The 82,037-nt window shown below is 72.1% G+C and carries 73 protein-coding genes and 4 tRNA genes; 48 read left to right on the top strand and 29 right to left on the bottom strand.

The window, feature by feature from the left end; genetic code table 11:
• Positions 1 to 115 precede the first annotated feature (115 nt).
• From ACH47X_RS25080 to ACH47X_RS25070, 3 genes are all read right to left on the bottom strand, one after another.
• The gene (locus ACH47X_RS25080) at positions 116 to 1,576 is read right to left on the bottom strand and encodes a flotillin family protein (RefSeq protein WP_397407907.1); all 1,461 of its coding nucleotides are present in this window, start codon (positions 1,574 to 1,576) and stop codon (positions 116 to 118) included.
• Between the two features lie 94 nt (positions 1,577 to 1,670).
• On the bottom strand, positions 1,671 to 2,135 hold the full coding sequence (locus ACH47X_RS25075; protein WP_397407905.1) for an NfeD family protein: 465 nt from the start codon (positions 2,133 to 2,135) through the stop codon (positions 1,671 to 1,673).
• Positions 2,136 to 2,251: 116 nt separating this feature from the next.
• Positions 2,252 to 3,469 (bottom strand): MFS transporter, encoded by a 1,218-nt coding sequence (locus tag ACH47X_RS25070; protein ID WP_397407903.1) that lies wholly within the window; start codon positions 3,467 to 3,469, stop codon positions 2,252 to 2,254.
• Positions 3,470 to 3,588: 119 nt separating this feature from the next.
• On the opposite strand from ACH47X_RS25070, the gene ACH47X_RS25065 reads away from it, so the two are divergent.
• Together ACH47X_RS25065 and ACH47X_RS25060 are read left to right on the top strand one after the other, a co-directional pair.
• On the top strand, positions 3,589 to 3,900 hold the full coding sequence (locus ACH47X_RS25065) for a GNAT family N-acetyltransferase (protein WP_397407901.1): 312 nt from the start codon (positions 3,589 to 3,591) through the stop codon (positions 3,898 to 3,900).
• 289 nt (positions 3,901 to 4,189) lie between these two features.
• Positions 4,190 to 5,803: a glycoside hydrolase family 10 protein gene (locus tag ACH47X_RS25060; RefSeq protein ID WP_397407899.1), complete on the top strand. Its 1,614-nt coding sequence runs from the start codon at positions 4,190 to 4,192 to the stop codon at positions 5,801 to 5,803.
• 3 nt (positions 5,804 to 5,806) lie between these two features.
• Here ACH47X_RS25060 and ACH47X_RS25055 read toward each other — a convergent pair whose 3' ends face one another.
• Positions 5,807 to 6,142: a rhodanese-like domain-containing protein gene (locus ACH47X_RS25055; protein WP_397407897.1), complete on the bottom strand. Its 336-nt coding sequence runs from the start codon at positions 6,140 to 6,142 to the stop codon at positions 5,807 to 5,809.
• Between the two features lie 86 nt (positions 6,143 to 6,228).
• On the opposite strand from ACH47X_RS25055, the gene pgm reads away from it, so the two are divergent.
• Both pgm and ACH47X_RS25045 read left to right on the top strand, forming a co-directional pair.
• Positions 6,229 to 7,914, top strand: a complete 1,686-nt coding sequence (pgm, locus tag ACH47X_RS25050; protein ID WP_397407895.1) for a phosphoglucomutase (alpha-D-glucose-1,6-bisphosphate-dependent) — start codon at positions 6,229 to 6,231, stop codon at positions 7,912 to 7,914.
• A 187-nt stretch (positions 7,915 to 8,101) separates the two neighbouring features.
• Positions 8,102 to 9,097 (top strand): glycoside hydrolase family 6 protein, encoded by a 996-nt coding sequence (locus tag ACH47X_RS25045; RefSeq protein ID WP_397407893.1) that lies wholly within the window; start codon positions 8,102 to 8,104, stop codon positions 9,095 to 9,097.
• A gap of 1 nt (position 9,098) precedes the next feature.
• On the opposite strand, the gene ACH47X_RS25040 is transcribed toward ACH47X_RS25045, so the two are convergent.
• A complete protein-coding gene (locus ACH47X_RS25040; protein ID WP_397407891.1) occupies positions 9,099 to 9,794 on the bottom strand; it encodes a TetR/AcrR family transcriptional regulator in 696 nt (231 codons plus the stop codon).
• A gap of 125 nt (positions 9,795 to 9,919) precedes the next feature.
• Here ACH47X_RS25040 and ACH47X_RS25035 point away from each other — a divergent pair, with 125 nt between their 5' ends.
• Entirely contained in the window at positions 9,920 to 12,754 is a 2,835-nt protein-coding gene (locus tag ACH47X_RS25035) for an MMPL family transporter (protein ID WP_397407889.1), read from the top strand.
• On the top strand, positions 12,751 to 15,135 hold the full coding sequence (locus ACH47X_RS25030; RefSeq protein WP_397407887.1) for a YhgE/Pip family protein: 2,385 nt from the start codon (positions 12,751 to 12,753) through the stop codon (positions 15,133 to 15,135). The genes ACH47X_RS25035 and ACH47X_RS25030 overlap by 4 nt, the downstream gene beginning before the upstream one ends.
• Before the next feature lie 66 nt (positions 15,136 to 15,201).
• Here the strand turns inward: ACH47X_RS25030 and ACH47X_RS25025 are convergent, their stop codons facing one another.
• The 3 genes from ACH47X_RS25025 to ACH47X_RS25015 all read right to left on the bottom strand — a co-directional run bounded on the left by ACH47X_RS25025 (position 15,202) and on the right by ACH47X_RS25015 (position 18,697).
• Complete coding sequence (locus ACH47X_RS25025; protein ID WP_051433392.1) at positions 15,202 to 15,576, bottom strand: hypothetical protein; 375 nt, start codon at positions 15,574 to 15,576, stop codon at positions 15,202 to 15,204.
• A 65-nt stretch (positions 15,577 to 15,641) separates the two neighbouring features.
• Positions 15,642 to 17,018 carry an acetamidase/formamidase family protein gene (locus ACH47X_RS25020; protein ID WP_397407885.1) on the bottom strand — a complete coding sequence of 459 codons (1,377 nt, stop codon included), beginning with the start codon at positions 17,016 to 17,018 and terminating at the stop codon, positions 15,642 to 15,644.
• Between the two features lie 299 nt (positions 17,019 to 17,317).
• On the bottom strand, positions 17,318 to 18,697 hold the full coding sequence (locus ACH47X_RS25015) for a M20 family metallopeptidase (protein WP_397407883.1): 1,380 nt from the start codon (positions 18,695 to 18,697) through the stop codon (positions 17,318 to 17,320).
• Between the two features lie 88 nt (positions 18,698 to 18,785).
• Here ACH47X_RS25015 and ACH47X_RS25010 point away from each other — a divergent pair, with 88 nt between their 5' ends.
• Positions 18,786 to 20,360 (top strand): AbgT family transporter, encoded by a 1,575-nt coding sequence (locus tag ACH47X_RS25010; protein ID WP_397407881.1) that lies wholly within the window; start codon positions 18,786 to 18,788, stop codon positions 20,358 to 20,360.
• 50 nt (positions 20,361 to 20,410) lie between these two features.
• Here ACH47X_RS25010 and purB read toward each other — a convergent pair whose 3' ends face one another.
• Positions 20,411 to 21,892 carry an adenylosuccinate lyase gene (gene purB, locus ACH47X_RS25005; RefSeq protein ID WP_397407879.1) on the bottom strand — a complete coding sequence of 494 codons (1,482 nt, stop codon included), beginning with the start codon at positions 21,890 to 21,892 and terminating at the stop codon, positions 20,411 to 20,413.
• Between the two features lie 278 nt (positions 21,893 to 22,170).
• On the opposite strand from purB, the gene ACH47X_RS25000 reads away from it, so the two are divergent.
• Together ACH47X_RS25000 and ACH47X_RS24995 are read left to right on the top strand one after the other, a co-directional pair.
• Positions 22,171 to 22,425 carry a hypothetical protein gene (locus tag ACH47X_RS25000; protein ID WP_397407877.1) on the top strand — a complete coding sequence of 85 codons (255 nt, stop codon included), beginning with the start codon at positions 22,171 to 22,173 and terminating at the stop codon, positions 22,423 to 22,425.
• Entirely contained in the window at positions 22,422 to 23,972 is a 1,551-nt protein-coding gene (locus ACH47X_RS24995) for a hypothetical protein (protein ID WP_397407875.1), read from the top strand. The genes ACH47X_RS25000 and ACH47X_RS24995 overlap by 4 nt, the downstream gene beginning before the upstream one ends.
• Before the next feature lie 11 nt (positions 23,973 to 23,983).
• Here the strand turns inward: ACH47X_RS24995 and ACH47X_RS24990 are convergent, their stop codons facing one another.
• Entirely contained in the window at positions 23,984 to 24,391 is a 408-nt protein-coding gene (locus tag ACH47X_RS24990; protein WP_036969726.1) for a phage holin family protein, read from the bottom strand.
• Between the two features lie 14 nt (positions 24,392 to 24,405).
• On the opposite strand from ACH47X_RS24990, the gene hisC reads away from it, so the two are divergent.
• On the top strand, positions 24,406 to 25,494 hold the full coding sequence (gene hisC / locus ACH47X_RS24985) for a histidinol-phosphate transaminase (RefSeq protein WP_397407872.1): 1,089 nt from the start codon (positions 24,406 to 24,408) through the stop codon (positions 25,492 to 25,494).
• Between the two features lie 75 nt (positions 25,495 to 25,569).
• Here hisC and ACH47X_RS24980 read toward each other — a convergent pair whose 3' ends face one another.
• Positions 25,570 to 26,469 (bottom strand): helix-turn-helix transcriptional regulator, encoded by a 900-nt coding sequence (locus tag ACH47X_RS24980; RefSeq protein WP_397407870.1) that lies wholly within the window; start codon positions 26,467 to 26,469, stop codon positions 25,570 to 25,572.
• A 101-nt stretch (positions 26,470 to 26,570) separates the two neighbouring features.
• Here ACH47X_RS24980 and ACH47X_RS24975 point away from each other — a divergent pair, with 101 nt between their 5' ends.
• Positions 26,571 to 28,091 carry an MFS transporter gene (locus ACH47X_RS24975; RefSeq protein WP_397407868.1) on the top strand — a complete coding sequence of 507 codons (1,521 nt, stop codon included), beginning with the start codon at positions 26,571 to 26,573 and terminating at the stop codon, positions 28,089 to 28,091.
• 87 nt (positions 28,092 to 28,178) lie between these two features.
• Here the strand turns inward: ACH47X_RS24975 and ACH47X_RS24970 are convergent, their stop codons facing one another.
• Positions 28,179 to 29,189 carry an acetylxylan esterase gene (locus tag ACH47X_RS24970; protein ID WP_397407866.1) on the bottom strand — a complete coding sequence of 337 codons (1,011 nt, stop codon included), beginning with the start codon at positions 29,187 to 29,189 and terminating at the stop codon, positions 28,179 to 28,181.
• Between the two features lie 303 nt (positions 29,190 to 29,492).
• Between ACH47X_RS24970 and pdhA the strand changes: the two genes are divergently transcribed.
• The 3 genes from pdhA to ACH47X_RS24955 are packed head-to-tail and all read left to right on the top strand — an operon-like array spanning position 29,493 to position 33,172.
• Entirely contained in the window at positions 29,493 to 30,662 is a 1,170-nt protein-coding gene (pdhA, locus tag ACH47X_RS24965) for a pyruvate dehydrogenase (acetyl-transferring) E1 component subunit alpha (protein WP_397407864.1), read from the top strand.
• Between the two features lie 5 nt (positions 30,663 to 30,667).
• Entirely contained in the window at positions 30,668 to 31,702 is a 1,035-nt protein-coding gene (locus ACH47X_RS24960) for an alpha-ketoacid dehydrogenase subunit beta (protein ID WP_397407862.1), read from the top strand.
• Positions 31,703 to 31,720: 18 nt separating this feature from the next.
• A complete protein-coding gene (locus ACH47X_RS24955; RefSeq protein WP_397407860.1) occupies positions 31,721 to 33,172 on the top strand; it encodes a dihydrolipoamide acetyltransferase family protein in 1,452 nt (483 codons plus the stop codon).
• Positions 33,173 to 33,409: 237 nt separating this feature from the next.
• Here ACH47X_RS24955 and ACH47X_RS24950 read toward each other — a convergent pair whose 3' ends face one another.
• Positions 33,410 to 33,673, bottom strand: coding sequence for a WhiB family transcriptional regulator (locus ACH47X_RS24950; protein ID WP_269637223.1), 264 nt, complete (start codon positions 33,671 to 33,673; stop codon positions 33,410 to 33,412).
• Positions 33,674 to 33,849: 176 nt separating this feature from the next.
• Here ACH47X_RS24950 and ACH47X_RS24945 point away from each other — a divergent pair, with 176 nt between their 5' ends.
• Positions 33,850 to 35,898: a cytochrome c oxidase assembly protein gene (locus tag ACH47X_RS24945; protein ID WP_397407858.1), complete on the top strand. Its 2,049-nt coding sequence runs from the start codon at positions 33,850 to 33,852 to the stop codon at positions 35,896 to 35,898.
• Positions 35,899 to 36,037: 139 nt separating this feature from the next.
• On the opposite strand, the gene ACH47X_RS24940 is transcribed toward ACH47X_RS24945, so the two are convergent.
• Both ACH47X_RS24940 and ACH47X_RS24935 read right to left on the bottom strand, forming a co-directional pair.
• Positions 36,038 to 36,199: a hypothetical protein gene (locus ACH47X_RS24940; RefSeq protein WP_397407856.1), complete on the bottom strand. Its 162-nt coding sequence runs from the start codon at positions 36,197 to 36,199 to the stop codon at positions 36,038 to 36,040.
• Entirely contained in the window at positions 36,196 to 36,384 is a 189-nt protein-coding gene (locus ACH47X_RS24935) for a hypothetical protein (RefSeq protein WP_397407854.1), read from the bottom strand. The genes ACH47X_RS24940 and ACH47X_RS24935 overlap by 4 nt, the downstream gene beginning before the upstream one ends.
• 151 nt (positions 36,385 to 36,535) lie before the next feature.
• Here ACH47X_RS24935 and ACH47X_RS24930 point away from each other — a divergent pair, with 151 nt between their 5' ends.
• Positions 36,536 to 38,707 (top strand): S9 family peptidase, encoded by a 2,172-nt coding sequence (locus ACH47X_RS24930; protein WP_397407852.1) that lies wholly within the window; start codon positions 36,536 to 36,538, stop codon positions 38,705 to 38,707.
• A 69-nt stretch (positions 38,708 to 38,776) separates the two neighbouring features.
• Here ACH47X_RS24930 and ACH47X_RS24925 read toward each other — a convergent pair whose 3' ends face one another.
• Together ACH47X_RS24925 and ACH47X_RS24920 are read right to left on the bottom strand one after the other, a co-directional pair.
• Positions 38,777 to 39,118, bottom strand: a complete 342-nt coding sequence (locus ACH47X_RS24925) for a hypothetical protein (RefSeq protein ID WP_397407850.1) — start codon at positions 39,116 to 39,118, stop codon at positions 38,777 to 38,779.
• A gap of 261 nt (positions 39,119 to 39,379) precedes the next feature.
• Positions 39,380 to 40,435, bottom strand: a complete 1,056-nt coding sequence (locus tag ACH47X_RS24920; RefSeq protein WP_397407849.1) for a hypothetical protein — start codon at positions 40,433 to 40,435, stop codon at positions 39,380 to 39,382.
• A 259-nt stretch (positions 40,436 to 40,694) separates the two neighbouring features.
• Between ACH47X_RS24920 and ACH47X_RS24915 the strand changes: the two genes are divergently transcribed.
• Both ACH47X_RS24915 and ACH47X_RS24910 read left to right on the top strand, forming a co-directional pair.
• On the top strand, positions 40,695 to 40,910 hold the full coding sequence (locus tag ACH47X_RS24915) for a hypothetical protein (protein ID WP_142041066.1): 216 nt from the start codon (positions 40,695 to 40,697) through the stop codon (positions 40,908 to 40,910).
• 10 nt (positions 40,911 to 40,920) lie between these two features.
• On the top strand, positions 40,921 to 42,855 hold the full coding sequence (locus ACH47X_RS24910) for an NHL domain-containing thioredoxin family protein (RefSeq protein WP_397407847.1): 1,935 nt from the start codon (positions 40,921 to 40,923) through the stop codon (positions 42,853 to 42,855).
• 4 nt (positions 42,856 to 42,859) lie between these two features.
• Here ACH47X_RS24910 and ACH47X_RS24905 read toward each other — a convergent pair whose 3' ends face one another.
• Positions 42,860 to 43,504 carry an HAD family hydrolase gene (locus tag ACH47X_RS24905; RefSeq protein ID WP_397407845.1) on the bottom strand — a complete coding sequence of 215 codons (645 nt, stop codon included), beginning with the start codon at positions 43,502 to 43,504 and terminating at the stop codon, positions 42,860 to 42,862.
• 79 nt (positions 43,505 to 43,583) lie between these two features.
• On the bottom strand, positions 43,584 to 44,069 hold the full coding sequence (locus tag ACH47X_RS24900) for a PTS glucose transporter subunit IIA (protein ID WP_397407843.1): 486 nt from the start codon (positions 44,067 to 44,069) through the stop codon (positions 43,584 to 43,586).
• 208 nt (positions 44,070 to 44,277) lie between these two features.
• Between ACH47X_RS24900 and ptsP the strand changes: the two genes are divergently transcribed.
• From ptsP to ACH47X_RS24885, 3 genes are all read left to right on the top strand, one after another.
• Complete coding sequence (gene ptsP, locus ACH47X_RS24895; protein WP_397407841.1) at positions 44,278 to 45,927, top strand: phosphoenolpyruvate--protein phosphotransferase; 1,650 nt, start codon at positions 44,278 to 44,280, stop codon at positions 45,925 to 45,927.
• Positions 45,928 to 45,985: 58 nt separating this feature from the next.
• The gene (locus ACH47X_RS24890; RefSeq protein ID WP_397407839.1) at positions 45,986 to 46,864 is read left to right on the top strand and encodes a sugar phosphate isomerase/epimerase family protein; all 879 of its coding nucleotides are present in this window, start codon (positions 45,986 to 45,988) and stop codon (positions 46,862 to 46,864) included.
• Positions 46,865 to 47,175: 311 nt separating this feature from the next.
• The gene (locus ACH47X_RS24885; protein WP_397407837.1) at positions 47,176 to 48,312 is read left to right on the top strand and encodes a magnesium and cobalt transport protein CorA; all 1,137 of its coding nucleotides are present in this window, start codon (positions 47,176 to 47,178) and stop codon (positions 48,310 to 48,312) included.
• Positions 48,313 to 48,342: 30 nt separating this feature from the next.
• Here the strand turns inward: ACH47X_RS24885 and ACH47X_RS24880 are convergent, their stop codons facing one another.
• Positions 48,343 to 49,695 (bottom strand): MFS transporter, encoded by a 1,353-nt coding sequence (locus ACH47X_RS24880; RefSeq protein ID WP_397407835.1) that lies wholly within the window; start codon positions 49,693 to 49,695, stop codon positions 48,343 to 48,345.
• Positions 49,696 to 49,797: 102 nt separating this feature from the next.
• Positions 49,798 to 50,409 carry a TetR/AcrR family transcriptional regulator gene (locus ACH47X_RS24875; RefSeq protein WP_036969759.1) on the bottom strand — a complete coding sequence of 204 codons (612 nt, stop codon included), beginning with the start codon at positions 50,407 to 50,409 and terminating at the stop codon, positions 49,798 to 49,800.
• Between the two features lie 311 nt (positions 50,410 to 50,720).
• Between ACH47X_RS24875 and ACH47X_RS24870 the strand changes: the two genes are divergently transcribed.
• Positions 50,721 to 51,731, top strand: a complete 1,011-nt coding sequence (locus ACH47X_RS24870) for a hypothetical protein (RefSeq protein ID WP_397407833.1) — start codon at positions 50,721 to 50,723, stop codon at positions 51,729 to 51,731.
• Positions 51,732 to 52,241: 510 nt separating this feature from the next.
• Positions 52,242 to 53,306 carry a pirin family protein gene (locus ACH47X_RS24865; protein WP_397407831.1) on the top strand — a complete coding sequence of 355 codons (1,065 nt, stop codon included), beginning with the start codon at positions 52,242 to 52,244 and terminating at the stop codon, positions 53,304 to 53,306.
• 37 nt (positions 53,307 to 53,343) lie between these two features.
• Here ACH47X_RS24865 and ACH47X_RS24860 read toward each other — a convergent pair whose 3' ends face one another.
• Positions 53,344 to 54,099 (bottom strand): NUDIX hydrolase, encoded by a 756-nt coding sequence (locus tag ACH47X_RS24860; protein WP_397407830.1) that lies wholly within the window; start codon positions 54,097 to 54,099, stop codon positions 53,344 to 53,346.
• Positions 54,100 to 54,186: 87 nt separating this feature from the next.
• Between ACH47X_RS24860 and ACH47X_RS24855 the strand changes: the two genes are divergently transcribed.
• Entirely contained in the window at positions 54,187 to 55,242 is a 1,056-nt protein-coding gene (locus ACH47X_RS24855) for an SPFH domain-containing protein (protein WP_397407828.1), read from the top strand.
• 1 nt (position 55,243) lies between these two features.
• A complete protein-coding gene (locus tag ACH47X_RS24850) occupies positions 55,244 to 56,173 on the top strand; it encodes a hypothetical protein (protein ID WP_397407826.1) in 930 nt (309 codons plus the stop codon).
• 53 nt (positions 56,174 to 56,226) lie between these two features.
• On the opposite strand, the gene ACH47X_RS24845 is transcribed toward ACH47X_RS24850, so the two are convergent.
• Positions 56,227 to 56,946, bottom strand: a complete 720-nt coding sequence (locus ACH47X_RS24845) for a GntR family transcriptional regulator (RefSeq protein WP_211239984.1) — start codon at positions 56,944 to 56,946, stop codon at positions 56,227 to 56,229.
• A gap of 140 nt (positions 56,947 to 57,086) precedes the next feature.
• Between ACH47X_RS24845 and ACH47X_RS24840 the strand changes: the two genes are divergently transcribed.
• From ACH47X_RS24840 to ACH47X_RS24810, 7 genes are all read left to right on the top strand, one after another.
• Positions 57,087 to 57,386 carry a hypothetical protein gene (locus ACH47X_RS24840; protein ID WP_397407824.1) on the top strand — a complete coding sequence of 100 codons (300 nt, stop codon included), beginning with the start codon at positions 57,087 to 57,089 and terminating at the stop codon, positions 57,384 to 57,386.
• Entirely contained in the window at positions 57,383 to 57,757 is a 375-nt protein-coding gene (locus ACH47X_RS24835) for a hypothetical protein (RefSeq protein ID WP_397407822.1), read from the top strand. The genes ACH47X_RS24840 and ACH47X_RS24835 overlap by 4 nt, the downstream gene beginning before the upstream one ends.
• Before the next feature lie 103 nt (positions 57,758 to 57,860).
• Positions 57,861 to 58,316 carry a hypothetical protein gene (locus tag ACH47X_RS24830; RefSeq protein WP_397407820.1) on the top strand — a complete coding sequence of 152 codons (456 nt, stop codon included), beginning with the start codon at positions 57,861 to 57,863 and terminating at the stop codon, positions 58,314 to 58,316.
• Between the two features lie 101 nt (positions 58,317 to 58,417).
• Entirely contained in the window at positions 58,418 to 59,230 is an 813-nt protein-coding gene (locus tag ACH47X_RS24825; RefSeq protein WP_397407818.1) for a DUF1206 domain-containing protein, read from the top strand.
• Positions 59,230 to 59,838, top strand: coding sequence for a hypothetical protein (locus ACH47X_RS24820; RefSeq protein WP_397407817.1), 609 nt, complete (start codon positions 59,230 to 59,232; stop codon positions 59,836 to 59,838). The genes ACH47X_RS24825 and ACH47X_RS24820 overlap by 1 nt, the downstream gene beginning before the upstream one ends.
• Before the next feature lie 45 nt (positions 59,839 to 59,883).
• Positions 59,884 to 60,663 (top strand): class I SAM-dependent methyltransferase, encoded by a 780-nt coding sequence (locus tag ACH47X_RS24815; RefSeq protein WP_397407816.1) that lies wholly within the window; start codon positions 59,884 to 59,886, stop codon positions 60,661 to 60,663.
• Positions 60,664 to 61,099: 436 nt separating this feature from the next.
• The gene (locus tag ACH47X_RS24810; RefSeq protein WP_397407814.1) at positions 61,100 to 61,249 is read left to right on the top strand and encodes a hypothetical protein; all 150 of its coding nucleotides are present in this window, start codon (positions 61,100 to 61,102) and stop codon (positions 61,247 to 61,249) included.
• Between the two features lie 631 nt (positions 61,250 to 61,880).
• Here the strand turns inward: ACH47X_RS24810 and ACH47X_RS24805 are convergent.
• Both ACH47X_RS24805 and ACH47X_RS24800 read right to left on the bottom strand, forming a co-directional pair.
• On the bottom strand, positions 61,881 to 62,549 hold the full coding sequence (locus tag ACH47X_RS24805; RefSeq protein WP_397407812.1) for an HAD family hydrolase: 669 nt from the start codon (positions 62,547 to 62,549) through the stop codon (positions 61,881 to 61,883).
• Positions 62,546 to 62,788, bottom strand: a complete 243-nt coding sequence (locus ACH47X_RS24800) for a hypothetical protein (RefSeq protein WP_397407810.1) — start codon at positions 62,786 to 62,788, stop codon at positions 62,546 to 62,548. Before ACH47X_RS24800 ends, ACH47X_RS24805 begins: the two co-directional genes overlap by 4 nt.
• A 35-nt stretch (positions 62,789 to 62,823) precedes the next feature.
• Between ACH47X_RS24800 and ACH47X_RS24795 the strand changes: the two genes are divergently transcribed.
• Positions 62,824 to 63,297 (top strand): tyrosine-type recombinase/integrase, encoded by a 474-nt coding sequence (locus ACH47X_RS24795; protein ID WP_397407808.1) that lies wholly within the window; start codon positions 62,824 to 62,826, stop codon positions 63,295 to 63,297.
• Positions 63,298 to 63,452: 155 nt separating this feature from the next.
• Positions 63,453 to 64,727: a DNA sulfur modification protein DndB gene (locus ACH47X_RS24790; RefSeq protein ID WP_397407806.1), complete on the top strand. Its 1,275-nt coding sequence runs from the start codon at positions 63,453 to 63,455 to the stop codon at positions 64,725 to 64,727.
• Between the two features lie 136 nt (positions 64,728 to 64,863).
• On the opposite strand, the gene ACH47X_RS24785 is transcribed toward ACH47X_RS24790, so the two are convergent.
• Positions 64,864 to 64,937 (bottom strand) — tRNA-Gly (locus ACH47X_RS24785).
• A gap of 156 nt (positions 64,938 to 65,093) precedes the next feature.
• On the opposite strand from ACH47X_RS24785, the gene ACH47X_RS24780 reads away from it, so the two are divergent.
• The 3 genes from ACH47X_RS24780 to ACH47X_RS24770 all read left to right on the top strand — a co-directional run bounded on the left by ACH47X_RS24780 (position 65,094) and on the right by ACH47X_RS24770 (position 67,423).
• A complete protein-coding gene (locus tag ACH47X_RS24780) occupies positions 65,094 to 65,525 on the top strand; it encodes a TM2 domain-containing protein (protein WP_397407804.1) in 432 nt (143 codons plus the stop codon).
• 95 nt (positions 65,526 to 65,620) lie between these two features.
• Positions 65,621 to 66,196 (top strand): dCTP deaminase, encoded by a 576-nt coding sequence (dcd, locus tag ACH47X_RS24775; RefSeq protein WP_020017521.1) that lies wholly within the window; start codon positions 65,621 to 65,623, stop codon positions 66,194 to 66,196.
• 105 nt (positions 66,197 to 66,301) lie between these two features.
• Positions 66,302 to 67,423 carry a hypothetical protein gene (locus ACH47X_RS24770; protein ID WP_397407802.1) on the top strand — a complete coding sequence of 374 codons (1,122 nt, stop codon included), beginning with the start codon at positions 66,302 to 66,304 and terminating at the stop codon, positions 67,421 to 67,423.
• Positions 67,424 to 67,565: 142 nt separating this feature from the next.
• Here the strand turns inward: ACH47X_RS24770 and ACH47X_RS24765 are convergent, their stop codons facing one another.
• Together ACH47X_RS24765 and ACH47X_RS24760 are read right to left on the bottom strand one after the other, a co-directional pair.
• Positions 67,566 to 68,186: a bacterial proteasome activator family protein gene (locus ACH47X_RS24765; protein WP_397407800.1), complete on the bottom strand. Its 621-nt coding sequence runs from the start codon at positions 68,184 to 68,186 to the stop codon at positions 67,566 to 67,568.
• A gap of 94 nt (positions 68,187 to 68,280) precedes the next feature.
• The gene (locus ACH47X_RS24760; RefSeq protein WP_397407798.1) at positions 68,281 to 69,258 is read right to left on the bottom strand and encodes an NAD(P)H-quinone oxidoreductase; all 978 of its coding nucleotides are present in this window, start codon (positions 69,256 to 69,258) and stop codon (positions 68,281 to 68,283) included.
• A 144-nt stretch (positions 69,259 to 69,402) separates the two neighbouring features.
• Here ACH47X_RS24760 and ACH47X_RS24755 point away from each other — a divergent pair, with 144 nt between their 5' ends.
• The 5 genes from ACH47X_RS24755 to ACH47X_RS24735 all read left to right on the top strand — a co-directional run bounded on the left by ACH47X_RS24755 (position 69,403) and on the right by ACH47X_RS24735 (position 75,403).
• Positions 69,403 to 73,494 (top strand): ATP-binding protein, encoded by a 4,092-nt coding sequence (locus tag ACH47X_RS24755; protein ID WP_397407796.1) that lies wholly within the window; start codon positions 69,403 to 69,405, stop codon positions 73,492 to 73,494.
• 36 nt (positions 73,495 to 73,530) lie between these two features.
• Complete coding sequence (locus tag ACH47X_RS24750) at positions 73,531 to 73,980, top strand: roadblock/LC7 domain-containing protein (protein ID WP_020017525.1); 450 nt, start codon at positions 73,531 to 73,533, stop codon at positions 73,978 to 73,980.
• Positions 73,981 to 73,990: 10 nt separating this feature from the next.
• Complete coding sequence (locus ACH47X_RS24745; protein ID WP_020017526.1) at positions 73,991 to 74,401, top strand: DUF742 domain-containing protein; 411 nt, start codon at positions 73,991 to 73,993, stop codon at positions 74,399 to 74,401.
• Between the two features lie 172 nt (positions 74,402 to 74,573).
• Entirely contained in the window at positions 74,574 to 75,200 is a 627-nt protein-coding gene (locus tag ACH47X_RS24740) for a GTP-binding protein (protein WP_397407909.1), read from the top strand.
• A 118-nt stretch (positions 75,201 to 75,318) separates the two neighbouring features.
• A tRNA-Ser gene (locus ACH47X_RS24735) sits at positions 75,319 to 75,403 on the top strand.
• A gap of 85 nt (positions 75,404 to 75,488) precedes the next feature.
• Here ACH47X_RS24735 and ACH47X_RS24730 read toward each other — a convergent pair.
• Positions 75,489 to 77,210: a GMC oxidoreductase gene (locus ACH47X_RS24730; protein ID WP_397407794.1), complete on the bottom strand. Its 1,722-nt coding sequence runs from the start codon at positions 77,208 to 77,210 to the stop codon at positions 75,489 to 75,491.
• Between the two features lie 239 nt (positions 77,211 to 77,449).
• On the opposite strand from ACH47X_RS24730, the gene ACH47X_RS24725 reads away from it, so the two are divergent.
• From ACH47X_RS24725 to ACH47X_RS24700, 6 genes are all read left to right on the top strand, one after another.
• A tRNA-Ser gene (locus ACH47X_RS24725) sits at positions 77,450 to 77,541 on the top strand.
• A 183-nt stretch (positions 77,542 to 77,724) separates the two neighbouring features.
• Positions 77,725 to 77,797 (top strand) — tRNA-Arg (locus ACH47X_RS24720).
• A gap of 404 nt (positions 77,798 to 78,201) precedes the next feature.
• On the top strand, positions 78,202 to 78,996 hold the full coding sequence (locus ACH47X_RS24715) for an IclR family transcriptional regulator domain-containing protein (RefSeq protein WP_397407792.1): 795 nt from the start codon (positions 78,202 to 78,204) through the stop codon (positions 78,994 to 78,996).
• 71 nt (positions 78,997 to 79,067) lie between these two features.
• Entirely contained in the window at positions 79,068 to 80,261 is a 1,194-nt protein-coding gene (locus tag ACH47X_RS24710) for a thiolase family protein (protein ID WP_397407791.1), read from the top strand.
• Positions 80,258 to 80,983, top strand: coding sequence for a 3-oxoacid CoA-transferase subunit A (locus ACH47X_RS24705; protein WP_397407789.1), 726 nt, complete (start codon positions 80,258 to 80,260; stop codon positions 80,981 to 80,983). Before ACH47X_RS24710 ends, ACH47X_RS24705 begins: the two co-directional genes overlap by 4 nt.
• The gene (locus ACH47X_RS24700) at positions 80,980 to 81,660 is read left to right on the top strand and encodes a 3-oxoacid CoA-transferase subunit B (RefSeq protein WP_397407787.1); all 681 of its coding nucleotides are present in this window, start codon (positions 80,980 to 80,982) and stop codon (positions 81,658 to 81,660) included. Before ACH47X_RS24705 ends, ACH47X_RS24700 begins: the two co-directional genes overlap by 4 nt.
• Positions 81,661 to 82,037 lie beyond the last annotated feature (377 nt).

Here is an 82,037-nt window from a genome sequence, read left to right as displayed (position 1 = left end):
GGCGGGTGCGGGGCCCCCGCCCCCCCCCCCGCGCCCGCCCCCCGGGGGGGGGGCGGGGGGGGGGGGGCCCCCCCCGCCCCGGGGGGGGCGGGGGGCCCCCCCCACGTCCGGTGGATCAGTTCTTGCTGGCCGCGTCCCCGGTGCGCGCGGTGCCCGCGGCGGCCAGGCCCGAGATGAGCTGGTTGATGTCCACGCCCGTGAGCTGCTTGACGACGCCCTGCCCCTCGCCGAGCACGGACGCCACGCTCTTGGTGAGCGCCGACGCGCCGTCGGTCGAGACCACGGTCATGCCCTGGATCGAGGCGATCGGCTCGGCGGCGGCGCGGACGATGTCGGGCAGGCGCTCGATGAGCTCCTGCACCAGCGCGGCCTCGCCGTACTTGCGCAGCGCCTCGGCCTTGGCGTCGGTGGCCTTGGCCTCCGCGAGGCCCTCGGCCTCGACGGCGGCGGCCCGGGCGCGACCCTCGGCCTCGATACCGGCGGCGAGAGCCACCTGCTTGTCGCGCTCGGCCTCACCGGCGCGGCGGACCGACTCGGCCAGCGCCTCGGCGTCCTGCAGCGCGGCCGTCTTGTTCGCCTGGGCGATCGTGGTGCGCTTGAACGCCTCGGCCTCGGTAGCCGCATTGTTGGCGTCACGACGCGCGTTGGCGCTCTGGACCTCGGCGTAGGCCGTGGCCTCGGCGGGCTTGCGAACCTCGATGTCGAGGCGCTCCTGCTCCACGCGCGCCTTCTCGGCCATGGCCTCGCGCTCCTGCTGCGCCACGAGCCGGTCCTGCTCGGCCCGGGCGAGCTGGCCGGCGGCCTCGGCCTCGGCGTTCGCCTTGTCGGTCTCCGCCTTGATGGCGGCCTTCTTGAGGTCGAGCGCCTTCTGCCGCTCGGCGATCTGCTCGGCGGCCTCGATCACGGCGAACTCGGAGGCGCGGTTGGCCTCCGCCTCGGAGACCTCGGCGAGCTGGCGGGCATTGGCGGCCTCGGCGCGGCCGAGGTTCGCGAGGTAGTCCGATCCCGGAGTCGAGATGTCGGAGATGTTCAGCAGGTCGACCTGGAGGCCCTGCTCCGAGAGGTCCGTCTTGGTCGACTGCACCACGCGGTCGGACAGACCCTTGCGGTCCGAGATGATCTGCTCGATCGTCATGTCGCCGACGATCGACCGCAGCGAGCCCTCCAGGGACTCCTTGATGATCTCCGTCAGCAGGTGCTGCTGGGACAGGAAGCGCTGTGCGGCACGCCGCACGCCCTCCTCGTCACCGCGCACCTTGAAGTTGATCGACGCCTTGATCGCGATCTTGATGCGGTTCTTGTCGACGCCCTCGACCGTGATACCGATCTGCCGCTGCTCCAGCGAGATCGAGAAGCCCTGCTGCAGCACCGGCCAGACGAACGCCCGGCCGCCGACGACGACGCGCTGGCTCGCGGTCTGAGCCTCCGACTTGCCCGCGCCACGGCCCACGACGATCAGCGCCTCGTTCGGCGGCACACGCCGGATCCTGCTCGCGACGAACGCGAGGACGAGGAAGATCGCTAGGGCGCCCGCCACGACGGCGATGACGCCGACCAGCTGACCGTTCAGTTCCATGTCGGCTCCTGGGGTGTGTTGGAGCAGACCGGGCCGACGAGCGGTCCCGGCCTGAGGTGGTCTCGGGGGAGTGCGGGCCTGGGGAGCCGGCGCCTCAGTGCAGTACCGGCTCGACCTTCACGCGCGCCCCGTGCTGCTCCACGACGACGATCCGCGTGCCCTGGCCGATCGGCTCGTCGGCGAACGCGAGCCGGGTCTCCAGCTCGCTGGCGGCGTCGAGCGAGACCTCGCCGTGCCCGCGGTCGACGTCGGACGTCACGGAGCCCTGCGTGCCCACCAGCGAGACGGGGGTGCTGTCCTCACCGGCCTTGACACGCTTGATCAGCACGTTCACCAGCACGACGACCAGGACGGCGACGACGATCCCCGCCGGGTAGGCGACCCACGGCTCGAGCCCCGAGGACAGCACGAGCATCCCGGTCGCACCGAACAGGAGCCCGCCGGCACCGAGCGAGGTGCCCGAGATGGCGCCGTCCAGCAGGTCGAGGAAGTCGCCGAGCAGGAGTGACGTGACGGCGAGCCCGAGCCCGAGGAGTCCGATGACGATGAAGACAAGCATCCCGGGTCCGTTCGTGAAGATGTGAGAAGTCAGAAGTAACGTATCAGGAAGCCCATTTGTCATTTCTGGATTAAACGGGTGAAATTCCACCCGGTGGGGCTCTTCGCGGGCGGTTGCTACGCCGCGGACTGCCGGCGCAGCGTGCGGCTGGCGGCCAGCGTCAGCAGAGCGGCGAACCAGGCCGCGGCGACGGGCACCAGGAACCCGGCGTCCGCCCCGGCGTCGTCCACGCGCAGCCCGGCCACGGACGCGCCCAGCGAGGCGCCGATGCCGATCGACGTGCCGACCCAGGTCAGGGCCTCGGTGAGCTGGTGCCGGCCCACCATGTCCTGCACCAGGCCGTTGCCCGTGATGACGGTGGGTGCGATGGCCAGTCCGGCCACGAACATCGCCGCCGCCAGGGTCCAGAGCGAGTGCGCCAGGAGGAACAGGGAAACGCCGGGCCCGAGGGCCGCCATGCCGATCACGAACCGCCGGACCGCGGGGCTGGTGAAGTTCCGGGCGCCGTAGACCAGCCCGGCGACCATCGAGCCCAGTGCGAACACCGCCAGCACGAGGCCGGAGGCGCCCTTGCTGCCGAGCTCCTCGGCGAACGCGACCGTGACGACCTCCATGGAGCCGAAGATCACGCCCATGGCCACGAAGACGAGCACCAGCACCGGCATGCCCGGGGTCAGGATCACGGGGCGGTGCCGCACCTCGGTGTCCGGTGCGACGACCGGCGGCTCGGTGGCGCGCTGCACCACGAACAGCAGGCCACCCACCAGCGCGGCGACCCCGGCGACGACCAGGGCGGACGGCGCCGCCACCGCCGTCGCGAGCGTCGTGGCCAGCACGGGCCCCACGATGTAGACCAGCTCGTCGATCGACGACTCCAGCGAGTACGCGGTGTGCAGGCGACGCGGGTCGTCCAGCGCGTGGTTCCAGCGTGCGCGCACCATCGAGCCGTACGAGCCCTGGCTCGCTCCGGCCACGGCGGCGAACAACCACAGCACCCACTCGGGCGCGCCGAGCACGGCGGCGGTGATCAGGCCGCCCAGGCCGAGGAGCGACACGGCCAGCGCGGGCAACAGCACCGTCCGCTGCCCGCGCCGGTCCACCCAGCGCGCGATCTGCGGCGCGACGAACGCCTGGGCCAGGCCCAGCACGGCTGCGACCCGGCCCGCCATGGCGTAGCTGTCGTACAGGCCCTGCACCATGAGCACGGCACCGATCCCGACCATGGACATCGGAAGGCGGGCCAGCGCGCCCGCCGCCGAGAACCGGAGCGCGCCCGGGGTGCGGAGCACTGCCGCGTAGGGGTTGGAGCGGGGTGAAGCGGCGGTCTCGGGCACGGGTCGAGTCTCGCACCCGCCACTGACACGAGCCTCGCTCGGCACCGGTGACCCGGCTCACGCGCGGACGGGCCGGACGGGGCTGGCAACCGGCGGACACGTGCCGCACGATGGGCCCCATGACTGACGAACCCCAGGTGACAGTGGTCGACAACCCCGAGGAGTCCCGGTTCGAGGTGCGCGTCGACGGCACCCTGGCCGGCTTCGCGGTCTACGACACCGATCCGGGCACTGTGTACTTCGTACACACCGAAGTGTTCGACGAGTACGCGGGCCAGGGGCTGGCGGGTCAGCTCGCCAAGGCGGCGCTCGGCATGGTGCGGGACGCCGGCGACAAGATCGTCCCGCTGTGCCCGTACATCCGTGCCTACGTGCGCAAACACTCGCCGGAGTACGACGACCTGCTGCTGCGGCCGGTCTCGGAGGCGTGAAAGTAAGTTTCAAGATCTGATCCACACTGCAAACTTCACATCCGGCGCGACATGTGCGAGAGTTTCCCCACGGCGTCGCCCGGTGGCATTGTTTGTCACCTCAATGTGGCCGATCGGCGCCGGCCAACTTCGCACCTAGTACAACCACATCACCGAGCACCACGGCACCAACCCCCAGCAGCCAGCACCGGAGGTCAAGTACGTGAGGCACCCCGCCCACCGTGAGGCGACAGAACTGCCCGCCTATGCGCGCACCACGTCACTCAGGACGGCAGACCGGGCGGGGGTGATGTCGGGGATCGGCCGCCGTGAGTTCCTCACGATGGCGGCCGCCGGCACAGCGGCCGCGGCGATCAGCGTGACCATCGCGGCCCTCGACCCGGCGACGGCGCTCGGCGCGACGGCGATGACCGGCAACGCGACGCCGGAGCCGTCGTCCGTCACGGGGCTCAAGCGCGAGCTGCGCGCCATGTGGATCGCCAGCGTGGCGAACATCGACTGGCCCTCCACCAGTGGCCTCGATGCCGACGCGCAGAAGGCGGAGTTCCTGCACTGGCTCGACGTGGCCGGGGAGAACCGCCTGAACGCCGTGTTCGTGCAGGTCCGGCCCACGGCCGACGCGTTCTACGACAGCCCGTACGAGCCGTGGTCCAAGTACCTGACGGGTACCCAGGGCCAGGACCCGGGCTACGACCCGCTCGCGTTCATGGTCGAGGAGGCGCACAAGCGCAACATCGAGCTGCACGCCTGGTTCAACCCGTACCGCGTCTCGATCGACACCGACCTGTCGCAGCTCGTCCCCGAGCACCCCGCCCGGCAGCACGCCGACTGGGTCTGGGAGTACCACGGCCGGCTCTACTTCGACCCGGGCGTCCCCGCGGCGCAGGAGCACATCAAGCAGTCGATCCTGCACGCGGTGGAGAACTACGACGTCGACGGCGTGCACTTCGACGACTACTTCTACCCGTACCCCGTGGACGGCCACGTGCTGCCCGACGTCGGCACGTACGAGCTGTACGGCGCGGGCTTCGACACGATCGAGGACTGGCGGCGGCACAACGTCGACAGCTTCGTCGAATCGATGAGCGTGCGGATCAAGGAGACCAAGCCCTGGGTGAAGTTCGGGATCAGCCCGTTCGGTATCTGGCGCAACGCCGACAACGACCCGCTGGGGTCCGAGACCGCCGGGCAGCAGTCGTACGACGACCTGTACGCCGACACCCGCAAGTGGGTGCTCGAGGGCTGGCTGGACTACGTCAACCCGCAGGTCTACTGGCAGATCGGGCTCGCGATCGCCGACTACGCGGCGCTCGTTCCGTGGTGGGCCGAGGTCGCCGCGCAGTCCGGCACCCAGCTCTACATCGGCGAGGCCCTGTACAAGGTGACCAGCGGGGTCTTCACCGACCCGGAGGAGCTCACCAACCACCTCGACCTCTGCCGGGAGGTCAGCCGCGACGTCGGGCCGATCCACGGCAACGCCTACTACTCGGCGGTGCACGTGCCCGCCGACCCGCAGGGCGCGATGAGCAAGGTGGTCGCCGACCACTACCAGCACCCGGCCCTCGTGCCGCCGATGCCGCACCTGCCGGCCGACCCCGTGGTCACGCCGGTGCTCGCTAAGGCGCGCAGGGTGCGCGACGGCGTCCGGCTGCACCTCACGGACATCGGCAACAAGGACGCGCGGGCGACGTCGTTCGCCGTCTACCGCGCGGACGGAGCCGTCGACACGGTGGACACGAACGATCCCGCCAACCTGCTGGGTACGTTCCGCGCGGAGTCCGGCCGCGTGCAGTCGTGGCTCGACACCACCGTCGGGACCGGCAAGACCTACACCTACGCCGTCACCGCGCTGGACCGGGTCTGGAACGAGACCGACCCGAGCCAGCCGCGGGTCGCCGAGTAGGCGTCAGCGCTCGACGGGCAGGCCGGCGCCCGCCCAGGCGACGATGCCGCCGTCGAGGTTGGTCGCCTCGAGACCGACCGCCTCGTTGAGCCACTGCGTGGCCCGCGCCGAGCGGCCACCGGAGTGGCAGATGACCAGGACCTGCGTGTCTGCGTCGAGCTCGCCGTACCGCGCGGGCAGGTCGCCCAGCGGGATGTGGACGGCGCCCGGTGCGTGGCCGGCGTCCCACTCGTCCTGCTCGCGCACGTCCAGCAGCACGGAGCCGGCGGGCACGGGGGCGGTCGGATCGAGCTCGCTGGGGTGGAGCGTGGGGACCTCGGGCTGCATCGGCGGGAACATGCCGCCAGCCTACGACGGCGACGCGCGGGCGCCCGACCGGGCGCGGGCGGCGACGTACCCGCCCGTTACCTGGCAGTATCTTCGGCATGGATGCGCGTGCCGGAACCCCCGCCCAGCCCAGCGACCTGATCGACGTCGACCGGGTGGTCGGGGCCTACTACGACCTCACCCCGGACCCCGGAGACCCTGGCCAGAAGGTCGTCTTCGGCACCTCGGGTCACCGGGGATCGAGCCTCGACCATGCCTTCAACGAGGCGCACATCGTCGCGATCACCGCCGCGATCGTCGAGTACCGGCGTGGGCAGGGCACCGACGGCCCGCTGTTCATCGGCCGGGACACGCACGCGCTGTCGCAGCCGGCCTGGCAGACGGCGCTCGAGGTGCTCGCCGCCGCCGGCGTCGACGTCATGGTCGACGCGCGCGACTCCTGGACGCCGACGCCCGCCGTCAGCCAGTCGATCCTGCTGCACAACCAGACGCGGTTCGCCGCGGGCACGCCCGGCGTCGGCGCCCCCGGCTCCGGCCTCGCCGACGGCATCGTGGTGACGCCGTCGCACAACCCGCCGCGCGACGGCGGCTTCAAGTACAACCCGCCGCACGGCGGGCCCGCCGACTCCGACGCGACCGGCTGGATCGCGGACCGGGCCAACGAGATCCTGCGCACCGGCATCGGCCAGGTGGAGCGGGTACAGCTCGACCAGGCGCTCGCCGCCGAGACCACGCACCGCCACGACTTCCTGTCCACGTACGTGGACGACCTCGCGAACGTGCTCGACCTGGAGGTCATCCGCACGTCCGGGGTGCGCATCGGGGCCGACCCGCTGGGTGGTGCTTCCGTCGAGTACTGGGGTGCGATCGCCGAGCGGTACGACCTCGACCTCACGGTCGTGAACCCCCGGGTCGACCCCCGCTGGGCCTTCATGACGCTCGACTGGGACGGCAAGATCCGTATGGACTGCAGCTCGCCGTACGCGATGGCGTCGCTGGTGCAGCGCATGACCGTCGGCGACGGCCCGGCCCCCTTCGACGTCGCGACCGGCAACGACGCGGACTCCGACCGGCACGGCATCGTGACGGCCGACGGTCTGATGAACCCCAACCACTTCCTCGCCGTGGCGATCGAGTACCTCTACGGCGGGGCACGCCCGGGCTGGCCCGCCGACGCCGCGATCGGCAAGACACTCGTGTCGTCCGCGCTGATCGACCGGGTGGCGGCAGGCCTGAACCGGCGCCTCGTGGAGGTGCCGGTCGGCTTCAAGTGGTTCGTCCCCGGCCTGCTCTCCGGCGAGGTCGGCTTCGGCGGCGAGGAGTCGGCGGGCGCGTCGTTCCTGCGCAAGGACGGCCGCGTCTGGTCCACCGACAAGGACGGCCTGCTGCTCGCGCTGCTCGCCTCGGAGATCCTGGCGACCACGGGCCGGTCGCCGTCCGAGCACCACGCCGACCTGGTCGAGCGCTACGGCCAGAGCTGGTACGCCCGCGTCGACGCCGCCGCGTCGCGCGAGGAGAAGGCCCGGCTCGCCGCGCTGTCGCCGTCCGACGTCTCGTCCACCACGCTCGCGGGGCAGGACATCACGGCCAAGCTCACCGAGGCGCCTGGCAACGGCGCGAAGGTCGGCGGCCTCAAGGTCACGACGGCGGACGCGTGGTTCGCCGCGCGACCCAGCGGTACCGAGGACGTGTACAAGATCTACGCGGAGTCGTTCGTGTCCGCGGAACACCTCGGCGAGGTGCAGGACGCCGCGAAGGCGCTGGTCGGCGAGGCGCTGAGCTGATCCCTCGGACGTGTCAGACGTACAGGTCACTCCGGTGATCTGTACGTCTGACCGTTCGTGTTCCTGGCCAGGTCCGGGAACTTAAACGATGTGGGTGGTTCTGCCGGGAGCGGCGATTTCCTAACGTCGCGCGGGCACGTCTCGGCCGTTCCGGCCGGGCGTGGACCCCGGACGAACGGAGAGCGCCATGTCCCGTGCACGACGCCGTACCCGAACGGCGGCCCTGGCCGCAGCACTCGCCCTCGTGACCACCGCGACCCTGACGGCGCAGAGCGCCGCCGCGGGGGTGACCAGCCTCGGTGTGACCAGCCTCGGTGTGACCAGCCTCGAGACCGCGCCCGCGGTGTCCGAGCTCTACGTGGACACGCACACCCAGGCCTACGCGGCCTGGGAGGCGGCGAGCGGGACCGACAAGGACCTGCTGGCGAAGATCGCCCTGACCCCGCAGTCCTACTGGGTGGGCAGCTGGGCGGACGCCGACCGCTCCCGCGACGAGGTCGTGGACTACACGGGCCGGGCAGCTGACGCCGGCGCGACCGGCGTGTTGACCGTGTACGCCATCCCGGGCCGCGACTGCGGCAACCATTCCGGCGGCGGGGTGCCCGAGAGCGAGTACGCGCGGTGGGTCGACACGGTGGCGAGCGGTATCGAGGGCAACCCGGTGGTGATCCTCGAGCCGGACGCCCTCGCCCAGCTCGGCGACTGCGACGGCCAGGGCGACCGCGTCGGGTACCTGCGGTACGCGGCGGCCTCGCTGACCGAGGCCGGCGCGCGGGTCTACGTCGACGCCGGGCACTCGGGCTGGCTGAGCCCGGCGGAGGCCGCGCGACGGCTGCAGCTCATCGGCTTCTCGGACGTCGTCGGGTTCGCGCTCAACACGTCGAACTACCAGACCACCGCGGCCACCCAGGCTTATGCGGAGGAGGTGTCGTCCCAGGTGGGTGGCCGTCCCTACGTGATCGACACGTCCCGCAACGGCAACGGTTCCAACGGCGAGTGGTGCAACCCGCGCGGTCGGGCGCTCGGCGAGCGGCCCCGGTTCGTCGATGACGCGACGGCGCTCGACGCGCTGTTGTGGGTCAAGCTCCCCGGCGAGTCGGACGGTGCGTGCAACGGCGGCCCGGCGGCCGGCGCGTGGTGGCAGGAGATCGCGCTGGAGCTGGCGGCCAACGCGAGCTGGTAGCTCAGTCAGCGGTCGTGACCAGCAGGTTGACCAGCTGGCTCAGGACGGCGGCGCCGGGTGCGGCGTCGCCGTCCTCCTGCGTGTGGCTCGCTACGGCGGCAGCGCGGGCCGACGACTCGTAGGCGCTGAGCAGCAGGTCGACCGCGGTGCGCTGGTCCATCGTGAACCGTAGGCCGAAGTCCTCGAGGATCCGCGCGATCGCGGCGCCGAGCTCGGTGCGGAGCGTCTCCTCCTGCGCGAGGAACGGCCTCCCGACAGCGGGGTCGCGCATGGCCAGCAGCTCCAGCTCGGCCCGCATCAGCGCGCCCTGCCGGGCGTCCCCGGCGTCCGGGACGAGCACCGAGAGGATTCTCCCGATGGCGTCGGGGTTCACGGCGCCGCAGTGGACGACGTCCGGCTCCATGTTCCTGGTGACGGACTCCAGCGCGACGAGCTCGCGGCGCATCGCCCGCTCGGAGAGCGCGAGGAACAGCTCCTCCTTGCTGCTGAAGTTCGAGTAGAAGGCGCCGCGCGTGAAGCCGGCGGCCTCGCACACGGCCTCGATGGACGCGCCGTGGATGCCGTGCTGCGCGAAGACGGTGAAGGCGGCGTCGAGCAGACGCTCGCGCGTCCGTTCACGTCGGGGGGTCAGGGCCGTGGCGAACGCGCGCTCGACGGACGACCCCGAGCCGACGTCGCTGGCGGGTTCGGTGCTCACAGCAACTCCTCAGGTGGCGGGTGGCCAGTCTATCAATACATTGATGTATCGGATGCACTCGTGTATCGGATACAGTGGTGCATCGAACGTCCCGTCATCGGTCCCCGCCTCGTCCAGGAGTGTGCGTGTCCTCCGTCCTCTACTCGCTCGGCCGCTGGGCCGTCCGCGCCCGCCGGTTCGTCGTAGCCGCCTGGGTCGTGGCACTCGTCCTGGTGGGCGGTGCGGCCGGCCTGCTGCAACAAGGTCTCGACAACCAGGTGTCCATCCCGGGCACCGAGTCCCAGGAGGCCCTCGACCGCCTGGCAGCAACATTCCCGCAGGTCAGTGGCGCTTCGGCGCAGGTGATCGTGGTCGCGCCCGAGGGCGGGACCATCAACGACGACGCGATGCGCACGGCCATCGAGGACGGTGTCGCGGACCTCGAGGACGTCTCGCAGGTCGAGGTGGTCACCTCCCCGTACGACGACCTCATGCCCGCCTCGGTCTCCGACGACGAGCGCGCCACCCTCCTGACGATCCAGCTCGACGGAGACCAGGGCTCCATCACCGACGAGACCAAGGCCGCGCTGGGCGCCGAGACGGACGCGCTGGCGCAGGCCCTTCCGGCCGGCGCCGAGGCGCACCTCGGCGGCCAGCTCTTCTCCTCCAAGTTCCCCGAGATGACGCTGACCGAGGGCATCGGCCTGCTGGTCGCGCTCGTGGTGCTCGTCCTGACCCTCGGCTCCCTCGTGGCCGCCGGGCTCCCGCTGCTGAACGCGCTGCTCGGTGTCGGCGCCTCGATGGGGCTCCTGTTCGCCGCCACCGTGCTCGGCCCGATCAACTCGACCACGCCGATGCTGGCGGTGATGCTGGGCCTGGCGGTCGGCATCGACTACGCCCTGTTCATCGTCTCCCGGCATCGCGAGCAGCTCGGCAAGGGCCTCGACGTGCACGAGTCGATCGCGCGGTCGACCGCCACGGCGGGCTCCGCGGTCGTGTTCGCGGGCCTCACCGTGATGATCGCCCTGGTCGGCCTGGGGGTCGCGGGCATCCCGTTCCTCACCATCATGGGCGTCGCGGCGGCGGTCACGGTGGGCGTCACCGTGCTGGTCTCGCTCACCCTGCTGCCCGCGCTGCTCGGCTTCGCGGGGGAGCGGCTCCGGCCCAGGCCGTCGCGCAAGGAGCGACGTGCCGCGGCGGCGGCCGCCGCGGCCGCCGCCACCGAGGTGGACGGCGACCCCGAGGAGACCCGCCCGCGTGCCGCGGCCGTGGCCCTCCCCGAGCACAGGCCCAACCGGTTCTTCACCGGCTGGGTGCGCGTGGTCACCAAGATCCCGGCGCTGACCGTGGTGCTCGTCATCGCCGCGATGGGCGCGCTGAGCTACCCCGCCCTGGACCTCCGCCTCGCCCTGCCGGACGCCGGCGTGATGGCCAAGGAGGACCCGGCTCGCATCACCTACGACCTGGTCTCCGAGAACTTCGGCGACGGCTTCAACGGCCCGCTCATCGTGACCGGCTCGATCGTGACCAGCACCGACCCCGTGGCGCTCATGGACCAGATCGGCGACGAGATCGCCGACCTGCCGGGCGTCGCCGACGTGCCGCTCGCCACGCCGAACGAGACCGCGGACACCGGCATCATCCAGGTGGTGCCCGAGGGCGGCCCGACTTCGGCCGAGACCGAGGCCCTGGTGCGCGAGATCCGCTCGCTGCACGACCACTTCCTCGACGAGTACGGCGTGGACCTGTCGGTCACCGGCTTCACCGCCGTCGGCATCGACGTGTCGGACAAGCTCGGCAACGCGCTGCTGCCGTTCGCCTTCGTGGTCGTGGGCCTCTCCCTGATCCTGCTCACCATGGTGTTCCGCTCCATCGCGGTGCCGATCAAGGCCACGATCGGCTACCTCTTCTCGGTGGGTGCGGCCTTCGGCGTGGTCTCGCTCGTGTTCGAGCACGGCGTCCTCGCCGAGGCGCTGAACGTGACCCGGACCGGGCCGGTGATCAGCTTCATGCCGATCGTGCTCATGGGCATCCTGTTCGGCCTCGCCATGGACTACGAGGTGTTCCTCGTGTCCCGCATGCGCGAGGACTACGTGCACGGAGGCAGCGCCAAGCACGCGATCACCACGGGCTTCCAGGGCTCGGCCAAGGTCGTCACGGCCGCGGCGATCATCATGATCGCGGTCTTCGTGGCTTTCGTGCCGCACGGCGACATGAACCTCAAGCCCATCGCGCTCGGTCTTGCCGTGGGTGTGGCCGTGGACGCGTTCGTGGTGCGCATGGTCTTCGTCCCGGCGGTGCTCGCGCTGCTGGGCGAGAAGGCCTGGTACATGCCGAAGTGGCTCGACCGGGTGCTGCCCTCGTTCGACGTCGAGGGTGAGGGACTGACCCGCGAGCTGTCGCTGGCCGACTGGCCCGAGCCCGGGGCGACCGACGCTGTCGCGGCCGGGGACATGGAGGTGCACGGCCCGTCCGGCACGATCGTCGGCCCGGTGAGCGTCCGCGTGCCTGACGGCGGCACCCTGCTCGTCCGCGGCGACGCGACCGCGCCGGTCAGCGCCTTCCTCCTGGCTGTCGCCGGCCGGATCAAGGTGACCGGCGGCGTGGCCAAGACCGCCGGACTGGTGCTGCCCGAGCGGGCCGCTTCCGTCCGGCACCGGGTCGCCGTGGTCGACTCGGCGGCCGAGGGTGGGCACCCCGCCGCGGCGGTCCGTCGGGCGCTGGGTGACAAGCCGAAGGTGCTCGTCGTGGACGCCACGGAGACCGTCGGCGACCTGGCCGCGCGGGCGGAGCTGGCGCAGGCCGTCGCCCACGCCCAGGCCGCAGGGGTCGCGGTGCTGCTGGGCTCGACCGGCTTCGCCGCGACCGACCTCGCCCAGGCCGGCACGCCGGAGCTCGACGTGAGCCCCGGCGACAGGGCTCCGGCCGGGGCCCATCTTGACCAGAACACAGATGTGACCGAGCAGGAGGTGCGGGCATGACGACCGCGACGAGGTGGCTCCGGCCCGAGCCCTTCCGGAACCCGTGGCGTGCCGTGGCCGTGGCGCTCCTTCCCCTGATGATCCTGGGGCTGCTCATCTCGGCCCTGTGGAACCCGCAGGACCGGCTCGACACCGTCAAGGCCGCGATCGTGAACCTCGACGAGCCGGTCGAGGTCCAGGGCCAGACCGTGCCGCTCGGCCGCCAGCTCGCCGCCGGCCTCGTGAGCGGCGGCGAGACCGCCGACGCCGCGGCCGGTGAGGCGGCGGCGATCCCCGCCTCCGACGCGAGCTACGACTGGGAGATCTCCGACGAGGAGACCGCGGCCGCCGGCCTGGCCGACGGCACCTACGCCGCGGTCATCACCATCCCCGAGGACTTCTCGGCGGCCGCGACCTCGTTCAGCGGCGACGACCCGGACAAGGCGGAGCAGGCGACCATCGACGTCGCCACGGCCCCCGACGGCCGCGTGCTGGACGACGCCCTCGCCCAGGTGGTCGCGCAGACCGCGACCGGCGTGCTCGGCAGCACCCTGACCGAGACCTACGTGGACAACGTGCTCGTGGGCTTCTCCACCCTCTCGGAGGAGCTGGGCAAGGCCGCCGACGGCGCCTCGCAGCTCGCCGACGGCGCGAACGAGGCCGGCAAGGGCGCAGAGCAGCTGGCTGACGGCGCCGGTGAGCTGGCCGACGGCGCGAACGAGGCGGGCAAGGGCGCACAGCAGCTCGCCGAGGGTGCCCACCAGACGTCGCAGGGCGTGTCCGGGGTCGGCGCCGGGGTGTCCAGCCTGGCCGGCGGTGCCGGTCAGTGGGCCTCGGGCGCGGACCAGTGGGCGGCCGGCGCTGACCAGGCCGCGGCGGGCGTGAACCAGCTCGCGGCCGGTGCGGGGCAGTCGGCCGCCGGTGCCCAGGAACTGGCAGCCAATGTGGACCTGCTCGCCGAAGGTTCCGAGGGTCTGGCCACGGGTGCGCGCAGGCTTTCGGATGGGTTGGCACAGACAAGTGCGAGCATTGCCAACCCGCCGAACTCCAAGAAGAGTCTGCCGGAGGGCGCAACCGAGCTTGCCGTCGGATCCGCAGCGGTTTCCGATGGCTTCGTTGGTCTGGTCGCCGGGATCGAACAAGCCTGTGAGGACCCGCTTGCGGCTCCGGCCTACGCGCAGTTCTGTGATCAGCTCCCGCAGCTCAAGAGCCTGAGCGACGTCTCCGAGCAGGTTGCTGGTGGTATGGCTGGCCTCGCTGGGCAGCCGGCAGGGTCCGGTGGCCCGAGCGGCCTCTACCAGCTGCAGGCGGGAATCGACCAACTCGCTGAGGGCGCTGCTCCGCTGGCCGATGGCGCTGAGAAGTCCTCTGGCGGTCTTGCCCAGCTCGCCGACGGCACCCACCAGCTCGCCGGCGGTCTGGACGAGCTCTCGACCGGGGCCGACCAGGCGGCGGGCGGCGTGAGCGAGCTGTCCGCCGGTGCACGCGAGCTTTCCACCGGCGCCGGCGGCATCTCGTCCGGTGCCAACCAGCTCGCGACCGGTGCCAACCAGCTCGCCGCGGGCTCCAGCCAGCTCGCCACGGGCGTGGACGGTCTGGCGGGCGGCGTCACCGAGCTCGGCTCGGGCACGAGCCAGCTCGCGACCGGCGTCGGCGGCCTGGCCGACGGCGTCGGCGAGCTGGCCGGCGGTGCGCAGGACCTGTCCGACGGACTGGGCCAGGCGACCGAGGAGATCCCGTCGTACACGGAGCAGGAGCGAAAGTCCCTGGCCTCCGTCGTGGCCGACCCGGTTGCGACCGACGGCGAGGTCACCGACCTCAACACCGGTGCCACGGGCCCGATGTTCGCGGTGCTGGCGCTCTGGCTCGGCGCGCTCGCGCTGATGATCGTGTTCCCGCCGGTGCCGCTGCGCGCCCGCGGCTCGACCCGCGGCGCGCTGCGCCTCACGCTCGGCACGTTCGTGGTCCCGGCCGCGATCGGCGTGGGCACGGGCCTCGCGACCGGCGCGATCCTGGCCGGTATCGAGGGCCTCGACGTCGGCGGGTGGCTTGCCACCATGGGCTTCGGCGCGCTCGTCTCGGTCGCGTTCGTCGCGGTCAACCAGGCGCTCGCGGCGGCGCTCGGGCACGTCGGGCGGGGCATCAGCCTGCTCGTCGCGGTGCTCGTCATCGCCACGGGTGTGGTGTCCACCGCGCCGAGCGTGCTGGAGGGCCTGGCCGGGTTCCTGCCGGTGGGCCCGAGCCTGGCCGGCCTGGTGCGGCTCGTCGAGCCCGGCACGGGCGGCATCGCGATGGCGACCACCGCGGTGGTCCTGTGGGCCGTCGCCGGGATCACGATCACGGCGCTGATGGTGGCTCGTGAGCGCACCGTCCGGGCGGCGGACCTCCTTCGCACGGCCTGACGACCCGTCCGCTGAGTGCGGGATGTTCGCCCTTCCAGATGGCTGGACAGGGCGAGCATCCCGCACTCAGTCGTTCTCGACGCGGCGCAGCCGGCCCGCCGTGTCCGGCCAGGGCACATGTGTCGGCTCCAGCGGGACCAGGGCCTTGGCCAGGAACGCGTCGCGCAGCACGATCCCGGCGGGCGAGAGCTCGCTGATCGCCAGCTCGACGTCGGCGCCGTCGAGCAGCCAGTGCTCCGCGAGCTCGCGCAGGCCCCGATCGAGCACCAGCTCCTCGGCCGAGTGGTAGTCCTGCGCGTCCCCGACGGCGTGGCCGAGTCGGTTGCGCGGGATCACGTCGGCGTAGTCGTCGGTCACGGGCTCGAGGTAACCCACGGTCTCGCCGTCCTCCCGCGTGACCGCGAGCCAGGTGTCGACGGGGGCTGTTTCCGGCATCGTCATGGCTCGACCATAGGGTCGCCCGCCGCGCCGGTGCTCGCTGATTTCCGGGCTCGGCGCCGCTGGGCTCAGCCCAGGTCGGACTTCCGGATCAGCCCGTGCACGCCGACCGTGCGGTCGACGACCTGCGAGACCGCGAAGTCGGCCGCCGCGGAGAGGTAGGCGTAGGCGACCGCCCGGTCCAGGCCGTGGTCGTGCTCCAGGAAGTCGAGCGCGTTCACGACGGCCCGGCGCATCGCGACGTCGAGGTCGCTGAGCTGGCCCCCCACCGCGCCGTCCGGGTCGGACAGACCGATCGGGATCCATGCGTCCCGCGTCTCGGCGAACGGGTAGGAGTACGCGACCGAGGGTGCGTCCCCGGAACCCGGCTTGCAGACGGTGAGCCGGAACGTGCCGCGCAGCGAGCCCTCCATCGCGGTGAGCGCCACCTCGCCGTCGCCCATCGCCATGTGCGGGTCGCCGACGTAGAAGAGCGCGCCCTCCGCGCTGACCGGCAGGTAGAAGGTGGAGCCGGCACCCAGGTGGCTGATGTCGATGTTGCCGCCGCCCAGCGTCGGCGGGATCGAGTTGGCCTCGGGCGCGGTCAGCCCTGTCGTGTCGGCGTAGGCGACGCCCATCATCCCGAAGAAGGTCCTGAGCGGGAACCGCACCCGCCCGCGGCCCGAACCCATGGTCGCGTGGTCGCCGCGCACCTGGGCGAACACGGACACGTTCCCGTACTCGGTCGGGATGCCGGAGCCGCGGCCGTCGGTGCCGATGGGCGGCATCACCTCGTCGAGCGTGATCCCGGCTGGAGCGCCTGCGGCGGTCCGGGCCAGCGCGCCCTTGCCGTGCCTCGACGAGACCACGCCGTAGGGCACGCGCGGCGTCGCCTCCAGCGTCTCGATCTTCAGCACGTCGCCCGGCTCGGCGCCGTCCACGAAGACGGGCCCGGTCACGATGTGCGGCCCGTCGACGTCGAAGTCGCGCGGCGTGCGGGAGTACCCGGCGGCGATCGCGGCGGCGTCCTCCAGCACCTCGCGGCGGTGGACGCCGTGTTCGCCGAAGTACGCGACCGGGTCACGGCCCTGGTCCTCGAGGATGCCCTCGTGGGACACGGCGTCGATGGTGACGGTCTGCCCTGAGCGCATCCGGGTCACGGCGTCGGCGTGCACCGACGGGACGTAGCCCCACAGGACGTCGTCGACGTCCGAGCCCAGGTAGACGTCGCCGCGGATGCGGCCCCGGCCGGGCTGGAGCACCCCGGAGTACCGCCCCGAGCCCTGGCCTGCGCCCGCGCCCCGGCCCGCGGACAGGGTCGCGCTCGCGGCCGACACCGCCGGCCCGGCGGCCAGTGCCGACCCGGCTCCCACGCCCAGTGCGGCCTGCAGGAACCGCCGTCGGCCCAGGGCCGCGACCAGGGTCTCCGCTGCGGTACGTCCGTCTCGGTGTCCGCGAAGTGTCACGGGTCCACGCTCCTTCGGTCTGGGGCGCGGTCGGGCACCGCGCGATCCCGACGGTAGGAAGCGGAGATTTCGCCCGGATGTGCCGGTCGTTACGAGGCGCTACGCGCTGCGCCCGGCGATCGACCATGCAGTTGCTGCCAGTCCGAGACCGCGACTGGCAGCAACTGCATGGTCGGCAGATCGGGGGCGGCCGGGCAGCCTAGCCAGTCGGCCGGCCAGGCAAGCCCCGGCCAGGCAGGCGCCGGCCAGGCCGGCCCAGGCCGCGACAGACCACCCGGCCGCACGCCGGAGACCGCCCGTCAGTCGAAGTAGCGCGCCACGTCGACCGGGCCGCCCTGCGCGGCGAACTCCTCGTGCACGGCGGCCCGCAGTCCGGCGTCGGACAGGTAGTCCAGGGCCGTCGCCGCGAGCCCGGCGGCGCTGTCGACGGCGGCGGAGACCGCTGCGGGCGTCGCGGCGGCGGCCGCGAACTCGGCGGTGTGCAGTGCGACGTCGGGCTCGGAGACCTGAACGAGCGGGTGGATACCGGGGACGCGGAACGAGACGTTGCCGAAGTCGGTGGACGCGGCGAGCGTCTCCGAGAGCACGCCGGCCGGCAGCGGGTCCCGCCCGCGCCGGCGCTGGGCCGCGACCCAGCGGCCGGTCAGCGCCTCGTTCGTGCGCACCGGCAGGCTCGGGTGCGCGCCGTCGTCCCAGGTGATCTCCACCTCGGTACCGGTCATCAGGGCCGCACCGCGGGCGATGTCGTCGAGACGGCGCGATAGGTCGCGCAGGGTGTCCGGGTACTTGGACCGCGCGTACAGGTGCACCACCGCGCGCTCGGTGATGATGCTCGGCCGGGTGCCGCCCTCGGCGATCGTCGCGTGCACCCGGTCCACCGGCGGCATCTGCTGCCGCAGCAGGCCGATGCCCTGGTACGCGAGTGTCGCGGCGTCGAGCGCGTTGCGGCCCATGTAGGGCTGGGCCGAGGCATGCGCGGGGCGCCCCGTGAACGTCCAGGTCAGCAGACGCCGTCCGAGCCAGACCTGGTCGGCGACGTCGAGCCCGTAGGGGTGCACCATGATCGCGGCGTCGATCCCCTCCAGCGCCCCGTTGCGCGCCAGCACCTCCTTGCCGGAGTGCCCCTCCTCGGCGGGCGTGCCGAGCAGCACGACGCGACCGGCCGGGACGGCGGCATCGTCCGAGGTCAGCGCGCGATGCAACGCGAGGAACGCGCCGACGCCGGACGCCGCGATGACGTTGTGGCCGCAGGCGTGCCCGATGCCCGGCAGCGCGTCGTACTCCGCGCAGATCGCGATCGTGGGCCCGGCGGCGTCGCCGGTCTCGGCCCGGAACGCCGTCGGCACCCCGTGGGCGCCCAGCTTCGCCTCGACGCCGTGCCGCGCCAGCACCTCCACCAGGGTCGCGGCGCTGCGGTGCTCCTCGAACGCCGGCTCCGGGTGCTCGTGCAGCCGCCGGACGATCTCAGCGAGGTCCGGCTCGAGCTCGTCCGCGGCCCGCTCGACCGCGGCGACCAGACCGGCGGGCGCGCCACCGGCGGGCGCGCCACCGGCGGGCCGGGCGCCGTCCCCGCCGTCGGGCACCGCGGCGGCCAGGGCGGCCCGCCGTCCCGCGGTCTCGGCGACCAGGTGGTCCAGATAGGCGGTGCTGGGCGGGGTGGGGCGGTTCATGCGGTCCATCGTATGGAAAGCGTTACACGACCGAAAAATCACCCTTTACATTACGGCCCTAGGCTGCCTGACCACCGGAGACCCGAGGGAGACCGCTGTGAGCAACGCTGCTTCGCCCGTCCGACCGTCCCGCACGGACAGGTTCCTGGGCGCCGTCGAACGGCTCGGCAACCGGCTGCCCGAACCGTTCACGCTCTTCCTGATCCTGTTCCTGGTGATCGCGCTCGTCTCGACGTTCATGGCGCTCGCCGGCGTGACCGTGCAGGTCCCGGGCGCCGAGGAGGTCACCGAGATCCAGGGCCTGTTCACGCCCGAGGGAATGACGTGGTTCACCCAGAACATCGGCGCGAACTACATCGGCTTCCCGCCCCTGCTCACCGTGCTGACCATCTGGCTCGCCGTCGGCGTGGCGGAGAAGACGGGCCTGCTCGCCGCGGGCGTCCGCGCCGTCTTCGGCTCGGCGCCGCGCTGGGCGCTGCCCTACGCCGTGGGGTTCGTGGGTGTGCTGGGCTCCGTCATGTCCGACAGCGCGTTCATCGTCATCCCGCCGCTCGCGGCGCTCGTGTTCCGGGCAGCGGGCCGGCACCCGGTGGCGGGCCTGCTCGGCGGGTTCGCGGCGGCCGGCGCCGGCTACTCCACGAACATCGCCGTGACCAGCCTGGATGCGCTGTTCGCCGGCATCACCACGGCGGTCACCGAGATCCTGCCGAACCCCGGCGACCCCGTGAACCCGCTGTCGAACTGGTACTTCAACGTGGTCGCGGCGGTCATGCTGTCCGTGCTCGCCGGGTTCCTCATCGACCGGGTCCTGGAACCGCGCCTCGTCCGCCAGGGCGTCCCCGTCGAGGAGGCGCGCCTCGCCGACACGGTGGTGCCAGACGACGAACCGCCCGTCACCGCCGACCTCACGGCGACCGAACGGCGCGGCCTGACGTTCGCGACCGGCTCCCTGCTGCTGGTCGCCGCGGTGCTCGCCGTGGCGTTCGTGCTGCCCGGCTCTCCGTGGCGCAACGAGGACGGCGGGTTCCTGCCCGAGTCGCCGCTGCTCGGCTCGATCACCTTCGTCATCTTCGTGCTCTTCATGGTGCCCGGCGTGGTCTACGGCATCGTGACCCGGTCGGTGACCTCGATGAAGGACGTGCCGCGGCTGCTGGAGCAGTCCGTCAAGGACATGGCGGGATTCCTGGTCCTCGCGTTCGTGCTGGGCCAGTTCATCGCGCTGTTCAACTGGTCCGGCGTGGGCCAGTGGATCGCCGTGGCGGGCGCCGAGGGCCTGGAGTCGAGCGGCCTGACCGGCTACGGCGCGATCATCGGCTTCCTGGCGCTCGCGTCCCTCCTGAACCTGTTCATCATCTCGGGCTCGTCCCTGTGGACCATCATGGCGGCCGTGTTCGTGCCGATGTTCGCGCTCATCGGTTACGAGCCCGGGTTCGTACAGGCTGCCTTCCGGGTTGGCGACTCCGCGACGCAGATCATCACGCCCCTGAACCCGTACATGATCGTGCTGCTCACGTTCCTGCGGCGCTGGGAGCCGAAGGCAGGCCTGGGCAGCGTGATCGCGCGGTTGCTGCCCTTCACCGTGGCCTTCTGGCTGGTGTGGGCCGCGATCCTGTCCGTGTTCTTCTTCCTCGACCTGCCGATCGGGCCGGGCAACGGGATCTTCCTGGAGTGAAGGGGATCAGGCCCTGCTCTTGTCGACCGAGCCTGCGGTTCCGCTCCGGTTCAGTCGAGGTAGTCCTTCACGAGCTGCTCCGCCAGGCCCGTGTACGTGGCCGGGGTCAGTGCGGCGAGGCGGGCGGCGACGTCGTCGGGCAGGCCCAGGCCCGCGACGAACTCGCGCATGCGTGCGCCGTCGACCCGCTGGCCGCGAGTCAGGTCCTTGAGGCGCTCGTACGGGTTCTCCATGCCGGGCACGCCGGCGACCGACGCCGCACGCATCGCGGACTGGACGGGCTCACCCAGCACCTCCCAGTTGGCGTCGAGGTCCTCGCGCAGCAGGGTCTCGTTCACGGCCAGGCGGTCCAGACCACGCGAGACGTTGTCGATCGCGAGCAGGCTGTGCCCGAACGCCGGACCGATGTTGCGCTGCGTCGTGGAGTCGGTGAGGTCGCGCTGCAGGCGGCTCGTCACCAGCGTGGCCGAGAGGGTGTCCAGCAGCGAGCACGAGATCTCGAGGTTCGCCTCGGCGTTCTCGAACCGGATGGGGTTCACCTTGTGCGGCATCGTGGACGAGCCCGTGGCGCCCGCGACCGGGATCTGCGTGAAGAACCCGAGCGAGATGTAGGTCCACACGTCGGTCGCGAGATTGTGCAGGATCCGGTTGAACCGGGCGACGTCGGCATAGACCTCGGCCTGCCAGTCGTGCGACTCGATCTGCGTGGTCAGCGGGTTCCAGTCCAGTCCGAGGCCCTCGACGAACGCCTTCGAGACGGCGGGCCAGTCGGCCGACGGGACGGCGACCGTGTGCGCGCCGTAGGTGCCCGTGGCCCCGTTCAGCTTGCCCAGGAACTCGGCGCCGTCGACGCGGCGGAGCTGACGGCGCAGGCGGTGCGCCAGCACGGCGAGCTCCTTGCCCAGGGTGGACGGCGTCGCGGGCTGGCCGTGCGTGCGCGACAGCAGGGGAGCGGCGGCGTGCTCGCGCGCCATGTCAGCGAGCTGGTCGACGACGGCGGTCGCGGCCGGCAGCCAGACCTCCCGGACCGCGCCCCGCACCATCAGCGCGTACGACAGGTTGTTGATGTCCTCGCTGGTGCACGCGAAGTGCACCAGTTCGCTCGCCGCGGGGAGGCCGGTCTCGCCGAGCACCTCCGGCGAGGCCGCGATGCGCCGCTTGATGAAGTACTCGACCGCCTTGACGTCGTGCACGGTCTCGCGCTCGATCTCGGCCAGCTCGGCGATCTCGGCCGCGCCGAACGTGGCGGGGATCGCGCGCAGGTACTCGATCTCGGCCTGCGTCAGCGTGGGCGCACCGGGGACGACGGGCGCCGCGACGCCCGTCGCGCCGTTGCACAGCGTGATCAGCCACTCCACCTCGACGTGGATGCGCTCGCGGTTCAGCGCGGCCTCGCTCAGGTGGTCCACGAGCGGGGCGACGGCCTTGCGATACCGGCCGTCCAGAGGGCCGAGCGCGATGGCGGGGCTCACCTCCGCGAGCGCGACGCGGGCGGCAGGGCTGGGCGTGGTGGTCTCAGGCACGTGCTCCATTCTCCCACGGGCGGGTCCTGCCGCGGCTCGTCGTCCACAGGACCGACCCTCTCGACGGTGCACCGGGGGCGCGAGCACGACCACAGGGAGCTGTCCCGGGGGTTCGTGCACAGGCCGGTCTGGCCGCCCGACGCCGGACCGGTTGCCCGGCTTAACGTCTCCGGAGGACATGACCGGGAGGCCGAGGGAGCGCGAGCGCCGATGAGCACGAGCCGTACGAGTGGGGCCTGGCCGAGCGAGGTCTGGGTGAGCGGGCTCGGTCCGAGCTGGGCTCGGCCGTGAGCGGGAGGGACCCGGCGTGCGCGCTCGGGAGCGGGCCGGCCCTGGAGAGCGCGCTGCCAGGGCTCGTCCGGGCCGCGGACCTGGTGGACCGCGCTTCGGCCGGGGTGCGGGCCGCCGCTGAGGTCGAGTGGGCCGCTCGGGCGGCGGAGCTGTATCGCCTGGCGGTCGACGACGTGGGGCGCGCCCTGGCACGCGATCGGGTCCTGCTCGACGAGGCCCTGCTGCTGGCCCGCAGCGGGTGGGCACGATGACCGGGGACCCGCGAAGGCCGCAGGACACGGTCACCGTCCACGGCGGGCGCGGCACCTCGACGGTCGAGTCGGAGTCCGTGCGGCGGGCGGCTGCGGCACTCGCCGGCGCCGCGGACGACCTGCGGGCGGCGGCCGTGCAGTGCCTGGGGGTGAGCCGGGACCTCGTGGTCGTGCCAGGCACGAGTTCGGCGGCGGGACCTACGTCCGGGGCGCCCGCTCATCTGTCGCCCGAGCTCACCCCGGAGGCAAACGCCCTCGCTCCCGCGGCGCTCGCGCTGGACGAGGTGGCGCGAGCCGGGGCACGCGGCCTCACGGAGCGGGCCGACATGTGCGACCTGCTCGGCTGGCGGTTGCTGCGCGCTGCCGGCCTCTACGAGGAGGCGGAGTCCACCGCACAACGCCTGCTCGGCGCGCTGGTCACGGCGGGGACGTTCGGCGTCGGGGCGGCAGCCGGTGTCCTGGGCTGGGCGGGTCTCGCGGGCCTCGGCCTCGTGGGCGGCGCCGAGGTCGCGGGACGCCTGGCCGGGGGAGCGTTCGCAGGTGGCCTTCCCGCCGCCGTGGCCGGGTGGGCCGGGGCCGAGGCGACGCGCGGCCTGGCGCCGTACTCGGACGAGGCGTTCGCCGGGCTGGGCGGTGGCGTCGCGCTGACCCGGCCCGGGCTGGCGCAGGGCCGCCAGGGCGTGTCCGGCGGGGCCGGAGCGCTCGCGCACGTGGCCCGCGAGGTCCCCGTGCTCGGCGAGGACGACGCCGGGATCCGGCTCGTGCGGCTCGGCCCCGGGGACTTCGCGGGTGGCGCGCTGCCGGCGTGGTCCGGCCGCGGGGCGGCGTCGGTGCAGGAGGCGCTGGCACGGATCGACGACCTCTACCCCGGTGCCGGCGGAGCACCCGAGGCCACGATCGCGGTCCAGCAGGTGACGAGGCCAAACGGCGTGGTGTCCTGGACGGTGCTGGTCCCCGGCACGCAGTCGGCGCTGCCCGCCGACCACCCCTGGGACGGGCGCACCGACCTCGAGCTGATGGCGGGCGAGGCCGACGGGGCCACCGCGGCGATCGAGCGGGCGCTCGTCGACTCCGGCGTCGGACCGGACGAGCCCGTGACTCTCGTGGGCCACAGCCTCGGCGGCATCGCGGCCACCGCACTCCTGTCCCGCGCGGGCTTCGCCGAGCGCTACCGGGTGGGCGGGCTGGTCACCGCCGGCGCGCCCACCGGGCTGCTGGCCACACCGCCCGGCGTCCCGGTGCTGCACCTGGAGACTCCCGAGGAGCTGGTCTCGCAGACCGACGGACGGTCCGCCGCGGAGAATCCCCGCACGCGGGACCGCGTCACGGTGGTGCGGTCGCTGCGGGACTCGGCTGCCGCGGCCGACCGGGCGGCATCGGGCAGCCTGCCCCAGGCGCACGCCGTCTCGACGCACGTCCGGACCCTGGACCTCGCCGTCGCGTCAGGCGACCCACGGGTGACCGGCACGGCCGACCGGATCGGCGCGCGGCTGGACGGGCCGGCCGCGAGCACCGTGTTCTTCCGCGCGGAACGGACCGGGTCGTGACCCAGGACGGATCAGTCCGAGATCCGCTTGGGCAGGAGGGCCAGCAGGATGGTCTGCACCACGGAGATCACGATCGCCGCCAGCACGTACCACCAGAAGCCGCCGTTCACCTCCAGGCCCCAGTTGGGGGTGTCCGAGAACCACGACTGGTTCGTGATGAGCGTGGTGATCCACAGCATCAGTGCGTTGATCAGCACCGACACCAGACCGAGGGTCAGGATGTAGAGCGGGAGCGAGATGAGCTGGACGATCGGCTTCACGATCATGTGAACCAGGCCGTAGACCACGGCCACCACGATCACGGCGAGAATCGTGCCGAGCGTGGTGCCGTCGCTCACGACGTCCATGTGGGAGCCGAGGATCAGGGCCGACAGCCCGATCGCGAGTGCGGTGATGAGGATGCTGGCCACGAGCTTCATCCGGTCATCGTGGCATGCTGACCCCCGTGGAAGAAGCATTCGTACCGCTCCGCGCGGCCGTGTCGGCCCTCCCCGCCTACGTTCCCGGTGCCCGCGTCGCCGCCGGTAGCCAGGCCTGGAAGCTCTCGTCCAACGAGAATCCGTATCCGCCGCTGCCGTCCGTGCTGGACGCGATCGCGCGCGGTGCGGCCGAGGTGAACCGGTACCCCGACATGTACGCCGGCGAGCTCGTCGAGGCGCTCGCGAGCCACACCGGTGTGGCCCCGGAGAACGTCGTCGTCGGCAACGGCTCGGTCGCCGTGCTCGCGCACGTGCTGCAGGCCGTCGTCGAGCACGGGGACGAGGTCGTGTTCCCGTGGCGGTCCTTCGAGGCCTACCCGATCGCGGTGGCCGTCGCCGGCGGCAAGGCCGTCATGGTCCCGGTCGAGGCGAGCACGGGCCGGCTCGACCTGCCCGCGATGGCGGCTGCCGTCACGCCCGCCACCCGTGTGGTGCTGGTCTGCACGCCGAACAACCCGACCGGACCCGCGGTGCACGCCGCCGAGCTGGAGACCTTCCTCGCGGCCGTGCCCCGCGACGTGCTGGTCGTCGTGGACGAGGCCTACCTGGAGTTCGTGCGCGACCCCGAGGTACCCGACGGCGTCGACCTGCTGCGCCGGCACCAGAACGTGGTGCTGCTGCGCACCCTGTCCAAGGCCTACGGGCTGGCGGGCCTCCGGGTGGGCTACGCCGTCGCCGAGCCCCGGCTCGCGGCGGGCATCCGGGCGGTGTCCACGCCGTTCGGAGTCTCGCACCTGGCGCAGGTCGCCGCGCTGGCCTCGCTGGCGCCCGCCGCGCAGAGCGAGCTGCTGGACCGCGTGGACGCGCTGGTCACCGAGCGCACGCGCGTCACCGAGTCGCTGCGAGAGCAGGGCTGGGACCTCCCGGACACGCAGGCGAACTTCGTCTGGTTCGGGCTGGGCGAGCCGACGGCGCAGCGGGCCGCCGAGGCGAGCGCCGCCGGCGTCCTGGTGCGGCCCTTCGCGGGCGACGGGCTCCGCGTGAGCATCGGCGAGACCGAGGCGAACGACGCGTTCCTCCGCATCGCGGCGACCTGGCGCTGACGACCTGGCGCTGACGACCTGGCGCTGACGACCTGGCGCTGACGACCTGGCGCTGACGGACGGCGCTGGGCCGGCTCAGCCGATCAGCGCGTCCGCCAGTACGCCGTCCCGGGCGGTCCAGGCGGGCGCCGCACCCACCAGGGAGTCGAGCCGCTCCAGCCGGCGGGCCGAGTCGGCGTCGGCGGGGGTGAGCACGACGACGCGTTCGCCCCGCTCGCGGTCCAGCCAGAGGCTCTGGAAGACCGTGTCGAGCTGGCCCACCCGGGAGGACTGGTAGCGGCGCAGCTGCCCGGGCCGGTCGCCCCGCACGTCGTGCTCGTCCCAGTACCGCACGAACTCCGGTGAGTGCTCGCGCAGGCCGCCCAGCAGCCCGCTCCACCTCGGGTGCTGCCGGAACTCGGCCTCCCGCGCGCGCAGCCGCCCGGCGAGGTCGCGGAGCACCACCTCGGGCTCCACGAGGCTGTCGCGCCACTCGTGGTTCGTGAACAGCAGCCAGGCGCAGTTCCGGTCGGCGGGATCGACCGAGTCGAGGTCGCCGAACAGGAACCGGTAGGTGCGGTTGGCCGCGACCAGGTCGTACGTCGCGGTCTGGAGCGCGGCGGGAAACGGCAGCAGCCGCTCCAGCAGCGCGATGTGCTCGGGGCGTACCTCCATGAGCGGATTCGGCGCGTCCACCCCCGTGTCGGCTGCCCGGCCGGCCAGGATCATGAGGTGCCGCCGCTCCTCGGGACGCAGGCGCAGCGTGCGCGCGACAGCGTCGAGCACCTGGTCCGACGGGTGGGACGCCCGCCCCTGCTCGAGCCACGTGTACCAGGTGACGCCCACCCCGGCGAGCTGCGCCACCTCCTCGCGGCGCAGCCCAGGCGTGCGACGCCGGCCGACCTGCGGCAGCCCGACGTCGGCCGGGGTCACGCGGCCGCGGCGCTCCCGCAGGAACGCCCCGAGCGCCTTGTGGTCCGGTGCTGTACTCGTCACCTGACCAGTGTCACCCCGCGAGGCGCGGGCAAACAGGTGCTGCCAGTACCCGTATGAACAGGCTCCTGGTACCAGGATGACGATCGGCGCACGGTCGGGGTATGACGACATCCCTCCGTACGGCGGTCGACCACGATGCGCTGCTGGGCCGGCCGGGAACCCCGGCGCTGCCCCTCCCAGCCGTGGCACCGGCGCTGACCTCGGGCGGCCTGGCCGTGCTGCTGCTCGCCTTCCTGCCCGTGAACTTCACGTTCGGCGCGGTGAACCTGCTGGTGCCCGCGATCGCGGCGGACCTGGGCGCCGGCCCGTCGGGCGGGGCGCTCGTGCTGTCCGCGTACACCACCACCTTCGCCGCCGGGCTGGTGGTCTCCGGTCGGTTGGGCGACCGCTACGGCCGCCGAAGGCTGCTCAGGATCGGGTTGGTCTCCTTCGGCCTGCTGGCCGTCCTGACCGGGCTCGCCCAGGACCTGATCTCCCTGGTGGCGCTGCGCGCGGCCCTGGGCCTGGCCGCCGGGCTGTTCACGCCCCAGGTGCTGACGAGCATCCAGGCCACCGCGCCCGAGCGGCTCCGCACCCGCGGAATCATCCTGTTCACGGCAGCCGGCGCGATTGCCTCGATCGCCGGCCAGGTCGTGGCGGGCGCGACCACCGTCGCGCTGCCGGAGCACCTGGCCTGGCGAGCGGTCCAGGTGATCACGGGCCTCATCGCGCTGCTGGCGCTGCCCGGTCTGCGCGCCGTGCCGGAGTCCCGCTCACCGGCGCCGCTCGGGCTCGACCTGCGGGGCGCCGCGCTGCTCGGGGGCGGGCTGGTCGCGCTGGTCGTACCGCTGACCCTCGGCCCGACGGCGGGGTGGCCGGCCTGGTCCATCGGCCTGCTGGTCGTGGCCGCGGTGACCCTGACGACCTTCGGCCTCGCACAGCGCGCCACGGAACGACGGGGCGGGCTGCCCGTGGCACCGCCGAGCGTGCTGCGGGTCCCGGCGGTGCGGATCGGCCTGACCATGACGCTGCTGTTCTTCGTCTCCTACAGCGCGTTCCTCTACGAGGTCTCGGAGTACTCGCCGACCACGTGGGGCGCCGACGGCTGGGACGTCGCGATGCTGACGCTCGGCTTCGGCGGCGGATTCTTCGTCGCCGCGCTGCTGCTGCCGGGGATCCTGCGCCGGGTGGGGCCGCGGATCATGGTCTATGCCGCGTCCGGTCAGGCGACGGCGCTGCTCGCCATCGCGCTGGTCGTCGGGCTCGACGACGGCCGGAGCGCCCCGCTGGCGCTGCAGCCGCTGCTCGTCGGTCTCGGCGCCGCGCAGGCCTTCATGTACGGGCCTGCGTTGCAGACGGTGCTCTCGCGCACCCCGGCCTGGGCGGCCGGCGTCGCGGGCGGGCTGCTGACCACGCTGCAACAGCTCGGGATCGGGCTGGGCGTGGCGCTGCTGGGCGGGCTCTTCCACGCTGTCGCAGGCCTGGCGGGTGGAGCGGCCGGCGGGACGGCCGCGGCGGACGCCACCGGGACGGGGTCCGGCCTGACCGTCGGCCTGGTCGCCGCCCTGGTCGTCCAGGCCGGGTGCGCCGTGGTGTTCGCCCTGCTGGCGCACCGCGTCGCGCGCAGGTCGGACGCAGAGTGATCGGTAGAACGTCAGATGATCGGTATTCCGAGCTGCCGACCATCTGACGTTCTACCGACCACTTGACGTTCTGCCGACCAACCCGGCTCAGCCCGCCAGGCAGCGGGCGATGTGGGCCCGGGTCGCTTCGGCCGCCCGGGTACCGACCTCCTGGTCGCCGGGGTAGTCGGCGTGCCCCGCAGGCAGGGTCTCCAGCTCCAGCGTGGGGCACGCCGGTCCGCCGGTCCGGGACGCGGCCACCGCCGCGACGGCGTTGGCCACGGCGAACTGCCCGGGCGGCGGCACCGCGGCGTCCCACAGTGCGCACTCGCAGCGCACGGGCACGCGCAGGTATCCGGCCGCCGTCGACGTGTCGAAGTAGCGCAGGACCTCCCGCGCCTCGGGGTGCTCGGCGACGTACCGGCGCACGGCCTCGCCGCTGCCGGTGCACTCCAGGCCGAGCCGCACGTCGTACTGCCCGAAGCTCGGCACCACGAACGTCGCGCCCACGAACCGCCGGTCCCACGGCACGGCCAGCGCCCCTATCCCGCCGAAGCTCTCGCCCACGTAGTACAGCGGCAGGTCGCCGGCGATCTCGACCAGCGCGTCGGCCGCGTGCCACAGGTCCACGGCGCAGCGCCCCAGGGAGTAGGTCTGCACCGACTCGATGCCGTGCACCACGTGAGCGGCGGCGTCGGCCGGGGCGCCCACGCCGGAGTTGAGCGCCCCGAGACCGCGTGCCACGGGGAAGACGACGGCGGCGTCGTCGGGCACCCGGTCGAAGTTCGGCGCGTCCCGGCCGCCGTAGCCGTGGCTGTGCACGATGCCGACCCGGGCGGCGCCGTCCGACGGCAGGGCAAGCCAGCCGCGCAGCCGCAGCCCGCCCGCGCCCGCGTGCTCCACCTCGTAGAGGTCGTGCGCGCCCTCGCGGCCGAGCGACGTCAGCCGCGGTTCGGGGCGTACCGCGCGCGAGGCCGCGAACCAGCCGTTCCACAGCTCGGCGAAGCCTGCGGGCGCCGGGGCCGGCGCCACGGCGAGCAGGGTTTCCCGGTCGTAGCCGTAGGTGCCGTCGATCGGGGCGTCGGGAAACCAGTCGGCATACGGATCGGGCAGGGGCATCGAACCAGTATCGGGTCGGGTCCCGGCGAGACGCGGACGCCGCGCGGACGGTGGGACGGCCCTGTTTCCGAGACCCGGTCGCACCCTTGGTGGGTTTCGACAAACGCTTCCCGGAGAGATTGGGGGACATCGCGGCAGACCAACCTACGGAGCCGTAGCCTACGCTTGCGTAGGCTACGACAGCGTAGGTTGCGGATCGGCCAAATTTCCGGCTGGACCCGTGCCAGGATGGAAAGGTCCCCGGAACGGGCCGGGCGTCTCCGCATCAGCGGGCGCTCGCGTCCGCAGGTGAAGGAGGAAAGTGTGACTACCACCAACGGCTCCAACGAGGCGATCCCGACGTTGCAGCTACTCGATCCCCGAGGGAGCCGCGTCACGACACGCGGCACCAAGGGCTATCGCGACCGCGCCGCCGCCCTGACCACGGAAGACCTCCGTGGCATGTACCGCGACATGGTCCTGACTCGTCGTTTCGACGACGAGGCGACCTCGCTCCAGCGGCAGGGCGAGCTCGCCCTGTTCGCGCCTGCTCGTGGCCAGGAGGCCGCGCAGGTCGGCAGCGCCTACGCGCTGCGGACGCAGGACTACGTCTTCCCGTCCTACCGGGAGCACGGCGTGCTGCACGTCCGCGGGCTGGACCCTGTCGACCGGCTGCGGTTCTTCCGCGGTTCGGACCACGGCGGCTGGAACCCGACCGAGCACAACACGGCCGTCTACACGATCGTGATCGGCGCCCACGCGCTGCACGCCGTCGGCTACGCCATGGGCGTCCAGCGGGACGCCACCCCGCACGACAAGCACGACGGCACCGCCGTGATCACCTACTTCGGCGACGGCGCCACCTCGCAGGGCGACGTCAACGAGGCCATGGTCTACGCGGCGGTGAACGAGGCGCCGGTCGTGTTCTTCCTGCAGAACAACCAGTGGGCCATCTCGGAGCCCACCACCCGGCAGACGAGGACCCCGCTGTACCGCCGCGGCGAGGCCTTCGGCATGCCGAGCCTGCGGGTCGACGGCAACGACGTGCTCGCGGTGTACGCCGCGACCCAGGAGGCGCTCGAGCGGGCCCGCAACGGCGAGGGCCCGAGCTTCATCGAGGCGTTCACCTACCGCATGGGTGCGCACACCACGTCTGACGACCCGACGCGCTACCGCACCAGCGACCAGGAGGAGGAGTGGCGGCGTCGCGACCCGATCGACCGGCTCGGCACCCTGCTGCGCGCCGAGGGCGGGCTCGACGACGACTTCGAGGCCGAGATCAAGGCCGCCGGGGACGAGCTGGGCGCGAAGCTGCGCACCGGCGTCCGTGCCCTCGACGGCGGCCCCGCCGTCTCGAGCACCTTCGACGACGTGTACGCCACGCCGCACGGCGTCGTCGCCGCAGAACGGGCCTGGTACGAGGCCTACGACGCCGGTGACCCGCCGGCGCCCCAGTACGCGATCGCGGAGTCGGCCCAGGGAGGCGCACGATGACAACCATGGCGGAACGAACGCAGACCACATCAGGCGGCGCCGCGGAGCCGGCGTCGGGCACCCAGACGCTGACGATGGGCAAGGCGATCAACGAGGGCCTGCGCGCCGCGATGCGGCGCGACGACAAGGTCATGCTCATGGGTGAGGACATCGGCCCCCTCGGCGGTGTCTTCCGCGTGACCGACGGCCTGCAGGCGGAGTTCGGCGAGCGGCGCGTGGTGGACACGCCCCTCGCGGAGTCCGGCATCGTCGGCACCGCGATCGGCCTGGCCATGCGCGGCTACCGGCCGGTCTGCGAGATCCAGTTCGACGGGTTCGTCTTCCCGGCGTTCAACCAGATCACCACGCAGCTCGCCAAGATCCACAACCGGACGCGCGGGGCCGTGCAGATGCCCGTCGTGATCCGGATCCCGTACGGCGGCGGCATCGGCGGCGTGGAGCACCACGGGGAGAGCCCGGAGGCGCTGTTCGCGCACACCGCGGGTCTGCGCGTGGTCTCGCCGAGCACCCCGCAGGACGCCTACACGATGATCCAGGAGGCCATCGCCTCCCCGGACCCCGTGATCTACTTCGAGCCGAAGAGCCGCTACTGGGGCAAGGGGCCGGTCGACCTGGGCGCGCCCGTCGGCACGGACACGCTCAACGCGGCCCAGGTCGTCCGCCAGGGCACCGACGTCACGCTGGTCGCGTACGGCCCGTCCACGGTGACGGCGCTCAAGACCGCCGACGCCCTCGCGGAGGAGGGCCGGTCCGCCGAGGTGATCGACCTGCGCGCCATCTCGCCGATCGACACCGCGGCAGTGGTGGCCAGCGTCCGCAAGACGGGCCGCTGCGTGGTCATCCACGAGGCGCCCGTGTTCTTCGGTGCCGGCGCCGAGATCGCGGCGCGGGTCACCGAGGAGTGCTTCTACGCGCTGGAGGCGCCCGTCCTCCGCGTGGGCGGCTTCCACACCCCGTACCCCGTGGCCAAGCACGAGCACGAGTACCTGCCGAGCGTGGACCGTGTGCTCGACGCCGTCGACCGTGCCTTCGCGCACTGACCCAGGAGTGAACCGAGAGTGAGTTCGAACATCCAGCGGTTCCCGCTCCCTGACGTCGGTGAGGGCCTCACCGAGGCCGAGATCGTCGAGTGGCAGGTCGCGGTCGGCGACACCGTCGAGGTGAACCAGACGATCGTCGAGATCGAGACGGCCAAGTCGCTCGTCGACCTGCCGTCGCCCTGGAACGGGACAGTCTCCGCGCTCCTCGTCGAGTCGGGCACCACCGTCGACGTCGGCACCCCGATCATCGAGATCACGGTGTCCGACGGCGCCGGTGCGCCCGCCCCGGCGTCGAACGGCACCACGGCCGCGGCGGCACCCGCCGCCGAGGCCGCGGACGAGACCTCCGGGTCGGTGCTCGTCGGCTACGGCACCGCCGAGGCCAAGGCAAGCGGACGTCGTCGCCGGCACCAGGCGGCGGCAGCCGGCTCGGCGCCGACGGCGGTCGCCCCGGCGCCCGTCGTGGCCCCGGCTCCGGCCCCCGCTCCGGTGACGGCCCCGCCCGCCCCGGCTCCCGCCCCGGTGGCGACCCCGCCGTCGGACAACGGGACGACGACGGCCGCACGCGCCCGCGTGCTGGCCAAGCCGCCCGTCCGCAAGCTCGCCAAGGACCTGGGGGTGGACCTTGCCGGGGTGCACGCGTCGGGTCCCGGCGGCATCGTGACGCGCGAGGACGTGGTGGCCCACGCCGAGCGCTCGTCGGTGCAGAAGCTGACCAGCTACCCGGACGACGAGCCGTGGCTCGCCCAGGGCGTCGTCTCGCCGGACGGGCGCCAGACCCGCGTGCCCGTGCGGTCCGTGCGCAAGCGCACGGCCGAGGCCATGGTGGCCAGCGCTTTCACCGCGCCGCACGTGACGGTGCTGCACACCGTCGACGTCACCAAGACGATGAAGCTCGTGGCCGCGCTCAAGGAGGACCGCGACTTCACGGACGTCAAGGTGACGCCCCTGCTGGTGGCGGCCAAGGCGGTGCTGCTCGCGGTGAAGCGGCACCCGCAGATCAACGCCTCGTGGGACGACGCGGCCCAGGAGATCGTCTACAAGCACTACGTGAACCTGGGCATCGCCGCGGCCACCCCTCGGGGCCTCGTGGTGCCGAACATCAAGGACGCGCACACGCTCGACCTGCTCGGCATCGCCAAGGCGCTCGCGGGGCTGACGGCGACCGCACGGGCCGGGCGCACGTCGGTCACCGACATGTCCGACGGCACCATCACCATCACCAACCTGGGTGTCTTCGGTATCGACACGGGTACGCCGATCCTCAACCCGGGGGAGTCGGGCATCCTCGCCTTCGGCGCGATCCGCAAGCAGCCGTGGGTGCACAAGGGCAAGGTGAAGCCGCGGTGGGTCACCACCCTGAGCTTCAGCTTCGACCACCGGCTGGCCGACGGCGAGCTGGGTGCACGGTTCCTGTCCGACGTCGCTCGCGTGCTCGAGGAGCCGGCGCGCGGCCTCGCCTGGAGCTGATCCCGGGGCAAGGTCCCTGTGGAACGTGTCAGACCCCCAGGTCACTCGAGTGACCTGGGGGTCTGACACGTTTCGCACGTCGCTGTGTGGATCGATCCAAAGTGCCGGACGGCCGGAACAGTGCGCCGGCCCGGATCGGTCTGGGAGATCCGCGGTACGGCCAGGCGCACTGCCCCGACAGATCACGGCAGCCGTACGCGGCCGCCGTGCCCCGGACGACGTCTGGTCACACGGCCGTCACGCCACGCGCATGCCGCCGATCGAGCGTGGGCGGCCGCGACGGCGCTTGCGGCTGCGCACGGTTCCGTCGACGACGATCTCTCCGCCCCACACACCCCACGGCTCGCGGCGGGCGAGAGCGCCCGCGAGGCACTGCGCCTTGAGCGGGCAGGCGGCGCACGCGCGCTTCGCTTCCTCGAGGTCCGCCGGGTGCTCAGCGAACCAGAGCTCGGGCTGTTCCGAGCACGGCACGGAGTCGTCGGTCTCGGTGATGATGTTCACGAGGTCCACACTGGTCACAACGCAGAAGAGGGCTAAAGGGTTGGGTTTGGTGCATAATCCTTCCCAACTTTTTCTGAACATCGCCGAAAGCCCTGGTGCCGGGAAGCTCGCGGTGTGGTCAACGGGACGCCCGCGGACGGTCGGAACCGCTGCCGCGCGCGCCTAGGCTGGACCGTGTGACCCCCACCGACGCCCGGAACGGGACCAGCAGGACCGCGCGGAAGAGCGCCGAGAGCGGCCCGACCAGCCCCTCGTGGCTCACCGCCGCCCTACCTGCCGCCGCGCTCGTGGCGCTGGCCGCCCTCTTCGCCGCCGGCGCGTTCTCCGGGGCATTCACCGCGTTCGCCAACTTCGCCGACCCTGGCGTCCTGGTGCGGTGGGGCGTGCCCGTCGCGACCGTGGCCACCGAGCTGGCCGTGGCGGTGACCATCGGTACGCTCGCGCTGGCCGCCTGGGTGCTGCCGCGCGGGCCGCTCGTGGACCGCGCGCTCGGGGTCGCGGGGATCGCGGCGGGCGTATGGACGGTGGCTGCCCTGGTGCAGCTCGTCCTGCGCTTCTCGTGGTCCACCTACCTGCCCCTGGACTCGCCGACGTTCGGCCCGGCGCTGATGGAGTACGTCTCGACGATCGCGGTGGGCCGCACCTACCTGGGGATCGTGATCGTCGCCGCGCTCACGGCCGCCGTCGCCCTGCTGGTGCGGGGGGCGGTCGGCGCGCTGTGCGCCATGGCGCTGCCGCTGGTCGCCCTCGGCATGCAGTCCTCCACAGGGCACGCCGCCGGCGCTGCGAGCCACGACCTCGCGATCTCGGCCCTGTTCCTGCACCTGGGCGGCGCGGCCCTGTGGATCGGCGGGCTGGCCGCGATCGTCTTCGTCGGCCTGCGCCACGCCGCCACCGCCGACGTGATCCGGCGGTACTCCGCGATCGCGCTGTGGTGCTTCGCCGCCGTCGCGATCTCCGGCCTGGTCAGCGCCTGGATCCGGATCGGCTCGCTCGACGGGCTGACCACCGACTACGGCATCCTGCTCGTGGTCAAGGCCGTGCTGCTGATCGTGCTGGGCGGCCTGGGCTGGCTGCACCGCAGCACCGTCGTCGACCGTCTGTCCTCCGGGACCACCACCCGGAACGCGGCGATCGGCCTGTTCTGGCGGCTCGCCGCGGTCGAGGTCGGGGTCATGGGCGCGGTGTCCGGCGTGGCGGTCGCCCTCGGCTCCACGGCACCGCCCGTGCCCGACGACGAGATCGTCGACCCGACCCCGGCCGAGATCGTCACCGGCCACCCGCTGCCGCCCGAGCCCTCGGCCCTGCGCTGGCTCACCGAGTTCCAGTGGGACGTCATCGTCGCGTTCGCCTGCGCTGCCGCCCTGATCGTGTACGTGCGGTGGGCGCTCCGGCTGCGCGCCCGCGGGGACGCGTGGCCCGTGGGCCGCACCGTCTCGTGGTGCCTCGGGATCGTGGTGCTCTTCTGGGCCACCAACGGCGGCGCGGCGGTCTACGGCCACGTGCTGTTCAGCGCGCACATGGTGCAGCACATGATCCTGGCGATGGTCGTCCCGCTGTTCCTCGTGCTGGCCGCGCCGGTCACCCTGCTGCTGCGGGCGGTCCCCGCGCGCAAGGACGACTCCCGCGGCCCGCGCGAGTGGGTGCTGCTGCTGGTCCACTCCGCGTTCGGCCGGTTCCTGGCCAACCCGATCGTGGCCGCGGTCCTGTTCGCGGGCGGCATGATCGTCTTCTACTTCACGCCCCTGTTCGAGCTGGCACTGACCACGTACGCGGGTCACTTGTGGATGATCCTGCACTTCACGCTCGTCGGGTACCTCTTCGCGAACGCGCTGATCGGCGTCGACCCCGGCCCCACCCGGCCGGGCTACCCGATGCGGCTCGTGCTGCTGTTCGCCACCATGGCGTTCCACGCGTTCTTCGGCGTGACGCTCACCTCCGGCACCGCCCTGCTCGTCCCCGACTGGTTCGGGCTCATGGGCCGCCCGTGGGGCCCGAGCGCCATCGTGGACCAGCAGAAGGGCGGCGCCGTCGCCTGGGGCATCGGCGAGCTGCCCACGCTGCTGCTCGCTGTCGCCGTGGCGATCTCCTGGACCAAGTCCGACGCGCGCGAGGCCCGGCGCAACGACCGCAAGGCGGAGCGCGACGGCGACGCCGAGCTCGAGGCGTACAACGAGATGCTCGCGAAGAAGGCGGAGCAGGCCGCGAAACGCGGCGAGGGCTGAGCTCCACCCGGATGGCGCGCGTCCGGGTGACGGATCCGCTGGGCGTGCCCTAATCTAGGAGCGAGCCTTCCCCCGCTGAGGGAATGGAAGTGAGGCCGGGAACTCCTGATGTAGGTCAGGACCCCGGCTCTCGCGTTTTCTAGGACAGCTCGATGTCGATCTCGTCCACCTCGCCGAGCGCGGTCCGGATATCGAGGTCGAGACCCTGCCGCGCGCGGGAAACAGCCCCGGCGACGGCGTCGGCTGCCCACAGCATCGGTTCGTCGTCCGGCAGGGAGTGCGCGACCCGCGTGCGGGTCACGAGCGTCCCCCTGGCGCGCAGGGCGTCCGCAGCGCGTCGCGTGCCGGCCCGCACGTCGCGGGGTCCCCGACCACCGCCGCGAGCAGGTACATCCCATCCGCCTGACCGATCTGCTGCTTCATCGACTCGTCCACCCATGCGTGCAGCGTGAAACCCGCCGGCGAGTCCCCGGCTCTCTTTCCCATCGCGCGATATTCACATCTGAAGGATGGTCGTGCACGCCCAAACGCCATTGCATATATACAACAGCTAGAAAACGGCAGTCAGGCCAGCCGTACGGCCGGCGCGGTCTGAAAACTCATGTCGCCCGGCGCCCCGGCGTGATAGGACGGCGGCGTGAGCGAATCTCCGCAGACCCCGCAGACCCCGTTCCACGACCTCGACCACTACGTGGCGATCCCGCGCGTCACCGGCCTCACGGCCAGCCCCGACGGCACCCGGCTCGTCGCGACCCTCCAGACGCTCGACGGTGAGCGCACCGCCTACCGCACCGCCCTCTGGGAGGTGGACCCGGCGGGCGAGGCACCGGCGCGGCGTCTGACCCGGTCCGCCAAGGGCGAGTCCTCGGCCGTGTTCACGCGGTCCGGCGACCTCCTGTTCAGCTCCGCACGGCCGGACCCGGACGCCAAGGACGGCGACGAGCCTCGGCCGGCCCTCTGGCTCCTGCCCGCGGGCGGCGGCGAGGCCCGTGTCATCGCGGCCCCGCAGGGCGGCGTCGGCGGCCCGCTCGTGGCGCGCGACGCCGACACGGTCAGCGTGGCCGCGAGCCTGCTGCCCTCCGCGAAGGACCTGGCGCAGGACGCCGAGCTGCGCAAGGCCCGCAAGGACCAGAAGGTCTCCGCGATCCTGCACACCGGCTACCCCGTGCGCTACTGGGACCACGACCTCGGCCCCGACCAGGAGCGCCGCTTCGTCGGCGACCTGGCGGCGCTCGCCGACGAGCCGGCCGCGCCGCTGCCGAAGCCCGCGGACGGCCGGACACCGGCAGCAGCCCCGGAGGCGCAGGGCAAGCACCTCGACCTGCGCGACCTCACCGGCGCGGGCCGCCATCTGGCGGACCACTCCGCCGACCTCTCCGGCGACGGCACCACCCTCGTGACCACGTGGAGCGTCAGCGACCCGGGCGCCGCCGTGCGCAACACCCTGGTCGCGCACGACACCGCGACGGGCGACTGGCGCGTGCTGGTCGACGACCCGGACGCCGACGCCGGCGCCCCGCGCATCTCGCCCGACGGCGCCTGGGTCGCCTACGTGACCGAGTCCATCTCGACGCCGCACGATGCCCCGGTGGTGCGCCTCGCCCTGGTGCCCACCGACGGCTCCGCCGACCCGGTGGTCCTGGCGGAAGACTGGGACCGCTGGCCCGGCCGACCCACCTGGCTCCCGGACGGCAGCGGTCTCCTGGTCCAGGCCGACGACGACGGCCGCGGCCCGGTCTTCCTGCTCACCTTCTCGGGGGCGCTCCCGGGCGCCGCCGTGGTGGTCGAGAAGGTGACGTCCGACGACGCCGACTTCTCCGACCTGAACGTCACGCCCGACGGCGCGACGCTGTTCGCGCTGCGCAGCTCCTACGCCGCACCGGCCGAGCCGGTGCGGGTCGACCTGGGCGCCTTCCTCGCCTCGGGCACGGCGGGGGAGCGGACGCCGGTCGCGTCGACCGTGCTGCGTTCCCCGGTACCGGCCCCGGACCTCCCGGGCGCGCTCACCGAGATCGAGACCACGGCCGAGGACGGCACGCGCGTGCGCGCCTGGCTGGCCCTGCCCGCCGACGCCGGCCCGGACGCCAAGGCCCCGCTGCTGCTGTGGATCCACGGCGGCCCGCTGGGCTCCTGGAACGCGTGGAGCTGGCGCTGGAACCCGTGGCTGCTGGTGGCCCAGGGCTACGCCGTGCTGCTGCCGGACCCGGCGCTGTCGACCGGCTACGGCCAGGAGTTCGTGCAACGCGGCTGGGGTGCCTGGGGCAAGGCCCCGTTCACCGACCTCATGGCGATCACCGACGCCGCCGAGGCGCTGCCCGGGATCGACGAGACCCGCACTGCCGCGATGGGCGGTTCGTTCGGCGGCTACATGGCCAACTGGGTGGCCGGCCACACGGACCGGTTCCGGGCGGTGGTGACGCACGCGAGCCTGTGGGCGCTGGACCAGTTCGGCCCCACCACGGACGCCTCGTTCTACTGGGCGCGCGAGATGACGCCCGAGATGGCGCTGGAGAACAGCCCGCACCTGTCGGTGGGCGACATCCGGACCCCGATGCTCGTGATCCACGGGGACAAGGACTACCGGGTCCCGGTCGGCGAGGGCCTGCGGCTGTGGTTCGAGCTGCTGACCAAGTCCGGCCTCCCGGCGTCCGACGACGGCGAGACGGTGCACCGGTTCCTGTACTACCCGGACGAGAACCACTGGATCCTGACGCCGCAGAACGCCAAGGTCTGGTACCAGGTGGTGTCGGCGTTCCTCGCGGAGCAGGTGCTCGGCGAGAAGCCCGAGCTGCCGACGACGCTCGGCTGAGCCGAGCGGTCGGTTCCGGCGTGCGCCGGGGTGGAGCGGGTCAGCACCCGCTCTGCTCCGGCGCCGGGGTCAGCCCGCCCGGACCGCCCCTACGACGCGCACGCGCACCGCGACGTCGTCGATCTCCTCGGGGATCTTGTCCACGAGACGTGCGTCGGTCACGTTGACCTGCAGCACCCAGCTCCCGCCGGGCCCTGCCACCTGCTCGACCAGCTCGTCCTCCGAGAGGACCTCGACAGGGGACCTGCGCGCCGGCGACTTCGCTTGCTTCCGTCCGGGGTACTCACGTGGTGGCTGTCCGATTGACGCCGTGAACTCTGGGGCGACGCCAACCCCGATCACACCGTCGAGCCCGGTCACTTTTTCCCGCAATGCGGCTTTTGCGGACCTGGCCTCGTCGAGTGTTGCCATCCCGATCACCTCCTGGTCATCCATTGTGTCCCCCGTGTCTACCCCCTTCCACCGGGGCCGGAGAGGGTGCCGGGACGCATCGGGGCACTGAGTGCTGCGCCGCAGGTCAGCCGGGTTGTCCGACGCGACGCGCCGTCCGGACACGCCCGGCGCGCCGACCGCCGAACGCGACACGCCCGGGGTGGGAAACGCTGGTGCGCAGGGCGAACATTCACCCGGCCGGTCCCGGCTCGGCGCCGGCCGGGACCGCCGGTGCGAGGTTCATCCGAACGGATGGGCCTGGTCCCCGGCGAGCTCCACGTCCAGTATTGCCAGCACCTGGTCGATCGGGTTCGCGTAGGTCAGGCCCCTCCCGCTGCGGCCGCCCGACTCGGAGCCGGCGAACAGCAGGCCGATCGCCACGCCGTCCTCCCGGTAGACCAGCGCGCCCGAGTCCCCGCCGCGCGAGAACGGGCCGTCGTCGAGGCTCTCGATCTCGATCTGGTCGTCGAAGCTGAGAGCGCCGAGGTCCTCGTAGCCCACGATCACGTCGTCGAGCTCGATGGCCGTGACCCGCCCGCGCGTGGTCGCCGTCGTGCGGCCCACCTTGCCCACGATCTCGCCGCCCAGGGCGCGCGCGGTCTTCATCACCCGGCCCACGGGGTACTCGAAGCTCACCGGGACCCGGTCGAGTCGGGCGATCGCCGCGTCCGTGTAGGACGGCTCGGCCGAGTCCAGGTCCACCACCTGCGAGAGCTCGCCGATCCGGTCGCCGGGTGCCAGCCCGCCGTCGGCCGGTCCGGGCTGCAGCACGACGTCACCCGGCCGGGCCTCCGGGGACCCGGCCAGCACGTGGTAGTTCGAGAGCGCATACAGGTGGCCGTCGCCGGGGACGACGCGGGTCACGAAGGCACCGAGCGTGCCCGCGGTGACCCCCACGTGCCCGATGGAGATGCCGGGCCGCAGCGGACGGCGCCGGTCGGTGTCACCGTCCGCCTGCGACGTCGGCGCCGGCGGACGCGGGCCCAGCTCGCTCACCGGGCGGATGCGGCCGGTGCGGCGGATGTCGGCGTCCGGCCCGATCTCGGCCGAGACCTTGCGCACGATCGAACGGGCCCGGGGCACCCCGAGCCGATAGCGGACGGCGATGCCGAAACCGCCGTCCTCCTGCGGCACCAGCCCGAGCGCCAGGGTCGGGGCCCGGACGGCGTCGACGGCGTCCGACTCGCTCTGTGCGCCCGGCGACCGGGGGGTCGCCACGCTCCCGTGCTTCTCGGCGAGCTCTCTGGCGAAGGCGGTGAGCTGCTCCTTCATCTTCCTGGCCTCGTCCCGGTCCATGCCCCTGATCCTCTCCTCACCCACCAACACGACACTGCAGCAGGGTGGCGACACGCCGATCTGCCCTGGAAAGTCATCCGATAGATGGATATCCCACTGTCAGGTTTGCGCGGTACGTTCCTCTGCTACACCCAACCATGGCCGGGTGAAAGCCAGGAAGCCCCGAGGTGTCACAAAAGATCCCCGGCGGCCTCTTGAAACGTTGGCGGCGCCCGGTGCGGACGCCGAAAGACACGAAACGGCGAGAATGATCGGGACGATGGACGAGACGCGGAGCGCGCGGGTGACTCGCGCCGACGTGCGGGAGGCCCTCATGTGGGCTCTCGAGCGGGACCGCGCTGCCCTGCTCGCGCACCGTGCGGCCGTGCACTCCAGCAAGAGCGACCTCACCCGCCGGCGGGCCGACAAGGCGCTGGTGGAGCAGTGGCGTGCCCGCAGGACGGACGGCGGCAAGGACGGTTCGGCCCGGGAGTGACAATGGGCGGGTGAGCACCAGCGTCCAGAACCTTCCCCGCGTCCGCGCGTCCGAGCTCGTCGGGCGCGGCTGGCTGAACACCGGCGGCCGCACCGTCACGCTCTCCGAGCTGCGCGGCAAGGTCGTGGTCCTCGACTTCTGGACCTTCTGCTGCATCAACTGCCTGCACGTCCTCGACGAGCTGCGCGAGGTCGAGGAGCAGCACCGCGACGAGCTCGTGATCATCGGGGTGCACTCGCCCAAGTTCGAGCACGAGGCAGACCCCGACGCGCTCGCGGCCGCCGTCGAGCGGTACGAGGTGCGCCACCCCGTGCTCGACGACCCCGAGCTGGTGACCTGGGGCGCGTACACCGCGCGGGCCTGGCCCACGCTCGTGGTCATCGACCCCGAGGGCTACATCGTGGCGCAGATGGCGGGGGAGGGGCACGGCTCCGCGATTGCCGCGCTCGTGTCCGACCTGATCGCCGAGCACGCCCGGAAGGGGACTCTGCACCGCGGCTCGGGGCCGTACGTGCCGCCCGCTCCCGCCTCCGGCACGCTGCGGTTCCCGGCCAAGGCCCTCGCGCTGCCGAACGGGAACCTGCTGGTCGCGGACGCCGGGCACCACTCCCTCGCGGAGCTCGGGCCCGACGGCGAGACCCTGGTCCGCCGCATCGGCTCGGGCGAGCGCGGACTGGTGGACGGCACGCCCGGCGAGGCGCGGTTCTCGGAGCCGAACGGGCTCGCCCTGGTTCCCGAGGACCTGAGGGCGAACCTCGGGTACGACGTCGTGGTCGCCGACACGGTCAACCACGCCCTGCGCGGGGTGCGGCTGTCGGACGGCGTGGTCTTCACGGTCGCGGGCACCGGCGAGCAGTTCATGGTGGGCGGCCAGGAGAACGTGAGCGGCACGGTCGGCGCGTTCGAGGCCGGCGAGTCCTACGACTCCCTCAGCGTCAGGCTCTCCTCCCCGTGGGACGTCGAGTGGTCCGCCGAGCTCGGCGCGTTCGTCGTGGCGATGGCCGGGAACCACACGCTGTGGGACTTCCACCCCGGCCCGCACCTGCCCGTGGTCTCGCTGCTCGCAGGCACCATGAACGAGGGCCTGGAGGACGGCCCGGGCGAGGGCGCCTGGTTCGCCCAGCCCTCCGGCCTGGCCACCGCGGCCGACGGCGCGCTCTGGCTCGCCGACGCCGAGACATCGGCCCTGCGCCGCCTCGTGCCGGTCGACGAGACCGATGTGCGCGTGGAGACCGCCGTCGGGCAGGGCCTCTTCGACTTCGGGCATCGGGACGGCGCCGCCGACCAGGCGCTGCTCCAGCACCCGCTGGGCGTCGCCGTGCTGCCGGACGGCAGCGTCGTCGTCGCCGACACCTACAACGGCGCGCTGCGCCGGTACGACCCTGCGTCGGGCGAGGTGACCACCCTGGCCAAGGACCTCGCGGAGCCGTCGGACGTGCTCGTCGAGGTCGCGGACGACGCCGTGCACCTGCTCGTGGTCGAGTCCGCCGCGCACCGACTCACGCGTGTGGCGCTCCCGGCGACGCTCGCGGGCGAGGTGCTCGACAGCGGCGCGCACAAGGTCGCCCGGCCGGCCACCGACGTCGGCTCCGGCGCGCTGCGCCTCGACGTCCCGTTCGCGCCGGCCCCCGGCCAGAAGCTCGACGACCGCTGGGGTCCGTCGACCTCGCTCCAGGTCAGTGCCACCCCGCCGGAGCTGCTGCTCTCGGGCGCGGGCAGCGGCACCGACCTGTTCCGCGACCTGGTGATCAACCCCGAGGTGGCCGAGGGCGTGCTGCACGTGACCGCGAAGGCGGCGTCGTGCGACGAGGTGCCGCTGCTGCCGAACGGCGAGCCGGACCCCGACGTCTTCCCGGCCTGCCACCTGGCGCAGCAGGACTGGGGCGTCCCGGTCCGCGTGGTGCCGGACGGCGACACGGGCCTGACCCTCCCCCTGCGCGGCTGACAGCTCAGCCCGCCAGCACCGCCGGCAGCTCGGTCAGCGAGTCGATCACGGTGGTGCGTGCGGCCTCGGGCCGGCGTGCGTGCAGGTACCCCCACGGCCCGCGGCGCAGCAGCACCGGCATCATCCCGGCGTCGGCCGCGGGAAGCACGTCGTTGTCCAGGCGGTCGCCCACGTAGGCGATCTCCTCGGGTGCGACCCCCGAAAGCGCCGCGACCCGCGCGAAGAACTCCGGCTCCGGCTTCTGCACGCCCCACTCGTCGGACGTGCGGATCGCGCTCGCGGGCAGGTCCATCGCCTCCAGCGCGGCCCGCGCCTCGGGCGGCTGGTTCCCCGCGACGACGACGTCGAAGCCCGCCTCGCGGAGCGCCGCCAGCGCGGGCCGCACGTCGGGGTAGAGATCGTCGGCGTCGAACCCGGTGCGCAGCCCGTCGGGGTCGTCCTGCGCCCAGCGCGCGGCCTCGGCCTGGAAGTCCAGCCCCGGCCGCAGCAGCTCGAAGGCCTCCCGGTGGGACAGGTCGAGCGCGGCGCAGCCGCCGAGCACGCCCAGGAACGTCAGCGGCGGCACCTCGAGCCGCTCCGCCCAGCGGAGCCAGATCCTGGACTCGTCGATCAGGGTCTCTCCGACATCGAACACCACCGTGCGCACCATGGCCCCGACCCTAGACGTGTCAGATCCTCAGGTCACCCGGGTGGCCCGTACGTCTGACCCGTCGGGGAGGTCCGACAGCTCACGCGAGGTGGAACAGCGGGTCGCCCGCCCGGACGACGGCGCCGGGACGTACCAGCTCGTCGAGCCGGCCGTGGCCCAGGTCCAGCGCGACGACGGGCACCAGCGGGGAGCGGCCGCCCTCGGCCACCGCGCTCGGGGACCAGACGACGAGCTCCTGGCCCGCCGTGACGGTGTCGCCCTCGTCGACCAGCAGCGTGAAGCCCTCGCCCTTGAGCTGGACGGTGTCGATGCCGAGGTGCACCAGGACGCCCCGGCCCCCTGCGGGCTCGGCGTCCGCCGACGGTGCCAGCAGCACGAAGGCGTGCGGGTGCAGCTTGACGACCACGCCTGCGCACGGTGCGACGACGCGCCCACCGAGCTCGGCGTCCGGCTCGACGGCGAGGCCCGGGCCGACGATGCTCTCCGCGAAGACGGGATCAGGCACGTCACGCATCGCCACCACCCGTCCTGCGACGGGCGAACCGACATTCAGGGCCTCGGCCATGCGGACATCTTGTCAGAACGGCGCGGTGCGGAAACGCGGCACGCCGGGCCGTGGACCGGACCTCACCCGGCCCTCGCAGGCGACGACCCGGCCCCGGACGGACCGCTTCCGTACTCACCCGGGGCCGCCCGGAGCGGGCCTCGCTCGGCCGGTGCGTCGCGTGTAACGTTCCCAGCACACTCGACGACGAGCCCGAGGGAGCGTACGGATGACGAGCGAGAGGCTCACGGGGGTCCCGGCGAGCCCGGGCCGCGCGGTGGGAACGGTGGTCCGGATGCCGGCCCGCGTCCCCGAGCCGCGCACGAGCCGCCTGACGGGTTCGGCGGACGACGCCGTCCGCGCCGTCGAGGAGGCCGCAGCCCAGGTCGAGGCCGATCTCGCGGAGCGCGCGGCCCGTGCGTCGGGTACCGCGGCCGACGTCCTCGCGGTGACCGCGGCCATGGCCGCCGACCCGACCCTCGCCGCCGGCGCCGCCCGCCGGGTCCGGGAGGACCACCTCACGCCGGAGCGCGCCGTGTGGGACGCCGCCGGTTCGGTGGCGACGCAGCTCGAGACGCTCGGTCCGCCGATGTCGGAGCGGGCCCGGGACGTGCGCGACGTGCGCGACCGCATCGTCGCCGCGCTCACCGGCGCGGCCCCACCCGGGGTGCCGGACCCCGGGCACCCGTTCGTGCTGGTGGCGAGCGACCTCGCCCCGGCGGACACCGCGATGCTCGACCCCGCGGTGGTCACCGCCATCGTCACGGCGCGCGGCGGCCCCACCTCGCACATGGCCATCCTGGCGCGCGCCCTGGGCATCCCGGCCGTGGTGGCGCTGCCCGGCGCCAACGACCTCGCCCACGGCGAGGAGCTCGTGGTCGACGGAACGCTCGGCACGGTCCTGCGCACGCCGTCGGCCGACGACGTGGAAGGTGCCCGGCGCCGGGTCACCGCCGCCACGTTCGACGGCCGGGGCGTGACCCGCGACGGCTCCGAGGTGGAGCTTGTCGCGAATGTCGCCGACCCTGCGGCCGCCGCAGCAGCCGCCGAGGCGGGCGCGCGCGGCGTGGGCCTGTTCCGCACCGAGTTCTGCTTCCTCGGCCGGGGCGAGGAGCCCAGCGTCGAGGAGCAGGTGACCGCATACCGGGCCGTGCTGTCCCACTTCCCGGGCCGCCGGGTCGTCGTCCGCACGCTCGATGCCGGCGCCGACAAGCCCCTGCGCTTCCTCACGCCGGACCACGAGGACAACCCGGCGCTCGGCGTGCGGGGGCTGCGCACCGCCGTCGCACACCCGGACGTGCTGGACCGGCAGCTCGGCGCGATCGCCCGCGCGGCCGCCGCCGAGACCGCCGAGGTCTGGGTGATGGCGCCGATGGTCTCCACCGTCGACGAGTCCCGGGACTTCGCGGCGGCGTGCGCGGCGCACGGCCTGGACACGCCGGGCATCATGATCGAGACCCCGGCCGCCGCTCTCCAGGCGCGGCACCTGCTGGCGGAGGTCTCGTTCGCGAGCCTGGGGACTAACGACCTCACGCAGTACACGATGGCGGCCGACCGGGACCTGGCCGGGGTCGCCGTTCTCTCGACCCCGTGGCAGCCCGCCGTCCTGGAGCTGGTCCGGGTGGCGAGCGAGGGCGGCGCGTTGCATGGTGCTCCGGTGGGGGTGTGCGGTGAGGCGGCGGCGGATCCGCTGCTCGCTCCCGTACTGGTCGGACTGGGCGTAACGTCTCTGTCCATGACCCCTCGTGCTCTGGCGGACGTCGCGGGTACTCTCGCGGCCATCTCCCGCGACGAGTGCGTTGACCTGGCGCGGGCAGTCCTCGAGTGCTCGACCGCCGACGCCGCCCGCGACCTGGCGCGGGAACGTCTCCTCACCTGAACCCCATCTGAACCTCCAGGTCACATCACAGTCACGTAGGCGCTCTAAGGTGGCCCGCATGCCCGAACCGATCAGGACCGAACCGCAGGAGCCCGACGAACCCGACGTCCACGTCACGCTCTCGACGGCCTCGGTCTTCCCGCGCCGTGTCCCGCTGGCGTTCGAGTCCGCGGCCGAGCTCGGCTACGACGGTATCGAGGTGATGATCTGGTCCGAGGAGGTCACCCAGAACCCCCGGGCGCTGGCGAAGCTCGCCGCCGACAACGGGGTGCCTGTGCGCTCGGTGCACGCGCCGACCCTGCTGGTGAGCCAGCGGGTCTGGGGCCGGTCCCCGGTCGCGAAGCTGGAGCGGACGACGGAGATGGCCCTCGAGCTCGGCGCCGGCACCGTGGTGGTGCACCCGCCGTTCCGCTGGCAGTACAAGTACGCGCGCCAGTTCCAGGACCAGGTGCGGCAGCTCAGCGAGTCGACCGGCGTGACGATCGCGGTCGAGAACATGTACCCGTGGCGCGGTGGACGGCGTGAGTTCCAGGCCTATCTGCCGGGTTGGGACCCGGCGGAGCACGACTACGACGCCGTGACCCTCGACCTGTCGCACGCGAGCGTGGCGCAGCAGGACGCGCTCACCCTGCTGCACACGTTCGGGGACCGGCTGCGGCACGTGCACCTCGCCGACGGCAACCATGGCGCGCGCGACGAGCACCTGGTGCCCGGCCGCGGCAAGATGCACGCGGAGAAGGTGCTCCAGGAGCTGGTGGCGCGCCGGTGGAGCGGCGACGTCTGCGTGGAGATCTCGACCCGCGCGGCCCGCAGCGCAGCCGAGCGGCACGACGACCTGGCGGCTTCGCTGCAGTTCGCGCGGGCCTACCTGTCGCCCACGCCGCACGAGTTCCACACCCCGCCCGGGGCGCACCACCGGCCCCACGACGCCTGGTGACCCGATCTGTGACGTTGCTCTCGAACTGTTTCGATCCTGAGGGGCGACGGGGCTAGACTTGCCCCCGGTAGAGCATGACCTGGTGCGGCGGACCGCCGCAGGACGAAGGAGGTGGCGCGCATGACCCGTAGCGAGCCTCCGAGTAGTCCGAACCGCAGCTGAGCTGACGGTTCCCCTGCCCGCGTGTCCGCGGGCTCTCGCGCACCGGTGCGCTCCGCCCCTGGTCGGGGCGTGAGGTCCACCGGTCGCCCGGCCGTCCCTGTTGCGGTGTTCGCAGTCCTTTTCCTGCGCTCGACCCCAGGAGTTCTCCCATGGCCACGTTCCTGCCCTCCCGTCCTGCCCGCCCGCTCCTGGGCGCGCTGCGCCAGCGCCGCACCGTCGGCGCCGTGCCGGACGTCGTCCCCGGTCCCGTCGCGCCCGCGCCCCGTTCGGCCGTGGTCGCCGCCGCGATCTACGACGACGGCGTCCGCACCGCCCGCTACGACAACCTCGCCGAGACGTTCAGCGCGCTGCGCTCGCGCCCGGGCGGAATGGCCTGGATCGGGCTGGAGCGGCCCGAGGAGTCCGAGCTGACGTCACTCGCGCGCGAGTTCGACCTGCACCCGCTCGCCATCGAGGACGCCATCCAGGCGCACCAGCGCCCCAAGATCGAGCGCTACGGCGACACCCTGTTCGTGGTGCTGCGCGCCGCCCGCTACCTGGACGACGCCGAGGAGGTCGAGTTCGGCGAGCTGCACGTCTTCGTCGGCCCCGACTTCGTGGTGACCGTGCGCCACGGTGCCTCGCCCGACCTGGCCGCGGTGCGGGCCCGGCTGGAGTCGGACCGCGAGATGCTCGCACGCGGCCCCGAGGCCGTGCTGTACGCGATCCTCGACAGTGTCGTGGACGGCTACGCGCCGGTCGTGGCTGGGCTGGACCACGACATCGACGAGATCGAGTCCGACGTCTGGGGCGGCGCCCCCGACGTCTCGCGACGCGTCTACGAGCTGTCCCGCGAGGTCATCGACTTCCAGCGCGCGGTCCGGCCGGAGCAGGCCCTGTGCGGCTCGCTCGCCAAGGGCGCCGACAAGTACGGCGTGGACCCCGAGCTGCAGGCCTACCTGCGCGACGTCGCCGACCACCTCACCGAGGCCGCCGACCGCATCGAGGTGTTCCGCGCCGCGCTGCGCGACATCCTCACCGTCGCCGCGACCCTGGTCGCACAGCGGCAGAACGAGGAGATGAAGCACCTCTCCGAGGTCAGCATCCGGCAGGGCGAGGAGGTCAAGAAGATCTCGGGCTGGGCGGCCATCCTGTTCGCCCCGACCCTCGTCGGCACGGTCTACGGCATGAACTTCGACGTCATGCCGGAGCTCGGCTGGGCGTGGGGCTACCCGGCGGCGCTGGTCGGCATGCTGGCCGTGAGCGTGGGTCTGTTCGGCGTCTTCCGCTGGAAGCGCTGGATCTGACCCGCACCCCAGGCCGGGCCGTGCCCCGGCCTACGCGGGCTCCGGCGTCTCCGGGTCCAGCGACTCCGGGTCGGGCAACGTGGCGATGTACCGGTGCCCGGCGACGGCGACCAGCAGGCCTGCCGTGGCCCCGACCAGCAGCGGCGTGCTGTAGCCGGTGCGGGCCAGGAGACCCCCGGCCAGCGAGCCGATCGGCATCGCGCCCCACAGGGCGGTGCGCCAGGTGCCGTGCACCCGGCCCAGCAGGTGGTTCGGTACCGCGGCCTGGCGCAGCGACATGACCAGCACGTTCCACGTCGTCGTGCAGCCGAACGACACGAAGATCGCGATCGCGCCCACCCAGACCAGGGGGAACGCGCCGGCGAGGAACCAGGCCCCGAGGCCCACGGCGTTCGCGACCGCCATCACGGGTCCCGTCCCGAAGCGCGCCTTGAGCCGGCTCGTGGTGGCCGCCGCGGTCAGGGCGCCCAGGGCACCGGCCAGCATGAAGGTGCCGTACCAGGCCTCGGGCACGTCCAGCCGGTCCAGGACGAACAGCACCAGCGTGGACGTGATGGCGGCGTGGCAGATGCCGATCAGCACGCTCACGATCCACAGCGGGCGGAGCATCGGGTTCGCCCAGATGAACCGAAACCCGGCGACGAGCTCGGCCCGCCAGCCGGCGACGGCGGGCGGGGCGCCTCGGCCCGGCTCCTCGTCCGTCGCGGCCGGGGCTTGAAGGGCGGGCCGGTCGGCAGGCCGGGAGGCACGACGGCGCGCGACGACGCCGGAGGCCACCGCGGGCAGCGTCAGCGCCAGCCCGCCGGCCACCGCGTACGCGGCGGTGTTCAGCCCGAGCGCCCAGGCCGCGGAGATCGCGAGCAGCCACGAGGTGAGCGGCTGGGAGAGGAACTGCTGCACCACGATCTCGGTGGCCTCGATCCGCGAGTTCGCACGCGGCAGGTCACCCCGGCCCACGAGCGACGGGACCACCGCGCGGATGGCGCCGTCGTAGACCGTCTCCAGCACGCCGTACAGGAGCACCACCAGCAGGAGCCACCAGATCGTGAGCGCCTCGGTCAGGTGCAGCGCGAGGAGGCCGCCGGCCACCAGCGCGCGTACCCCGCCCGCCAGGCCGAGCGCCAGCCGGCGGTCGATCCGGTCCACGAGCACACCCGCGGGGATCGCGAAGAGGAGCCACGGGAGCAGGGCGGCGACCGCGACGAGCGACACGAGCAGCGGGTCGTCCGTCAGCTGGACGGCCAGCAGCGGCGCGGCGACCCGGGCGATGCCGTCGCCCAGGCTCGAGCTCAGGTTGGCGGCGACGACCTTGGTGAACGCCCCGCCGAGCGGCTCGGGCCGCATCGACGGCTCGGGCTCGGAGTTCACGGCGGCGGAGGACACGCGCCAGAGGCTACCGCCTCGGCTCCATGCTCTACCTGTGCCGCCCGAGCCTGCGGTTCCGCGTCAGCGCGCGTGCCTCGTTCCCCGGCCTGCGCCTCCGGCTCAGGCCGGGACGCGCTCCGGCACCCGGGCACCGACCGCGCGCAGCACGAACGACTCGGCGGCGCGGATCGTGCGTTCGCGGGCCACGGGTTCGTCCGGGATGAGCCGTCCCGACAGGCACGCGTTGACGAGGTGCACCGTCGGCTCGATGTCCTGCGGCGGGAACGTCCCGGCTTCGATTCCCGCGGTGAGGATCCGGCGCAGGATCGCCTCCACGATGTCGGCGTGCTCGCGCAGGCGCTGCAGCGTCGCGCGGGACAGGACGGTCCGCAGGTCCGGGCCGGGGGCGAGGTGGAACACGCGGGTGAGCTGAGCCTGCTGGCGGATGTAGGTACGGAGCTGTTCCACGGGGTCGCTCACGCCGTCCAGCGCTCGCTCCAGGGTGTGGGCGTACTGCTCGGTCTCGTGGGTGATGAACCCGAGGAGCAGTGCTTCCTTGTCGTGGAAGTGGTTGTAGACGGCGGTCCGGCCGACGTTCGCCGCCGCGGCGATGTCGGCCAGGGTGATGGTGTCGAACCCGCGCTCCGCCATGAGGGTGGACAGAGCGGTGAACAGCTTGTGCCTCGTCATCTGGCGGTGCTCGTGCAGGCTCTTGCCGATGATCTTGGGCATGCTGACATCATATGCCTGCGTCGTCAGTAACTGGAACGCGGGATCGCGGACGCGGAGGAGTCGAAGGCCAATTCGGCAGACAGATCGCGCTAAGTTCGGATAGATCCGCTTTGCCTGGCCCCAGGAGCGCAGTATTCATGTTTTTGCACTGATACTCAGTCGCTCCGGAATGGCAGTCCGGGGCTTTCGTGCGGTCCGGCGAAATCCCGGCCGGGAATGCCGTCATTGCGTGAGCACGCCGTCACAAGCGTGTTTCCTCTCTGTAACACGCTGGCATCATGGGCGAAAGTGCGCGGCAGTAGGGTTCCCGCATGACTTTTCTGGCGGGCGTGATTCCTGCGGAACACGCCTCGGGTCACCTTCTGGTCCTGCCCAGTACAAATGGTCCCGTCGCGGTCAGCGAGCTCGCCGCCGCCTGGTTCTCGGACGTCGCATGGCTCCGAGAACCGACCCGCGCCGCGGGGTCCCGGCGGATGGCCGGGTCCCGGTTCCGGGGCATGGCGCAGGCCGACTCGCTCGTGCCCGGAGTCATGCGCCTGGGGGACGAGCATGTCGCGACCGGCCCGTTCGAGGTCGCGGAGGCGCACCTCGCGGAGCTGCAGATCCCGGCCACCACGGCTGAGGCGTACTCGATCGCGCGCAGCGACGGTCTCCGGGACGTGCGGGGCGCTGCCCCGACGTCGTACGACGACCGGGACGGCATAGCCCGCGCCTTCCCGCACGCGCTCCCGCAGGCCGAGGAGCTGCGCATCGTGCAGTGGGCCGTCGCCTCCGCGCGCAAGACCGGCGGCGGGGTGCTCGTCGACGGGCGGCAGCCGCTGGTCCCGGACCCGGCGGCGTCCGTCAACCTGCAGCTCTACTCCGCGCACCCCCTGCTGCCGGGGGATGTGCTGCCCATGCTGAGGTCGTTCATCGCGACCGCCGACGTGTCCGCCGAACAGGTCACCCCCGACGGGACGCCGCGCTACACGCTCGCGGGGAGCACCCCGTACGACGGCTCGATCGTGATCGACGTCGAGCGCGTCGACCGGGTGCCCCGCGCGCTCGGGTCGCTGGACTGGCGCAGCTACGGGCCGTACGCCTACCGCATGACCTGGGTGCCGGCGGACCCCTACGAGCTCGAGCTCGAGCACGGGTCCGGGCTGCACGTCATCGCCCGCGCGCGCATGCGCGCCTCTCTCTCGCGCCTCGCGGTGGCGCTGCAGAGCCGCATCGCGGGCATTCTCGTGGACGACGGCGGCTTCATCGCGACGCCGGACGAGCTGGAGGCGCGCAGCGACTCGGCCACCGGTGGCCCCCCGGGATCCCGCGCCTGGGTCTGAGCCCGTTTAGTTATCCACAGATTTGATCCACAGCCCTGTGTGTTGTGTGGGAAATCCAGGGAATTACCTGTGGATAGAACTGTTGAGAACCGCAGGGTGAAAATTACAGCCGTGGAGCGGTTGCCGGTGGTGCGACACGCGGATAGAAACGTTGGCAGTGGTTCGACGATCCGGGTGCAGATACGGTGCGCTGCAGCAGTACCGACCGGCCCGGGCATCGGACACATGGTCGACCGGAGAACGACAGGACGTCCCGTACCGCGGTGCGGGCTGTGGATGACGCCACAGGTGCCTGTACGGGGCCGGAAGACCGCCCGCGTTCGAGGTGTTCGTGCAGAACAGGCCTGGCGTTCCGGGTCTGGCGAGCACATCGGAGTCGTGACGTCGACACGGCGCCCCTGGTCCTCGCCGAGCGCGGGTCACGGGTATGCGGTTTCGCCAGGGCCCCCGGCCTGCCCCGGGGGCCCTGGCCCCTCCCCGGACGTCGGCCACGGGATCTAGGCTCGGCGCATGAGCAACCTGGAGACCCGGCCGACCGAGCAGGTCTGCGTCGCGGGCGAGCAAGGCGACGGCATCGAGCTCCTCACCCCGCGCGACGTGCCGCTCGGCGGGCCGCGGGCGATGAACGTGCGGCGCACGATCCCGCAGCGCGCCCGGTCGCTCGTGGGGGCGTGGTGCTTCAGCGACCACTACGGCCCGGACGACGTCTCGGGCAGCGAGGGCATGCAGGTGCCGCCCCACCCGCACACCGGGCTGCAGACGGTGAGCTGGCTCTTCGAGGGCGAGATCCTGCACCGCGACTCCGTCGGCTCGCTCCAGACGGTCCGGCCGGGCGAGCTCAACCTCATGACGGCGGGCCGGGGCATCTCCCACTCGGAGGAGTCGCCGGCGCAGAACCGTCCGCCCCGCCTGCACGGCGTCCAGCTGTGGACGGCGCTGCCGGGCTCGGCCCTCGGTGTCGACCCGCGCTTCGAGCACCACGGCGACCTGCCCGTGGTGCGGCACGACGGCGCCGTCGTGCAGGTGTTCATGGGGCGGCTCGGAGTGGCGGGCCAGGAGCCGGCCTCGCCCGCGACCGCGTACACGCCACTCGTCGGGGCGCAGATCGACCTCGAGCCGGGGGCCGAGGTGCGGCTCGCCGTCGACCCGGAGCACGAGCACGCCCTGCTCGTCGACTCCGGCGACGTGACGTTCGAGGCGAGCGCCGTGCCGCCGTCGAACCTCGGGTACGTGGCGCCGGGCCGCTCCGGTCTCGTGGTGCGCGCCGGGTCCGGGGCGCCCGTCCGGGCAGTCCTGATCGGCGGTCTGCCGTTCGACGAGGACGTCGTCATGTGGTGGAACTTCATGGGCCGCACGCACGAGGACATCGTCCGGGCCCGCGACGCCTGGATGGCCCAGATCGCGGAGCTCGACCCTTCGACGGGCTCAGGGCAGCGTGCCGGCGCGACCGATTACGCGGCGGGCGCCGAGGACCGGCTGTTCGGCCGGGTGCACGGCTACCCGAGCGGGCCGCTGCGCGCGCCCGCCCTGCCGGACCTGCGGCTCAAGCCCAGGACACGGCCGGGCCAGGGCTGAGCCGGCCGGGCCGGGCGACCCCGCCCGGCCCGGCCTGTCAGCTCGCGCCCGCCCGCAGCAGCGGCGGGTGCAGCACGGTCGCGCTCGGGTCCACGCCGGGCGCCAGCCGGAACAGCTCGGCGGGCCGGCCGGGACCGCCGCCGCCCAGGCGGCCGGTCGGCTCCAGGAATCCGGGTGTGCCCGTCGCCTTGCGGTGGAAGTTGCGCGCGTCCAGCCGCGTGCCCCAGACGGCCTCGTAGACACCGCGCAGCTCGGCGACCGTGAACTCGGGCGGGCAGAACGCGGCCGCCAGGGGCGAGTACTCGATCTTGGCGCGGGCGCGCTCCACGCCGTCGGCCAGGATCTGGTCGTGGTCGAACGCGAGGCCCGCCCGCGTGTCGCCCACCGGGACCCAGCGCGCCTCGGCCGCGTCGCCGCCCGCCGCGGGCAGCCCGAACGCCGGCGCGAGCAGCAGGTAGGCGACCGAGAGCACGGGCCCTCGCGGGTCGCGCCCGAGCGGGCCGTACGTGCGGAGCTGTTCCAGGTGCCACGGCCCGGTACCGGTCGCGCCCGCCGGCACGGTGAGCCGGGTCTCCTCCTCGAGCTCCCGCGCCGCGGCCTGCTCCAGGGTCTCCCCGGGGAGCACGAACCCGCCCGGTAGCGCCGCCTGCCCGCGGTACGGCTCCAGCAGGCGGTCGACGACGAGCGCGTGCAGCTCGGCGTCGCGCACGGTCAGGGCGACGACGTCGACCGTGACGGGGAACGCGCCCGCCGTCTCGGGTACGGCGGACGGGGCGGGTGTGGTGCGGGGCATGACATCGACCGTACATTCTCGTCACCTTGACGAAAAGCCGAGCGAGTAGATATCGTCAAACTGACGACAACAACGAACGAGAGGCCGATGATGGCGACGATCAAGCGCTACCCCGGATTCCGGCAGTTCCTGGGCTCAGCGAGCGACTACGTGGTGCACCTCAGCAAGGGCGACGTGCGGCACCAGGGGGTGGGCCAGGCGTTCTGGTTCCGCCCCGACACCTCGGTGCTCAGCGAGGTGCCCGCCACCGACCAGGAGCTGCCCGTCCTGTTCCACGCGGTGACGCGCGACCAGCAGGACGTCACCGTGCAGGCGAACGTGACCTACCGGTTCGGCGACCCGGTCCTCGCGTCCCAGCGCCTGGACTTCGGCATCTTTCCCGTGACGGGCAAGGGGCAGGAGGCGAGCGGCCGGCAGCAGGTCGGGGCCATCGTGGGCCAGCTCGCGCAGAGCCTCACGGTCGACCTGATCGCCACGGTCGACCTGGCCGAGGCGTTGGAGTCCGGCGTGGGGAGCGTGCGGACGGCGCTCGGAGCGCTCGGCGAGGACGCGCGACTGGTCGCGACCGGCATCGAGATCCTCGGCGTCCGGGTGCTCGCCGTCCGGCCCGAGGGCGACGTCGAGAAGGCCCTGCGCACGCCCGTCCGCGAGCGGCTCCAGGCGGAGGCCGACCGTGCGACCTACGAGCGTCGCGCCGTCGCCGTCGAGCGGGAGCGCAAGATCGCTGAGAACGAGCTCGCGAGCCAGATCGAGCTCGCCGCCCGCCGCGAGCAGCTCGTGGCCCAGGAGGGCGCGAACAAGCGGCGCGAGGCGGAGGAGGCCGCGGCGGCCGCGCTCGTCTCCGCGAAGTCCGACGCCGAGCGGCGCGAGATCGCCGCGACCGCCCAGGCGGCCTCGCTGCGGCAGCTCGGTGAGGCCGAGGCCGCCAAGGAGGCGGCGCTCATGGCGGTCTACGCGAACGTCGGTCGCGACGTGCTCACGGCGCTCGCCCTGCGCGACGCCGCGCCGCACCTGCCGAACGTCGGCTCGCTCACGGTCACTCCCGACCTGGTCAGCGGGCTGCTGAGCGCGCTGACCAACCGGGCGGCCGAGCCGGCCGCGGACGCGCCGTCCTCGAACGGCGCGCCGGCCGTGGAGCGCTGACGTGGCGCTCCGGACGCGCGCGGTGCTCGTGCACCGCCGGACCGAGCTCGACGAGCTGCTCGACCGGCACGCCACACGCGGTCAGGCGGAGTTCTTCCTCCGTACCCGCGGCCGCACGCTGGCCGATGTCGAGGCCCGGCACGAGGCCGCGGCGTCGGCCCGCCGGGCGGTCGCGGCGAGCGTGCCGTCCGACTGGGCGCTGGCGGAGGTCGAGCGCGCGGACCTCGACCGGTTTCTCTTCGCGCCCGAGGACGTCGTCCTCGTGGTGGGGCAGGACGGGCTGGTCGCGAACGTCGCCAAGTACCTGGACCGGCAGCTCGTCGTCGGCGTCGACCCCGAACCGGGCGCCAACCTCGGCGTGCTCGTGCGGCACGGCGCCGAGGACGTCGCGGAGATCATCGGCGACCTGGCCGACCGGCAGTCCGACGTGGCCGCCGGGCAGGGCGACCGGGTACCGGCCGCGACCCCGCGCTGCGACGAGCTGACGATGGTCCACGCGCGGCTCGACGACGGCCAGGAGCTGCACGCCGTCAACGAGCTGTTCCTGGGGCACCCGAGCCACCAGTCGGCGCGCTACACGCTGCGGGTCGACCGCGGGTCGGAGCGGCAGTCGTCGTCGGGCCTCATCGTCAGCACCGGGACGGGCGCCACCGGCTGGTGCGCCTCGATCGCGCACGACCGGGGCGGCCGCCGGCTGCCCGCTCCCACCGACCCGGCGCTGGCCTGGTTCGTGCGGGAGGCCTGGCCGTCGCCCGTCACCGGCGTCACCATGACGGAGGGCGTGCTCGGGGACGGCGCCGAGCTCGTGGTGGCGGTGCAGTCCGACCGCCTCGTCGTGTTCGGGGACGGCATGGAGGCGGACCGGCTCGAGGTCTCCTGGGGGCAGGAGGTCCGGATCGGCGTGGCCGAACGGCGGCTCCGGCTCCTGTGAGCCCGGCCGCCCGGCTGCGCGCGGTGCGATCGCGGGCTCAGAGGTACCGCGGTTCAGGAGATGTCGTAGCGGAGCATGAACTCGCCCGCGTCCAGCACCACGTGGCTCACCTCGATGGCCGAGCCGTCCTTGGTGAACGCGGTACGGGTGACCGCGAGCACCGGGGTGCCGGGCTCGATGCGCAGCTCCTCGATCTCCTCGATCGTCGGCATGCGGCCCACGACGTCCTCGCGGAACCGCACCGGGGCGTGCCCGGCCTCGGCGAGGCGGGCGTGCGTGCCGCCGGCACCGACCTCCTGGTCCGCGATCGGGGTGCCCGCCGCGATGGACGCGGGCAGGTACGACGTCGCGAACAGGACGGGCTTGCGCTCCCGCAGGTGCAGGCGCTCGCGCACCGTCACCTTGTCGCCCTCGGCGAGGCCGAGCGCCGTGCGGATCTTCTCGGACGGCTCCGCCTCCGCCGTGACCGCGAGCGTGCGGACCACGAGGCCGGCACCCGTCTCGTCGATCTCCGCGGTCACCGTGCCCTCGTCGGCCTGCCCGGTCGCGCCGGTGCGGACGATCGGCTCGAAGGAGCGCACGAACACGCCCGAGCCGTGCCGGGTCACGGTCAGCCCCTCGTCCTTGAGCATCGACAGGCCGTGGCGCGCGGTCATGCGGGCCACACCGTAGTTCGACATGAGCGCAGCTTCGCTCGGAAGGCGGTCGCCCGGTTTGTAGGTCCCGGAACGGATCGCGGCACGAAGATCCTTGGCGATGCTTGCGGCAGTCACACGTCCCTCTCTAGACACGGAACCCACCTAACCCGCAGCCAGTGCGTATACGCAACTTTTCCGCGTAGCGGTTGCAACCCCCAGTTAACCCGCAACAGGCTGTCTATGCGCCTAGAGGTAGGTGCAGAGAGGTGGGAGAAATGGGAGCGATTGCGGGCACTCTGGCGGATTCCGCGAGCGGCGTGCGGGATCTGCTGGCGGAGGTGGGGGATGCGCGGATCAAGTGGGTCGAGGTGTTCCGCGACCATCTGGTCGTGCATCCGGAGCGGCGGTCGGAGGGCGCGGCCATCGCGGAGCAGCTCGGGATCACCGTGGCGACCGACTACCCGGCCACACGGCCCGGCTTCACGATGTGGACCGGGTGCTGGAACGGGATCGACATGTATGTCTACGGCGACTTGCGCGGCACCACCCGCGCGGTCCGGTCGTGGCCCACATGACAGCAGGGTCCTGCGCCGGCGGCCCGGGCTCGGACGGCTGCCCGGCGCCGGCGGCGCACCTCGCCGAGCTCGTGCAGGTCACCGCGCTCATCGCGCACGTCTTCGACATCCCCATGCTGGACGTGCGGGCGGGTGTCGACCACCTCGACCTCGAGGACGACGTCGTGGGCATGCTGACCGTCGACGTCGTCGCGGCGCGGCTGCCGGACGCCGTCCGGCTGGCCCGGATGCTGCACCTCGCCGAACGACGCGGGCACCACGACGACGGGGTGTCCGGTCGCGCGGTCTGGCGGTGCTGGAGCGGCTGGGTGCCCGCCGCCGGGCACGGCTTGCCGGTGTCGCTGCACCTGACGGCACCGACCCGGGGATGAGTCCGGCTCCCCGCACGAACGAGCGCCGCGGGCCGGACGGTGGGTCCGGCCCGCGGCGCTCCCATGTCACCTCGTGTTCATCCCGGCCCGGCAGACTGCGCCGATGACGTCTCGGTCGTCCCGTCCCGCCCTCCTGGCCGCCTGCTCGACGCCGCCGCCCCCGGGCACGCTGCCCGAGATGCCGCCGGGGGTCACCGCCCCGGACGAGTACGCCTTCGGGGACGACGTCGCCTCGCGCGACCTGCGCGCCTCGGGCCCTGTCCACGACGTGCTCGTCGAGGAAGTCGACGCCGAGAAGCTGCGCAACCTGCCGCTCGTCCTGGAGGTCGACGTCGACGCGGCGACCGTCCGTGACGCCTACGCCGACGAGCTCGTCGGCCGTGGTTGGGAGTCGATGCCGGACCTGCCTGCCGGGGACGACGCCTGGACGCAGGGCTGGATCAGCGCTGACGGACGGGACGCACTGGTACTGGTCGGCCTCGAACCAGAGGCGGGGGAGACGCACGTACCGCTGACGGTTCTCACCACGCTGCCGGACGAGGCGGCCGAGGGCTCCTGAGCTGTGGTTCCCGGCACGGAGAACCAGTAGGAATGCGAATTGCGGTGAAATGCGGGAATGTGGATGCGTCGCGACCCGCGCGACCCGATGGAGGTGTACCCGTGCCCAAGAACTCCACCACCGCCGGCGGCGCCGTACGCCGAGCGAAGAACAGTCGCGCCGTCGGCGGCCTGGCCCGGGGCGGTTACGTCGCATCGGGTGTGCTCCACCTGATGATCGGCTGGCTCGCCGTCCAGCTCGCGCTGGGCGAGTCCGAGGGCCAGGCCGACCAGTCCGGCGCCTTCCGTGCGGTCGCCCAGATGCCGGGCGGCGACGTGGTGCTCTGGCTGGTCGCCGTGGGCTTCGCCGCCCTCGCCGTCTGGCAGCTCGCCACCGCCGTCGTCGGCGTGCCCAACGCGGAGAACCAGCTTGCCGCGCGGGCCAAGAGCGTGGCCAAGGCCCTGCTCTACGGCGTGCTCGCCGTCACCGGTGTCCGCTACGCGACGGGTGCTGGCGGCAGCGGCGGCAGCGAGGAGAGCCTGACCGCGAAGGTGCTGGGCATGCCGGGAGGCGCCTGGCTCGTGGGCGCCGCCGGCCTCGTGATCGTCGGCGTGGGCGTCTACCACGTCGCGAAGGGCGTGCGGAAGAAGTTCCTGGAGGACCTGACGGGAACCGGCGGCGGTGCGGTCCGGCCCGTCGTGGTGCGGCTGGGACAGGCGGGATACATCGCCAAGGGCGTCGCGCTCGGCGTCGTCGGCGGGCTGGTCGTGGCGGCCGCGGTGACGGCGGACCCCGAGCAGGCAGGCGGCCTCGACGAGGCGCTGCACACCGTGCGCGACCAGCCGTACGGCACGGTACTGCTCATCGTGGTCGGGGTGGGCATCGCCGCGTACGGCGGCTACTCCTTCGCCCGCGCGCGCTTCGCGCGGCTCTGATGCGGACGGGCGTCGAGCCGGTTCGATCCGGCCGGTCGGGCCAGGTCCTGCTGACGGCCCTCGGGCTAGGAGGCGCGGCGCTCGCGGTGGTGCTGTCATGGCTCAAGTGGGTGCTGGTCGTCGAGGATCGTGTGGTCCCCGGGTGGGCCCTGGGCGCCGCGCTGCTCGTCGTAGCGTTGGTTCTCCTTTGGCTCCCGCGCCGCGCCGGTGCGCCCGCTGCTGACGAGATGCCTGGAGCGCGACGGGCGATTCCACGCAGGGCCCGGGCTGTCACCACGGGGCTGGCCGTGGTGTGTCTCGGCCTCGTGGCGGCCGGCGACCTGTTCGGCGGGTCGCAGTACCAGGTGCTCCCGTCCGGGAGCGCTGACGAGTGTCGCGTCGTGACACGGGAGACGTCTTTCCTGATGGCCGGGAGCGGTGACGTCTACGTGGTGCGGAACCTCGGAGTCGGGCAGCGAACCGGAACCTGGGTCACCGACGACGGCTACCGTCCCGTCCGGGCGGGTACCTACGACCTCGCTCTGGGGCCGCATGGTGGGACGCTCACCGTCCGTGGCGCGGCGAACAACCCGGTCATGCCGAGTTCCCACCCGATCGACTGTGGCTGAAGCGGTTCAGCGAGACTCGAGCGTCGTGCAACTAGGTTCTGCTTCGTGACGCCTTCTGATGAATCGCACGTGCCGACCGGTTCCCATGGGCCCGACGGCGGGGACGAGGGGCAGCCGTGGTTCAGACTCGCAGAGGGCTACGAGCAGGCCCGAGCGAAAGAGGACTCGCTGGACCGCTTGGTCGAGTGGCCCGCGCAGCGCAGGCTTCTGGGTGATGTCGACGGTCGGTCGGTGCTCGACGTCGGTTGTGGCAACGGTGCCAAGCTGGCGGAGCTGGTTCGCGATGGTGCGACGGCGTCCGTGGGCGTCGACATCAGCGGCAACTTCGAGGGCGGACCGGCACCCGGCATGGAACTGCTCCGAGGCGACCTCTCCGACCTCGAGTCGGTACCGGGGCTCACGGGCCGGATGTTCGACCGGATCCTGTTCCTGCAGTCGATCGGGTACGCGAACGACCCGGTGCGTACGTTGCGGGCGGCCCGGACGATGCTCGCCGATGACGGGTTCATCCTGCTGAGCAGGACCCACCCGATCAGGTGGGCCGTCGAACGCGCGGAGCAGAACGGGACCACGCTCGGCGAGGAGTACTACTCCACGGTGCCCTACACCTACTCCCACAGCGCCTGGAACGACCAGGTCTCCCTCACGAAGCGCGTCTACACCGTCTCCGACCTGCTCAACCTGTTCAGCGCGGCGGGGCTCTGGATCGAGGCTGCGGTCGAACCGCAGCTGTCCGAGGACGCCCGACGCCGCTACCCGCACAAGCAGGCGTGGATGGACAAGCACCTCGGCATCCTGATCTTCAGGCTCCGGCCCCGTTTCTGAGCGGCCGGCCGGCCTGCCTGGCGCCGGGAACGGCGAAGGCCCCAGGTCGGGATCTGTGTCCTCACCTGGGGCCTCGTGCTGGAGCGGGTGACGGGAATCGAACCCGCGCTATCAGCTTGGGAACTAGCCGCAACCACTCGTGACCTGGGAGAACGTGTGCCTGGCAGGTGCCCGAAACGGCCTGGAGCGGCCACCGTGGGCCTGGGCCTGGGGTTGGGGCCAATTGGGGCCCGTCTTTGACGACAGTGGATTCGACCATCGTATGCGACGTATGTTCGAACTCAATGCATACTGATCCCATGTGCGGCGGAGACAGGCACATCGGACGGGCCACCGGATTGGACCCCCTGCCGCTGCGGGACTCTGCCCAGGGAGCCCCGGGACGGCGCGCATTGAGCAGCGAGAGGTCAGGGCCGGCGAGCCAGTATCGGTGTGGGTGTGGCTCGTCCTGAGCAACCGCGGGGACTACCGGGCCAAGGCGGAGGCGCTGGCCTGGACGGAAGACCAGGTGTGGGTGCGTTTCGTCGATCCGCTGGCGCGGGAGGGCTTCGTCTGGGTGTGGGCCAACGCGGTCAAGCGTCGATGAACTGATTTCCCATTGGCGGGCCCTCTTTTCACCCGGTCTTCGCCGTCTTGTGGAAAAAGGGTGTGGAAAAGTCTGTGTAAACACCTGTGCACAGGGCTGTGGATTGCTGTGGATTAGTCCGTCAGTTCTGTGTATAACCCTGTGGAGTAGTTCTCGTACTGGTTATCTGCAGGATGCAGGTTCCGACGAAACTGCAGTTCAGCACGATTTCTTGACACCGACGATGCTGCCGGGGGGAGATTGGTCCCAGCACCGAACATCCGTTCATCGCCTCAACTGACGTTGCGCTCGCATGGCTTTGAAGTGCAAGGATGGGTGCCAACGAGAAAGCCCCACCCGGTGCGAACGGGTGGGGCCGACGTCCTCGTTTTCGACGGTCATCGAGTGAGAGGAACATTGTGAGTCTAGGCGTCGAACCTGGGAACGCACACCTCGGCAGGCATCGTGTGCGGCTCGTTGTGCGGGCTGGCGCTGTCACGGCCGTGGTGTGGGACCTGAACGGGAGTGGGGAAGTGGCAATCGCGACGGCTGCACTAGTTCTGCAGTTGGTCGAGATGACGCGGCCACATCCGCAGTAAGCACTGAGAGGCCCGTCACTGACCTGGTGGTGGGCCTCTCACCTACTGGCCCCTTAAGGCTCGACGAGGCTCAACATGTTGTCGGTGACGGCGTCGGCGCCTGCTTCTCGTAACTCGGCCCCACGACGGGGAGTTTTTGCGTAGCCAATGGATCGAATGCCTGTCGTCACGGCTACCTCGATGTCGGACACTGAGTCGCCGATGAGGACTGTGCTCCGCGTGTTCGCCCAAGTCGCTTCGAGTGCGAGCTTGATGATATAGGGGTCGGGTTTCATGAGGTCGGGGCGCATGGGTGGTCGTCCGACGACGTCATACACGCGGGTGCCAAGTTGATGACGCCGGATATACGTGTCGATCGCAGATTCGCCGTTGTTACTGACGATCACGACCAGTATCTCTGACTCATAGAGGGCTTCAAGGAGAGCGTGTGCGCCGGGAGTCGGGACGCAGGCGTGAGCCGATTCCACCTCGGCGCTCGTGCAAGCTGCTTCGACGTCAGCGAGGGCGTCGGGTGCGTGTACTCCGGCCCAGCGCAGGACGGCCAGATGGTCTGAGGTCGTGGCGATGTCGTCGGGCGGAGTTGCGCCGTGGGCGGTGATCGCCTGCCGGGCGGCATCAGCTGCGTGCATGTTGGCCGGCGCGGGCATGAGAGGTGTGACGGGGCCGTCGAAGTCGAGAAGGACGACGGACGACTCGTTGAGGAGCTGTGCGGCACCGTTCACTGAGTAACCTCCGTTGCCACGCTGTTCCAGACGCTGTCGAACCACTCGCGGACCTGCACGACGAAGGTGGATTCGATGGACTCTGGGTCTCCGTCGTCGGTGTAGTGGAAGAGGACCGCGTCCTTGCCCATTGGGTCGAAGATACTGACTTTCTCCCCGCCTACCCGGACGTCGTGCGTAACCACGGGGTAGAAGCCAAAGAAGGCAACGTCCCCGTTGATGACGTACGCCTTGAACACGGGCGCGGAGCCGAACGAGCGGGTCTCGTCGAGACGTGGACCTCGGCCGGCGGGTGATCCGGGTCGAGCGCCAGTTCCTCGAAGTCACGGGGAAAGGGCTCACCGAGGGGCCCGTGAAGTCGGTTGCCGGCGTGCGTGACGTCGCTGTGCCGCGCGAATTCCTGGAGCTGCTGAGCGAGCACATGGAGGCGTTCGTGGCGAGTCGCCCTGACGCCTTGCTGTTCACGACAGCGACGGCGCGCCCGATCCGCCGCGGCGGTTTCGAGAAGCTCACTGGGTGGAGGAAGGATGTCGCGTCAATCGGCTTCCCGGGTCTCCACTTCCACGACCTGCGACACACGGGCAACATGCTCGCTGCGGCGTCGGGCGCCTCCACACGCGACCTCATGGCCAGGATGGGGCACGACTCGATGAACGCGGCGCTGATCTACCAGCACCGGAACCGCGAGGCAGACAGGCGGATCGCTGATCACCTCGGCCAGTCACTTCGGGGCCTCCCGAACGTCTGAGGTGTGTCTCTCTGCACGGCCCGCTCGTACCAGCGAGCGGGGCCTCGGCGCTCTGCGGGTGAACTACGAGTAGAACCCTGTACCTAGAGCCAGATCCCTGTTTTAATTTCTTAAACGGCGCAACAGGCGCATGATCGCTACTTTAGGAGGCAGACTTGACCGAGATCGAAGACTTCGGCGTTACCGCTTACGACCCGCACGAGCGCTTCTTCGGCTCGCGCTACAAGCAGGGCGGGCGCACCGTGTACGGGCTCGACTTCTCTGTGAGTGAGCTCGTGACGTTCCTGCCCAAGCCGGACCCCGACAAGCCGCTCGATGCTTCGGACTCGCAGCGTCGGATCTATCCGCTGCACGCCAAGCAGTTCGGCGAGTACGTCGAGACCACGCCGGACTGGGTGGCGCCGGCGCTCTTGCTGCGAGGGCCGAGCATCTTCGAGTTCGACCGCAAGATCGCGCAGAACACCGGTACCACGCAGTTCGGCGTGATCGGGGTCCCCAAGGACTCGCGTGCTGAGATCAAGATCGTGGACGGGCAGCACCGCACTCTGGGCTTCCACATGGCCTGGGAGAGCCTCAACGCGAAGATCATGACTGCGCGCGCGAACCTGGCGCGAGCCAAGGAAGACGCCATGGACGCGGCCGTTGTGAGCAACCTTCAGGCGAAGCTGGATGGCTTGGTTCACCGCCGGACGACGCTCGCTTCTGAGAGGGTCTCGGTTCAGATTGTCGTCACGGACGATCCTCGGGTCGCCCGGCGGATCTTCGTCGACATCAACGACAACGCCAAGGGCATCACAGGCTCCGTGCGTAGTCGATTCGATGACCGCAAGGTCATCTCCCGTGCGCTCGACATCGTCCTCAACAATAACGAGCTGCTCAAGGGCCGGGTGGACCTGGAGCTGGACCGGATCACGGGCGGGTCGCCGTACCTTCTGGGCGCGAAGCACGTCGCGGACATGCTGCGTGCTCTCACCGTCGGGAACGGCCGCATCGGGAAGCGTCTGGAGGAGGAACTGGACGAGCAGCAGATTGCGTACGAGTTCGAGGCGTTCTCCAACGGCATGGTCACGGCGTTCCCGGACCTGCGTGCCGTCCAGGAGGGAGACCTCGCGCCTGCGAGCCTCCGTGCTTCCAGCCTGCTGGGATCGTCCGTCATCCTCCGTGGGTTCGCTGCTGCGTGGTACGAGCTTCGGGAGGAGGAGTGGGAGATCGATGAGATCACGGAGGCGTTCGCGAACTTCGCGGCGGGCATGCAGGGTCCCGTCTACCCGGACCCGAAGGACACGTGGTTTGCGACTGGCCTCTTCTCAGCGTCCGACAACGGGGTCTACAGCCCGAACTCCCGCGCGCAGGACTTCAAGCAGCTCACCACGACCATTACCGAGTGGGCCTCGGCGGCGCCGAAGTGGAAGCGGATCGCGCAGGGCTGACGGCGCGGGCTGCGGGCGCCGATAGGGGCTCCGGGCCTTGTGTTGGGGCCGGTTTGGGGCCCGCCCTCGTCCAGAGGCCTCTGGAAACGACTCCGCCCCAGGTCGAGAAACATCCTCTGACCTGGGGCGGAGCCTGTGGAGCGGGTGACGGGAATCGAACCCGCGCTATCAGCTTGGGAAGCTGAAGTTCTACCATTGAACTACACCCGCAACGTCCGGTTCTGACCGGGTTTCTGCCGTTCCGGAATCCCGCTAGGGTTCCGCAACAGCGCCCCCTGAACCTGGCGCGCGACCCGATCATACCCAAACTCGCCCGGATGCCCGAACCGGTTTCCGCGCGAGTGTCGCCGAGCAGCCGGAGCAGCAGTGAGCGAGCACCCCAGCGAGAAGCCGACCGAGCCGATCTACCAGGAGACCAAACCCCTGCCGCCGCGGCCGCCGCAGCCCCCGAAGGCCGCGCGCGAGACCCGCGCCATGCAGACGCCCAAGTCCGCCCCGGCGAACTACCAGCAGCAGTACGACTACGACCGCCCCACCCCGCCGACGGAGCACGTCCCGGGCCGCAAGTCCCGGATCACCGCGGGCCTGCTCGGCATCCTGCTGGGTGTGGTGGGTGCGCACCGGTTCTACCTGGGCTACAAGGGCCTGGGCTGGGTCATGCTCCTCATCACAGCCGTGTCGCTCGGCCAGGCCTGGTTCGTCCCGGCGATCTGGGGCGCTGTCGAGGGCATCCTGTACCTGGTCATGCGCAAGGGCTACTGGTCGGTGGACTCGAAGCACCGTCCGCTGCAGTGGTGACCACTGGCCGCTGACCGCCGAGCACGCCCCGGCGAGGCCGACGCCCGCCCCGAGCCGGGGCGGCGTCGGCCCGCGGTGGCCAGTACCGTATCCGGGTGCTCCTCTCCGACCGCGATATCCGTGCCGAGCTCGACGCCGACCGCGTGGTGCTCGACCCGTACGACGCGTCGATGCTGCAGCCGTCGAGCATCGACGTGCGCCTCGACAAGTTCTTCCGGCTGTTCGACAACCACAAGTACCCCTTCATCGACCCGGCGACGGACCAGCCCGAGCTGACCCGCCTCGTCGAGGCAGAGAACGGCGAGGCGTTCGTCCTGCACCCGGGCGAGTTCGTGCTCGGCAGCACCTTCGAGGCGGTCACGCTGCCCGACGACGTCGCGGCCCGGCTCGAGGGCAAGTCCTCGCTGGGCCGCCTGGGCCTGCTGACCCACTCGACCGCCGGCTTCATCGATCCGGGGTTCAGCGGTCACGTGACATTGGAGCTGAGCAACGTCGCCACGCTGCCCATCAAGCTGTGGCCCGGCATGAAGATCGGCCAGCTCTGCTTCTTCCGGCTCTCGTCGGCCTCCGAGCACCCGTACGGGTCGGACCTGTACGGCTCCCGCTACCAGGGACAGCGCGGCCCGACGGCGTCCCGCTCCTCGCAGAACTTCCATCGCACCACGGTCTGAGAGGGCCGGCCCACGGGCCGTCCGGGCGCGCCGCCGGGCGGTCACCGGAAGGTAGGCTCCGGGTGCCCGGCGCCGGCCGGGCACCCGGACCTCGAAGGGACCCCGATGGCCGCTCCCCAGCTTCCGCTCCTGCCGCGCACGGCTGCGCAGGCACACCAGGCCAGGCACGTGCTGACAGTGCCCGGTGACGTGGAGCTGGACGAGATCGAGGTGCTCGCCCTCTCGCGGTTCTCCGCGACCCGCTGGGACGTGGTCCCCGCCGGGATCCTCCCGGGCAACGTGGCCGGCGCGCCGCAGGGCCGCCGGGCGCAGGGCCGGGAGCCCGGCGTGCTGCGGGTCTCGCGGCACGCGGTGATGAACGGGCCGTACCAGCCGGTGGGTGACGGATTCGACGTCGGCGTGCCGCCGGGCGCGGCCATGGCCTTCGACATCGTCTGCCACCGGGAACGCGGCGAGGCCCCGTTCCCCGCGGGGGACCGCGACGGCATCGGACGGGCGTTCGCCGCGGGCATGCCGGAGCGCGAGGAGCGCCGCCTGGTCGAGTGGCTTGTCGCCGTCGCCCGGCGCCTCGGCGGGTCGCTGCGCCTCGACGTCGGCGGTCTCTGGGACGCCGCCACGGACGGCCCGCCCGCGCGGAAGGGCGCCGGCGTCGTGCTCACCCCGGACGCCGGGGCCGCGATCGACATGACCGTCTACTCCGACGTCTGGCTCGACCCGCAGGCCGCACACAGCATCCTGCAGCGGGTGCACCCGCGTGCCCGCCTCCACATGGACGGCAAGGAGTGGGGCGGTCCGCCCGACGGCATCGCGGACAAGCCGCTCTACCGCGGCGAGGAGATGGACCCCGAACTGCGCAAGAAGCTGCACGCCGCCGCGGACGAGTACGACATCAAGGCGCTCACCGGCCCGCGCGTGCTGGACGGGTACGGCCTGGTCGTGGAGCTCGGCGTCGACGGCATCGTCTCGGTCGAGATCAGCGGCGAGGAGAAGCTGCCGCGGCTGCTGCGCGGCCTGCCGTGGGCCGAGCAGGGCGCCGTCTGCTACCGGGTGCACTGGGAGCCGCAGGACCTCGTCGAGTCGCAGCGCGAGTTCCCCAACATGGAGCTGCGGATCGCGCGCAAGCGCGCCGCCGAACTGGTGGCGAGGCTCGCGAGCGCGATCCACGACGCCGCCGGAGGCGAGATCGCCGACGAGGACGGCTTTCTGGTAGACCCCGTCGACCTGTAGGAGCCCGGCGCTTTACCGGTTTGTCCGGCTAGTCCCTTCGGCCGACTGGCCGGCTCCCGGGTCCGGCCCGCGGTCCCGCGAGTCGGACCCGCCGCCCCGAGCGGTGCCCGCCGGGCGCCGCTCGGGGCGGGGCGGCCACGGGTCAGAGGTACTGACCGGGCGTCCGGCGCTCGCCGGACTCCTCCTCGGAGCCGCCGGGCAGGCTCGGGCCGCCGGGGCCGGCCGGGCCGAACGCCGCGGTGCCGGGCGGCAGCGCGCGTCGCATCTGGGAGAGCTGTGCCTGGGCCGCCATCTGCTGCGCGACCAGCGCGGTCTGGATGCCGTGGAACAGGCCCTCGAGCCAGCCCACCAGCTGCGCCTGCGCCACGCGGAGCTCGGCGTCGGACGGCGCGGAGTCGTCCGTGAACGGCAGCGTGATGCGGTGCAGCTCGTCGACGAGGTCGGGGGAGAGGCCGTCCTCGAGCTCGTGGATCGAACGCTCGTGGATCTCGGCGAGGCGGGAGCGGGCGGCCTCGTCCAGCGGGGCGTCGCGTACCTCGTCGAGCAGCCGCTTGATCATGCCGCCGATGCGCATGACCTTGGCCGGCTCCTCGACCTGGCCCACCACGGACTCGGCCTCGTCCGGCTGGCGCTCGACGTCCGGGCCCTCGGGCTCGCCCTCCGGGGGCACGGCGGCGCCGTCGGGCGTGACGACCTGTGGGTGCGCGACGGGCGGCTGGTCGCGGCGGTCGTCGGACTGGGGGTTGGCTCGCTCGTCGTTCATGGGTCCAGTCTTGCCCGAATCGACGGTCGGCTGCATCGCATTCTTGGACCGAGAACGAAATTGTCGACCATGCCTATATATAGGCACGCGTTGATCAGGGGACCAGGAGCACTTTGCCGAAGGCCTCGCCCGACTCGAGCAGGTCGTGTGCGGACTGCGCTTCCGAGAACGGGATTCGGGCGTGGATCACCGGCCGGACCTGGCCAGATGCGAACAGTGGCCACAAGTTTTGTTCGGTATCGGCGACGATCCGTGCTTTCTCCTCCGGGGGTCGCGACCGCAGCAGGGTCCCGGTGATGGTGCCGCGGCGGGCGAGCAGCGCGCTGAGGTCGAGCTCCCCGCGCCGCCCCTGCTGCATCCCGATGACGACCAGGCGGCCGCCACGCGCGAGGGAGCGCACGTTGTCGCCCAGGGCGCCTCCACCGAGCAGGTCGAGCACGACGTCCACCCCGCGGCCGTCCGTGGCCCGGAGGGCCTCCTCGACGAAGTCCTGCCGCCGGTGGTCGACGACGACGTCGGCGCCGAGCTCCGCGCACCGCGCGGCCCGCTCCGGGCCGCCCGCTGTCGTCACGACGTGGGCTCCGAGCGCCTTGGCGACCTGGATCGCGGTGGTGCCGATCCCGCCGGAGCCGCCGTGGACCAGCGCCCACTCGCCGGCACGCAGCCCACCTACGTCGACCAGGTTGCTCCAGACCGTGCACGCCGCCTCGGGCAGTGCGGCCGCGTCGACCAGGTCCATGCCGTCGGGCACGGGGAGCACCTGCGTCTCGCGGACCACGACCTCCTCCGCGTAACCCCCGCCCTCGAGCAGGGCGACGACCCGATCCCCGACGCGCCAACGCGACACGCCGAGTCCGACACGCTTCACAGTTCCTGATATCTCAAGACCTGGCCAGTCCGGGGCATTCGCGGGAGGGGGGTAGTATCCGGCCCGTTGTAGCAGGTCAGCACGGTTCACTCCGGCGGCGGCGACGGTGATCACCACGTCGCTTTGGCCAGCATTCGGGTGATTCAGGGATGAAATGGAGAGTTTCCCTGATGGCCCCGCTCCGGATATCGTGACGGCTCGCACATCGATGAAGCCTACTTCCGTGTGGCCTCACGAGGGTCGCCAGCGGAAACCGGGTGCCGGTAACTTGTACGCAGCACCGAGGGTGTTCGGCGGGCACCAAGCACGCCAAACCCCCTTCCGGATCAGTGATGGAGAGAGGTACGCATGTTCCGCAGGTTGGGAGTGCGCGGGAAAGTTCTTGCGACACTGGTCACGCCTGCCGTCGTCCTGGTCATCGCAGCGGCGTACATCATCGGCCTTTCGGTGGCCGACGCGATGCGCGCCCAGCAGACGGCTGATCTTGTCGCTGCGCTCGAGTACCAGGACCAGGCAGGCACCGCGTTCGCGCAGGAGCGCTACCTCAACATCGTCGCCATGATCGACGACGGCGACGCCGGTAACGCGGCCCGTCGCGCCCTTCTGCTGGGGACCCCTGAACTGGGTGAGGACGGCAAGCCGGTCACCGACGACGACGGCGAGACGGTCTGGGCGGCCCCCGCGGCCCAGGCACAGACGATCAGCGCTCTCGACAAGCGCGACGACGAGCTGCTGGACATCGACATCTCGATGCTGGACCAGCGCGTCAAGGACGCCGTGACGCAGACCATCCAGGACCGCGCGGCCATCACCGAGGTGCAGAAGAAGGTCGCCGCCGGGCGTCTCACCGAGCAGACCGCGACCGACGCCTACGGCACCTACATCGACGGCGCCCTCGAGGTGATGGACGCGATCGCGGACACCTCGGAGGACCGCGACCTCGGTACCCGCCTCGAGGCGTACCACTCGATCGACCAGCTCATGCTGACGAACACCTACGAGCGACCGATCGTGAGCCTGGCGCTCGGGATCTTCAACGCGTACCCGGACAACCAGGCGGAGGCCGCCTCGCGGTCCCTCGCGCTCCGTGGTGCCGACCTGGTCAACCTCGGTGACCGCGAGTGGGACAGCACGCAGGACCTCTTCGACCGCATCCCGGGTGAGTACCAGGTTCCCGGCATGGACGGCGTCTACGGCACCGTCCGCGGCTACGTCGCACGCGGTGACCTCGCGGCCATCCAGCAGCCGCAGATCGAGGCGTTCTCCACCGAGTCCGCGAAGTGGGTCGACGAGGGCCGCATCGTCCGCGACGCCGTCCGCGAGGACACCGCGGGATTCGCCCAGGAGCGCGCCGACGTCGCCGCGAACCGCGCCTACCTCACCGGTGGCGTCGCGATCGCGGCCCTTGGCTTCTCGGTCATCATGGCTCTCGTCATCGCCCGCCGCCTGGTCTCCCCGCTGCGCCGCCTCACCCAGGCCGCTGGTGTGGTCCGTGACCGCCTCCCCACGCTCGTGGAGCAGGTGTCGGTCCCGGGCCAGGGCCCCAGCATCGACCTCGACCCGATCTCGGTCGAGTCCTCGGACGAGATCGGCCAGCTGGCCGCCGCGTTCAACGACGTCAACCGCACCACCATCGACGTCGCCCGCGAGCAGGCAGCCCTCCGTGGCTCCATCGCCGAGATGTTCGTCAACGTGGCCCGCCGTGACCAGGTGCTCCTGAACCGGCAGCTCGCGTTCCTCGACGACCTCGAGCGGTCCGAGGAGGACCCGTCGACGCTGTCGAACCTGTTCCGCCTCGACCACCTCGCGACCCGTATGCGTCGCAACGCGGAGTCCCTGCTCGTCCTCGCGGGCATCGACTCCGGTCGTCGTGTGCGCCAGCCGATGCCGGTCTCCGACGTCATCCGTACCGCGTCGTCCGAGATCGAGTTGTACGACCGGGTCCGCCTGAACCTCGTCGTCGACCCGATGATGCTGGGCCACAACGCGCTGAACGCGGCGCACCTGCTGGCCGAGCTCCTGGAGAACGCGACGATGTTCTCCGAGCCGCACACGCCGGTCGAGGTCACCACGGCCCGCGACGAGCAGTTCGTCACCGTCGTGGTCCGTGACCACGGCCTCGGGATGAACCCGCAGGAGGTCGCGGAGGCGAACCGCAAGGTCGCCAGCCACTCCGCGTCCGACGCCGTCGGCGCCCAGCGCCTCGGCCTCTACGTGGTCGGCCGCCTGTCGGACCGCCTCGGCGCCCAGGTGACGTTCGGCGCGGGCGAGGGCGGTACCGGCACCGAGGTGACGGTTCGCTTCCCGGCCGTGCTGTTCATGCCGGACAACGCGATGCCGCTGCCGATGCCGACGGACCCGCTGGAGGCCAACACGCAGGCGGCCGCCTCGCAGATGATGGGTGGCATGGCCACGGGCCCGGGCACCGGCGCGATGCGCGGTGCGGGCGCTCCCACCAACGGTTTCGGCTCGCCCGCCGCCCCGGCCACGACGTCCGTGCCGGCTCAGGGCGGCCTGCCCGTCCCGACGGGCACGTCGCAGATCGCCGCGGCCGCCTTCGCGGCCCAGCCGGCCCCGGTCGCGCAGCAGGTCGACATCAATGCCCTGACGGACGGCACGACGGCGCTCGGCCTGGCCCGGCGCCGCAGCTCGACGGCGGCGCAGCCGGTCGCCGAGACCACGCCGACCGGCTCGATCGTGCTGCCGGAGATCCAGACGCCGTCGCTGCCGCAGGAGTACCAGGCCGACGACAACGCCTGGGCGCCGCCGTCGAACGTGTCCGAGGGCAGCTCGCTCCCGAGCCGTCAGCGCGCGCAGCAGCCCCCGGAGCCGGTCGCGCCGGTCTTCGAGGACACCACCCCGGCCGCTGTCGACGTGGACCAGCGCAGTGCGCTGTTCTCGAGCTTCCGCTCCCTGAACACGATCGACCCGGTCGAGGGCGGCACGCAGTCGCTGCAGCTCGACCCGATCACGCAGGACCCGGCGGCGCTCCCCGGCATGTCCGACACCGACGTCATGCGGTTCCCGGCAGCCGGCGGCGGGCGCCCGCCCGCGGCCCCGGCACCGGCCCCTGCGCAGAGCTTCGGCACGGTGCCGGAGCGCACCGCAGGCCCGTTCGAGGGTGACGACAGCCAGTCGCAGGCCTTCGGCGCGGAGGCGCCGGAAGGCCCCGACTCGTCGTTCGAGGCGCTGCCCGCGTTCGAGGAGCTCATGGCGGACCTGCCGAGCCGTCGTTCGACCGCGTCGAACCAGCAGGGTGCCAAGCCGGCCCAGAAGCGTGGCCTCTTCGGCCGCCGTCCGGGTCAGCCCGCCACCGGCGAGCTGCGTGCCTACCAGCCGCAGGAGCAGCGTCCGGCATCGCGTCCGATCCAGACCGTCGCCAGCCCTGTGGCGGGGGCGCCGACGTTCGGCGCACCGCTCGTTCCGGCGCCGAACGTCGAGGCGACGGGCTTCCCGACGCAGAACTTCCCCACGCAGGCCCTCCCGGCGCAGAACTTCCAGCCGCCGAGCGGTCCGCCGCAGGGCAACCCCGCCCCGCTGACCGGTGCCTTCCCGGCCCCGGTCCAGGAGGTTCCCCTCGAGGACCCGACCTACCAGCGTGGTTACCAGGAGGGCTACCAGAAGGCGGTCCAGGAGTCGCTGACGTCGGCGCTGCCGGCGATCCCGAACGCTCCCGCGGGCGGCACGGTCCCCGTGCCCACGCAGGCGCAGGCCCCTGCCGCCGGCAGCAACCCGTTCGTGGACGCGGCGCCCCGCGCGGCGGCTCCGGCCGCCCCCGTGGCTCCCGCCCCGGCAGCTCCCGCCCCCGCGCCGGCCCCCACCGCGTTCGTCTCCGCCCCGGCCACCCAGGCCGTGCCGGTGGCGGACGTGCAGCAGGCCTTCGAGCCGCCCGTCCGCGAGTTCAGCGAGCCGTACCCGACGGGTGCCGTGTACGACCCGTCGTACGGTTCGTCCGCCCCGCTCGCGAAGCGTGCCGCCGGCACCGACGGCGACGGGAAGGACCCACTAGACCCCGAGTACGTGCGTGACTCGGTGGAGGCCCGGTCGGAATGGACCGCCTCGGCAGTGCTCTACGAGGAGATGACGAGCCTTCTCCGTCGCGGGGCTTATCAGGAAGATGATGTGAAAGAGAACGACTCGTACCGTCCGGCAGCCGTGAGCACCGAGGTTGCCAGCGGTGGGCTGACTCGCCGTACCCGTGGTGCCTCCGGCACCGGTGCGGACCCGGCCGTCGAGCGTCTCTCGGCTCGCATCGACCGTGATCCCGAGCAGCTTCGCTCGCGTCTCTCGGCGTTCCAGTCGGCCACCGCGCGTGGCCGGTCGGAGTCCGTGGACGAGGGCAAGTCGGAGCACGAGAACGGCAAGAACGGCGGTGGGGACTCGACGTGGGCACCCTCGACCGTGAATCATGTCCCTGACTCAGCGCCGCAGTCGCGGTGACAAGCGCGTCTGTGGATTCTGACTAGGAGGAACAGAGTGACCCTCAGCACCGAAGCAACCAATTTCGGTTGGCTGCTCGACAACTTCGTGCGTACCGTTCCCGGCAGTCGGCACACGCTCGTGGTGTCGGCAGACGGCCTGCTCATGGCGATGTCCGACCAGCTCGACCGCACCAGCGGCGACCAGCTGGCGGCGATCGTCTCCGGTATGTCAAGCCTCACGCGTGGAGCTTCTCGGCAGCTCAACGGCGGTAACGTCCGTCAGGCGATCATCGAGATGGACAACGGCTTCCTCTTCCTGATGAACGTCTCGAACGGGTCCGTTCTCGGCGTCGTCGCGGAGGCCACGTGCGACATCGGCCTCATCGGCTACGAGATGGCCCTCCTGGTGTCCCGCACCGAGGCCACGCTCACGCCGCAGCTGATCTCGGAGATGCGTGGCAGCCTCCCGGTCGATGGGCAGACCCGAGCCGCCAGCGTGGGATGAGGACTCGACCATGACGTACGCACCTTTCGGTTCCCAGGGGCAGGGAGACGTCCGCGAGACGTCCACCGTGCGCCCCTACGCGGTCACCGGAGGCCGGGTGCGGTCGGAGCTGTCCGACCTGCCGCTCGAGGCCCTCGTGGAGGTTCTTCCCGGGGCAGTCAGCAGTTTCGGGCTGCCTCCCGAGAAGCGCGCGATCCTCCAGCACGCCGCGCACACGTACGTGTCGATCGCCGAGCTCTCGGCCCTTCTGCGGCTGCCCCTGGGTGTCGTCCGGATCCTTGTGGCGGACATGCAGGAGGAAGGGCACGTCACCGTGCACACCTCGACACCGGTTAACGTCCACACAGGCCACGGCAGCTCGAACTCGGGCCTGTCGCTGAGCGTCTTGGAGAGTGTTCTTAATGGCATTTCCGCCCTCTGACGGCGGGGCCCGTAGCGGTCCCAACTGGGCCCCGGTGTCGGGTAACGCCGGCACTGCGACCGCTTCCTCGAACGCGCCCGCGCGCCAGAGTGTGCTGGGCGGCGGCGGTGGCGCCGCGGCGCCCACCGCGCAGGCGTCCCGTCCCGCGCAGGCGCAGCCCGCGCCCCCGGTGATGCAGCAGGCGCCGGCGGCCAACGCCGGCGCGCAGGCCGCTCCGGGTGCGCAGCCCGCGGCAGAGCGCACCGCGCCGACCGTCGTCGCCGGTGGCTTCGCGGTGGGCAAGACCACGTTCATCGGGTCGATCTCCGACGTGGAGCCGCTGAACACCGAGGCTGCCATGACGGAGCACTCGGTCGGCGTGGACGACGCCGGTGGCGTGACCGACCGCAAGACCACCACCACGGTGGCCATGGACTTCGGCCGCGTGGAGCTGCCGGGCAACCTGTGGCTGTACCTGTTCGGTACCCCGGGCCAGGACCGCTTCCTCTTCATGTGGGACGACCTGGTGCGCGGTGCGATCGGTGCCGTCGTCCTGGTGGACACGGACCGCCTGGAGCAGTGCTTCCCGGCGATCGACTACTTCGAGTCGCGCAACATCCCGTTCGTCGTGGGCGTGAACTGCTTCGACGGCGTGGCCAAGCACCGTCTCGAGGACGTGCGCGAGGCGCTGCAGATCCCCTCGCACGTGCCGATGCTGTACACGGACGCCCGCTCGCGTGCGGCGACCAAGCAGACGCTGATCGCGCTGGTCCAGCTCGCGATGCGCCAGCTCCGGTCGGGCGCTCAGGCGCAGGGCTGAGCCGTACCCCAGCACCTCGCGGACGGCGGGCCACCCTGGGGGCGGCCCGCCGTCGCTGTTCCGCCGGACGCTAGACTGTGGGGCCGAGCAGGCCCGCTCGCAGGGGTGCCCGGCACCAGGAGGGCTGACAGAGCGGCCTAATGTGACGGTCTTGAAAACCGTTGTGGGGCAACCCACCGGGGGTTCGAATCCCTCGCCCTCCGCTCCCGCACCGCACGACAGGGCGCCTGCCCCGTCCCACCCGACACTCGTCGGGCCGGACCGGGCAGGCGCTCTGTCGTCCGGCAGCTAGCTGATGCCCACGATGGGCAGGCGCAGCGCGGCCGGCGCCGCCTCGGGCACGACCGGGGCGACCGGTCGCACCGGCTCGACCGGCCGGTAGGCCGACCCGAGGACGGGCCGCCCGTCCTGCTCGTCCGCGTTGGGCCAGAGCGCGCAGGCCCGCTCGGCCTGGGCCGTGATGGTCAGCGACGGGTTCACCCCGAGGTTCGCGGTCACGGCCGAGCCGTCCATGACGTGCAGTCCCTCGTGCCCGAACACCCGCAGGTACGGGTCCACCACGCCGTCGTCCGCCGCGGAGCCGATCGCGCAGCCGCCCAGGATGTGCGCCGTCAGGGGGATGTTGAACGGGTCGCCGATCGTGCCGCCCGCGATGCCCTCGACGCCGTCGTCGCCCATCGTGTCGGCCATGCGGCGCACGGCCTCGTGGCCCTCGGGGATCCAGCTCGGGTTGGGCGCACCGGTGCCCTGCCGCGACGTCATGAAACGGCCGAAGGGGGAGCGGCGGGTCACCGTGGTCAGCGAGTTGTCATGGGCCTGCATGACCAGCGCGATGACCGTCCGCTCGGACCAGCGGCGCCAGTCCATCAGCACCGGCAGCCACCTGAGGTTCTTGCCCATCTCGGCGAACCAGCGGAGGAACCGGAACGGTCCGCCGTCGACCAGGATGTGCTGCAGCGCCGCCATCACGTTGGAGCCGTGGCCGTACCGCACGGGCTCGATGTGCGTGCTCTCGTTCGGGTAGAACGAGGACGTGATCGCGAGCCCGCGCGAGTAGTCGGTCGAGCCGACCTTGTGCGTCATCGCGCCGAGCAGTGCCTCGGAGTTGGTGCGCGTGAGATGCCCGAGCCGGTCCGACAGGCGGGGCAGCGTGCCGGAGTCCTTCATGGCGTGCAACAGGCGCTGTGTGCCGAGCGTGCCGGCGGCGAACACGACCTGCCGGGCGGTGAACGTCCGGCGGCCGCCGAGCTTCCGGCCCGTGCGGTGGGTGCGGATCTCGTAACCGCCGCCCACCGCCTCGCTCCGCGGCCGGACGACGTCGGCGGTGGTCAGCGGGTGCACCACGGCGCCCGCCCTCTCCGCCAGGTAGAGGTAGTTCTTGACCAGCGTGTTCTTGGCGCCGTGCCGGCAGCCCGTCATGCACTCGCCGCACTCGATGCAGCCCGTCCGCTCCGGCCCGGCCCCGCCGAAGAACGGGTCGGCGGCCCGGCAGCCCGGCGACGGCGACTCCGCGCCGCCGGGACCGAAGTAGACGCCCACTCGGGTGGGCCGGAAGGTGTCGCCCACCCCCATGTCGTCCGCGACGGACCGGATGACGTCGTCCGCGGGCGAGTGCGCGTGGTACTGGACGACACCGAGCATGCGCTCCGCCTGGTCGTAGTACGGCGCGAGCTCGCTCTTCCAGTCGGTGATGCGGGACCAGGCGGGGTCCGCGTAGAACGGGTCCAGAGGGCGGTACAGGGTGTTCGCGTAGACCAGCGACCCGCCGCCCACGCCCGCGCCCGTGAGGCACAGGACGTTGCGCAACAGCCGGACCCGCTGGATCCCGTAGCAGCCCAGCGCGGGCGCCCAGAGGAACTGCTTGAGGTGCCAGGAATTCTTGGCGAACTCGTCGTCCGCGAAGCGGCGGCCCGCCTCGAGCACGCCCACCCGGTAGCCCTTCTCCGTCAGCCGGAGGGCCGCGACGCTGCCGCCGAAGCCTGAGCCGATCACCAAGACGTCGTAGTCCATGACCGCGAATGTACCGCTTATTGACGCCGTGTGAAATACGTTGCCGCGATGCGCCGGACGGCGCCGAGGGCGCTCCGCCGGCCGCCCGTGCCCGCCTGCTTCGGAACAGAAAAATGGCGGGATCGCGCGGCTGCGACGCGGTCGGGCGGCCCGCCGCCCGTCCCGCTTTGCTCAGGCTGCCGTACGCCAGGTAGCCTGGGCCGCGCGGCACCGCCCTGCCTGGGTGGAGGCTGTCGCGAGGAGACGTCGCATAGTCAGGTCTAGTGCGCCACCCTGCTAAGGTGGTAACGGGGCAACCCGTTCGAGGGTTCAAATCCCTCCGTCTCCGCCAGGAAGGTCCCGGCCGCGCGTGACGCCCGGGGCCTTTTCTGTGGGAGGCGCCGGACTTCCGGACGGTTGTGACGGAGTTCTCCCCGGGAAGCACGGATTTGAGTTTGGGTCCGCGCCGAACAGGCTGTAATGTTCTCGTCGGTCGGCCGTGTGAACGGCAGACCGACAGCAGGTAGTACGACCAGCGCCCGTAGCTCAACGGATAGAGCATCTGACTACGGATCAGAAGGTTGGGGGTTCGAATCCCTTCGGGCGCACAGTAGAAAAGAAGCCCCGACCAGCGGAAGCGCTGGTCGGGGCTTCTTCGTTGCCAGCACGACGACGACAGAGGTGACGTCGTTCCCCGGCGGGCCCCCGCCAGAGAGGCCCCGGCCGCGCCGACGTCACGTCGCGATCCGGTCACGGTTGCTTGCCGGGCCGCAGAACCATTGACCCGGCCTCCGCGCGATCGCTACCTTCGCGTGCGGCACACCCGTTCGGAGAACGACCAGGGCCGCGGGCGCCGGGGCTCAACGGTGCGCTCCGACGTCGGACCAGGGGAGGCCCGGGCGGGCGTGCTGCCAAAGGCGTGGCCCCCGGCCGACGGGAGCGACCTGGTGCGGCCAACCGGATGCTCGGCCAGGATGCGAAGCGGACGCGCCGACGGCATGGAGGAATCCGGATGAGCGACATCGTGCAGGACCCCGGCACCCGGTCCGGTGAGTTCGTGCAGTCCCTCGAGCGCGGGCTGTCGGTGATCCGCGCGTTCGGCCCGGACCGTGCCCGGATGACGCTGAGCGAGGTGGCCCGCGCGGCCGACCTCAGCCGGGCGTCGGCGCGCCGCTTCCTGCACACGCTGGTGGAGCTCGGCTACGTCGTGACCGACGGGCGCGTGTTCGCTCTGCGCCCTCAGGTGCTCGAGCTCGGGTACGCCTACCTGTCCAGCCTGTCGCTGCCGGAGGTGGCTCAGCCGCACCTGGAGCGGCTCGCGGAGGATGTCGGCGAGTCGTCGTCCGTCGCCGTGCTGGACGGCGCCGAGATCGTCTACGTGGCGCGGGTCGCCACGCACCGCATCATGTCCGCGGCGATCCAGGTGGGTACGCGGTTCCCGGCGTACGCCACCTCGATGGGGCGTGCGGTCCTGGCCCACCTGCCCAGCCGTGACCGCGACGGCTTCCTGGGCGCCGCGGCTCTGGTGCCGCTCACCCCTCGCACGATCGTCGACGTCGAGCTGCTGCGCGCGGAGCTGGACCTGGTGCGCGACCAGGGCTGGGCGCTCGTCGACCAGGAGCTGGAGGAGGGGCTGCGGTCTCTGGCCGCGCCCCTGCGGGACCGGACCGGGCGCGTGGTCGGCGCGGTGAACGTGTCCGCCCCGGTGCGCCGCGGCGCGGTCGAGGAGCTCGTCGCCGAGTTCCTGCCGGCGCTGCTGCGTGCGGCCGCCGAGATCGAGGCGGATCTGGCCCGCACCCGCGGCTGAGCCCTGCGGTACCGTGGGCGTACGCATACGGAACTTGTGTGCGCACTGCGAACGTGCAGAGGTGTGAATCGATGAGCTCGGCATTCGTCTACGACGCGGTGCGCACACCCTTCGGCCGCTACGGCGGCGCGCTCGCCGGGGTACGGCCGGACGACCTCGCGGCCTTCGTGGTCGGCGAGCAGGTCCGCCGGGCCCCCGGTCTGGACCCGGCCCGGATCGACGACGTGATCCTCGGCAACGCGAACGGAGCCGGCGAGGAGAACCGCAACGTGGCGCGCATGGCTGTGCTGCTGGCCGGGCTGCCGCTGTCGGTCCCGGGCGTGACGGTCAACCGCCTCTGCGGCTCGTCGCTGGACGCCGTGGTCCAGGCGGCACGTGCCGTGGAGACGGGCGATGCCGACGTCGTCGTGGCCGGTGGCGTCGAGTCCATGAGCCGCGCGCCGTGGGTCCTGCCCAAGCCGGAGCGGGTCTACCCGGCGGGCGGCGCCGAGCTGGTCTCCACGACGCTGGGCTGGCGCCTGGTGAACAAGCGGATGCGGCCCGACTGGACGGTGTCCCTCGGTGAGGCCACGGAGCGGCTCCGCGAGAAGTACGGAGTCACGCGCGAGCGGCAGGACGAGTTCGCCCTCCGCAGCCACCGTCTCGCGCACGAGGCCTGGGAGGCCGGGCGCTATGCCGACCTGGTCACCGCGTACCCCGGTACGGACCTCGTCCGGGACGAGCCGGTGCGCCCGGACGGCACCCTGGAGAAGCTCGCGGCGCTGAAACCATCCTTCCGCTCGGACGGCGGCACCATCACCGCGGGCAACGCCTCCCCGCTGACGGACGGCGCCAGCGCCGCACTGATCGGCTCGGCGGACGCGGCGAGCCTGACCGGCCTGGAGCCACTGGCCCGGATCGCGGGCCGCGCCTCGGTCGCCAACGAGCCGCAGTACTTCGGATACGCCCCGGTGGAGGCAGCGGAGCGCGCGCTCGCGAGGAGCGGCGTCGGCTGGTCCGACGTCGGCGCCGTCGAGCTCAACGAGGCGTTCGCCGCGCAGTCGCTCGTCTGCCTCGATGCGTGGGACGTGGACCCGGAGATCGTGAACGCGTGGGGCGGCGCGACGGCGCTCGGGCATCCGCTCGGCGCCTCCGGCACCCGGATCCTGGGCACGCTCGCGCGCCGGCTGCTCGCCGAGGACCAGCGCTGGGGCGTGGCCGCGATCTGCATCGGCGTCGGGCAGGGTGTGGCCGTCGTCCTGGAGAACGCGCGGGCCGCCGCATGACCGTCCAGGTCGCGAGCACCGCCGGGGAGGCGCTGGGCGACGTCGCCGACGGATCGACCGTGATGATCGGCGGCTTCGGGCCGGCGGGACAGCCGGTCGAGCTGATCGAGGCGCTCCTGGAACAGGGCGCCGGCGACCTCGTCGTCGTCTCCAACAACGCGGGCAACGGCGAGGACGCGCTGGCCCGGCTGATCCTCGAACGCCGCGTGCGCAAGATCGTCTGCTCGTTCCCGCGCCAGGTGGACTCCTGGCACTTCGACGCCGCGTACCGCGCCGGCGAGATCGAGCTCGAGCTGGTGCCGCAGGGCAACCTCGCGGAGCGGATCCGTGCCGCCGGCGCCGGCCTGGGCGGCTTCTTCACCCCGACCGGCTTCGGCACCCCCCTCGCGGAGGGCAAGGAGACCCGCGTGGTCGACGGCGTCCCGATGGTCTTCGAGTCACCCCTTCCCGCCGACGTCGCCCTGGTCAAGGCCTTCCGGGCCGACGGCGTCGGCAACCTCGTCTACCGGCGCACGGCCCGGAACTTCGGACCGGTGATGGCGACGGCCGCGCGGCGGACGGTCGCGCAGGTCAGGGAGGTCGTGCCGACCGGTTCGATCGATCCGGAGACGGTGGTGACCCCGGGCATCTACGTCGACACCGTCGTGGCGCTCGACAGCGTGACCGTGCTGGCAGGTACGCAGCCCGGGACGCAGGCCTCGGCGCAGGGCCCGGCCTCATGAGCGCCGAGACGGTGCCCCCGGGCGCGCGGAGCGGGTCCCCACTGTCCAAGGCGCAGCTGGCAGCGAGGGTGGCGGCGGACATCGAGCCGGGTTCCTACGTGAACCTGGGCATCGGTCTGCCCACGCTCGTGGCCGACCACCTGCCGCCCGGCTCGGGCATCACACTGCACACGGAGAACGGCCTGCTCGGCATGGGGCCCGCCCCGGAGCAGGCCGACGTCGACCCCGAACTGATCAACGCGGGCAAGGTGCCGGTGACCGAGCTCGCCGGCGCCTCCTACTTCCACCAGGCGGACTCGTTCGCCATGATGCGCGGCGGCCACATCGACGTGTGCGTGCTGGGCGCCTTCCAGGTGTCGACGGCGGGCGACCTCGCCAACTGGTCCACGGGCCGGCCCGGGGCAGTGCCCGCCGTCGGAGGGGCCATGGACCTCGCGGTCGGCGCCCGGCGGAGCGTCGTCATGATGACGCTCCTGACCAAGGACGGTCAGCCCAAGCTGGTCGAGGAGTGCACGTTGCCGCTCACCGGTGTCGGCTGCGTGTCGCGGATCTACAGCGACGTCGCCGTGATCGACGTCGGCCCCGCGCTCGCCGCGGACGGCGGTGCGCGCGTGGTCGAGACCTACGGGGTCACGCACGGGGAGCTCGAGGAGCTACTCGGGCTCCGGCTGGGCTAAGCCGGCTGCTCCCTGCCGTGTGGCGCGGTGGGCCGTGGGACGCCGCCGCACGGTGGATGGCGAAATCTGAACCAAAGATTACGCAGACATGGCCGACACGGAGGGTTCTTGGTCTACGCCGGGCCTGCGAGCCGCGGGCGGGGGCCGTAGGGCCCGTCTGGCATGGCTCCGGCGCGGCCGGACCTGAGGTCTTCTTGGAAAAACACCCGGTGAACAGCGCCTCTGTGTCCGCTGTCACGCGCCGTGGCTTTGACGGACCCCGCGGGCTGACGTAACGTTCTCGTTGTTCGCCCGACAGGGAGAGACGGACAGGAGCGCGGAGAGCGTGACTGGCCGGTCCCGGGGCGGAAACCACCTCAAGACTTCAGAGGGCTTCG

The organism is Promicromonospora kroppenstedtii (assembly GCF_044389675.1).
Classification (GTDB): Bacteria; Actinomycetota; Actinomycetes; order Actinomycetales; family Cellulomonadaceae; genus Promicromonospora; species Promicromonospora kroppenstedtii.
The sequence above is the reverse complement of the archived record's forward strand: the minus strand, read 5'-3'. Positions and strand labels throughout refer to the sequence as shown.

Coding starts and splice junctions, on each gene's coding strand:
- ACH47X_RS24755 (WP_397407796.1), top strand. CDS start 69,403: ATGTTCCGCAGGTTGGGAGTGCGCGGGAAAGTTCTTGCGACACTGGTC.
- ACH47X_RS24975 (WP_397407868.1), top strand. CDS start 26,571: ATGACGACATCCCTCCGTACGGCGGTCGACCACGATGCGCTGCTGGGC.
- pgm (WP_397407895.1), top strand. CDS start 6,229: ATGGATGCGCGTGCCGGAACCCCCGCCCAGCCCAGCGACCTGATCGAC.
- ACH47X_RS24875 (WP_036969759.1), bottom strand. CDS start 50,409: ATGCCCAAGATCATCGGCAAGAGCCTGCACGAGCACCGCCAGATGACG.
- ACH47X_RS25025 (WP_051433392.1), bottom strand. CDS start 15,576: ATGACGATGCCGGAAACAGCCCCCGTCGACACCTGGCTCGCGGTCACG.
- hisC (WP_397407872.1), top strand. CDS start 24,406: ATGCTGACCCCCGTGGAAGAAGCATTCGTACCGCTCCGCGCGGCCGTG.
- ACH47X_RS24830 (WP_397407820.1), top strand. CDS start 57,861: ATGACGTCTCGGTCGTCCCGTCCCGCCCTCCTGGCCGCCTGCTCGACG.
- ACH47X_RS24820 (WP_397407817.1), top strand. CDS start 59,230: ATGCGGACGGGCGTCGAGCCGGTTCGATCCGGCCGGTCGGGCCAGGTC.
- ACH47X_RS24715 (WP_397407792.1), top strand. CDS start 78,202: ATGAGCGACATCGTGCAGGACCCCGGCACCCGGTCCGGTGAGTTCGTG.
- ACH47X_RS24860 (WP_397407830.1), bottom strand. CDS start 54,099: ATGCCCCGCACCACACCCGCCCCGTCCGCCGTACCCGAGACGGCGGGC.
- ACH47X_RS25060 (WP_397407899.1), top strand. CDS start 4,190: ATGTCGGGGATCGGCCGCCGTGAGTTCCTCACGATGGCGGCCGCCGGC.
- ACH47X_RS25015 (WP_397407883.1), bottom strand. CDS start 18,697: ATGGACCGCATGAACCGCCCCACCCCGCCCAGCACCGCCTATCTGGAC.
- ACH47X_RS24990 (WP_036969726.1), bottom strand. CDS start 24,391: ATGAAGCTCGTGGCCAGCATCCTCATCACCGCACTCGCGATCGGGCTG.
- ACH47X_RS25080 (WP_397407907.1), bottom strand. CDS start 1,576: ATGGAACTGAACGGTCAGCTGGTCGGCGTCATCGCCGTCGTGGCGGGC.
- ACH47X_RS24740 (WP_397407909.1), top strand. CDS start 74,574: ATGCAGCAGGCGCCGGCGGCCAACGCCGGCGCGCAGGCCGCTCCGGGT.
- ACH47X_RS24840 (WP_397407824.1), top strand. CDS start 57,087: ATGGGAGCGATTGCGGGCACTCTGGCGGATTCCGCGAGCGGCGTGCGG.
- ACH47X_RS24905 (WP_397407845.1), bottom strand. CDS start 43,504: ATGGTGCGCACGGTGGTGTTCGATGTCGGAGAGACCCTGATCGACGAG.
- ACH47X_RS24770 (WP_397407802.1), top strand. CDS start 66,302: ATGGCCGCTCCCCAGCTTCCGCTCCTGCCGCGCACGGCTGCGCAGGCA.
- ACH47X_RS24900 (WP_397407843.1), bottom strand. CDS start 44,069: ATGGCCGAGGCCCTGAATGTCGGTTCGCCCGTCGCAGGACGGGTGGTG.
- ACH47X_RS24870 (WP_397407833.1), top strand. CDS start 50,721: ATGACTTTTCTGGCGGGCGTGATTCCTGCGGAACACGCCTCGGGTCAC.
- ACH47X_RS25030 (WP_397407887.1), top strand. CDS start 12,751: ATGACGACCGCGACGAGGTGGCTCCGGCCCGAGCCCTTCCGGAACCCG.
- ACH47X_RS24855 (WP_397407828.1), top strand. CDS start 54,187: ATGATGGCGACGATCAAGCGCTACCCCGGATTCCGGCAGTTCCTGGGC.
- ACH47X_RS24935 (WP_397407854.1), bottom strand. CDS start 36,384: ATGGGAAAGAGAGCCGGGGACTCGCCGGCGGGTTTCACGCTGCACGCA.
- ACH47X_RS24925 (WP_397407850.1), bottom strand. CDS start 39,118: ATGGCAACACTCGACGAGGCCAGGTCCGCAAAAGCCGCATTGCGGGAA.
- ACH47X_RS24705 (WP_397407789.1), top strand. CDS start 80,258: ATGACCGTCCAGGTCGCGAGCACCGCCGGGGAGGCGCTGGGCGACGTC.
- ptsP (WP_397407841.1), top strand. CDS start 44,278: ATGACGAGCGAGAGGCTCACGGGGGTCCCGGCGAGCCCGGGCCGCGCG.
- ACH47X_RS24745 (WP_020017526.1), top strand. CDS start 73,991: ATGACGTACGCACCTTTCGGTTCCCAGGGGCAGGGAGACGTCCGCGAG.
- ACH47X_RS24710 (WP_397407791.1), top strand. CDS start 79,068: ATGAGCTCGGCATTCGTCTACGACGCGGTGCGCACACCCTTCGGCCGC.
- ACH47X_RS25055 (WP_397407897.1), bottom strand. CDS start 6,142: ATGTTCCCGCCGATGCAGCCCGAGGTCCCCACGCTCCACCCCAGCGAG.
- ACH47X_RS24970 (WP_397407866.1), bottom strand. CDS start 29,189: ATGCCCCTGCCCGATCCGTATGCCGACTGGTTTCCCGACGCCCCGATC.
- ACH47X_RS24920 (WP_397407849.1), bottom strand. CDS start 40,435: ATGGACCGGGACGAGGCCAGGAAGATGAAGGAGCAGCTCACCGCCTTC.
- ACH47X_RS25065 (WP_397407901.1), top strand. CDS start 3,589: ATGACTGACGAACCCCAGGTGACAGTGGTCGACAACCCCGAGGAGTCC.
- ACH47X_RS24885 (WP_397407837.1), top strand. CDS start 47,176: ATGGCCACGTTCCTGCCCTCCCGTCCTGCCCGCCCGCTCCTGGGCGCG.
- ACH47X_RS24700 (WP_397407787.1), top strand. CDS start 80,980: ATGAGCGCCGAGACGGTGCCCCCGGGCGCGCGGAGCGGGTCCCCACTG.
- ACH47X_RS24960 (WP_397407862.1), top strand. CDS start 30,668: ATGGCGGAACGAACGCAGACCACATCAGGCGGCGCCGCGGAGCCGGCG.
- ACH47X_RS24890 (WP_397407839.1), top strand. CDS start 45,986: ATGCCCGAACCGATCAGGACCGAACCGCAGGAGCCCGACGAACCCGAC.
- ACH47X_RS24995 (WP_397407875.1), top strand. CDS start 22,422: ATGACCGGGGACCCGCGAAGGCCGCAGGACACGGTCACCGTCCACGGC.
- ACH47X_RS24730 (WP_397407794.1), bottom strand. CDS start 77,210: ATGGACTACGACGTCTTGGTGATCGGCTCAGGCTTCGGCGGCAGCGTC.
- ACH47X_RS24765 (WP_397407800.1), bottom strand. CDS start 68,186: ATGAACGACGAGCGAGCCAACCCCCAGTCCGACGACCGCCGCGACCAG.
- ACH47X_RS24865 (WP_397407831.1), top strand. CDS start 52,242: ATGAGCAACCTGGAGACCCGGCCGACCGAGCAGGTCTGCGTCGCGGGC.
- ACH47X_RS24915 (WP_142041066.1), top strand. CDS start 40,695: ATGGACGAGACGCGGAGCGCGCGGGTGACTCGCGCCGACGTGCGGGAG.
- ACH47X_RS24835 (WP_397407822.1), top strand. CDS start 57,383: ATGACAGCAGGGTCCTGCGCCGGCGGCCCGGGCTCGGACGGCTGCCCG.
- ACH47X_RS25045 (WP_397407893.1), top strand. CDS start 8,102: ATGTCCCGTGCACGACGCCGTACCCGAACGGCGGCCCTGGCCGCAGCA.
- purB (WP_397407879.1), bottom strand. CDS start 21,892: ATGGAGCACGTGCCTGAGACCACCACGCCCAGCCCTGCCGCCCGCGTC.
- ACH47X_RS25075 (WP_397407905.1), bottom strand. CDS start 2,135: ATGCTTGTCTTCATCGTCATCGGACTCCTCGGGCTCGGGCTCGCCGTC.